We start from the raw sequence: 115,343 nt of genomic DNA, 5'->3' as shown, positions 1-115,343 counted from the left end.
GACGGCTCTTTTCTTGCAACCGTAAAAGGCGCCCGCATTATCGAACGTACCGTAGAAGATCTAGTATAAGCATAAGTAAAAAGGCTCTCCGGCTTGGCTGGGGAGCCTTTTATCATTAAAAATGAGGAGGCGAATTCAAAATGGAACAATGGCTAAATTTCATACAACAAATCGGATTTCCGATTTTTGTATCTTTTTACCTCTTGCACCGTCTTGAAACGAAACTCGAGGCCATACACAATGCGCTTGTTTCTTTAAAAGTGAATTAAACTTCATTCAATAGTCATGAATAATTAAATGTACCAGGCACCCGTCAAATTTAATTGTCGGGTGCCTGGTACCTTTTTACAAGAAATTTTGTTTGACTGGATGAAAGAATTTGTGTGTATCGATTGCATTGGCATTTTGAGAGGAATGGCTCGGTGTCCTAAGGCTTTTTTACACCAGTTGAATTGTAGAGAACCTGGTTCTAGAAGAATAGTAAAACCTGACAAAAGGACTTTCTATGTCCTTCTGATATAATACGAAATTCAATGAGAACCTAGCACCAAAATTTCACGTGACTGTGGAAGGGTTTTGTTGTTCGGAGTTATCGAGGAACATTTGGTTCTCGATAACTAATTAATTCAACAAGAACCTTGTGAACCTCGAATCAATTTTAAACGCTTATACCTAATTTTCTCTAAGAGTTTCTTCTACACCCTTTATTAAAGAAGAGAATATTTGTTTATGCAGTGAAAAATAATGTACTTCTCCATATTTTTTAGCATAGTATTGATCATAAGGATAATAATCAAAATAATTCATCTTACTATCTATAAATTTAAATAAACTCTTTTTTTGTCTCTCAATATATGTAGCGATAACTTCTAAGTCGGAGAGACTTAGATAATCACAATGTTTTATCTGCTGATGTAAAACCAGTTCATTTTTTAACCTTTCATGATACATAGGTAGTTTGGGGAATCTTTGTAATCCAACGGACAAAATATATACTTTTTTCACATCACTAAACCTATCGGGATCCAATTTTAATATGTCAGTATAGGCTGCACTTGCCTGGTTTATCGGATTGATAACATACTTTAGAAAGTTTTCTTCAGTTTCCAATAAATCAGCGTTTATTTTGGCATTCTTAGTTATCCGCCCGCCCTTACATTCAATAATTAATAAGTTTTTTCCAAGTTTTATATAGGAATCAGAAGAATTCTTTCCGGTGGCATATTGGTACTCTGGTAAAAATTGATATGGGATGCTTGCCTTTTGAGTAGCATCACTCAAAATAAATTCAACATATTTTTCAAATAAACGTCCAAAAAATGTAAAGAAATCTTTTTTATACTTACTACAAATTTTTTGTAATTTAAAACATAAGCCATCAAATAATCCCAAGTTTAAAAGTGGCGGTGAAAATAAAACATAATGACCATCATATTCAAAGAACGGTGAATTTATAAGATACTCATTATCATAAAAATTATTCAAACTCTTTTTAGCTTGGACCTTTAATTCAGTTAAATCAGAAGTTAAGCTATAAATGATTTTATCAGCAACTTCTCGTTTGTTTGTTGTGTTGAAATAATCTCTAGGAATTCCAGTTAATTTTTGATCTTCAAAATTCAACTCTGTTGTTTCTATTTTGGCACATACAGTCGTTAGTACTGATATATATTCTTGAATGGTGTAACCGTATTCATCTTCAAAATATTGATGAATATTAATGAACTCATTTCCAAATATTGATGGATTAGTCGATATATCACCAAAAAAAATTTGCTGTCTAGCAAGGGTTGGCATAAATGTTCTTTCTCTATTTACCAGCCACATTTTTTGAATGGTCTGTTGGAGTTGCACATTATCAGCCAAATCATCTTCTATCAAATCACTAATTTTCATTATAGTTATTAAAACATGCCAAAAATCTCCGTACTCACTCGAGATTTTATTGACTGGATTTTCAAGTCCATATGCTATGAACATTTTTAAAGAATAATTCAAATTCAAAAAACCGAATAAGTATGTCCTTTCTATCCCTCCTAAAACTTCAGAGTTGCCTATATATGGGATCAGTCGTTTAACTAATTCCTTTTTTTGTTCATCACCATATAAACTGTAATTGGATATTATAGTTAGCGCTTTTTTTAATTCAATTTTTCTAATATCTTCAATGACTTCATTCAACGTGGGTTTCCTATTAAAGATATCGGAGTAAGTAAGAAACGTTCCCATTACCTCCGATATTCTACGGAAATCAACATTCATTTTTTGAACACACCCTCTTAAGCTTTATAAACGCTTGTGTAAAGAACTTCAGACATACGCCCCCTTCCTACTCATCTATGCATGTGTCATTTGAAAATATTTGTCAGTATTGAATTTTTGATTTAATACTTCTTTTAATATGTCGTCTAATAGACAACATATGTGCAACAGAATCCAATTTAAACGGCTATACTCGGAATAATCAAATTGAAAATTCTTCATATAAATATCGGCAAACTCATATGCTTTTTTTGTAAAACCTTTAAAATCACCATGCCCCACTTTATTTCTCATCTGTCTTAATAATATTGTCGCTTGGTCCGAATCCTTATTGTAAATTTGTTTAATAATAGGATTAATATAGTTATCAATTTCATGTGTTTTTTGCTTTTTGTTAAGTAACAGCATTTCAAGGATTGTGAATATCCTTAAAAAATGATAATGCTTGTAGTCATTTTCCTTATTTAACGCTTCAACTATAAAATCTAATTTATAGTAATCACTCTCAGATTGAAGGAAATTATCAATACATTCACCGCATTTTTTTAAATCATAAACCATTTCGTCTTTTGTTTTAAATCCCTTAAATTTTGAATTTAATCTAAGCGATAATGTCGTAGTAATCCTTGGTATAACACTAATATAATCGTTATTACTTGAATAAACTATATTAAAGTGTGCTCTAACATTATTATCCCGATTCATGAAATTTAATAGTTTCACTATTTTTTCTGAGTAATCTTCTTCACAAAACCTACCATCAAAACAATTCGTTGTCCAATCAAAAAATGGCATATCGCTATACTCATAATCAAATTCAATATAAATCATATTCTCAAGAATACAATCAATACAATTTTCAAGAGTATCTAAGGAATAGCCCTTTATATTTCCTATATTAGCTTCTACTACTTTCTTTGCTATTGTATAGTTGAATTGGTTATTAAGTGCCTTACCATACCTAATTTGTTGTTCCTTTCTGTTAAATTCAATTTTACGAATCTACTCGAAAATAGTTTCTTTAATCATTTCCTTCCAATCTTCGGGTAAATTGTCTATATAAATTTTCATTTTTTCTGAAACCATTGTTCTTTCAATTTTACCGTAAATGTCCAACACTATCATTGGAAACACCCCTTTTAAAAAGTTATTATACTTTTATTGAAGGGTATCAGGTTCTAAAACAATTCAGAATTCAATGAGAACCTGGCACCTGAAATGACTCGATTTTCCCTGTTTTTTAAGACTAAATTAAAACAAAGTTGCAATCGACATAATAAGAGATGGCAAACGTATTCGGTTTAAATTAAATTTCTTTTCATCCATTACAAGCATACCGAATTGGCCATCTCTGAAAACAACTTCCCCTATTACCGTAACAATTATTTCATTTTCACTCTCTTCATTGAGCTTTTTTAATCCCTCAATCATTGAACTAACATTGAGAGATGAATTTACGTAAAATGCTCCTTCTAGATAAAGTGGGAAAAATGCCCGCTCGTGCTAATCTGTTAAGATGATGAGTAAATATTTTCCTTTTATCTGAACAAACATCCCTTAAAAAAACCGACGGTACTAATCGTCCATCCAATATCCGTAAAATAATTTTGTTTTAGTGGGGGAGACGATTTGTGAGTATCGGTTGCATTTGTATTTTGAGAGGAAAGATTCGGTTAACAATATCACTGACTCATCCCATCATTAATCAAGACAAATCAGTAACGATACCATTTCACTTCACCTTGATGGTTATTTTAAGTATAATAAGAATATAATAAAAGAGAGAGGCGCAAGCTGCTTCTCTCTGCAACCTCTACCGTCAGGGTGGTGGTTGTCAAAACTTTATTTTTTGTGCGAACCACCCTTATGCTTGCGACGGCGCAGGGTGGTTTTCTTGTTCTTTAGTACATGTGTCTGGAAGAGGTTTGCACTAACTCCACGCACCATCCCCTTAAAGACTTCTCGTAGAAATTCAAGAAATGTTTCCATGATTATCACCTCCTTCCTTACAGGAAAGAAGAGCGACAACCAACCACCCTAACAATATTCAGCTGCATAATCATTTTACCATAGTAAGACTAGTAAGAAAATTATATTCATTAAGTCTCGCAACCTATTCCTTCACACAAAATCCCATCGCCATTTTAGATTTTAGCTATCCCGTATCCTCCATATTCTAAATAAGAACTGATGAATGAAAGAATTAATCTAATGACCTTATGGGTGAACTTACCTAAAACAATACTACGAGATACATTGATCCCCCTCCCCTTTTCCCATATACTTTAACTATATGTCTTAGATCCAAGACATGATGGATAAAATATAAAAACCCACGTGAGGTGCAGTATGTCCTATTGGCAGTTCTCCCCGATTCCTAATATAGAAGAATCCAATTTCAATAAAATACTTGAACGTTTTTATAACTTAAAAGTAGCTGGTTTGATCCGTGAAAACATCCAAAACTCGTTGGATGGAAGATTGCTTGGCTATGAAGGTCCAGTTAAGTTCTCCATCACAACAGGTACGATTAAAAAGAAAGACGTCCCTGGCATTGGCGAAGTAATCGAACGCATTCATTGTTTGAAAGGACGTAACAGTTATACAAAAGAAGCAATTGAACATATGGTAAAAACATCCGAGGAAGAAGATGTTCACTATATCTCTTTTGAAGATTCCAATACGAGAGGCTTGAGTGGCGCTAGAAATGGCCAAAGCAATTCACCTAAAGACACATGGGCGATTTACGCCTATAACAAAGGGGTCCATTCAGAGGAAGAGGATGCGGCTGTCGAAACGTCTCGCGGCGGATCTCATGGGGTTGGTAAAATCGCTTCCAACGCTGCTTCAGATTTAAATGTCATGTATTTCGCAAACTGCGATGCCGACGGAGATCAACATCTGGGGGGTACCGTGCAACTGATCGAGCACGAGTTTGAAGGCCAAAGTTACCGATCCACAGGCTATTTCGCCGATATTACATATTTAGATGCCAATAAAACGAAGTTCTATCCGTTTGAGAACACCTTCCACGAAGTCTTCGAAAAGAAAACGCGCGGCTTAAAGATCATCATTCCGTTCTTACGAAAAGAATATAGCAATGAAACAGAAATTATCCGAAGCGTTTGCGACAGCTTCTTCGTTTCGATCCTTCTGAATAAATTAGAAGTCGACGTCAATGGCAGAATAATTAACGCCGACAACATTCAGGAATATGTAAAAGATCCGGAATACTACACCCAAAATGTTGCAGACATGAAGCAGGTATTCACCCCCCTCTATGTGAGCACTTATTTAGAACAGCCTGCCCGTCCACTCCAAGTATCTGACGGCAAAGACGATTATGAATTCAACCTGTATTTCCGTTACGATGAGGAAATACCAAAAGGCAGAGTCGCTATTATCAGAACAATCGGAATGAAAATCGAAGATAAAAAAGTGAAGAACAAGGCGAATCAGCCTTTCAACGCAGTATTAATCGGCGGTCCGAAAGAAGATGCGTATTTAAAGTCACTAGAAAACGAGTCACATACGGAACTCACACATGATCACATTAAAGATCCCGTTCTGCAGAAACGAGCGAAGCGATTCATTAACAACTTGTCGAAAGCGATGACTGCTGTTATTGATGAAGCGGTAAAAGAGCATAACCCGACTGATGGCAAAATGGATACAAAAGACTTGCTATATGTTTCAGAAATTCAATTCAAACAAGAATTATCGAAAGCGATGGGTGCAGTTGTCATCGATAAGAAGAAACCGGTTGTCAAAATGGACGATGATCTACCACCTCGTCATGATAAAAAGAAACCAGGGGGCCGCAAAAAACTGACACCGCCAACAATCAGACCGGTGAAAAGGGATAGATCTGCGGATGATACTGATTCAACCGATGACAAGCCAGTTAGCATTTTTAACGTTCATCCAAACACTGTAGAACGCCTGCTTATGGGGAATAAAGAAATCGTTCGATTCAATCTTTCTAGCAACGAGGAAGTTAAGAAAGCAGCAACTTGCAATGTTAGCATTTCCATTATTGATGGCATGGGCCAAGAATACAGAAGCGCATTCAAACTGAAAGACAATTTCAGTCAAGTCATCGATAAATCCACTAGCTCAACATGCTCACTGAACAACAATAAAATAAATCACGTGACGATCAATCAAGGCGTAGCTGAATTGACTTTCGATCTTAAAAACAACTACAACCGCGCATTGAAATTCGTCTATTATGTAGAGGTGTAAAATGATTTACAAAAAGGATGCCAACTTCCCTTACCCAGTGCTTACGAATACATCGAACAGTTATGAGAGCGGCGGATTTATGTTGAACGTTGATCTGAAGGAGAATACGGATACGTATCGTTTCGACATCGAATACGAAGTAGAATCTGATTTTCTAAAAAAGCTGCTCGTTCGAAAGCAGGCTCAGCTTTTCTTAATTATCCAGTCTAAGGATAATAAATTCTTCAAACTGCAGCCAGATGAACGTGCTATCGAAATAGCAAAATCTCGTTTATCCATTAATACTCGAACGTCTATCCAAATGAGCATTCAAGCTACGACTGCCATTTCATTCCGTGACAATGAGGATATAAACGACTTCTATCGAGAATTCAAGGATGACATCGTCGTACCGAAGCATGCACTTCTCGGCTTTTCGAATACGGTTATTTTTGAAGGCAGCTCCACTAAACCGTTCGACTTATTCGAACGGAAGATCGACACTGCTCTAAATTCTGATATTAAAGTAGAACTCGGTAGTGAAACGATTGTCATTCATTACAAAAATGAAGATCTACAATTCGCTGGCATGCCGATGAGCGGGACGTTAAACAACCCTTACATTTACATGGGACTTCAGAAAGCATTACACCGTTTCGCGACCAATCCTGAGTATGGTGAAGACGGCCATGTCTACCTGGACGATGTAGAATTGCCAACGGACCAGCTAGATGCCAAGCTGTATCGACTCATGAAAGCGAAGATGGTATACGAACTAGATGTCGATTCGCTTGACGAAGTGATCTACAAAATTTCCGACCGCGTCATTGAAAAATATGCGACAGCTGTGAAAGGATTGGAAGCAAGTGGAGATTAAACTGCTGAACAAAGGATACAAGAAAAACGAACAGTTTTACAATGACTTCTTGAATGACACGATCGAAAACAACGACGACTACTTTACCGATGAAACCGTCTATATAAAAGAAGCTCCTGACTTCCCTATCTATATAGCGAAAAGAAGTGAAGAAGTCAGGAAGCAATTATTTTTAGAGGCATTCGAAACAGTCGGCAATCACTACCTATCGAGTAATCGCGAATTACACTTTGACGAGCAGTTTTGGCACTCGCTGCTTGTCTTAAAGAAACGTGATTTCCTGCTTCGGGAATACCCAGAGATCAAAGACAGCATCACCAACTTCAACAACATTGTGCTGAAGAACTTCGACTGGGAAAATTACATTTACAAGACGGTAATAGGAGCTGAATATATAACTGACCTAGTCGAAGACGAAGCAACCCGAAAATACTATTACGAGGTCATCGTCGACAACTTGGACCTCTTTAACTATATGATTAAATACGAAGTCTTCCGTAACAAACAATTCGTCTTTAATATCTTATCGATTGTTGATGAATTAGGGCTATCCAGTGTATTAAAGAAGAAAATAACGTGGCGAGACGACTTAGGCGATGATCCACGTGTTGGACGGCAAGTCCTTTTGGAGTTTAATAAAAGCTATCCAGTGGTGATGTCGCCGATGTTGGAGATAGAGGAGCTTAAGGAGATTTTTATGGAGTATCTTGGTTATTATGTTAATGTTGCGGAGCTTGATGTGTTGGTCTGAAGGATTGCCGGTAAAGCTATGAGGATGGTAAAGAGAGCATGTACGCACATGCTCTCTTTACGTTTAAGGCACAAATACTCGATTTCTTGTATTATTCTTCTACCCCACTTATAGAATTTAACATGTTTAATGTAGGAATAATAAAAGGAGCATAAGCCTCACAAATTTTTTCAACATCTTCTAATGTGTTAAATCCCTTAGAATTTTCATCATCCTCTTTCAAAAGAGAATATGCTGCGAGCCCTAACATTGTCATTCCGTAAATGAACTTACTTTTAGTAAGTTCTTTCAAACTTTTACGAGCAGAATTTACCTCTGACTTTAATATTGTGTTATCTACATTGAACACAAAAGTTAAAGAATCCGTACTGTCAATAATCTTTAAAACACGTTTAGCATTAAAATCATATTGTTCCCAGTCTTCCTTTACAACAGAGGAAATATTTGGTAGTTTTAATTTACTCTTAGATGAGGCATTTCCTTTACCGCTACCATTACCACCTTTATTTCCTTTAGAACTGCCACCACCTGATGATACATAAGGTTCAACAAGTGTAAGTTCAAATGTATTACTGAAATTTTTCTCTGCTATATCACTCTTCACATCAAATCGACATTGCACCACATCATTTTCCTTATAAACAGTTGGGAGACTAAACAACAGCGAGGCATTACCGTTTTTTAGATTGAGTGAGTGATCTAATGATATAAACTCCGAATCAGATTGCAATAACATTAATTGGCAATTCCAATCCGACCCTTTTCGTGTGAAAAGATCATTAATTGCATCTGTTTCAAATTTAACGCGAGCTTTTTTTCCTTCTTGATTGATTCCTTTAAAGACAAAGTCATTTTGTTGGTTATAAAATCTAAAGAAGGTAGGAGTCTCTTTTCCTACAAACTTTTCTCCCCCACTTTCCTCTCCCTTATTATTTCCAGAACCAATACCCTCATCACCAGGAATATCAATACCCAAATCTAATAATTGGTTTAATACTTCTGTATTCTTTACGACTTTCTTTAATGCATCTGCTAATGGCTTATTTTCAGCCATACTATTTTTAATCATTTCTTGAATACGGCCCTCATTTAATCTCTTAAGACCCGCTTCATTAGCAAGATAATTTTCTAGTTCCTTCATAACCTCATCAGCGAAAGGAGAATCCACTAAACGATCACGACTGTTCATGAACAATTTTTCAATTGCCGCATTTGTTAAACGACTGCAATCAATAATTGTTAATGTATCATCTTTTATTTCATTTAGTTTAAGCCGCTTACGTGTATAAATTGCCTTATTAAGCATTGCGTGAGTTTGGCCATTCAAAGAAAAAATGACACCTGTACCACGTAAGAATCCTGAAAGCGCTTTTCGCTTAAACACATAAGTAGAACAAGTTAAGTTTTCCCCTTGCACTGTTATGGTAGTATGCGTTGGGAAACCTTTTTCTATATCCCCTTGACGAGAATCAACAAAGTAGTCTAGCAAACCATCTGCAAATACATTCTTCCCTCCTTGTGCTCTAAATTCTCGGAATTCACAAAAGCGAACAGGCAATGTCATTCTGGGTAAGCGCATTTTAATAGCATGCCCCAAACCATTATCTAAAAGAATACTACTCTTGTGTGCACCAATTTCATAGTCAAACAATTTGATAAATGTTCCATACCCCACTTCTGTACCACATAGAGCTTTTGTATTCGGCATAATTGCAAATGCATCTGCTCTAAACCCTAAGACAGATCCCTCTTTCGGATTCCTTTCCGCGGCAATCGGAGCTAGATATTCAACTACAGAACTGCGCATATTACCAGTGGGTGGTGTTCGTCTGATCACTGTAAAGGCCCACTCACTTTCACGCGGATTTGATGAGTTTACCAAAGCTGGATTTTTACGAGTAACAATAACTTGTAGCTCAGTAAACTTTGCTACACCACTTCCCCCCATATTATGTTTTCCTTGAACAATTGGGATTCGAATTTTATTGCTTTTACTCAATGATAGTATTGTATCCGGTAAACTATCGGGCGTTTGTCCTTCTCCACGGTCTGCAATTGTAACATTAGGATTATCAGGATATGTACCACCTGTTAAAGAAATTGCAACTAATCGCGAAATATCTTCCTTAACTTTTTTAACATTTGAAGCAGTACTATTACATGCTTGAATGTATTTTAAAATATTTTCTTTAGTCCTAGTTGGATCTAAAATATTGTATAAGTCAATTCCCATCTCTTTACCTGCATTCATTAGAATTGCATCGAATGAATTAACAATCTTTTCTACAATTGAAGAGACAGGATGGCTTTGCTGATTTCCAATAGTGGAGTAATTATTTTCATTGTCACCCAAATATCTCCATGCCTTGTCGTTGTTCCAATATCCTTTACTTACCAGGAAGGAAATAACTTCTTGAGCACTTTCGAAATTACAGACCATTTTCACCTCATCTAATGTAATTCCTGCATTTTTCACATTAATCATATCAATTACCTCCTATTATATTTGAGCCGCTCAGCTTTGAAGCTATTAAACAACAAATCTATTCACTTGTCAACCTTATTTATCAATAGTAGTTGTAAAAATTAAAAACGAGGGTGCATTTTACGAAACCCCTATTCATTTCTGTTTTATTCAGCGGCTCGTTATTTTGGCTTTTAATTGAATTACATGTTGCTTCAGATTGTTAATAGTGGTAAATTTAATACATAATAAATTTGGGGTGATAAAATGTCAGTAGCAAATTCAATTATAATTTCATTTAAAGGTTCGAAGGGCAGGCAATTTGGAAGAGACACTTATGTAACAATGATTCCATTCAATAACCTTGAAAATTTCTTTAAGGTTTTTCCAGAAGTTCAACGAAAATTAAATAAAGCTCGTGTCAAATCAATAGCAAAGTATATTTTAGATGGTATTGATAAAAAAAGATTGACGTTTTTAAGTGCTATTACAGTAACTTGTAAAAATGAAATTCAGTATAACGAGGATGAATCAACTATTGACGTTGATATTAGCACTGTTTTTTCTATAAATGATGGACAACATCGTTATGAAGGAATTAAATTGGCAATCGAGAATTTGCAGGATAAGATCCAGAAGTCAACCAATAATAACGAAATAGAAATCCTTAAACAAAAACTTAACACCTTAGGAAATATGACTATTCCTGTGGTGATTTTCACAGGAATTGACCAAAAAGGGGAACAACAATTATTCCATGACTTAAATCTATTAGCTGGTAAACCTAATAAATCAATTGCACTAAACTTTGACTCAAGCGATCAATATAGTAAATTAGCTAAAGATTTAGCTAAAAATAATGAACAATTACTAAGATTAGAGGTTGAAACTGAAAAAACTCAAATTCGTGGTAACAAAGGGAAGCTCATGGTTCTCTCCACATTAAGAAATATGCTATGTTATATCATTACAGGGGCTAATAAAGATAAAGATGGCAAATTAGACATCGAAACCTATACTGAATATCGCAATACGCTAGATGAAATTCTTAATTTATTATTTGAAGTATTACCAGAAGATGCTTCTAATCGCGATAGATACATTATTGGTACAGCGGCTACCTTACAAGGGATTGGAAAGTATTTAAACGAAGTAATTTATGTTCAAAATAACCTTGATTGGCAAAGCGAGGTTAAAAAATTAGGCACTATTGATTGGTCCCACAGTAGTTCTGTATGGGAAGGTTATGGAGGTAGCTATATTCCTGAAAAGAATAAGTTTGTATTTACAGGAACCAGCGCAGGTATTAATGGTGTATACGAAGCTTTAAAAAACAAACTAATTAACAAATAAAAATGAGCGGCTCAATTATGAGCCGCTCATTTAAATTCCACCATACAATTAGCTCTGATAAAATAAGCCTCAGCGGCTCATTTCTTCAAGAAAAACAACCTTTTACTGCTGTGTTTTTATATTGACCAAAAGGTACATAGAACATTTATTTGGAACTTCAGAAAGCCACTAAGACTACTTTACCGATGAATTCTTCTATTTAACAGGTGCACTTGACTTCCCCATCTGCATTAAAAAAGAAGTGAAGAGGTTAGGAAGCAATTGCTTGTTGAGCATTCGAGACAATCGAAAATCATTATTTTTCGAGCAATCGTGAATTGCAGTTTGACGAGCAGTTTTGGCACTCGTTACTTGTCTTGAAGCGTGATTTTCTATGAAAAAATGATAGCATTCAACCTATTCTTTCACGCGTTAGTCACTTTTCTATCGGAAACTGGGGTACAACTTCAACACTTCCGAAGGATTTTCTCTAACTTAAGAGGAATTATGTTTATGCAGTAACGAAACATATGCATCATTTGAAAGATTGTATGATAACTGTTGTCCTAATATAACGTATAAAGTCAATCAATTGTTAATATAACAACAGGGACTTAATTCATATGCGAATTAAGCCCCACAACATTTTGTTATTTGGTAATTTATTCCAACCAACAATATTCCCTAATAAACCCCCTAATATTATTATTTCTTGTTCTTCAATCTTTCGAGCAAGCTGCTCACTTTTTCTTTCATATCATTCGTTTCCTGTTTTAATACTTCTACGATCATTTCGCCTTCTATTAATACAATATCACCTTCAGCAAGCTTTCCGGTGTATTTATTAACCGGTATCAAAAGCTGTCTTTCTTCAGTAGGATATTCCAATAAAACATACATATCATTTTCAATTCGATCGAGTGTATATTTCGTTTTCATCACTCACACCCCCACCCATCTTTATCCCGATCATGTTTAGGGGAATATGCAGGGTGACTGCTACTCACACCCTTAGGATAGTATTTTCGAAGCTCCGTACAGTTTTTAAAAACTGTTGGTGCTCCTGGAATAACATATGTTCCATTTGTAGGATCGCCGCTTGGTTTTGGCTTAGCTACTTGTTTTTCTATTGGCTTTGGTACAGGTTTGGCAACGGTTTTTCCACAGCTATTTGAGACAAAATGTTTTACACCGTCCGTTGCGACTGTTATATCACAATCAACAGCTGTCTTGTAAGTTTTCGCGCCAATATTATTTAACCTTACTTCGACAGCTGAATTCGGATGGCCGTAGCTGTTATTTTTGCCATATGATAATATGGCGACCTTAGGTGATACATTACTGATAAAAGCAGCTGAACTGCTTGTGTTTGATCCGTGGTGACCGTTTTTGAGAACAGTGGCAGAAACATCATACTTACCCCGAATATAGTCCTCGATTGCCGTATCAGCATCGCCCATCAATAAGAATGATATTTTGTTGTATGTCGCCTTCAAAACGATTGAGGCATCGTTGCTTTCTTCTGCATTTTCATCAGCATATAGAACTCGGATAATCATGTGAGGATCCAGTGGGATTTTATCCAATTCTTCAGCAACGGAAAATTTGATGTTCTTTTTGTCAATTAGCGTCAGTAATTCAAAGTAAGTTTGTGACGTATGAACATAACCTGAGTCTACAAAATTAGTAACATTAAACGTATTCAATACTTCAATCAATCCGCCAATATGGTCTGCATCCGGATGAGTAGCTACAATGTAGTCTAGTTTTTTAACGCCTTTTCCCTTCAGAAATTCGACAACATGGTTTCCTGCCGATTTCGGACCACCATCCACAAGCATGTTCTTACCGTTTGGCGATTGGATCAGGATTGAATCCCCTTGCCCTACATCAATAAAATGCACTTTTAATTCTTTTGTTGCTGCATCTACCGTTGGCATAAAACCGACGATCAACACAAACGCTATAAAAACTAAAAAAAGCCTTTTCAATTTCAAATCATTCATTTTATCCCCCCCTAGTGCCTTAATTCGATATTGGATTATATAGTCCTTTTATTTTTATACTCTCCTAACAAAAAAGACTAGAATTATTCAGTTGATACTTTGTACAGATATAATCTGTTCGATTGAGATTTGGAGATCGCCAAATGGGTCTGCAAGCAGGATTAATTTGTTATGTAGATCAATTGTTTCGATAATACCCTGGTATTCGAATATGTGATTGTTCCGCCAAGTCTTTATTAACGTTTCGCATTTTCGTCTATATGCTATTTCAATTTCTTCTTGAATGGCCGCCAAATCCCATTCTGTTAGTTCCGGCCGGACAGTCCTATCATCTTCAGTGTGCCAGTTTCTTAGTTCAGTTAAATGTTCTGGCAGCATCATCGCTGTCCATTTAATTCGCCCTCGATCTTTTATTTCTCCATCTATATTCATTAAACGATTCATCCTCTCTCTATAAGCAACGGGTATAAGTGCTATTACATTAATACTTGTAAAGGTTCGTTTGGCTTGGCGTAAATAACAATATGCACTGAATGATACCTAATCAACCAGCAACAGTTTTATAATCAGCCTACTAATTAATCCATCACTTGCAATGTACATCCCATGACCATATATTATCTATCTAACCAAAGTTTCACACAAACTCCCTCTTCTTTATTATATTGTACAGAACAAGTGTTCCGTTATCAACTAATAAAAAAACCACCTTAATTAGGGTGGCACTAATAAAAAAGATGGTACAAATCACTGGATCTAAAATAACACCCTGTTTTTTTGGCAAGACCCTACATGGGATATCTTGAGATCTATCACTTTTCAGGAGTCTAATTAGTTTCCTTTTACATTTAATATCATATTCGGTGCAATTGCCTAGCACTTTTTATCAGACAGAAATTCATGTAACAATCCATTCACTTTCTTAACCTTCCAAGCGACGCCATCTTTCCTTCTGGGTGGAGCAATATAATAATAGTGGAATTCTGTTACCTGGCTTACCTGGCTAAGTCTAGCATCTTCGACATATTCTTTTGAAGCATATACAATATCCCCTTGCCTCTTCAACCCACTATTTATTTCATTATCGATGACAGTAATGATAGCCAACTCCTGTTGCTGTAATTCTTCAATCAAATCCTCCGTTTCTGGATAATTTCCCCAAATAATATGTGATTTAAGCATAGGTAACACCCTCCTATTTTTCTTATGGTTATTATATCACATTCTAAATACACTTTTCAGATAATTTAAGTGTGTAATTGCTAATAATTAGTACCTTGGTACAATGGCAGGAAGGTGCTTCAAAAATAAAAAGACCGTTTAGCAACTATCATTGTTACTAAACGGTCAGATTTATGCTTCAATAATTTTCTTGATCATTGTATCAATATACGTTTCCCTATCATCAAATTGGAACAGTATATTTCTTGATTCCATTTCTTCTTTAGGTAGCGTTGTTCCAGTATTAATAAGGTCAGCAAAATAGGTATTTGAAATGATGAATGAGTTTAGGATAACTGAATCATCTCCAAGTCGCGCTTCCATTTCTTTGATCGTCTGATAAAAGACCAGTTTCGGGTCGGTAATGGAAAGATTCCGGATACCTTTCGGGTCAGCAAAGGTAATATACTGCTTATTATTGTAAAGCATCCATAATATAAAGTCTGGATGGAAGTTGCCCGCTTCGAAGAAACCAATGCCGCGTCCTCTTGATTGGTTCCTAAGGACATAAAGCTCTTTATCCTTAAAAAAACCTTTATTCTTCTCATAAAATATTTTTAAATCCTTTAGGAACAAATATTCCTCTTCATTTAACGCAACTGGTTTAATACGAATAGAAGTTGAGTTACCGTCAAAAGAAAGCAATGGTTCATACAAATGTTGCCCGTATGAGAATGATTTGAACTGACCGAACTCGATATCTAAAAGTTGCTTATTCTCCAAAGCATTCTTTAGTTTCTTAAGTTCCTCAATGAGACCTTCTTCTGATTCTTTATCTGCATACACTTGGTATTCATTAATAAAGTTTTTATCATTTTCATCCAATTCGTAGTATTCCATATGAGGAGCTTCAAATGCCTTCTTTGCATTTAAGTATTGCTTCTCGCAATACTTTTTCAGAAGTGCAATTGCAATTTCCTCCCATCGCTTAACTTGGCTAAAATCGCTAAATTCTAGCTCTCGTTCTGGTATTTGTAATTTATACCACGTTTGATCGATTAGGAGTTCTACTATTTTTTCTTTGGATAAAACTAAATTATACCAAGTACGCTCATTTTTGAAGCGTTGCATCTCGAAGTAAATGGATTCCATGTCCATAAATGCAATATGATGTTTTTTTAATGTTGTCTCATTTAGTACAGCCATCTGTACTTCTCTCATCTTTCCTGCACCATCAAGACTATTTCTAAACTGGATTTTTGGATACCAATTAATAATCACCTTTTGTGAAGAGGGTACTGGTTCAGAAGGAGTAGAAAGTATAGGCTTGGGCCCTTGCTTTTTAAAATTAATACCGTCTTTTAATCGTAGAGCTTTTAGGTTGACTTTCCGTTTTTGATAATTAAGAATAACAGGCAACATAAACTCTTCAAAATCTACTTCTGTCTTAATACCTTCTTCTTCAAGATACTCTTTGAATTGTTGCATGTAATCTGCATGTATCCCGAAGATATTGAGCGTTTCAATGTACTTTAAGTATTTGAAATTCGGTACTTCAGGAACAAGACCTTTTAGTGCATCACTTCTTTTAAGGCTAAATTCATATCCTTTTAACCGAACCCCTCTGCCGAACAATTGGATGATTTGTGAGCCTTCACTTCTTCCCATGTTCATTAACCCCATTGTACTTACACGCCAGCTACTCCAACCCTCAGTAAATTTTTTAGAACCGATAAGAATATTGATACTTGAATCTTTCTCGTCGATTTTATGAAAATAGGATTCCGAAAAATCTCGTTCGGTTGCTAATAGTTCAGGGTACTCCTCACACAGTTTCCATAGCTGTGCAGCATCCCCAACATTAATGACTCCAAACGGGTCATTCTCGCCTAATCGTAAGGAAAGCTCTCCTTCTTGCCCCTTCAACTTTTCTACTCTAAGAGTAGTCCTAGCTTGCGATGAATTAAACAAAATCTTTAAGGTGTCAAAATATATCTCTTCGGCTGATTTATTTAATGATGCTAAATACGTAAATGCATTTTTGAAGATTTCTTGTTCCTTATCATCTAGCAAACCTGGCTTGCCGCTTAATAAAGACTTTAATAGCCCAATACTCTCGTTTTCTTCCTTCACGAATCGAGCAATGAAAAGAAGGACATCCGTAACATCAGAAACAGTCCTACCTTGTTGTTTTCGGAGTGCATTTACACTACCGCCCACAAATACCCATAATGGTTTTTCAACGAAAAATGGTCGATAGGAAATTTCATTATCAGTATAGATTTTTAATTGCTGGTAGAATGACAGTAAACAGGCGACAAGATACAAATGACGTACCTTTTCATCTTTATCATCTTGCAAATTCAAAATTTGATACTCTTTTCCATATCCATCGGCATGAAAATAACGATAAGAATAGTCAAACAGTATACATTTTGAATACTCATCAATAAGATCTTTCTTTTTTGCTACTGCTTGTCCAAATGTTGCTGAGTATTCAAAAGCAAATCCACTTTCACTTAGTTGCTCTCGTTTCGTCTTCCATTCGTCTCCCGAAGATCCACGATGCCCTTCATCAACTAAAACTAGGTTGTTCCCTTCGAATGCTCCGACTGCTACAGTCTTTTCACCCATCTCATCTTTAATTTTGTGAATATCAATAATGGAGATTTCCTGTCCTTTAAATAGTGCTCCAGTTGTCTTATCAAATAAACCAGCTCTCATCCCAGACTTCACAAATTCCTTTTCATGTTGTATAGATAGGTCTTCACTTGGAGTGAGAAGAATTATATTTGCCAACTCATCTGGTCGGTGTTTTTTGGAAAAATAGTGAAGATATTGCTTAATATTCACATGCATCAATAATGTTTTTCCAGAACCAGTCGCATTCCAGAATGCTAATTTCCGTAAATCATCTTCTACATACTCAGAAAGATGATCTTTCTTAGCCAACTCTTTATTTTGAATAGCAACTAGAGTATTCAAATCGATTAATAATCGTTCTCTTTGATTAAAATACTTATCTAAATATATTTCTGTAAAGAGCAAGGATAGATATTGGAAGTATTTCCACTTGATTCTTTCTTCACGATGTTGACTAATTTCCAAAGTGAAACGCACAATATTTTCATCATACTGTCGCAAGATCTCATCATTTAGGTTTTGTCTTTGGACTAAACGTGATGTTAGCTGCTTATAAAAACGTGATATATTATCGACATCTAATTCTTCTAATGATGCTTCTTTTAAATCTTTCGTTAGACTATCAAAGGATTCTACTTCAAACTGATTTAACATGTATTGATTGAGAATAAGTTGGTCACTCAACCGTAATTTTCTTTTAGTGGGAGACCTTTTAACCATTTTACACAGCCCCCTTAGACATCTTGAGCATCAAACATTAAACGTTTGAATTCTTCTTCGATTAATACGACTTTCCAATTACTTTCATCGATTTTCAAGTTCTCGATATGGTTGTCTCCATTGATATAAATACGGTCAAATTCGAAATCTCTTGAGTTAATCTTTTGCTTTATTAAAAACTCTTCTAATTCTTTATTTGTAGACTCCGTTAAGTTTCGCCAAATAACAAGAACATTTTCGCCTGTGTGTAGTTCACCTTTGATTAATTGGAAGCCTTTAATAAAATCCATTTCCATTATATGCAGACCAATTAAATAGTTGAATGTTTCGACAAGGTCAATTTTTTGAATTTTAGTCTCTTTACCATTACTAATCTTCAATTTATAATCAAATGGATTTTTAAACATATCAATATTTAATAGGGAAGCACTACCTTTAGATTCAACATCAAGCATGTAAGATAGCATGTAATTCTCTTTTACTTCCGGTGCCATATTTTCCTCAATAGCGAGCTTTTGCTGCTCGGATAAATGCAAGTCGATATTATTTAATGTATCCTCATAAGATTCTAAGCGAATATATTTAAACATATGGCTTGAGCCTTCTCGAGAAACAGGCTTACCATCTTTCCAGTCTTTTGAATATATTACTTTTTGAATCCGTTGCTTCGTTACCTTGTCAAAATACTCACCCATTTCAATGAGAATATATTTTAAATCACGACCACTTTCTCTGTTCAACTCGATAACTGCATGGCCCGTAGTACCTGAACCAGCGAAATAATCAAGAACTATGTCTGGATTTTCTTTAGAAGTTGACAAACTTATGCTTCTTTTAACTGTATTTATGGATTTAGGAAAATCAAAACGTTTTTCCCCTAAAATATTTATTAGCAAGGTATTTCCATAATTACCCGCATCATATTCTCCTCCACTCCAAACAGTTTTGGGAACAGATAATTCATGTGTTAAAAACAAATCATATATACCATTGTCTTCAATAATTGTAATTCGATCCAAATTTCCCTCAATGCTATCTAAACCAAAGTTCCATCGTCTCTCTATACCATTTTGGTCTATTGGCCAAATTTCAATTTCACCATTTTCCAGTCTTACATTCTTACCAGCTGGGCTAAAATCATCGCTTGGTACCTTACCAATTCTCGTTATTTTTCCGTCTTTAATATAAATCGGATAAAAAGATAATTTTCTCTCAACTCTTAAAGAGTTTTCTCCCCATCTCCTCATTTTCCTAGGAGTATCATTTTCTTCAAGTGTACGATTGATTACATTTTTCTCTTCTTCATTAGTAATAAAAATAGCATATTCATGTACTCTGTTAAAATCTTTAGTAATGGAACCTTTTGGATTATGAACTAGTGTAACTGGTGAAATTCTATGGTTTGTGAAAATGCCTCTTAATAAAGAGGTCAAATTCACCATTTCAGTATCATCAATAGCGATGACCCCGACACTTTTTTCGTTCATTAATCGCTTAGATAATTCCAGTCTATCCCTCATTAGTGACAACCATGTTGAATGCTTATACCCATTTTTATAGATTATTGGAGTTGAGTTTGTATTGTAAGGTGGGTCTATATAAGTGCATTTTATCTTATTATTGTATTTCTCCTTAATTAAATTCAACGCTTGGAAATTATCACTATGAATTAATGTGCCATTTATTTGTTCGTCTATATTTCCTATTGAAGATAATAGCTTCTGTACAAATTCCGCATCAAAAAATTTCGTATCAACAACTAAATTATTATTACTCTTCAAGAACTCATCAGATAATGGGATAGAGTAGCCTTTTATTTCATCAATTGAGTATAATTCATTCCAGTTTCTAATTTGCTCTTCATTAGACAGTATTGAAGAATATAATTCCTCAGGTATCCTATCAAGTGTTATACAATAATTCGTTTCTATAACCATTTTTTTCTTAAGCCACATTTTTTTTTGAAAACCTTCAAGTTGTTCTAGAAACATAATTATTTTTGTACCTATGGATTTGATAACTTTAACTTTCGAAAAGTATTGTTCAATACTCTTCTCGTTCTCAGTGTCTAGGTCGTCCAAGTGGATAACTTCATTTTTAATAAAAAAATCTAATTCTCTCCGAAGAAAGCCCCCTAAATCTTTATGGATAAAATAATCAAACGTATTTCTAGCTGTATAGTCATTTAAATACTTTTCTAATAATGTTCTTTTTTTATTCTTTTCTGTTGGGGATAAAATTTGTAGTTCGTTTATCCAACTACTGTATTCACTTCTCCGAAAGATACGCTCAACAGTTTCAGTATTAACTTTCTCTCTCGTTCGCTTTTCTTTATCAGGACGATATTCGAAGAGGATTAAAAGCTCGTTATTCTCCTCAACCAAGAAGTCGTTATTCGTCAAAATAAAACGTCGTTCTTTTCCTTCTTGAACCTTATTATTGTTCTTTTCAGTTTCTGCTTCGATAAGCTTAAAGTGAACTTTCTTTCCCGAGGGTAAAGTAAATGTATAATCTCTGAAATGCTCGGATGATTTAACATAATATTGATCCGCATTTGCCCAATGAAGTTTTACTTCTTCTCCTTCATAAGGAATAGCATAGATATCTTTCTTATAACGGCGTAATGACAGGAAATCTCCTTCATGATAATATCTCTTAAAGAAGTTAGTTAAATCTGAGAACACTTCATTCTCTAGAGCAACAACATCAACGCCTTGGTTTAATTTATTTTGAAGCGATATATATTTCTCAGAGCTCTCTTTTGGAACTCCCATATCCGTAAGCTGTTTTTCGAGCTTGTTAATCTCTTCTTTTATCGTCTCTAAATCTGCATCTTTATATTTCTCAAATGCACGCTTTACTTGAGGGACTAAGTCTTTATCCAAAAAGCGACTTACTTCCTCACGTTTTTGATTCATAATACGGTATATTCCAAAATCTAAATCAGCTTGGTCGAATTGAAACATTTCTTCCAACATTTTTATAAAATTGCTAAGCTGTGTGCTCACATCATTTCCCCCTCATCAAATTACACGCCATCGGATAGTGAACAACTCTTCCTTTGTCGCTTTTTGAACTAACTGCTTTTCAAGCTCTTCAATAAGTTCGTCTCTTTTCTCTGCTATCTCATCTTCCACGTCAAATATTTGTTGGCGCTGTCTTCTTTGTTTTCGCTCCATGTCTTTTATTTCTTTTTGAATGTTGTGTTGTTCTTCAGTTGTGTTTGCTTGTCTTGCTTTTCTTTTTAACTCTTTAATTCGAACTTTAGTATCGGCCAGATCTTTTTCTGCTGCTATTATTAAGTCATCCGCCCATTTTTCTAATCGCTCTCTTTCTTCTTGAAAGAAACGATTATTATTTTCCAATGATTTATTTAAAGTAGCTGCTACATGCCTTTCAGCATTCTGTCGAAGTGTTTCGAGTAACCCCGCAGACCATTGGGATAATTCGAACACTTGCGCACTACAATTAAACAGCTTTTCGCAAATTTCTTGATCAATGATTCTCCCGTTATCCGTAAGACCACTAAACAATAAATACTCTTCTCGTTGATACGAGTCAATGGTAAGTTTTAACAGAGTCAAATAACCACTTTCACCAATTAGTTGTTCAATCAACGAAATTTTGAAAGGATGATTTGAAATATCGAAAATGAGTTCTCTATTTGGAGTTTTAGCCTTCTGCCCTTCCTCTAGCACATATTCTCCCAAAGGATGTGAAAGACGATAAATCTGATTTGTATGATCTAGTTTATCTTTATCCTTCGTTATTAATTGGTATTTTCCTTGTTGAATTTCGACATATTCAATCGGGTATATTAATTCAAATTGATAAATGTCATCATAAAACATTGCCCTATCTTTCAGCACTACATTTGTTAACGCCCAGAACATTTTACTGAATCGGTCTAACTGATAATTTGTTTCATCTAGATGGAATTTTAGTCTACTATGAACATCCTCATCAAAATGTTCAAGAAGACTCTTTCTTGTGTCGTCCAACTTGCTTTTGATTTGTGTCTCCAATTCGTTTTGCAGCTTTTCAAAGGCTGTTGATATTTCTTCAGGAGTCCTACACTCTTGATAGATTGAAAGGATACGCTTTTCAAAGTCAACTCCTGATTCAATCGTTCCTAACACTTCATCAGATGCTCCTAGAACACCTGTAAACAAATTGAACTTATCCCTTAATAGTTCATAAACACGAGCATCGGCATCATTTCTTTTGTTCAGAAAATTAATAACAACTACATCATGTTTTTGACCATAACGATGACATCTTCCGATTCTTTGCTCAATCCGTTGAGGGTTCCATGGTAAATCATAATTTATTAATAAGGAGCAGAATTGCAGGTTTACACCTTCCGCGGCCGATTCTGTTGCAATCATGATTTCTGCGTCATTACGAAAGTAATCGATCAAAGCTTGTCTCTGATCTGCTGTTTTGGACCCGCTGATAAGGTTGGTACCTCGGTATGTTTCTAACCATTTTTCAAATATCCGTTTAGACTCGATATTAGTATTAGTACCGTTGAAAATAACAACTTTCCCCGCAAATCCATTTGCCTCTAAAAAGTTTTTTAAATACTCTTGAGTCCTTTTTGATTCAGTAAATATCAAAGCTTTTCGATTCGCATCCATTTTCTTCATTTCATTAAAGCCAGTTTCAATAGCAGTTAACAAAGCTCTAGTTTTACTATCTATCTTTATGGAACGAGCCCACTTTGCGTACCTATCAAGCTCTTCGATCTCTTTTTTGAGTTTTTCTTTATCAAGCGCTACTATTTCATCTTCAATTTCAGCATCTTCATTTTCATATTCATCAAGGATGTCATATTCCATTTCATCTTCTGTGATGATTTCATTAATTAAATTTCCCTGGCCGTCCTGTTCTTGCTCAGTCCCTCGTAAAAGCTCTTCTAATCGTTCTTTCATCGTTTGCAACGTGCCAGCCACCGCTTGAGATGAAGATGCTAATAACTTCCTTAAAATAAGTGTAGTTAGTACCCTTTGACGTTGTGGGATGGCATACGTATCTTCCCTAAGTAAGAATTCAGAGATTGCTTGGTATAGTTCTTGTTCATCATCAGTCGGCATGAAAGGCGTAGTATAGGCTTTTCTTTCGGTATATTGTATGTATTCTTGGACTTGAGACCTAAGAGTACGGTGAGTGAAACTTTTTAATCTCTCTTTTAATTCACCTAAGTCTCCTTCGCTGCCCATGTACTGGGCACGAAAAGCACCAATATCACCAAAAAAGTGGTCGTCAATTAATGTTGAGAGACCATACAATTCTAACAGGGAATTTTGCAATGGAGTAGCTGTAAGCAATAGTTTCTTGGTATCCTCGGTTGCCCACTTAATACCCTTTCCTAGTTTGTTACTATTGCGATATACATTACGCAATTTATGCGCCTCATCAATTACGACTAAATCAAAACCAGCCAATTTTATATCCTCTTTCTTTCGATTGGCAAAATGATAGGAAGTGATTATCACTTTTTCTTGATTAAATGGATTACTATGTCCAGTATGGTAAATTTCATTGAACGTTTTTGCCTCTAGAATTATATTTGGCAAATTAAATTTCTCTTCTAACTCCATGCTCCATTGCTTTCGTAGAGATGCAGGACAAATAATCAGCAGTTTCCTTTTTCTTTCTGCCCAGTTTTGACATAGTACCAATCCTGCTTCAATTGTTTTTCCAAGTCCAACTTCATCAGCGATAAGTACCCCTTTTGATAACGGGGAACGAAAGGCGAATAACGCAGCCTCTATTTGATGTGGATTCAAATCTACATTCGCATCAAATAACGAACGAGATAGCTTTTCTATTCCGTTTGCAGCTGTTTGTCTCGTGAGCTCATGTGCAAAGTATTTTGCGTGATAATTTGTTGACAAGCTTATCCCCTCACTTTTAAAAGACATTGTATACCTACCATTATTTTACCAGAAGATTTTTCATACTCAAGTTGATCTGTAATTAAATCAACTTTATTCCACCTACCATGATTTTTATCCCAAATCGATTCGCAAACAATTGTGATTTTATGCACCATCGATTTAATAGAGGCATCCCAACTTATGAGCGGAATGAAATGACTTTGGAAAAAGTAAGATGCCGATGATTATAAACTTTCTCAGTTTGATCATCGGCATCTTTATTAATCTATTCTGTTTTATGGTTGTTCGGTAGGAATACCGGGTAAAAAAATACATACAGTAAAGAGGAGCCAATACTTTCAATAGGAGCTCGAATCTCTTGATTTTGCATACTCCATATCAACAGCCATTTGCGAAAACTCAAACAGTCTGCTTCTCAGCATTAATTAGGATTTTCTTACACAGCTAAACAGCTTACCAAGAGAATTTCCACTAAGTGTTTAATCCAGTGCCATAGAGAGCAACTTCTCTCGAAGCTTTGGATCCGTAGCGTAGATATAGAGTCCGTTGATTCCACGTTTCATTAACACATTAATAGAATTCAAGACGATATCTTCTTTTATCTCTTCATTTTGTTTAGGCGATAAATCCTTCCTAGATCGAAAAGCTTCAATGTCCTTATATTTGTTTACATCAATAAGTAACTTATCATTTACTTCGTCGTATCCAATTGAAGGTCCTAGGATAACACCTACATAGTTTAAATCAAACCCTTGAACGGTATAAATAGAGCCTACTTCATTAATGGTTTGAGGTTCTTCAGCCCAGGTCTTATTCTTCCATGTAGTGTTCCAAGGCATATTAATTCCGTGCTCATCAACAATGTATTCTTCTCCGTCTTTTTTATGTAGATAATCAAATGTCGCAACAATTCTTGAAAGGCCATATTTATTATTTTTATCCACAATTGCATTTTTAAATTCTTCACTATTACGAAATACCTTTATCTCATAATAATCGTTCTCGTTTGTCGTTTTGGGAATGGGAAGTATTTCCTTCGAAACAAAATTGTCTATCCAGTTTGTGATATCAGCACTTGCATTAATTCTCAATTGATCCGTCAAATGGAAAGTTTCTGTTTGGTACTTTTCAATAATACTATTGATGGAGTCATGGTTCCAATAGCTTTTTATTTTTAACACTTGCTTTGGATCAAAAATTATTATTGTTATTTTACTTCTTTTAATAATTTCCTCAAGTTGATTATCAAAGTTAAAATTATTATATGCATCTTCTTTACTTAATAGTAAGTGTGCTTCGTCTACTAAAACAATATCTGCGGCGTTAGATGACCTATCCATTTGGTTGATAAAGGAAGTAGGTTTTAAAAACCTATTCTTTTTTAAATTTGGCAAACTAAATGCTATGCTTTGGTAGGTTTTTAACATTTCACCATGGTTAACAAGCAAATAATTATTAGAGCCTTTTAGGGGTGAACTTTCATCATTCGCATAATCTTGTATTGAATTGAACAACGAACTCAATAAAACACTTTTACCAGTTCCAGCATCTCCTTCTATTAAGAAAACATGGCGTCCGGATTTGTGAATATTATTTTGACAGAACTCTAAAATTTTATTTTTTATTTCTAATTGTTTTGCTGAAAGCTCTTTATAAGGAGATAACTTAAAAATATCTTTATTCCTTAGATTTTCTAATGTATCGAAAACGATATTCTCTTCAAGAAGACTCTCCCATATTTCGGAAAAGATATCTTCATGGTAGTATTGCTTTTGAAAATAATTATGCATTTGAGTTTTAACCGTTTGACTAACATTTTGCAATTTATAATGATTATCCGCGATAAAATAATTTATGAGATTCGTTTCAATATTATAAGTAGCCGATTGATGAAATTCTTTATGGCCAATTAGAATAGTCTCATTGTATATTGAACGTTTTGGATTGCTCAGATGATCTTTCATTCGTCGAGTTGTTTGTACTGTTTGTCCAATATAAGCTGTTGGTCGCTTGTCATTATATAAAATATATACGATTGGATAACTATTTAAATAAACAGATGTTATGTTATTTAATCCACTTGAAGTGAATTTTCTTTTTTCAAAAATGAGGTCTCCCATAAACTGTTTCTCCTCTAAAAAATTAGCTTTGTTTTTTTTGCAAAAATCACACTCAAGGTAAGGCTATATTAAATTATACCATATTTATCATGGAAAATTGAGGAAGTACATTTGTCTGCTAACCTATACCAAATGCTGTGTAGATATACGAGTCCCTTCAGATTCCAGCCCCGTACCCCTTACCCACCTCCCAAAACGTTCATATCCCTGTTCCCAACACCTCCCCCGTATATTTGTTATACGCTGTAACCGCCGTCCCCACCGGGCCGTTCCTGTTTTTCGAAACAATCAGTTCCAACGTGCTGTCGTCTTCATCCATCGTGTAATAGGCGTTTCGATAAAGGAAAATGATAACGTCCGCGTCTTCCTCGATAGAACCGGATTCGCGAAGGTCGGACATGAGCGGGCGTTTGTCTTGCCGTTGCTCGACAGCACGACTTAGTTGCGCGAGTGTGATGACCGGGCAATTGAATTCACGCGCCATTGCTTTTAAGTCCTTTGTGATTTGCGAAACTTGCAGATGCTTGTTACTGCTCGTGTCCTCGGAATGGATGAGCGTCAAGTAGTCGATGAAGATGACCGGTTTCATGCCACGGTATTCGTGGATCATCTTCCGCACTTTCATCCGCATTTCCGCGACGGTCTGTTTGCTGCGGTCGAAAAATTGGATGTCCGTCTCCGACAATTTGCCGATTGTTTTCGGCCACTCCGCTTTCTGTGCTTCATTTAACATCGAATACTTATTCCGCATCCGGGCTCTCGAGTATCTTCCGGTCGAAGCGAGTAGACGGTCCAGCAAGCTCGTGGCGGACATTTCGAGTGAGAAGATGATCGGCAGGCGGTTTTTCCATCCGGCATGCTTCGCGATATGGAGCATGAAGTCCGATTTCCCCATGCTTGGCCTTCCAGCGACGATTGTCAATTCCCCGTCCTGGAACCCGTTCGTCATGGCATCCAACTTCTCGATTCCTGTCGTTGCGCCTTCCTCCATTTCCTTTTTGACATACGGATCGTCATAGACATTCATGAGCAAGTCCGAGATCGATGAATGATCGCTTGCCCGGTTGTCGATGAGCGCATCCAGTTCGCTCATGATGCGGTCGATCGGCCAGTTTTCCTGGGCTGCGATATGCAGCACATTTTGCTTTTCGCGTTCCCGCCACACGTCGAGCATGGCGTCGACATGGTCGTCGAACTTCTCGATTTGCACATAGGTCGTCAAGTCGTCTATGTAATTGGCCCCTCCGATATCTTGCGGGTTGAAAGATGATAGCAACGTGATGAGGTCGACGGCTTTCCCGTTTGCAAGCAGCTCCTTCATCGACTGGAAAATCATCTTGTGTACCGGATTTGTAAATTGGGAGACGGCTAAACCAGAATCGGTTATCAAATAATTCTCTTTCAGCATCGAACCGAGAACCGCTTTTTCCGCAATCACCACGCTTCCCCCTTCGTTAGATCCAGCGTGAATTCCGTCACTTGCCTTTTCCGCAGGAAATTATTTATTCTTCCTTTCTTTTCTTTCTTACTTTCTTTAGTAGTTGTTAGCTCTTTGTGATGACTTTGTTGGGCCTTTGTTAGCCCCTTTGTTGGCTCGTCTCCGTTTTGCTGATAAAACGCCCAGTTTGTAAGGGTTATGAGACGATTTGCCTTTGTTGATTCATTTGTTAGAAATCCGAATTTCTCAAAACGCTTTAGAGCTGTTCGGACGTTCTGGACGGAGATATACTCACCACTTTCCTCCGCAAGTTTAGCGAGGGACGTCAAAATCTGACCCGGCTGCAACGTATATCTCTCCCCTTTCCACTCCCACTCCCTCTCCTCGAAACGCGCCATCATGAGCAATGTGATGAGGATCACTTGCTGCTCCGGCGTCGACCTCCTCCAAATCGGCTTGTCCTTCAATCCCCGATGCAATTTCAACCATCCTTTATCCATTTCCATTCCTCCTCCTAGTGATCAGTCCCTTTTACTTGTTATATAGAAATGAACAGTGGAAAAGGATACACGTTCGAGAAAAAAGATTTATAGAGGTGGTGCGATTAAGTCTTTGCGGTTGATGAACCCGATAAAGAAAATATCGAAAGGCTGTTTTCTTCGGCATACAAAAAAATAGCCACCCATTACCTGGATGACTACATTACGACCATGACTTTCTGTAACTAGCAGGAAAATAATAGGAAACATTACACACTTTTATCCATTAAACCGCAGAGAAAAACGCAGAGGTTTTAACATTCTCTGCGTTTTTTAACTTTTATTGATTTGCTCTTCCACTAGAGCACCCGTTAATTGAGTAACATTTCGACAACTATTAGGTCGCTTTGTTGAAGGCAAGTAACAAATAAAAAGTGGTCTTCACATTTTATTGAATGGTTGTCCCACCATCAACAACCAGTTCTGCTCCTGTCATAAAACGGGATTCATCTGAGGCAAGGAACAATACTGGGTAAGCGATATCCATTGAATCTGCTAAAAAGTTTAATGGTATTAATGCCTTATATAATTCTTTTGTTTGTTCATCGATTCCTTTATTGACTAGTGGAGTATCTACCACTCCCGGGTGAACGGAATTTACTCTTATACCATGTTTAGCAAGATCTAGTGCTACCACTTTGGTCATTGAACGTGTTGCACCTTTTGAAGCAGTGTATGGAACGCCCCCCATACCACCCATTAAAGCAGCAATAGATGAAATATTAATGATTGATCCAGATTGGTTCTTTTTCATTTCTGGTACGACGGCTTTTATTCCTAAAAAGGTTCCTCCAGCGTTTACATTTATCACTGATTCCCAATCATCCCAACTAAAATCCTCAATATTTGGACTAGGACTTCCACCGATTCCTGCATTATTTACCAAAATATCAATTTTACCAAAATGTTTAATTGTTTCCTCTACAACAAAATTCCATTCTTCTTCATTAGCAACATTTTGTTTTAAACCGATGGCTACTTCACCAAATTCATCATTGATTTTTTTTACTGTTTCTTGGAGTAATTCTTCTTGTAAATCTGTAACAACCACCTTTGCTCCTTCTTTTGCAAAAAGATAAGCTTCAGCTGCGCCCATTCCGCTAGCTCCACCTGTAATGATAGCTACTTTATCTGATAATCTTCCCATACTCGTATGCTCCTTTTTCATTAATCCTTCTTTTGTATCCACGATTTATAATGGAACCGGTTTAGATTGTCCCTATGCTTTTAAAATAGACGAACGCCATGTTTATTTAATTGTATTTTCCGGAATTTCGACAGGCTTCGAATATAATGGTGCATTATTTGGATCGAAGTCAAAGCCTTTTTGTTTTAATAGAAATGAAGCACGGGTACCACCATCCACCATGACTTCTTCTGCATTTACAAAAGTGGCCATATCACTGTTAACGAATACACATACTTTTGCTATTTCCTCTGGTTGTGCATCTCTTGTAATATAGCCTTTCCCCATAGATTTGATGACCTCCTCGTCATCATTAAGATATTTTGAAAACTCCCCGCGTAATCGAGTTGCAGTAAATCCTGGACATACGGTATTGATGCGTATATGCTTTTCTGCATATTTTCCAGCACTTAGGAACGAATAATAATTTAGTACACGCTTACTTAACGAATATGCACCTGCATCGACCAGATTTTCGTCATTGATTTCTAAGAATTTAAATGCATCTTCTCTGCTGGCAGTGGTCAAATATTTAAACTCATCAATATGTGCTTCCCAATATTGACCTGCATTTGAAGTAACAATTGCAATTGATCCATTTTCATTCATCTTATCGTACAATAACTCATCAAGCATGTATTTGTAAGAAAGGAAGTTTATCGATAGTACTAAAGATGTTGGTTGATTCACACCAGAAACTCCAGCAAACCCAAAGAAGCAATCGAACTGTACCAGTTGATCAAATGCTGTTTTAATTGAATCCGGGTCATTGCAATCCACCGGAATATATGTAACTCTTTCATTATCGGAAGGAAGTATATCAAGCACATATACTTCTGCACCAAGGTCTACCAAAATATCAACCGTAGCTTTACCCATTCCGTTAGAACCACCTAAAACAACACATTTTTTCCCCTTGTAGTTTAAATAATCTGTCATAACTTTCTCCTCCTGATCCCTAAAAAATTTATATATAATCATTAAATAACAATGGTTATATATATTTGAAATGTTTACAACCCAATGATAACGCTTTCTAAATATTTTTAGTAGATACCTATAAGAACATAAATAGACTATCTAAAAGTATAGGTACTGACTGGTTTGCTATCCTTTTGTCTAATGCATTGATATTATTAAGAGAAGGGGTGGAGATCTAATATGAACATAGATTGGGAGAAGGAGTTATTAACCATACGACAATCTGATTCTATAAATGAAGGATTGTTTGAAATGATAAAGATTTTCCATAAATTCTTTCCGTGTGATATGATACAACTTTATAACTATTCAAGTTTCGACTATACTATCCGTGGCATATACTCATATGAGCCCCCAAATCTTCAATCGATTTCACATGTGCATCATAGTATGGTAATCAACGAACATGTACATAGAGCCATCATACAGAATGAGGTTCGTTTCTTTAATGATAATAAATTCCAACTTTCTCTTGGAAATCAGTTCATATTATCAGATACTATACACAATATGCTACTTGTACCGCTGTCAATTAACGGTGTTACAGTCGGTTATTTAACTGGTGTAAATGTTAGATTTAAGGTTACATCTGATAAACTAATGGAAATCCAAAGTTTTAGTGATAGTTGTATCAATGCGCTCAATTTATCTAGTAAAGTGAATACTACACAATTCACTGATAAGGAAATTATAGTCATGGAGTACATCAGTAACGGATATACAACCAAAGAAATAAGTCGATTTATCAATATTTCCGAATCAACCGTAAAATATTTCATAAAAAATGTAATGCTTAAAACAGATAGTAAAAATCGGACAGAGGCAGTCACCAAGCTTTTCCGTTTAAAATTAATTCAGTAAATATGTTTACTATTCCATCTGACGACCAATTTATTGATCAATAATTACACTTCTTATGACTCAGAATTGAGATACCAATTACAACAAAAACACCTCTCGAATCATTAGTCGGGAGGTGTTGTTTTCCGTAAGGTTTTTTCAATCGTTTTACGCGCATCGAGGGACTACTATCTTGGCAAAGCACTCAAATGTTCGTGAATCAATAACCAGTCATCTACTTCTTTCACAAATACATTGGTCGCTCTTCCTCGACCACTTGTATATTCACCATTCACGTAACCCTCATAAAAATATGTATAGGTACAAGTTAAGGACGTTTTAGAAATGAATAGCCATTGTACATCTTGAGCTTCATAGTTTTCATCTTTGACTACTTCCCATGCATTTTCAAAATAATCTCGGATGGCTTCATGAGTTGTACATGTTTTGTTACTAAAAAAATAAACCGCATTCGGATGGAGTAACTTTTTAACTTCATCAAAATTGTGGGTATTTGTCGCTTTTATATACTCATTCAGAATCTCCAATTGCTTCCCTCCTTACCTTTGTTGTTCCCATAGGTGGTTCAGTATACTGCTTACTACCGCTACGATTGCTAAAATGATTGCTAATGTTAGTTTTCCAACATCATATATAGCTAAAGCCGCAACGCCAAAAATGATAAGTTCAAGTACTACTCGCCCCGAACCCTTGACTCGCAGAGCACTCTTAGGTGCAACAAAAATCCCCCAAATTGTTGCCAATAGGAAAGGTGAGCCTATGCCTAATACTGCCTTCATCAGAAAACCACTGCCAGTTTGAAAGCCCCAGTATGACACTGCTACTAGACCACACATTTCTAACATAAAGCGAATTGCTAGGTTTACTTTCATTCCCATTCTCCCTTACTGTTTGTAGTTGCTTTTCTATACGTACTATTCAAGGATTCGGTTTCAACTTCGTATGGGCAGTTACTATTGTCTATTAGCATCTGCATTCTTCCCGTAATCCGCTGGCCTACTATATATATTTGTTATAAGCTGTCACCGCCATCCCCACCTAGCCGTTCCTCTTGAGTACTAATCGGTAGCTGCGGAAAATAAATAAAGCCGATCCATTAAGATCGACTAAGATGTTCCTTGAAATATTTTTCAGTTAGCTCTTTGTATGCTTTGCTGTCTTTCGGAAAGTAGATGAGATCGCTGTCCTTATCGAGTTTCATTCGAAGCGATTGAGACTTTTTATCAAACCACAATCTGTATTCTCCCTCTGCATATGCACCTGATTCACTCTCAGTAAATTTCACCATTAAAAATCCCTCCAATGTTTTTATTATAACCTGGAACGGTAATGTATCAGGCACCTGTTTGAATTCGTGTCTACTATTCGGATCAATGTTCCGGTTCAAATGTGATCTATCATCAAGTGAATTTCAAATCTTGCCGAAATCAACAAAGAGATTCACATTAAGTGATAGACAAAATGGGAGAAAACGGGTAACTTATAGTTCGATGAAGGAATGGGGGAAAAGTATGAGCATTGTGCTGGGTGTCGTTTTCCTGATAATTTACGTAAGCTTCGCGTATTATATCGGCTACAACCTGTTCGTCTGGCTGCGGGAAACGTTTTCATTCAAACGAAAGAAGACCGTGATTCTGTTCGCCATTCTGTTGGCAGCTGCTTATCCGATTGGAGTGGCTATTTCCTTTGTCCCCCTTGAAGTCATCGGGGGGTATTGGCTCGTTGTGATCGGATACGGTGTACTTGTATTTCCGCTTGTCAACATCATCTATTTTCTCAGAAAAAGAACAGGCATCAAGCTCCTCGGTTATCTTGCTGTTAGCTTCTATGCATCGATCTTTATCATCGGAACCTTAAATGCATGGAGTCCAGTCATCAAAAGCTATGACATCACCATTCAAAAGGAAACGGAACGGGGAAACCTGAAGATTTTGATGGCGTCCGATTTCCATTTGAATAACATCATCAAAAACAATCATTTGCAACGTTTTTTACAATTGAGCAAGGAGATTAATCCTGACATCATCTTGTTGCCTGGAGACATCATCGATAATTCGGTTGCCCCCTACCTCCGACACCAGCTCGGGGACATTATGAAAGAGATCAAGGCACCGATGGGTGTTTATGCGACCATGGGTAACCACGAAAACTACGGACGTGACATCCCCATCATCATCGAAGAATTCAAACAAGCGGGAATCACCGTATTGGAAGATGAAGCACGGTTGATCAATGATGAATTCTATCTCGTTGGACGGAAAGACTTTCAGGACAGCGATCGAGTTTCCTTGCAACAACTAACGAAAGACATCGACAAGGAGAAACCGATATTCATGCTCGACCACCAGCCTGTGGAACTCGACATCGCTGTACAGAACGGCATCGACCTGATGGTGTCAGGACACACGCACCGCGGGCAATTGTACCCAGGGCACCTCATCACCGAAAGAATCTACGAGAATGCGTACGGACATTTACACAAAAACGGCATGCACAGCATTGTCTCATCTGGATTCGGCCTTTGGGGTCCACCTTTGCGCATCGGAAGCCGTGCAGAAGTCGTCGTCATCAACGTCCATTTTGAAGAATAGAACCTCAAAGAGCGTAAAGGGTTTTTGATAGAATAGAAGAGATGTATAATCAACTCTACAATTCACCAAAGCAAAAGTGCATAAATTTATGCGCTGGTGCTAATTGTTGATTATAGTAAAATTACCTATATTAGATGGATTGATCGTGGAGGGGAAAACCTTGATGGAATTCGTTTATAGGTTTAAAGAAATCCAGAGGCTTCAATGGGAGTTATTCATTGATTATTGGTATGTTTACCTTGTAGCTATTTTACTTGGATTAGGGATTGTTCTATTTTGGATTATAAAAAAATAGCTATTTATCGATTGTTATTCAGCCGAACTAACACTTATTTCTTCCACTTCTATCAAGAAGTATCTCTAAGCATCAACCTGAACCCAATACCTCCCTGTATATTTGTTATACACTGTAACCGCTGTTCCCACCGGACAGTTCCTAAGTATGCGTCGATGTAGAGGAAAATGATGACGTCGGTAAAAACGCCTCCCGAAATATTCAAGAGGCGTCGATTCCATTACATCGGTTATTGCTCACTTTCTACTGCCTTTGGTCGGACAGGTGCTTTTCCAGATCATCAAGCGTGTCGGACCAGCCGTCATACACGTACTGATCGCCGGGATGACCGGCGAATCCCCGTAGGTGGAAGGTCATCTCGGTGTTGTCCCCGTTAGCTGTGAGGGTTAGGGTCACGACAGGAGAGTCCTCGATAGGGGCATCGGGGTAACCCCAGGTAAAGATAAGTCGCTCGAAAGGTACGACATCGAGAAACACTCCTCCAGTATGAAACTCCTCGCTGGTCTCGCTGTTGACCATCGTGTAACGGTAACGTCCGCCTTCACGAACATCGAAAGAGATGGACTCCAGGGGTGTCGAAGGCAACCAAGCGGCAAGTTCCTTCGCCTCGGTCCATGCGCGCCAAACGAGCTCGCGGCCGGCATTTAGAGTGCGGGTGATGGTGAACTCCGGTGTGGATGTGGGCATGTTCATTGTTCCTCCTTTATGGTTTTAGTCTTAAGGTATTCTTCCAGTATATCGAAGCACTGGTTCTACTATACTCACCTACTCAGTTCATACGGGCTTGCAGCACTGTCTCAATAATTGATTAAGCAATTATATGCAATAATTGTTTGATTGTGATAAACTGAACATATAATAAGAAAAGACCAGATGCTGGAACATCCGGTCGGTGCAACGGACATACCGCTAGAAGAGCGGTTGGCCAGTAATGAAGAGTTTTTACAAAAGAGTAACTACCCTGCTTTCTTGCCAGTTAGCGGAGGGTGGTTACTTTTTTCTATTGATGCATAGAGCAATAATCGCCACAATCGTTGCTGCTACTGTTGCGAGAAATATTCCAAATTGGAACATCATGTTGATTGCTTCGTATGTCACCATATAAACACCCCCTTTCACAAGGGAGTGCCAACCGCCCATCCACTATATGCCGTTGCTACCTATTAGTCTATCATATTGGTAATTAATTATCGATTGAGTATTTAGAAAACCACAAGTCAGGTAAGATTGATTTTCATTCTCCCTTACCCTCTCCCCCATAATCCATGGGCCTCGTGAACCGGTAAACCGCCACTTGCAGCAAAATGATTAGAACCGTCACAAGTACCAATAATTGAACGGATGAGAACGGCTTGAAATAGCCCTCCCACTCTTCGATTTTTTTCACACGCAGTACCCAAAAATAGGAACTGAGAAAAGACAGGATATTTGCGATGAGAAGAACAAGGAATGACGATTTTCGTTTTGCTAAAAAAGCGAAAACCCCTACAGCGATTATCATCAGTCCGTAAACGATCATCGAGTAATTTTTTTAATCATCATACATGGACAGAAAAACGAACGGTATACAATAAACCACCAATAGGAGGATTGCGAATTTGTTTAGTTTCATAGCTAACTCCTTCCGTACTACTTCTCTCTTCCTGAAAATCGAATGATCACAGAAACGGATTCTCCACCCACGGTCCCACCGTTGACACTCTCGTCATCTGCTTGGCCATGTATGCGGGGGTATAGGGCATATCATTTTTCACCCACCAAACGATGACGCCAAAATAGGCGGACGTGACATAGGCGATTGTAATTTCGATGGGTACTACAAATTCGAGCTTGTCATCAATCATAACCTGCGTCGATCTACATACCAATGTTTCAATAACCTCTCGAACTGACTCGGTGAAGTACGGTACTTTTTCTTGGACGAGCATGACTTTGTAAAAGCGGTCGCTTTCGATCATTTTCGTAAATAGTTGAACGAAGATCGGATGCGGATTATCGCTGTCATATTCAAATTCAATATCCTTCACTTGCACGCAGACTCTTAACTTCTCTAACGCCTCGTCCAACATTTGTTCCAGCAATTGATCTTTATCTACGTAATGCAGGTAGAAAGTGGCCCTGTTCAGGTTGGCCCTTTCTGAAATCTCTCGTACCGTAATCTTCTTATAATCCTTTTCTTCCATCAAGTCGAGTAACGCTTCCTCAAACATCGCTTTGGTCCGTTGAACTCTCGGATCCATCTTTCTAGACAATTTATATCCTCCTGTCGGTTAACTTACAGATGGTAGACACTGTTGGCGAAAATGTCGACAATACAACATTTGACTGAAAAGTGATTATTGTTTTAACTATCAATCTATCTATAATTATAAAGGACTACACCTTGTCGATAAAGTGGATTTGGCAAATTTTTTGTGAGGTTTTCTTTCATCTCTTTTGTATTCGTTTTCCAAGGTGATAAGGGGGGTATTGAAATGGGAGTAAGAAATAACGTCCAGTGGGATGCGGTAACGGATATAGTCGTTTTAGGCAACGGGGGTGCAGCACTCACAACAGCTATTCTCGCCCATGATCAAGGGGCGGATGTTGTGATCCTTGAGAAATCGAATCTGATGATTGACTACTTGTATGAGCATACGCCTGTACGTTTTGCTGTCCCCAAAGGGTATGGGGACTATGATGTAGATTTGCCAGGGGCCAAAAAGGAATGCCGCTCACTCGACCCCCTTCCGTTTCATTTGAACGATTTAGGGGAGTGGGCGGATAAAATAAGAAGAAATCTGATTTTCCCACCTTTGAAGTTGGAAGAAGGGAGAGCCTCTGTTCCGGGAGATATTGACTTCACCATTGATGCCCAACGAATGGAAAACAACACCTCAACAACGGGATGCACATTGGCTGGCAGTCTATTTAAGGCTGTACTAGATCGTGGCATTATTACATTGACTTCCACTCCCAGGCAGGAGCTCGTGATGGATGATGAAGGAGCCGTCATTGGTGTTCGCGCGGAAAAAGAGGAGGGAGCAAGCTATTTCCTCGGTGCTCAAAAGGGCGTCATGATTGCTTCATGCGGATTTGAATGGAACAAAGAACTTGTCCGTTCATTCCTAAAAGGAACAATTCCGCATCCGTAATCCTCTATACAATGAAGGTGATGTATCAAATGGACAAGTCATCAGTTTACGTGGAGAAGGGATTCCCGGACTATACGCTGGGATGAAGTATATCGGTCACGCACCTACGCGTAAAATAGAGACATGGAAAACATTCGATCATCATAAAGGAGGAACAGCCAGATGCCTAGTGGAACTTATACGACAGAAATAGATGTGCCGATTGAAAAGGTATGGGATTTTGTGAGTGATATGAACAGGTGGGCACCGCTCGTCCCGGGATACATCGAGCATGAAATTCTAAGTGACACGCAATCGACGTGGACGTTTAAAGGTGATATCGGCATTATGCAAAAGACAGTGAAGTTGCAAATCGACATCACCGAATGGAAGGAACCAACGCTTGTTACATTCGATTTAAAAGGGTTGAATGAAAACTTTGCGGGCGATGGATATTTTAAAGCGGAAGCGCTCTCGGATTCCAAAACGGTGATGCACGGGAATTTGGACATCACAGCAAAAGGGGTCATGGGGCCGATGATAAACACCATTTTGAAATCATTCGTCCCGAAAACAGCGGAAGATTTGACGAAAGCGATTGCCGAGGAAATTACGAATATTGAACTGAGAAGAGTGTAATTACAGAACCCAGACCGTCATTGGTTTGGGTTCTTTTTTTCGAGGGGAAATAATAGTCCCCCTCAATGGTAGTACCCCCTGCATATAATACAAAACAACACCGAGGGGGAGGATGGGATGGAGAAGAAATTTGACCCTAAGAACATACCAAGTGATATATTACAAAAGTCTTATGACTTAACGAAAATGGCAAATAAGGCAATACAACAGTACTCAGAAATCATTGAATTTAAAAAGGCTCTGGATACTAGAACAGAAAAAATTCAAGGGTGGCTCGATTTACAAATTGAGGGAATTACTCAAATATTGACTACCGAATATTTCACGGGAAAAGCGAAAGAGGAATTAATGGAGGCAAAAAGAGTAGCAATCTTGGCGAAAAGAGCACTAGAACAACGGGCTGAGTAAGCCTGTTTTTTTATGTATGAAACCATATTGCTTTTGTCACGTATATTCAACTAGTAGGAAAGACAAATGAAAAGGAGAAAATTTTCTATGGAATATAGTTTTTGGCTCGTCATCATCTTCACGTTGCTCTACGAACCGATTATAGGATACTTCGATTTTCAAAAGTTTAAGGTCGACGTACGAAAAAATCAACATGCCAGGTTGAAGTATTATAAAAATGCCATCATTGGTTTATGGGTTCCGACTGTTTTCATTTTACTCCTCGTTCTGTTTACAGAGCTTACGTTAACAGATATCGGTTTGTCTATTACAAGTATAAATACGGATACGTTAGGGCCAGTGGTTACATATTCTGTGTTTGCAATTGGGCTTTTTTATGTATGTGGAATCTTGTATTATACGATTGGCTATCATGTGAGCGATAAGATCCAAACATCGTTGGCGAAAGCGCAAGAGAAACAATTGGGAGAAAGCAGCTTTTCAGAAATCTTGCCCGTTACGCCCAAAGAGAAAAAAGTATGGAACTATGTTTCGCTAACAGCAGGCGTGACAGAAGAAATCATCTATCGAGGCTTTCTACTGTTTGCACTGTCTTATCTATTTCCTACTTTATCCATTTGGGTGGTCATTATTATTTCTTCCCTACTGTTCGGTCTCGCACATACTTATCAAGGGTTCACAACCGGAGTCGTTCGAACAACTATCTTCGGAATCGTATTTTCAATCCTCTATATTGGAATCGGGTCAATTTTGCCGCTCATCGTCCTTCATTTCTTGGTAGATTATATGGCAAAATTAGGAGAGTCACATGAGCAAGGCTAATGACTAGTAGACTATTTAGCACGTTATTTGCTAAAAAAGGAGCAATTCAAATGCTGACGAGAGAAAAAATCGCCCTCACAATCTTTGCTGCAATTATCGCATTGCCGATTGGTCTGAGTCTGTACGACGTACCCTCGAAAAAAATTCCACATGTGACAATGATTTCTTCCCATGACATTCGAAATGTTAACGCCCTCTACGATTTTAAACAGAAAAGAATCCACGAAATTAAAGTGACTACTTGGTACAATCAAACTTTTAGTATGAAGCGGGATGATTCCGGGATTCACGTTCAAATTCGAAATGAGGAAGATGAGCTTATAACCGAAACGACTTGCGGGGATTTCAGCATTCATTACGTGCCTCAAAGCTGGTCTCCTGATGTAGTGGTATTGCAATATTGCAAACCTGGTAATGAGTCATATAGATTAGGGTCTATTGATTAATCAATTGCCCATTAATCAGGTGCCTGTGCACCACACATTTATGACAATTCACCAAAAATAATATATATGCGCAAAGAGGTCAATCAATTGTTGAATTGGTTGGCTTCTTAATTTATTTTATGCAAATGTAGTGTATAAACTGAATTGTTTGTTGCACAGGCACCGAAACTACTACTCCCCCACAACCCTATCCCCCCCTGCCACGTATACTCACCTAGTAAACACTTGAATTTAATGGTAAAGTGAATTAAATGTTTCGAAAGTTTTCACTTTCCGAGGAGGTCCAGTCGATGAAAAGGTTCGTAAACAACTTGCTCAAAGTGCTTTTCTTCATCGGTTATTTAGCGATTATCCACTTTTTCATTTGGCAACACTTGCCGATAACTACTTCAACTGGCGTATTTGTAGGTACTCTCCTTGCTACTTTAATTTCTTTGGAACTTGCAATTATCACAGTCAATAAATTAGTAGATGCACTGCGGAGGTGAAGAAAGCATGGAAGGAAAGGTCATTTTAAAAAAACGCCATCTTATTATCTTGATACTACTTATGATCATAATTTATTTCGGACCTTCCTTCCTTGGAGGATATTATTTGACGGAGCGTTCTGCAATTAGAAATTCATTTCCGAATGATGGAATTGTAGTCTTAGAAAAGGATGTTAAAAACAAAAAAATAGTTGTTTGGGATACGGGTCAAAATAAATCTATCGAACTTATAGAAAGCAATTTTGGGTTTCTGCACCGCCCTATCTTAGGGAGTGAGATATTCGGTGAAACACCTGATAAAAAGATGAAGACAACTTGGGCAGCAACTCATCATGAAGGAGTATTCTACAATACAATTTTTGCGGCAGAAGCTCTTGACGAAGACATTGTAAAAGTGATTGTTAGCAATGAACCACATGTAAGAGAAATCTATTTATCACTAAAAGAGGTAGAAGAACAATCGACAATATTTGTAGAAATGGTTATTGAAAATGGTGTTGCGATACATTATTCCTTACTTCCTACTGATGAAGTTGGAAACTTCACTTTCCGTGGTGTTGATGCGGAAGGTAATGTTGTAACTATTTTTTAGGCTGGTTGAGGTAAGTTCTTTAGTTCAAATTACAACCAGGCAGGATAGTGTAACTAGTGAACCTAGACTATCATCGAAAGGGGATTATTATGACCAAGAATAAAAAGATTATGGTCTGTGTACTAATTGCATTCATTTTCGGAGTCCCATTCAAATGGTTGCTGTACAAAGGAGAAGAAACGCTATCTATCTTCCAGGTATTTGACTTGGGTATACGAAATATCAACTTTGATTTATCTTTGCTTACATTAAACACCATTATTATCTACATGGTATGGTCTGCGATTTCAAACAGTAAAAACAAGAAAACAGCTTAACTTACGCTACGCGGGACGATCGTTGCAGAGCGTCCTTACATATTAATTATGCTCTACCAACATCCAGTATCTCACTACCAAGGAGCACGATGAAATGTTTAAATCTTTGTTTTTGTTATTTGCAGGAATATTGGTCGCTTTTTTCGTTTTCGGTTTCTTCACGGATAATTATGATTGGGAGTATTTATTTATATTCTCGTTTGGAGTCCTCATAGGATACGTTGTTAAAAAGAAAGAGGTAGACGATTAATTTGTTTTTGTAAGAGATCTCCTAGGAAGGCTCAATGTTCTAATTAAACTAAGGGAACAAGTTGGATCCAGAAGCTATCCTAACAATCAGCGAAGGTTTTTTATATTTAGCTACCATAATTATAGTTATTAATTATGATTTACTTATTAAGTTTCCGGGGCCTTGATCCAGTAAAGGATTAAGGTCCTTTTTTTACTGGACAAGGATACCGGGTTAGGACTTTGTTTATGCTAAGATTTAGGAGGAGTACTTTACATATAGAAGGAGATATCTGAATGTCTGTTAGGAAAAATGAAAAATTTATCATATTAGCTGTGTCATTAGGCGTTATTCTGAATCCATTAAATACGACAATGATTACAGTTGCACTACCAGCAATTCAACAGGACTTCCAGTTGAGCGCATCGAATATTTCATGGTTAATTGCTTCTTATTTCATTATTAGTGCGATTTTCACACCGTTAATTGGGAAGTTGAGTGATATTTATGGAAGGCGATTCATCTTTTTAATTGGTCTTTTATTAGTTGTAGTGTCATCCATTCTTGCACCGTTATCCCCCAATTTGCCAATGTTACTTGTTACCCGGGGGATTCAAGCAATTGGTACGTCGGCACTCTTTCCAGCAGGAGTTGGGATTATACGGAATACCATTCAACATAATCAAAACCGTGTGATTGGGACATTAGCTGTTTTTGCAACGACCTCTGCCGCATTCGGCCCCACCATTGGAGGAATGCTCATCCAGTTCGGTGGCTGGCCGGTTATTTTTTATGTAAACTTGCCGATTCTGGCAATCGGTATTGGATTAACGTTGGTGTTTATCCCAAAAGATCAGAAAAACGCAGCTAGCTCCTATAAGTTAGATGGAGTTGGTATCTTGTTATTTAGTTTATTTATTACGTGTTGGATGATCTTCTTACTTGGACTCGAGCAACGTGTTCAAATCGGAACATTGATTCTTGCGATTGTCCTAACGGTCCTTTTCTACATGTATGAGAAAACAAGAGATGAACCATTTATCAATGTGAACTTCTTTCAAAAAAACTTGAATATCACCGTGATCTTTGCTCAGTACATCTTATCCACCGTCATATTCTTCGCAGTGCTGTTAAGCTTTCCGACATTTATACAAACTGTGTTAGGTGAAAGCTCTCAGATGGCGGGAATCGTAATGCTGTCGCTTTCCATTTTTGCAATGATTATGACACCGATCGCCACTAGATGGATGGAGCGGGCAGGATTTCGAATACCATTGCTGGCTAGTGTACTCGTCGGATTAGTCGGTGTGATTTTGTTATTTACCGTTACGAATCATTCTCCTTTAGTCTGGATTGGATTTGTGCTCGCCGTTACGGGGATTAGTAATGGGATACAGAATATTGGACTTCAAAATTTGTTGTATAAATTTATTAGTGTCGAGGAAAGTGGAATTGCGTCCGGACTTCTCATGACATCGAGGTTTATCGGTAATATTTTGGCTTCCAGTATTTATGGCGTTGCGTTTGCTACAGGAATGAACGTAGGAAATATGAGTACTATGGCGATTGTACTTTTAGTTGTTGCTCTGGTGTTGGTTCCTGGCATGCTCTATGTCACGTTGCATGAGAAGAAGAAATTTGGTTAATTTACTGAGCTGTTAAACAGGTGCCTGTGTACCACACATTTATGACAATTCACCAAAAATTATATATATACGCAAAGAAGTCAATCAAACGTTGATTTGGTTGGCTTCTTTATTTATTTTATGCAATTGTAGTACATAATCTGAATTGTTCGTTGCACAGGCACCAGAACTTTTTACTTCTCTGCGAAAGAGCGTTCAACAAAAACTTACAAAAACTCTAGTTATTCCCCTTTTCTCTCAGTTTTCTATAGATAAGAAGTCTGAAAACTAGTATAATTTACTTACCTGTCTAATTTGAAAATACAGAAAGTATAGGGGTCTTCTTCGAGGACAGGTTGCATAGAATCATAGAAATGAAAATAAGAAAGGAGTAATAGCAAATGAATGGAATCACAATTGTTATTGGGGCTATCTGTATTTTGATGATTGCCTATCGCTTGTACGGCACATTCATGGCTGCAAAAGTATTGAAGCTGGACGATAGTATACCCACCCCCGCCCACACGATGGAAGATGGCAAAGACTATGTTCCTACGAATAAGTGGGTCACGTTTGGGCACCACTTTGCTGCGATTGCTGCGGCTGGTCCGCTCGTGGGGCCGATTTTAGCTGCCCAATTTGGGTATTTGCCCGGCTTGATTTGGTTATTAGTCGGAGCGGTAATTGGTGGAGCGGTCCATGACATGGTCGTCTTGTTCGCTTCGATGAGGCAAAATGGACAATCTTTGTCGGAGATTGCAAAAAAGGAGTTAGGACCGATCGCAGGATTCTGCACAGGTTTAGCTATGTTATTTATTATTACCATCACTATGGCCGGCCTCTCCTTAGTTATTCTGAATGCCTTGAGCAACAACCCTTGGGGGACGTTCTCCGTTGCCGCCACGATTCCGATCGCAATGGCAGTTGGCCTGTATCATAAGAAAACAGGCAACCTGAAGATTGCCACAACGGTTGGTTTAATCCTTATTGCGGCAGCCATTATTGTGGGGCCAAGCATTCAAGGGACAGCGCTCGGAGACTTTTTGACAGTCGATCGAAACACCATTGCTTTAGCTTTGCCAATCTATGCTTTCTTTGCCGCTGCCTTGCCGGTATGGCTATTGCTAGCGCCGCGGGATTACTTAAGTACGTTCTTAAAGATCGGTGTATTTGTAGCTTTAATTATCGGCGTATTTTTTGTCAATCCTACGGTCCAGTTCCCGGCCTTCACAGAATTCATTAACGGCGGAGGGCCGATCATTGCTGGTCCTGTATGGCCATTCGTTTCCATTACGATTGCCTGTGGAGCCATTTCAGGATTCCACGCCTTCATTGGTTCCGGAACGACCCCTAAAATGATCAACCGCTGGAGTGATATTAAAGGGGTTGCGTTTGGTGCGATGCTCGTTGAATGTTTAGTCGCCATCATGGCTTTGATCGCAGCCGTATCATTAATGCCTGGCGATTACTTCGCGATTAACTCGACCCCGGAAAAATACGCAACATTAGGGATGGAAACTGTCCATCTGGATCGCTTGAGCGATGAAGTCGGAATGGACTTGGAAGGCCGTACAGGCGGAGCGATTTCGTTAGCTGTCGGTATGACGTATATTTTCACGGAAATTCCGATCTTTAAACATTTGGCGACCTACTTCTTCCAATTTGTGATTCTTTTTGAAGCCATATTTATATTAACCGCAATTGATGCGGGGACACGGGTTGCACGTTACTTGATACAGGACTTCATCGGAAGCTTCATCAAGCCGTTGAAGGACTTAAACTCGACACCTGCCAATATCACAGCAAGTTTGTTGGCTTGTTTCATGTGGGGCTACTTGTTATACACCGGCGACATCAGTTCGGTTTGGGCCCTCTTCGGCGTATCCAACCAATTGATGGCTTCCATCGGATTGATCATCGGTGCAACGGTTATCTTGAAAATCGCGGATAAACGCATCTATGTATTAACGTGCATCATTCCGCTCGCCTACCTTTACGTAACCGTCAACTATGCGGGCTACTGGATGGTGACAAACGTTTATTTAAATTCGAGCAGTGCTGGCTACAACGTACTCAACGGAATCTTGTCCATCATCATGCTAATTTTAGGCGTTGTCATTGTCGTCACAACCGCTATGAAATGGAGCAAACTGCTGAAATACCCACAAAATGTGCTAACAGAACGTGTCCGAGCAGGCACACTCTAATTAGCAGGTTGAATTCGTTTGATATAGTATATGAAAGCAAAGGAAGGCTGTCATGCTTATGTATGACGGCTTTCCTTTTTTTAATTGCCCGTGCGCGGCAGTTACAACAGTTGCCATGTTGTATATGATGAAGAACACAGGAATTCCTGTACTTACTTTTCCATCCTAACTTGGTTTACATTGCTCGCTTCTTATCATTTGCTGATTTTTCACTTATCCTCAGAAACTATCTTAATTGGCTAACAATACCACTAAACGAATTTGGCTAAATGACCCCACATCAAAAGAATGTGTGGTAAGGTGTTATCTGCCATTCATTTTAGTAATGAGGAAATAGAGGCATATTCTTTCCTTTTAAGGAGAGAGAACTATTAAGGAGGAATTCAACATGATTGAAAATTTCGAAGTAAAACCAATATTTGTTGACCAACCACATGAAAGGCATCAATTTAAATTATCTATTCAAGGCATTGACTATCAAGGACTTTTCCACGAATGCGAGATTCAATGGTTTAATCCGCAGCCTGAGAGGAAGTTTGAGGAAAATCACCTTGAATCTATAGAATCTCAAGTACATGAGTTAATGCAAAACCACTTAAACCAATAATATTTTTACTAGGTAAACGTCTTTTGATTTCTATTATATATCGTAGCCAATACGACCAAACTTATTATGAATCAACTAGTCGAAGAGCAAAACCCCTCCAAGCCTTTTCACGGCTCTGAAGGGGTTCTGTTCGTTCTTCGTCATTATGTGAGATCATCGCTACCCGTCCATCTACTGGGGAACTATCGCGTGTTCATTTGAAGCGAATTCTGCAAGCGAATCAGTTCATTTTGTATACTCGGGAACGATTCGATGTCAGGAACGTTTTTAATCGACGGTGACTGTTGTCGTCCGGCGGCAATTGCCATCGTTTCACAAACGTAAAGCAGTTGGGCAAGCTGTTCCTCTGAAAGAACTGGGCGCTTTTCGACTTTCGCGCAATTTCTTAATAAATACCCTAATCGCTCGATCGAAAAGAGGACTGGCCAATACTCGTTCACCGCCTTTTGATTGACCGGAATCTCCCCTGCCGCTGTCGTATACAGTGTTTGTAAGTTCGTCATATTGATTTGCATTTTTTTGCTTTCCTTGCTTTCCTCGACATTCCCTCTTGCTCCGTGCTCTGAAAATAGCAGTAATAAAAACTGGCCTTGGCTTCGGATTGTTTTCGTTATTAAACGAGGCAAGCGGCTCGATGCAGACCTCCTCCCTACAAGCCATACGCCAAGTAACCCAATGGCACTCCCGATGAGCACGTCGATGATTCTCGCTGAAGCAACAGAAGAAAAACTGAAGCTTCCATGACTTGTGCTTTCAGCCATCAGTAACGCGCTCGGTGTGAAGAACAGAGCCGCTAATCCGTAATTTTTCACAATGAACAGCTCTGTAATGAACGTCAACACGAGAATGAATAGAGCGATGATGTATCCCGATGGCTGTATCGATAGAAGGATGCTGGCAATGAGAATACCAACAATCGTACCAAGTCCTCTTTGAATCGCGCGATGAAAAGTCGCAACAATCGTTGCTCCTGACAAAACGGCAACACAAGATAGCGGCACCCAATAGGACCGCTCCAAATTAAATTCATAAGCGATAATTGCTGCGATAGTTGTAATGACACCGAATCGTACTGCAGAGATGAAGACAATTGAATTTTTATCAAATGCTTCCGCAAAGATCATCCGAATGGACGGTTTGGAAAAGTGGATCTCTTTCGTAATGGATGTCGTTTGTTCATTCATGATCGCGTACGCATCTTTTATCTTCATGAATAAGTCGGCGACCTTTTCATCCATTTCATCTGGTTGAGGAATTTCTTTACGAATTTGTTTATCCTTTTGATCCAATGAATTTGCCAGTTCCCGAATCGCTTTCCCTAGTTCCGGGGGAAGTTTTGAATGATCTTCTGTAAAGTTTTCGAGTAGATACAAAAATATCTTGTTGGCATGATCATTACAAACGTACAGCCGATTAAACACATCTGTTTTTCTCCAAGGAATATAGGCTGCAGCAAGTGTACCCTCTGCTTCTTTTAGTACGGACATGACTCGACTCTTCGCCTCATGAAATTTATCTGTACCAACGGCATCCACAAATGCGGCGAGCTCCCCATATACTCGTTTCACTACATTTGTCTCTGGACCATGAGGATTAAAAAACCAACTGCTCATTGCTAGGATATACGAAAATGCCGCACCTAAAAAAACGAGGCCCGCCCGTACTGGCGCAAGTTCTGGGTTGACTGGCATGCCTGTTGTCAGCGCAAAGACGAGGACAAAAAAGATAGTAGATGGCCCAGCAATTCGTAATGCACCAAAAATAAAAACAGCTGTCGCTCCGATTGCCCCCATCAAAATAGCTGCTGCGAGCGGGTATGGTGCAGCCAATGTTCCAAGTGCGGAAGCCAACGTGGTCCCAATGACAACAAAAAATAGTTTTTTAGCATTTTGAGCATGCGGGATATTGAAAAAGTAGAGGAATGTGAATCCACCCATCCCCGCAATCAACCCATACTCTAAATTGCCAAACAATAATCCGATCAGGACTGGCAGCGATGCAGCGACCCCAGCAAAAAAAGCTTTCACCCAAGGAAAAGGCCTTCTATTCACGCTCATTGCCTGTTTCAAAAGAGATGGGGTTTTATTTATGTCTTTCATACGATGGCTCCTTTTCGATATGGCAACCGATGAACAGCTGTTTATTACTATTAAATATCGTAACCAATACACAGCCGACTTATAATGGATTCCTTACACATAAAACCCCTTCAAAGCCTTTTTATGGCTTTAAAGGGGTTCTGTTTAAACACCTATTCATCCTCCAATTCCGCATACCACTTCTCTTTCCACGCGTTCACCTTCGCGTCGATTTCATCTCTCGCCTGTTTCGCTTCTTCACTCTTCTGTTCTTTTAACTCATTGAAATGTGCTGATCTTAGCGCTCCCATTTCTTTCGCAAGATCAATGACCTCGTATGCCCTTTTATCGTCAAGGATCTTCTTGTTTTTCAACTCATACGCAGCATTGCTGATCCGGGTTGTCTCTCGGTCCGAAAGGTTTTTGAGCGGGTCATGGATGGCAATCAACGCCTCCTGTTGATGAACCAAATCATGCAACTGGACGCCTTGTTGGCTCATCACTTGCATCATGCTCGGCTTCCATTTCTTAATGAGAACTCCTTCAAATTCTGATGGGTTTCGCACTGTCGCATATTCACCGCCGCCTGCTTCCGCCACTGTTTTCAACTGATTTTGCCCCTCATCATCGACGTCGAAGCCGATAATATTCACCCTCGCTTCGATCTCGCTGTCATGCAGTTTTTTCGCAGCCGCAACCGGATTTCCATCACACGTCTCAACGCCATCACTAACGATGTAAACAATATTCCTGAATTGCTCTTTATCATAAGAAGAAAGATACTCATGCGCCATTTCCATCGCACCGGCTAGCGGCGTCCATCCACTCGCCTGGAAGGAATCCATCGCTTTTCGGAATGAATCTGCGTTGTACGCACCAAGCGGGTAAAGCTCCTCGATCGAACTACAAGAAAGCTGTTTATCTGCCGCTGTCCCTGCACCTTTATGGCCGTACGCAAATAACGAGACATTGACATCGTCCGGCAATTGTTTAGTGAAATCCTCGATTGCCTGCTTCGCAAGAGCCATACGCGATTCGCCGCCAATTTCCGCCTTCATGCTTCCGCTAGCGTCCATCAAGATGACGACATTCGTCTTTTGTCGCTTCGCAATCTCAATTTCATCCTCGCCTTCCGGCAACTCAGGCATGACATACCCATGCGCATAGGACGTTAACTGGTCATAGAATGTTGAATATTGCCCCGAACCTAATTGGTACACAAGATAGTCATAGATCTCGTCCACACTCAAATCCGGATGTTCCTCGAAATAGGTAGCCAACTCTTTTTCCATGATCCCTTTAAACGTATCTTCATAGAATCGATGGTAAGTAACCCAATTCACAGTCCTCGCCGCTTCCACGTCGGGATTCATATGAGCTCCCACCAACTTACCAGCAGGCTGGGTTAGCATCTCCTCCACTGTACGAGCCGCTTTCGGAATTTGCTCATCAGCAACAGCGACTGTCTTTGGCTTTTCTTCCGAACTTGAGCTTTCCTCCGGCTTCACTTCCGGCTCCGGCTTATCAGAACACGCCGCAAGCATAAAGCAGCCAATCAGCGCAAGCGCAAATTTATAGTTTTTGAGCTTCATATCACACACTCCCTTTAATTGACCTATCTGTTATACGGATATGAGCGACAAGCGTTTCCGTGTGTAAACACCTATATTTTTCAAATAGGTAAATAGACATGAACGTTAAACCAGATAAATACGTGGTAGTTGGTGGTAAATAGCAAATAAAAATGCTCAGAGAAATCCGAGCATTTTCCGAAGTATATTTACAAGCCTTATTTTACTAAAGCACCCTTTAGTTGAAGAGAGAAAATCAGAGTACCATTGTTTTCTTGTCTATTTTCAACTGATTCACTATGGAAGAAATTAACGTATCCAAAGGGTTAATTATAGACTTTGATGTCATATATTCAACTTCCTGGGCTGCATCGACCATAGATAATTGAGCAACGGAGATAATTTTATTTTCTTCTATAATTGTATTCAGGCATTTAAATAATTCTTGGTTATATTCGTGTTTTAGACCTTGCATTATCAATTCAAAAGTATTGTTAATAACAATTACCTCTATATCTATGGATTTTTGATGATTATAAGCATATTGGTTAAGACGCTCCATTGTCCCGTCAACAGTTGAAGGATTTGTAAATAGGATTTTTTGAGGTTGCTGTATATTACAAATGAATTCAAAGTAGGGTTCATCAATTTTTATGATTGGCACTGATATTGAGAGTTGTTCTTCCTGCAAAATTGCAATATAGTTTGTGCAAGTAATTAGAATGGCATCAACATTACATTGGGCAATCCATTCTACTTGGTCTTTTACTTTGTTTTGAGCATCTACTGCTTTAAAATTCTCATCTGATGTAACTCTATACATTAATGCGGGGTCAACAAAATGTATTAATTCAATGTCATATGCGGAAAGTGCTTTTTCAATATAATCAATATTTGAATAATGAGCGTGTAGGCATCCTAATCTTTTTTTCAATTGAAATCCCACCTCTAAAAAGTTTCTTATTTTCTATCATATGAAAAGAAGATAAAATCTCCGTTGGCTGCTTTCACTAACCTGCCGCGTTAGTTCAATAAGAAAAAAGGCTTTACTCCTTCTTGAAGTAAAGCACCCTTTAGTTCAAAATGATGCATTAATATGTTTGGCGATTACTTTATCCGTTTAAAGAAGCTGCATCTTTTTTAAAGTAATTCTTTCTTTTTACAGCTGTTACAGCTTTTAATGCCATTATCCCTAATAAGAAGTAGGCAAATGAACCAATTAGCCCCACAGGACGGATTGAGGTTAATTCAGCCGCTACACCTATTAAAACCGTTAAAGCAATAATAAAACCTGCTTCAATAACACTGAAAATGCTTCCAAACCTCCCCATCATGCTTACGGGAACATGATTTTGATAGAAAGTTAAATATCCTGTATTTGCAAACGTTACAGTAAACCCAATTAAAAAGACTCCAATCGCTGCACTAAAAAAGCCATTCGAACTATAAAGTACTATATAACCAATTGCAGTAGAAATGGTACCAAAACCTATTAAAAGATTAACTGCAAGCTGTTTTGAAAACGCAGAATTAATAATTGATCCTATTATAATTCCTGCTCCAAAGACACTTAATAAAAACCCATAATTGGTGTCTGATATTGAAAGTACTCCTTTAGCAAAAGCTGCTTCGAGAGAATCTAATGCAGTCATGAATATAGTAGTACCGCTAAATAATAAATATATCTTTGCGACATAGGTATAGTCCTTACTGAACTTAAGAACAACCCTAAAATCATTTTTTATCATACCCCAAGTAAATCTTTGCCCCTCTGTCTCTTTCAACCTTGAATCAACATTAGGTAGCATCATAATAATAAGTGCTGAAATAAATAAAGCCACTGCATTCACATGGATTGCAGTATATGGGGTACCCAACCAAAATAAAACCCCAGCGACAGCAGGACCTATTATTGAACCACAAGAGTTGATAAAACTACGCAATGCATTAAAACGTTGTCTATCTTTTACAGGTATTAATTTAGTCATATAAACCATAGATGTAGGTTGAAAGATAGCACTTCCCATATTAATGATAAACGCTAGTATATAAACATAAATAAGTGAAGGTAAAAATGGAATTAACGCAATACATAGTGCACGGAAAACGTCTAATCCCATCATAAGTCGCCGTGTATTTACCCGATCAATTAAACTGCCTGCCCAAGCATTCGAGCCTATGGTTGCAATTGGACCTAATATATATAATAAAGCAATTGCAAGTGGAGAACCTGTTTCATTCAATATGATTAAATTTAGTGCGATTAGGTAAACCCAACCACCCACATTTGAGATACCTATTCCACCTAATAGCAGTACAGGATACTTCCATCTGGACATCGTCACCACTCCTAGCTTTTATTTTTTGTAACACAAAATAAAAAAAACTCACCCCCAAGATATTTATCTTGGGGGCGAGTCAAGTCGCGGTGCCACCCCAGTTCACCTCTACATTGCTGCAGAAGCCTAATCGAGTACGGCTTTGTGAATAAATCACCTACGATACTCTTTCTCGATAACGTGAGAGTACGTTGCATCATCATTGTTTCAAACAAATCCAATGCACAGCTCCAAGCCTTGTTTCAACACATTTCATATCCCTCTTTTTCAGCTACCAGAGGTCTCTGTAGATAGTACGTGTGTTTACTCTTCTTTTCATAGCCTTATATATTGATTTCTGTAGATTCTATATTATCTTGAACTAAAATTCAAATTATTTCTATTACAGACATAGAATTATTTACCTCATGTCTACCACGGCTATTCAACTAAACTGCCGCGTTAGTTGAATAAGAAAAAAAGCCGTCTAAGCAGCTCCGATCTTTAAGTAAAGCACCCGTTAGTTGAAGAAGGAAAGTGATGCTTACACTACAATCAATCCCGATTGTTGAACATAAGTTATACAACACTCTTATCCATTTTAATTAGATAGGATGGAGGCAACATCCTTTATAGCCTTTCTGGCAGCTGAGCTAATACCTGCAAGCTGAAAGAATCCGTGGTTAACCCCAAGGTAGCGTCGGCACTGTACTTCTACACCTAACTCTAATAAACGTCGGAATAGTGATTCACCTTCGTCAACCAGAGCATCAAATTCTGCAGTTATAATATGGGTTTCCGGAAGGCCAGCGAGATCTTCCCTGAATAAAGGACTCGCTTCTGGATGATCGGGAGCTACATTTGATAAATATGCCTCGAAGCCACTTAGGAGCGCATCCCTGGTAATAATATAATCATCACCTAATGTCTTATAACTATTACTTGAAGCAGTCGCATCCAGCATTGGATAAATGAGAACTTGTCGCTTAGGCATCCATTGCCTTTGGGTTTTGAGTCGTAGGCATGTCACTAAAGCAAGATGTCCTCCTGCGCTGTCGCCCGCAACTGTAATATCGTCCGGATTTCCACCCCACAATTTGGCATGCCCGCGGACGATATGTATGGCTTTGAATGCATCATCATGTGCCGCGGGATAAACATGTTCAGGGGCTAATCGGTAGTCAACGGCAACTACTAAACAGTCCCCTAAATTCGCCAACATTCTCAATTGGCGATCATGTGTATCGAAATCACCACTTACAAAACAGCCTCCATGATAATAGATCAAAACAGGAAGGTTGCTTTGATTCGACGATCTGTAAATACGGAGTGGTAATCCCTCAATCGTTTGGTCGAAAATATCCCATACTGGAACAATTTCGCCAGCAAGGTCGATTGTGTTCAAATATCCCTGTCGACGCTCCTGAATGCTTTGCTGCCTTGCTGATGGACGCCCAGCGTCTATGAACTGTGCAACCAATTTTCGTATACCTGGTTCCAGATTGATTAAATGTGTCATCCGTGATTCTCCTTCGTATAATTAGATAACCTTCTTTCACTAACCTGCCGCGTTAGTTCAAAAACTTTACTCCTTCCTAAAGTAAAGCACCCGTTAGTTCAATAAAAATTTATAATCATGGAAGAATATCAGACAAATCGATAAATTCTAGTTCAGTTTCTGCTTCTGCTTTCGAACGATAAACTGTAATTTTATCATAGGGTTTCATGTTGTCTTGCCATGTTCCTATATTACTCAGAAAATCTTCTACGTTTTCAGAAATTATAAAGCACTCTAAATCCCTATTGATATAACAAATTGGTGCGTCACTTTCCGAATCACACTGTTGATAAACGATTCCGACAAATCCTCCTTTACTATCTTTTGCCATAATTTCTACATGTGGAACCGTAAAAAACTCTAAATGTGGAATATCATCGTCAAAGATAACTTGAATATCATAATCGTTAGCGTATGTTTGATACTCTTCATTTCTATCATGAACATCCACTGAATTAATGGTTGTTCCTGCTGATATAATCTCAGTATCTTCTAAATCAACAACTATGGCTCCAGAGAATGCTGTTCTATCTAGATAAATTTTTCGCATATAAACCCCCGTTTAATCTATTTTAAAATAAATGCTCATTACTTTTGTGATTTCTTATTGAACTAACCTGCAACGTTAGTTTAATAAGAAAAAGGACGCTTATTAAACAATCGCGCCCAAACCACTTTATTCTTTTTTACCATCATTTTTCTTTTGCATTCCTGAAATTGCACTTACAATGCCAATTATTGCACCGGAGAAGATTATGGACATCGCTGCAACATTCATTTTTCTCCTATCCTTCACTTATTTTCTTAACTTGTTCAGCTAAATGGCCCCGTTAGATCGACAAGGTATTCATGCACATAACGATTCGAATGCGTCCTTACACCAAAATAAATCATCCTTCTGTAGGTGTAAATTCTATAGTATTTGCCGTTCTAATCGATGCTTCTTCATTTAATAATTTCCCCACAACAAATAGCGCCATATTAATACCTGCTGAAATTCCAGCGGACGTTACAACATTCCCTTGATCAACGTATTTTACTCCTCTAATAACTTCTACTTTTGTATAATTCCTTTCCAGATAATCTAAAGCCGCTATATTTGTTGTTGCCTGTTTACCATCCAACAGTCCAGCTTCTGCCAAAAATATGGAACCAGTGCACACAGAGGTAATCAATTTATCCTTTCCTTGATTTGCAATCCAATTAATTATTTTTTGATTTTTGCTTACTGCTTTTATTGCTTTATATGGACCTCCGGGGACTACAACCAAATCAAAGGGGGGAGCATTATTAAAACTGAAATCAGGTTGAACAATTAAACCGTTATGCACTTTTATTGAACTACCGTCTTCTGAAACTGTACTGACATTAAAAGGTTTTTCTTGAATTTCTAATTTGTTCATAAATAATTTGTTTACATCACTATCTTTGTAAGTTGTTAAGTTGAAAACTTCATAAGGACCTGCAAAGTCAAGTGCATCCACATCATCAAATAACAGTATTCCTACATTAATTTGATTCATAAAAAAACCCCCTTTTACACATATCATATACATGCACGGGGTATATGTAAAGATAGTCCTATAAAGAATTAAAAATATTCTGTATCTAACTAAATCTTATGAGCTGTACCAACCTATTATTTTAATAACACTTAGCTTCATAGCATGGTCCGGGTTCGTCAGAAAAAGCCAACAGTTCGTTGAATGAACTTGTATTTATCAAGGTTGTTAAAAACCTAATCCCCTCCATTTTCCTTTTCTTCTAATTCAACTAAACTGCACCGTTAGTTCAATAAGAGAAAAGAGCAGTGCCAAGCAGCTCAATGCTCAATGATCTTCGACTAAAGCACCCGTTAGTTTAAGTACATTTTTTTCACAATCTTAAAGGCTGTAAAGGCATCAATCCTTTTTTGAATCGACGCCCCCGTTTGTTTAAGTAGATTACTTCACAATTTTTTGGGGTCTGATAATCCATTAGTAATCCACGCTATTACTGTCCCTACTATGGCAGCTCCAAAAATTTCAAGTATTAAATCCTTACTTTATCCTTGATTTTTTCCTTTGGTTATATCTACTTCCCCCTCTAACTCTCTAACTCCTCAATTAAAAATCCTAAAAAATATCAGCGAAAAAAGAAGTTCCTTTACTTACTAATTATTTTAACTGACAAAAAAGGCAGCTCCCTCATGAGGGATAGCTACCTTCATTTAAGATTATTATGAAAAGGTAGGAGCAGGGAATTCATCAATTCTCATACGAAGTAAACTGTATGGTTTTTCCCGCAGGTCTCTTCCATAATGAAATCTCGCTTGCCGATGTAATTGATTCACTATGACATATAAGTATTGATCGGGGCCAATCGAAAAAGTATCCGGCCATAAAATTCTCGGGTCATGTGCGATGGTTTCCAGTACGCCATTCGGCAATATCTTCCGGATACTGTTGTGTTCATAGTCTCCCGCATAAATGGTTCCTTTTGCGCCGGTGATCATTCCGTCAGACGCGCCTTTTTCCCCCCAATACTGCACATATTGGGATAAATTAATGTCCTGTATCCTTCTGTCTCTTAGGGCTTCTGTTGAGATCGAGAACAGCTGACGGCTGGTTAGCGGAGCATAAAATAAAACCTTTCCATCAGGAGAAATTGCTAAACTATCGGAAGCCAATCTAAATGGGAAAGTCGAGCCGTCCGGGTTTCGATTCATCAAAATTTTACCTTCTACTTTCGGTAAAAAATAGGGATCAGGTGAAGTTGATATTGCTCCATTTAACCGTCTAAACGCTTTTCCATTTTCTAAATCTACGACGATAATGCCCCCTGGCCCTCTGGAAGAAGAATCCGTTATATATGCATAGCCTGCTCTTCCAACCCGAAAATCCAAACGGACATCATTCAAATAAGTTGTTGGCAAGACAACATCTTCTGAAAAGGTATATGCTCTCCTTATTGTATTCGTGCTTAAATCAACAGCAACTAATTTTGCTCCCCCTTGAATAGGTTCAGAAAAATTTGGTGCCCCTGTGTCCAGTACCCAAAGTGTTCCTCTTCCATCAGCAACGATACTTTGGACACTGACGAAAGACACCGTAATATTTCTAGTATTAACCAAATTAGCTTCTAAACTAGGATAAGGCTGCAATTCACCCTCAACAATTTCAGCCACAGTAAATTGAACGTTGTCTCCCCATTTCGGAAAGCAAACAAAAATACGACCAGTTTCGGAAACGCTGACACCTGTAGGCATAGCCCCATAAAAAGCATGCACCAGTTCAAACTGCCCGAAATATTTTTCCATAGGTAATATAGGTTGCATGATATCCTCCTCATCAAATTCGAACGAATATCACCTATATATGTTAAAGTATTTTTTTTAATGCCTGGTACTTGATAATTTTTTCTATCGTGATTGGATGGGACAATCTATGTATATACAACAATTTAACAAATATCAATTGCACTGATTAAATAGCATTTCATCATGAGTATTTTTCTATAAAGGAATACAAATATTTTTCACTTCAAAATCTAAAAAAGCACCTCATAAGAGATGCTCGAAAACTAACCCGGAATATTTACGGTTTTAGTACAACTTTTATACAGTCTTCCATTTTCGTGTCAAATACTTGATAACCATGCTTAGCTTGATCTAAAGGAAGTACATGAGTGACAATATCACTTGGATCAACCTTACCTTGCGCAATTAAATTATATAAATGCGGCATGTAGTGAATAACTGGAGCTTGACCTGTCCTAATATTCACATTTCGTTGAAAGATGTCACCTAATGGGAATGCATTATAACGTGCCCCGTAAACTCCTGTAATTTGAATTGTTCCACCTTTGCGAACAGCTTGACTTGCAATTACAAGAGCTCCCATTGCTCCTCCTTGTAATTTCAGACCAGATGCAAGAAATTCCAGTGGAGTCATTTTTCCACTCATTCCTACGCAGTCAATGACTACATCTGCTCCCCCCTGTGTTATTTCTTTTAAAAATTCACCACAATTTTCATGATCTTCAAAGTTAACAATCTCCACGTTATTCGTACGTTTTGCATGTTTTAAACGATAGCCAACGTAATCAACTGCAATAACTCTTTTTGCACCTTTTAACCACGCGAATTTTTGTGCTAACAGACCAACTGGACCGCATCCTAGAATTACGACCGTATCCCCTTGTTTCACTCCCGCATTGTCTACACTCCAAAATGCTGTAGATGCAGCATCTGCAAGTAACACTAAACTTTCATCCGCAATTTCACTGTTTTCTGGGATCTTAAAAGGGGTAAAATTAGCATATGGAACTCGCATAAATTCCGCTTGGCCACCTGGGAACCCCCCTGTCGTGTCTGAGTAGCCAAAATACGCGCCCATCTCACCGTTTTCATTCGTATTGTCGCATTGGCTTTCTAGTTCATGATTACAGTACCAGCATTGACCACATGCTATATTAAATGGGATGATAACGCGATCCCCTTTTTTAACTTTCGTTACATCCTTACCAACCTCTTCAACAATTCCCATAGGTTCATGTCCAATAACATAATCTTCTCCAAGGTTTGGGATCATCCCATGAAGTAAGTGTAAGTCTGATCCGCAAATGGCAGAGGTAGTTATTTTAACTATGATATCATCCGCATTTTGGATTTTTGGGTCTTTTACGTTTTTTACTTGAACATTTTTAACACCTTGAAAAGTAACAGCTTTCATTATTTAAACTCCTTCTTTATTCATTATTTTTTTGGTGGGCTCGGAAACATTCCTTTCCGATTTGTAACGCCCGGAAAGAGATTTAAATTAGCTATATCGACTGCATTTTGAGCGGATTTAATATCCAATTGCTTTTGAAGTTCCAAATCATATGGGTTTAACCATTGTTTTTTTATCATGAGATCTACAATTTCAGAATATAAGGCAATGGTTACATCAAGTTGTTCCTGTAATAACTTTCTAATTGCAGGGGTTGTTGTTTCTGTCAATGCAATTGAAAGATTTCTAACCCCAGTTTTTGTTGATAACAAAAATTCAAGGGCAATACCTGAATCAGTAAGTTCGGGCATTCCAACAGAATTTATAGGATCTAAATAATCATTCATAAGAACCGCTCCCCGTTTCTTTTAACTCAGAGTTTGAATATATTTTTATCATTGCAGTTAACGCAGGTATAGATTGTTTTACGTCTTTCTCCAATAGATCTTTTAGATCTTGGTCAAAAACGATACCTTGCATCATTTTAGATTTAAGTAAACATACTGTCTTAAAATTTATTACTTCATGAAATTCCAAAGTTTCATGAAGTGCTAATTTTTTTTCAAACATTCCTACACCTCCGTATCTTTTCATCCATTGAAGATTATCCCTAAAATGAAGTTTATATTCAGAGTAATTTAAGTCATTTAATGGAATGAAAAAAGTTTAATCTTCACGAGAAATCTCCCATTTAATTTTTATTCTTGACTAATCTTTTTCAAATTTGTTCAAAAAGTTCCTATCATGAACAAAATGGGTTAAAAAAGAAGAGAATGTGCTATTAATAGAAAAAAAGCGTTAGATTCTCGTAATAACGGATCTAGCGCTTAGAATAGTCCTTCTCTTATAGGTGTATTATAATAGTGATAGTTAATCATATGTAACGTAGAACTAAAACAAATAACAAGGAGGAGAAACATGGGAGCATTTGAGGAAATTACAATAAGAACAACTATTCAGGTACCAGTGGAAAAGGTCTGGGAATATTGGACAGAGCCAAATCATATTAAAAAATGGAACAGTGCATCAGATGATTGGCACACACCATTTGCTGAGAATGATCTTAGACCAGGTGGAAAATTCACTTCAAGAATGGAAGCAAAAGATGGTAGTATGGGGTTTGATTTTGGCGGAATCTACGATGAAGTAAAATTACATGAGGTGATTTCTTATACAATGGGAGATGGAAGAAAAGTTAACATCACCTTTACAGGTCAAGGAAACGAAACCGAAGTAATTGAGACATTTGATGCTGAAACTGAACATCCAGTCGATTTTCAACGACAAGGATGGCAGGCGATTTTAGATAATTTTAAACGTTACGCAGAGCAAACAAATCAATAAAAGTTACTAAAAAAGCGTTAGATCCCCGTGTTAAAGGATCTAACGCTTTTCATTCGTTTTCATCGATTATCAATATTCTCCGGATACATATCATGCTGCATCAGCCGGTTCATCGCCATTTGTTCAAACATCGTGCCCGGCTTTCCGTAATTGCAATACGGGTCGATGGAGATGCCGTCACGCGGTGTGAATTTCGCCCACACTTCAATATATCGTGGATCCATCAGTTCAAATTGTATACTCTGTACGTTCTTTAGCATCTCTTGCCAATTCGATTTTCAACTGTTCTATGCTATTAAATGAGACTCTATTTATTTCAAAGTAGCACAACTGTCGATTTTGCCGCCATTTGCTTACTAAAAGAGAAGATAATTAACTCAACATAAAAAGGAGCAGTAGGTAAAAAAACGTCTATGTTCCTTTCAACCTAATAATCACGAACAAGTTGTTAACGAATTGGCCTTCAATGATATGTCTAATCCCATATTGGTGTACTTACCCTAACTGGCGTTTAAATGCTTTACTGGCCAAGAAGTAAGCGATAACCATGATACAGACGCACCAGGCAAGTGCGATCCAGAGATTGTTGCCAACAGACCCTTCATACAAAAGGGCACGTATCGCATTCACGATTGAAGTCACGGGCTGGTTCTCAGCAAACGCACGGACAATTTTAGGCATGGTTTCGGTGGGTACGAAGGCAGAACTGATAAACGGCAGGAAAATCAGCGGGTACGAGTAGGCTGTCGCCCCCTCCATAGACCCCGCTGTCAATCCGGGAATAACCGCAAGCCATGTCAGCGCCATCGTAAACAGTCCGAGTATCCCCGCTACCGCGAGCCAATCCAGGATATCAGCGCTGGATCGGAAACCCATTAAAAGTGCGACGAGGATAACAATCACGATAGTAAGCGCATTGGAAACAAGTGAGGTCAACACGTGGGCCCACAATATCGACGAGCGCTTGATGGGCATGGTAATGAAACGCGCCATCAGACCACTCTTTACATCCGTGAACAGTCGCACGGAGGTGTAAGCGACGCCGGATGCTATAGCCATCAGCAAGATTCCCGGCAATAAATAATTGACGTAGTTTTCTGTGCCTGTTTCTATGGCGCCGCCAAATACGTAGACAAACAGTAGCAACATCATAATCGGCGTAATCGCCACCGTAATAATCGTATCCGGGCTGCGCAGGATGTTGCGCATTAAACGCCCTAGTAATACACCTGTTTTGCTTTGCATTTACATCGCCTCCTTTTTGCCAATGATCGCGAGGAAAATTTCCTCCAATGTCGGCTGCTTCTCGATGTACTCCACTTTCGCTGGCGGAAACATCTCTTTGAGTTCGGTAAGGGTACCGGTCGTGATGATTTTTCCGCCATGCAGGATGGCGATACGGTCCGCCAGTTGTTCGGCTTCCTCCAGGTACTGGGTCGTCAGCAAGATGGTCGTTCCACCGTCGGCAAGAACCTTGACAGTATCCCAGACTTCAATCCGTGCTTCGGGGTCAAGCCCTGTCGTCGGTTCGTCGAGAAAAACGACTGCTGGCGTCCCGATCAGGCTCATGGCGATGTCAAGCCGGCGCTTCATCCCACCGGAATACTGGTCCGCCCGGCGGTTGGCCGCATCGGTTAGGCTGAATCTTGCAAGCAGATTGTCGGCGATTTGACCGGGATTTGAAACTCCCCGCAACTTGGCGATCATCATTAGATTTTCCCTCCCGGTGAGCATACCGTCTAAAGCTGAGAACTGCCCTGTTAGGCTTATGCTCTGGCGAACATGATCCGGTTGACGCTGGACGTCAAAGCCACAAATACCTGCTTCGCCGCCATCGGGCTTCATCAGCGTTGAGAGGATGTTGACCGTCGTCGTCTTGCCCGCCCCATTTGAGCCCAGCAGTGCGAAAATTTCGCCAGGCCGCACCTCAAAATCTACTCCCTTTAAGACTTCCTTGTCTTTAAAGGATTTTTTTAAACCTTTTACCGATATCGCTGCATTGTTCATACTTTCTCCCTCCTTCTAAATAGCTCAACAAGTCTCTAGAATTACCTTTTCTTCACTACTCAGTATGACTGATAATCTGTATTACTGACTACCGGATTAATAATAAAACTGAATAGTGAAGGTGACACATTACATTTGTAACCAACTATTCAGTAGGAAACATCTATTAAATTTACTTTTCCCCAATTGCTTCATGGTCCTCTGATTCAATATTTTCACGATACTTGTCGACATAGGTTTTAGCGTTTGCAAGTAGTTCGTCGGACAAGGTGGCCAAGTCCTCCCCAGTGATGGTTTGCGTCGTTAGTGTGATGCTAGGCGAAAATCCATTAGGATTTCTCCGTTAGCCACGACCAATCGTATCATTCAACTTCGTGCGATATTTGTCCCTCCAAGTTTTCGTGTCCTTTACTAGCTCGTCGCAGAAAGTAGCCACGTCCTTGCCTGTAAGGTCAGTGACTTTCTTGCCTTCCGCTGCACCTTCCTCGAAGAGGTCGAGAATGCCACCGAAGATACGGCTGCATTCCTTCCAGTCGGAGGGACTACCGGAAGTCCATAAATACTTTTTGATTGCGCTGTAAACGTTGCGGTACTCACTTGGAAGTGCCTTCGCACGCGCCTCCATTGCCTTCCATTCCCGCTTGTCATCCAGACTTCCGATAATTTTTTCAAAAATACTCATAGCACTTCTCCTTTTAAATTTTTTTTAGTTTTAAGGTAGTTAATTTTGCTTGAGACGAAATCCCATTTTTCCCAAAAGATTTCAAGCTGTTCTTGACCAGCTGCGTTGAGTGTGTAAAATTTTCTTGGCGGTCCCATAGTGGATGGCTTTTTTTCAATGTCCACCAGATTGTTTTTCTCAAGCCTCATAGTAATCGCATAAACAGTGCCTTCAACCACATCAGTGAAGCCAAGTTCTCGCAGCTGTTGCGTGATTTCATAGCCGTAAGTTTCGCCACGGCTGATGATTTCAAGCACACACCCCTCAAGCACCCCTTTCAGCATTTCTGTGATATTTTCCAATTTTTTACCTCCATATATATGTTACTTATATTTTTAGTACTCTGTGTTACTAACTACTAGTATATAGTATTACTGAATAGTACCACTTGTCAACTCAATAAGGTCTAAATAATTTAAACTAAATGGTGAAGGGGTTGATGACCAAGAACTCAAGGCTTTTTTGCCAATTGCGTGGTGTTAAAGCTATTTGTTAAATAAAAGCGCATATAACTGCTCTAAAAACGCATAAATCCCGATTCACACGCATAAACTCGTACAATTACTCATAAATGAATGGATACGCGCATAAATGCCAATAAAAACGCATAAACCTAATATTTCGCGCATAAAAGTCTACAGATACGCATAAAACACACAGTTCGTAATGAAAAAAAGCGTTAAATCCCCGTATTAATGGATCTAACGCTTTTCATCAAATTATTTATCGATTATCAATGTTCTCCGGGTACATATCATGTTGCATAAGCCGGTTCGCCGCCATTTGTTCAAACATCGTGCCCGGCTTTCCATAATTGCAATACGGGTCGATGGAGATGCCGCCACGCGGTGTGAATTTGGCCCACACTTCAATATACCGTGGATCCATCAGTTCAATCAGGTCTTTCATTATGATATTTACACAATCTTCATGGTAAGCGCCGTGATTCCTGAAACTGAACATGTACAGTTTCAAAGACTTGCTTTCCACCATCCGGACGTCCGGAATATAAGAAATATAGATTGTCGCAAAATCCGGTTGGCCGGTCATTGGGCAAAGACTCGTAAACTCAGGAATATTAAACTTTACAAAATAATTATTGTCCTGATGTTGGTTTTCAAATGTTTCGAGCACACCCGGATTGTAATCATAGTTGTATTCTGTATTTTGATTTCCAAGCAGTGTAAGATCTTTCGTATCACTTTGTTTCATTGGATCGGCTCCTCTCTTATCGTGTGGCCCGCACTGTTTGCGGATTTGTATGTTGTACGTCTGATATATTCGGTTCATAAATGCCTAATTTCATTACAAAATGCCTAATTCCCCCTGCTATGATCAGCTGCATCAACGTTTTCGCAATCCACTGTCCTGCAATCGCGTAAGGGACAAGTTCCCACGGTACAAACTTGAGACCTAACGGACCGATTCCGATGATGACAAATACGGCGGAATCAAGAAAACCGGCGATAATTCCGGAATACATAACTCGCTTCACAAACGGCAGTTTGAAACGCGTATAAATTTCCGTATCGACTGTTTCGGATATGATAAAGCTGAGCGTCGATGCAAATACGACCCATAGCGCGTCGCCTAACAAGTGGCTTGTGATCGCAGAGATTGCAAGCGCAGCGACAATCAACATATACGTTTTCCCACGGCCAAATCTATTTTGGACCATATCCCGCATGACGAGCGTCAATCCAATAAACAACGTTCCATAAGGGATGATGAACAATCCTAATTGAATCGGCGCAAATTTGGCGGTAACGACGTTGGCAATTACGATGGATAGTAAGTAGATGAGAATCCTAAACATGTGCTCGACCCCCTGTCAGGTACGCATCGAGGCCTTGCTTTCGCAATTTGCAAGAAGGACAATCGCCGCATCCGTCACCGATGATTCCGTTATAACACGTCGTCGTATTCGTTCGGATATACTCCAACCTGCCCATTTTGTCCGCCATCTCCCACACATCCGCCTTCGTTTTCCACATTAACGGCGTATGGATCTCGAACCGTGCGTCCATCGCAAGATTCAGTGTCACATTCAACGATTTGATAAAATCATTCCGGCAATCTGGATAGCCGCTGAAATCCGTTTCACTCACACCAGTAATGATATGCCTCGCCCCAACACGCTTCGCGTAAATGGCTGCGAACGACAAGAAAATATGGTTTCTGCCCTCGACAAACGTATTCGGAACTTCACCCGTCTCGTCAATCTCCATATCACTGCGGGTCATGGCATTCTCCGTCAGTTGGTTCAGCAAATTCAGATCCATGATGGTATGGGGAACCCCCAAATCCTCTGCAATCTTCTTTGCCGAATCCAGTTCCGACACATTTCTTTGGCCATACAAAAAAGTGACGGCTTCAACGTAATCAAATGTCTCCAAAGCCCACAGAAGACACGTCGTTGAATCTTGCCCGCCACTAAATACGACTACCGCTTTTTCCATATAAACTTCCTCCCTAGTTTTTATTATAGAGGGGATGGTTTCGAACCCTCTTCAATAAGAGTATAACTGAATTTGTTATATGAAGATAGCGTTTTTTCCTAGAATGTCCAATGGCACTGCTCATGCTCAAGTGAAGCGGATCGTTCATTACTAGGGTTTTCACTACATGTAGCCAATAATGTTACCAGCATCATAATAAACGATGCTCATTTTTAGTGTTAACTTAAGATTTATTTTCATATAATCCAAGTTGCCACTTACATATTGTTTAATGTTTACGTTCATAATGCAATTCGACAAATTGATTAAAGTTCCTCGTTCCTTTCAACGAAAGGTCTAATTGATAATCCCCCTCTATAAATAATGGAATTCCTTCACCTAGTATAGTTGGTGCAACAGTTATGATAAATTCATCAACTAAATTCTCTTGTATAAAAGAATTTAACAACCTTCCACCACCCACAATCCAAATTTTTTTGCCATGTTGGCTTTTTAATTTATTAACAAAATTAGTTATTTCAACACTTACAAATTTTGCATTTTCAGTATCTTTAATCATAGATCTTGTAAACACAAAGCATTCTTTATTTTTATATGGAAATTCATCCATATGTCTCATTATCCAATCGTACGTTTTTTTACCCATTAATACTGTATCAACCGTATCATAAAACTCCGAAAAGCCATTATCACCTTCACCTTCTACTTTAAATAACCACTCAAGAGATTCATCTTTTGTAGCAATATATCCATCCAAACTCGATGCAATAAATAATACGACATTTCGATTTTGATCCATAATAGTTCTCCTTTCCTTATCTTTAAATTAAGTATATTATTAATACACGACACCTTCTGTCATATTTAAAAAATTAATTCGTACTTTCACCGAAGGGATGGATTTTATGAGAGCAGACAGATTAATGAATATTATGATTTTGTTACAGAACAGAGGGAAAATGACGGCAAAGGAACTAGCCAATGAATTAGAAGTATCAGATAGAACCATCCTAAGAGACATGGATGCTTTAAGTACTGCAGGGGTACCCATTGTCTCTGATAGGGGAAAAGAGGGGGGATGGCGTCTGTTAGACAACTTCCGCAGTAAACTAAGTGGATTAAACAAAGATGACATAAAAACTCTATTTCTCTTCCCTTCAAGAAAATTACTCGAAGACATAGGATTAAATAGCCAAGCATTAGATACCAGACAAAAGTTACTTGCAGCCATCCCTGGTACATTTCGGGATGAAGCACAGGCGATGTGGGAAAGAATTCATATCGATTCGGGCACTTGGCGACAATCCAAAGAAAAAGTACAAGCTCTCAAAACCGTCCAACAAGCAGTATGGGAAAGTAAAAAATTAAAAATTTACTATGAACAGGCCGATGGGGAACAAAAAGAAAGGTTGATTGAACCATTAGGATTGGTAGCGAAAGGGAATAGGTGGTATCTTGTTGCATCAAGAAATGGAGAGCTACGTAATTACAGGGTATCACGTATACACAATGTAGAGGTTTTAAATGAAACTTTTAGCAGACCGCTTAATTTCAATTTGGCGGCATACTGGGAACAATCTAAGGTAAAATTTATACAAAATTTACCCGAATTTGATGTACAAGTAGAAATACATCCAGCAATTATAAATAGAATTAAATTTACAGGCAAGTTTGTTCATTTTATAGAAACACAGAATCCAAATGAAGATAAATGGATACCAGCGACTTTAAGATTTAATGACAAGCAAGAGGCTATCGAGTTCATATTAGGATTTACAAATAATATTAAGGTCATTTCCCCCAAGGAATTACCTAAAGAGATTGTATCGTCCGCGTTGTCCGTAATAAAATTTCACGAAAAGAAATAAGCTATTAGATTATTTCATGTGACCACTTCTCTATTTCCCGCTTCCTTGATAATTCAAATTGGCGAGTTTCTATAGATGAGAACAATTGCTGTAATTCGATCAGAATGACTTCTTGATATCGGTCCCCTGAATTATATAACTTCCCAAATTTTTTATATAGGTCATTTAATTTATTTGGGTAATCCGAATCATTTTTAGGGTTACTTTCATTGGATTGATCCAATTTCTATGATTCTTCCTTCAAAGTAGGAACATCACCTCTTTACCATGGGGATCGTTTGCCATCTGAAGAGAACATAGATCCCCGGATTCTGAAGCGTTAGTGGTGAAAATGTGGTCAAGTCTCTCCCCTCTGCTTCTTTAAAATGGCTTAACGACCATAAGCACCAATATGGTAATCATCAGCAACTGTGCAGCTGTCTCGATTGGTACGATCCTTTTCATCAACAGTACGAGCTCGGCGGGTATTTCATTTCCTTGGTCTTGACTTTCAGATACGATTTTTATGATCTTTTTCATACGCGGCGCAATCAATCCGTCGATTATGACGACCATGAGCAGCGATAAAAGGATGGATACATTCAGCCACATTTGGGATAACCCCATCTTGGTTATGATCATTAGCCAAACCCCGGTAATAATAAGTACGGCTCCACCAATTTTTGGTATTATGGCAAGCTTGGTCGTTACACCAAAAGCAAAGCGCAGCTGACCGATGGTTCTAGCGGATCTTCGAATGATGGGCGTTACGAAAGCGGGACCAATTATGGCGATCGCAGCCAATATATGCAAAACGAGCAGTAATCCAAACAAACCGATTATCTCCCTTCTCCTCAGTGCACCGGAATATTGCTTCGGTAGGCAATACCAACCCTTTTTCTTTTAAACGATCCTCCGAGCTCTATATGGTCCAGCATACATTTCGCGACATCGTCATAAGCAACAACCAGCTCTTGAAGCCGGCTGAACAAGTGATGGGCTATATCTTCCTCGGAATATTCCTTGATCATCTCCGGAATCGGAATGGGCAAGGTTTCCGTTGTTACATGCAGATGAACCGAATTTGGATGCTCTATCGAATCACTCATTGTTCCCGGACACATAATGGACCAATCGAGTTGAGTCTGCTGTAGCCGATCGAAATTCCGGTTGTGATTTTTATACTCAGGCGGGAAGCCGGGTAAATTGTTGCCGATGAGATCGGTATATGGAATATCCAGCAGCCCGGCTCCTCCCATTATCCATACCCGCCCAGAGAAACTAGTTTGGAATTCACATTGGCTTATAATGTTATCGACGATCCGAATAAATTCTTCTCCCTGGCCCGCATGACCGGCTGCAATAATTGCGGCGTCTTGATGCGAGAGCGCCTCACCAACGCTGACCGGGTCCATAATATCGTCCACGATCACCTTCACATGCTGAACGGAATGCTCACCTAGTTGATCATAAAGTTTCTCAGTATTCCGTACAAATGCGGTCATTTCATGCCCCATTTTTATCCCTTGCGCCAACAATCTTCTTCCCGTATTCCCCGTCGCTCCAAAAACAATAATTCTCATTGTTCTTTCCTCCTCATAAACGGCTAATAATTTTTGTTTAACTCGAGCTTAGCATCGTTTTAATATTCTGTTAAGAACGCACTTTAAAGTAAGGTACTTACTAAAAAGTAAGCATGCAAGAAGGATTAGTTTTATTGTTCACGCGGGGGTCGGGAGGACAGGAAAATTCTAAAGACAGATTGGCGATAACCCTACACTAGCAGGAGAGTGCCGACTGTAGATAAACAAAAGCTGCCCGGTACTCCGTGGCAGCTTTTGTGTTAAGTTGATCGAATTAGTGTAGTCTACAAGTTCTTTGAACCGGCTTTAAGACGCGGATTCTTCATATTTCCGCTTATTATGACCTTCTCCCCAAGCACACATGACTTCTGCTACAGGGATCAGTGTTTTGCCGTATTCACTGAGGGAATATTCTACTTTTGGAGGGATGGTAGGGTAGATCGTTCTATCGACTATGCCTTCTCGTTCCAAATCTCGGAGATGTTGTGAAAGCATTTTTTGTGAAACATCAGGTATAAGCTTTTCCAGATCGCTGAATCGTTTATCGGATTCAATCAATTGCCATAAAATCATCGGCTTCCATTTGCCGCCTAAAACATGAATGACTGTCTCAACTGGGCATTCACGCTTATGAATCATTGATAAATCCTCCCCTTACTTTTAAGTAAGTGCATTATCTAACGTAAACACTTAACAAAATTTTACAAGAAACATACAAACAAATCAATCAAATGAAACTTGTAAGAGTAAAAAGGGATTGTAGAAGTGGCTTTCAGGAACAACTATAGATCTGGTCTTTTACGATTGCGAAAGTTTCTTCTCTCCCAAATAATTCCAGTCTTCGGCTCAAAGAGTCGTCTGTCCACTGTTGTTCAATAGCTTGAGACGCTTCTTCACTTACCTTTTCAATTTATTTTGCTGATAAGGGGACATTTTCTGCATTTTCAACTTCATTCACTATTCCCTCTTTTTTACCGCTATTTTTACCAGTTAAAAAAATTCCCGACATAATCAAAAGAGCGCCTATTATCATATTCAGATGTATGCTTTCGTTGAGAAATAGGGTGCCCCATACCAATGAAAAAACGGGTATAAGATAAGTTACAGTTGTAGCAATAACAGGCGTTCCACGATTAACAATAAAATAAAACAAGATATAGGCTACACCAGAACCAAAAATGCCTAAACCAATTAGAACAAAAAGGTTAATCGGGGTAACCACTTTCGTTAAAGGAATGTCTTCGGTTGAAATGGCCACGATTCCACTTATTATTGATGTGAAAAATAACGTACCTAATGTTGCTTGAAATGGTGAAAGTCCTTTGAGTAGGCTTTTCGACAAATGAGACCCTAATCCATAAAATAAGGATGCAACAATCATGCCAATTCCGCCTACTATATCGATATAGACCATATTTGTTTTCAAACCCAAAAGGATCATTAGTCCTATAATCCCAATACTGATTCCCACCCAATGCCAACGAACTGCTTTTGTTCCAAAAAAGAGAATCCCTAATAGTAACGAAAGAAGAGGTGTTGTTGAATTTAATAACGCGGCCATGTTACTAGTTAATCTAATTTCGCTAAACCCAATAATAGCCCAAGGAATAGCTGTATTAACCGCTGCCACAACGGTCATCCATACCCATGGTATTTTTTTGAGCTCAAAGGATTTTCTCATTAACAACATAATCAAAATGATCGTGACCAAACCGAGAGTAGATCTAAAAAATACAATTGTCCATGGTTCAAATACTTCGAGCAAAATCTTAATAAAGTAGTAGGAACCTCCCCAAATCATACTAAGAACCAATAAAGAGAGATATACAGAACGTGGCATATTAAAGTATTCCTTTATTATCAAGTTGGCGCTTTTCTATATTGGAGAACAATTGCTGTAATTCGCTCAGGATAACTTCTTGATATTGGTCCGCTGAATTATATAACTTCCCGATTTCTTTATATACGTCATTTAATTTATTTTGATAATCCGAATCTTTTTTAGGGTTACCTTCTTTAAATTGATCCATAACTTTTTGAATATAAGAGGGACGGGCTCCCCATCTTCCCAAGACATCTCCGTTTTTCTTGAGAATAACTAGGATTGGCTGCGCACGTGCACCGTCCGTCAAAAACAAGTCCATTGTTTCTAAGTGCTCTTCCATTATTAGTATTTCTGTAGGAATCTGACTTTGTTCCATTATCTTTAGCAGGACAGGAACATTCCAAATAACATCAGGACACCAATCAGTGCAAAGAATAAAACTTATTAAATCCGCTCTTGTAGAAATGGAAGTAAAGAATTCCTTTTCTTTTTCACTTTTCCAAGTAAAGTCTTTGTAAGTATTAATGAACCTCTCTTTCGTATTCGGAATATTACTTAATTCCATTGACCGTACCTGCATCCCTTCCATAAATTCTTGAGCAGTAATTCCTTTTCCGATAACATGTTTTAAATTTAATGTCATATATATCACCTCACCAAGTATATATATGAAGCATATAAAAAAACTGACCATTTCAAAATGGTCAGTTTATTACTTTTTAAAAAGGCAGTTTTCATTGACTGCTAATAGAGGCATCCAAGATTTTTTTAATAAAAGAATACCAGCTTCCATATCTTTTTCACTAATAGCTGCAAACCCAAGATAAATTATAGGAAAGACATCCATAACTTCATTCATCCACATATTTTTAAAATCATACACTTTTACTCCATTTGACGCTGCGGCTTCAATCAGTGTTTTGACTGAATGCTTGGTTTTTACAACCAATTGAAGATGAATACCAGCATTTTCTCCTTTGATTTCAACATGTGGTTCGAGATGTAGCCTAATTAAATCAACTAATAATTTATGCTTTTTCCGGTACGAAATGCGAACCCTTCGGATATGACGATACAAATGCCCTTTTTCTAAAAAATCACTCATTGCCCATTGTTCAAAACGAGAGGGCAAATAATTTACTTCAGAAGAAATATCCTTCATTCTTTCCATTAATGTTTGTGGTATCACCATATAATTCATTCGCAATGCAGGAGAAAAGATTTTAGAAAAAGTCCCAATATAAATCACTCTGCCCGAATTATCCATCCCCTGTAAGGAAGGAATAGGTTTCCCTACATACCTGATTTCACTGTCATAGTCATCTTCAATAATGTAAGAGTTATTTGCAGTTGCCCATTTAATAAGCTGTTCTCTTTTTGCATATGGCATGACACACCCCGTCGGAAACTGATGCGAAGGCGTAACATAAACTGCTTCGATCGTTTTCTTTTCCAGTTCTTCTATAATGATACCTGTACCATCCAGAGGGATTGGTATGACTTCACAATCATTCAGTATGAGCTGGTTTCTAACCAAGTTAAAGCCAGGTTCTTCGATGGCAAACACTTTACTGTCTAGCAGTTTTGAAATCATATTCATACTACTTGTGATTCCATTACCAATAACAATTTGTTCTGGCGTACAATTCACCCCTCTGGAGTTGTATAAGTATTCACAAAGCAGTACCCTTAATTTCAACTCTCCCTGAGGAAATCCGTATTTCCCGAGTTCTAACTGATTTCTCTCGATCGCTTCTTTGACTGCTTTATTCCAAATACGAATCGGAAACAGATCGTTCCCGATTGCAGTCGGATTAAAATCGATTATTTTCTTCTGTATTGCATTTTTTTCCTTTGTACTGTTAACGACACTGTTTTCCTTCCGCCGTTCTTTCCTAGCACTTATTACATTTGGATCATCTGAAAATGGGTATACTACATAAAAGCCAGATCGTGGTTTACTTACCACGTACCCTTCCGATATCAGCATTTGGTATGCTGTTTCAATAGGTGTTTTACTAATATTCAGTTGCAGTTGCAAAGACCTTATTGAAGGGAGCTTCGTCCCATCTCCTACTACTCCATTTCGAATGTTATTGCGAATCTGTATATAAAGAGATTGGTACATAGGTTGTTCAGTCTCATCATTTAAAACAATCTCAAACATCTCTCACCACTCGCTATCTTTTATATAAAGATCAATTTCAGTCGTTTCTCAAAACTCGTTACTATCTATACTCTCCTACTGTCTCATGTAACCTAAGTGGCTTTCAAAAGCCGACTCTACTGGTTGCCCATACTGTCTAGATCTCCGAATCGCAGCCTGAACCCTTGCTGGCAGCTCAATCATGGAAAAAGTTTATTTCCTTACATAGTAAGTTCAATAAAATTAATCATATTCCTTTCACATTTCACCCTTTTTGTTAAATTCCGCAGACAAGCAATAAAAAAACTAGAGATGTAAGAACATTTCTCACTTTACAACAATACAATATTGTTGTATGGTTGATTAGTCGAGTATACAAGTAAACATATATAGAGAAATCGGAGGTAAAGCGTTGAAGCCATCATTAGATGAAAATCAGCCACTTTTTCTACAAATTGCACAAATCATATTAGATGAAATTGTGGTAGGTCATTTAAAAGAAGGAGACCAATTACCCTCTGAGAATGAATTGTCTAGCTTTTACAATATTAATCGTGCAACTGTAAGAAAAGGACTTCAAACTTTAGTGGATGATGATTTTATTTACAAACAAAGAGGGATTGGAATGTTTGTGAGTGAAGGAGCGTATCAAAAAATAGTAGAAGAACGGCAGCAACAATTTCGACAGAATTATATAACCCCTTTACTAGAAGAAGGGGCCCGTTTAGGGATGGATGTCCAAAAGATTATCCGGTTAATAGAAAAGGAGGCTCAATCATGATCAAAGTCAATCAGGTTCACTATCGTTATGATTCTGCGAAAGTATTGCAAGACTTTAATTTGGTAGTGAATGAGAAAATCATCGTTGGACTTTGGGGGCGAAACGGAACTGGGAAAACGACCTTAATGAAGTTGTTAGCTGGTCATTTAAAACCTGTTGAAGGTGAGATAAACATAAAAGGATTTGATCCTTATAACAATGATCGAACCAATCATCACTTATGTTATATGCAAGAAAACCATCCATTCAGCAAGCTTTGGAAGGTTAAAGACGCGCTACGCTTTGGTGGTTATTACTATCCAAACTTTGATATGGATCTTGCGAAAGAGCTTTTAAGCGTTTTTCATTTGGATGAAAACAAACATATCCCAAGGCTCTCTAAGGGGATGAAATCAGCATTGCAATTTATTATCGGTATTGCCAGTAATGCCGAAATAACAATTCTAGACGAACCGACCAATGGGTTAGATATAGCTATGCGCAAGAAATTTAACGAAGTACTGTTGGAAAGTTATGAAGAAAACCCGAGACTCATTTTTTTATCGTCCCATCATATCGAAGAAATTCAAACGCTATGTGAAGCGTTGGTAGTGATACATGATGGCACCGTACTTTTCCATGAACCAATGGAAACGATGCGGGAAAAAGGCATATGGTTAAGTGGGGAAAAGACTTCTTTTTCAACGATAATCCCGTCACACACTGTCATGGAGCAACAAGAAATGGGGACGAAAATGAAAGTCATGCTGGATGAACCTTATACGAACGAATGGAAGCATTTTGCGCAGTCCCATGGCTTGTCAATTGAACCTGCATCCCTCCATGATTATTTATTAAATAAAACGGAAAAACGAAATGGGGTCAACGTATGAACTTGAACAGCGGGACATTTAGAATCGTTTATGAAGAGACAAAATTTGCCTTCGGGAAGCTGCTGATCCTCTATATTACAATCCCTATACTATTGTTATGGTTAACGATTGGATATTTCTTCAACTTAGGTGATGAGGTAATCGCTGCCATCTCAGGACCAACCTATTTTTTCATTCTTTTGTACGCCATTAATGGATTCAAAACGATATTCCCTGTCGCAATCGGAATGGGAAGTACAAGGATCAATTTGCTGAAAACCTTTTATGCAGTAGGGTTGGCTAGCGTGCTGATCGTCACCTTTGTTTTAAACCTCTTGCAATTGATTCTTGTCACATTTTATGAGCGATGGAACGTAGGAGCTCATATTTTGCATCCAGGAACCTTTTTACATCGAGAGTATACCTTCCTATCCTATTATGTAATGGATTTTATGGTAGGAATTCTCCTCTTCTCCTTCGCTTTCCTGTTTTATACAATATATTATCGACTTGGTTTCAAAAAAACTGTGATTTGGTTGACGGTGTTAATGATCATCGGTACGCTCATACACTACAGTGGTTTGATCGATTTTTCATTTTGGGAATGGCTAGTGGCTCAGGACTTAAGTGACTCAGTGATATTCTCTTTTGTGATCATTATTAGTCTGATTACATTGTTCATCACATATCCCATCATGCGAAATGCTCCGCTAACGGCTAAGTCGAAAAGGGATTAGAATAAAGACTTGTAAGTGTGATCCATTGTCATTAAAAATTTGATTATATATGAGGTGCTGTTTATGTCTCTCGTATCGATCTATACGGTTGGCAGGCTAAAACATCCCATTGATCACCCTGCTTCTCTGGAATTCTATGAAGTAGGAAATGACATATTTGGCAAGGCAATCATGTCTGGACATCTAGTGGAGGCATTTTCACCTGAAGGAGTCACATTACCTCAAGATGCGATAAAAGGAGATGGAGTTCCTGTACTTACATTGACGGTCTGGAAAAACCTCGAATCCTTATATCGTTTCTCTTATTCCGGTCTGCATCGGCAAGCGTTACGCGAACGAAGCAAATGGGTGGCGTCTTATCCGGAGAAACACCTTTCGTATGTCATATGGTGGGCAGAGAATTTAAAGGATGTTTCATGGAAGGAAGCTTTTAAGAGATATGATTATTATACTCAGCACGGGGCGACATCTTTTGCGTTTGATTTTAAACAAGCATTTGATGATAAAGGGGAAACTTATGTAGTTAAGAAACAACGAGATGAATAGCTCAAGTGATTATCCCCCCGTAAAGAGGTGAACCACCTATGAAATTAAGAGAACATAAAACATGTTGATGGCTGCTTCAGGTATTTTACGAGACAAAAAAGTTGCGATGCATTACCTCTCGAAAGATGAACTCTCTAAATACGGAGCTGATTACGCAGGATATCGAATAATCGACGAAGGTAGTGTGATCACCTCGAGGGGAGTTACATCAGGAATCGATCTAGCTTTATGGATCATTGAGAGATTTGCAGGAGCTGACATAGCAGCTGCCGTTGAACATCGAATGGAATATGAACGAAGAGGAGTTGTTTGGAGAAAACCTGCAAATTAAAAACATCTCCACCCCCCCCCAACCCACTACCACTTTCAAAAGCAAAGCGGGGTCTGATCTGAAAACTTCAAAAAACAATCTATCTAGAGACATCGATTCACATTTGAATTAATGTCTCTTTTATCGTTGCTCAACACTTCAGAGATTTAACAAATTCACATACATGCTAAAACTGAAACGAACTTATTTCGTAAGAATTTGGAGACTTATGGTAAAGTAAATTTAAACGTTGTGAAAGTTTTCACTTAAACTAACGGAGCAGAATAGTTGAAGAGCATTGATTAACTTGTGTTCAACAATCGGACCGTTAAAGAGCTTGATTTTCCAACCTTAACACTGGGAAATCGAGCTTTTTGTCTTGGGATTTCTTCAACGATATAAATTTCTTTTTTCTGCGTATTTCAGTAAACTTTTTAATGTAAATCATAAAAAAGTTGATTTATCAGTTGCATAACCAGACCTGTTTTGCATATACTTGTAACATCAAAAAGAATTGATGAAGGGAGAAATACCGAAATGACAACTCAATTTGGGGAATATGAGAAGAAATTTAAAGCTTTAGCCGATCAGAAACGATTAGAAATCATGTATGAGCTTTGTCAAAAAGGGCAAACGTGCGTTTGCGATTTAACGGAAACTTTCGGGATGACGCAATCAAAACTTTCTTATCACCTCAAAGTTTTATTGGATGCCAACTTGATCACGAAGGAAACAAAAGGAACATGGAACTATTATGATTTGAATGATGTTGAAGTAAATAATTTATTATCCGAAGAGCTTTGTTGCGTATTTAGAAAAACTGGAAAAGCAAGCTGCTGCTAAATTTTTTTAGGGGTTAAATCAACTTTTTTTGATATATCAAAACCAAGGGGGAATTGTTCATGAAATACGTTCACGTTGGCATTAACGTTACGAATCTAGAGACATCCATTGCGTTTTACCAAAAGGTATTTGGAGTAGAACCAGTTAAAGTAAAAGCTGATTATGCAAAATTTCTGCTTGAAAGTCCAGGACTGAATTTTACACTGAATGTTCGCGATGAAGTAAAGGGGAATCAGGTCAACCATTTCGGTTTTCAAGTGGAAACGAGCGAAGAAATTACAGCTCATAAGGAAAGACTCGAAAAAGAAGGGTTCTTTGCGCGTGATGAGACAGATACAACATGCTGTTATGCCGTGCAGGATAAGTTTTGGGTAACAGATCCAGACGGAAATGAGTGGGAGTTTTTCTATACGAAAGCTGACAGCGATGTCCATAAGATAGAATCGGCTTGCTGTGTGGCTGGAGATGCAAGCAATTCCTGCTGCTAAGAAGAAATCACATCGTGTGATTGATGGAGGTTAAATAGTGATTACGGCAATACTAGCAACAATAATTTTTGTAGCAACACTTATTCTTGTCATCTGGCAGCCAAAAGGGTTGAATATCGGTTGGTCTGCTATTGGTGGAGCCGTATTAGCGTTACTTGTAGGAGTCGTCGATTTTGGTGATGTCAACGAAGTCATCGGCATTACTTGGAATGCAACCTTATCTTTTGTGGCGATTATCATCATTTCATTGATCCTAGACGAGATTGGATTATTTGAATGGGCAGCACTCCATATGGCGAGGGTTGCCAAAGGCAATGGCATCAAAATGTTTGTTTATGTGAGTATTTTGGGAGCCGTCGTTGCTGCATTGTTTGCCAACGATGGAGCTGCCTTAATCCTGACGCCCATCGTGTTAGCGATGGTTCGTAATTTGCAGTTTACAGAGAAAATGATCTTCCCGTTCATCATGGCGAGTGGATTTATTGCAGATACGACGTCCCTTCCGTTCGTTGTCAGTAACTTAGTTAACATTGTATCGGCTGATTTCTTCAATATTGGATTCGTGGAGTATGCTTCAAGAATGATCATCCCGAACCTTTTCTCACTTATCGCAACGATTACGGTCCTTTTAATTTACTTTAAACGAAGCATTCCAGGTTCGTATGACTTATCTAAATTAAGAACGCCAGCAGAAGCCATCAAGGACATAAAAATGTTCCGACTTTCCTGGTATGTGCTTGGGGTGTTGCTGATCGGCTACTTTTCGAGCGAATTCACCCAAATCCCCGTTTCATTTGTTGCAGGGATCATCGCCATCTTCTTTTTATTGATGGCACGAAGAAGCAGTGCGGTAAGTACAAAAACAGTTGTAAAAGGTGCACCGTGGAATATCGTGTTTTTCTCGATCGGGATGTACGTGGTCGTGTATGGGTTAGGAAATGCATGGCTAACGGATTCCTTGGCAAGCGTCATTCAGGCAACAGCCGAACAGGGATTGTTTGCTGCAACGATTGGAATGGGCTTTATTGCAGCCTTTCTATCATCGATCATGAATAACATGCCAACAGTCATGATCGATGCATTAGCGATTGCTGAAACCAGTACCTCTGGAACCATTCGGGAAGCTCTTATTTATGCAAATGTCATTGGATCCGACCTAGGTCCAAAAATCACACCAATCGGGTCTCTTGCAACCTTGGTGTGGCTACATGTTCTCTCCCAAAAAGGAGTCAAAATTTCATGGGGAACTTATTTTAAAACAGGTATTGTTTTAACAATCCCAATCCTATTTATTACATTACTCGGGCTATATCTATCATTACTGCTTACCTAAAGGAGAACTACGTTATGTCTAAAAAAACAATTTACTTCCTATGTACAGGAAACTCTTGCAGAAGCCAGATGGCAGAAGGCTGGGCGAAAAAAATCTTAGGCGAAGAGTGGGAAGTTAAAAGTGCAGGAATCGAAGCTCACGGCTTAAATCCCAATGCTGTTAAGGCTATGAAAGAAGCTGATATTGATATATCGAGCCAAACATCAGACATTATTGATCCTGAAATTTTAAACAATGCGGATTTAGTGGTGACATTGTGCGGTGATGCTGCTGATAAATGTCAAATCACGCCACCGCACGTTAAACGTGAACACTGGGGATTCGATGATCCCGCAGGAAAAGAGTGGTCCGAATTTCAGCGTGTTCGTGACGAAATTGGTGAACGAATTAAGCGATTTGGTGAAACTGGGAAATAAGAAGAACCTTGCTTAAAGAATTCTCCTTTAATTTCACGAACGGGTGCTTTAGTGCAGATTGTTTAGGGCTTGAGGGCTCTTTTTTCTTTTTCAACTAACGAAGCAGGATAGTTTAAAAGGAGGAGTTTATAATGAGAGTAAATCCAATACAATTTCATATTCGTAATTTCAGTTATACTATAAGGTCAGCCAAAGAGAGTGATGCGGAACTCTTATCAGAAGTGCGATTGCAGATAGATAGCGAAACAGAAAACATGGATAGAGAGAAAGGTGAAGCGTACATAGATGAAGTAGGTTTTAAACAACTAATCAAAGAAGATACAGAAAGTGTCCATAATCTTTTTTTAGTTTGCGAAACAAACGGAAGAATTGTTGGCTTCTCAAGGTGTGAAGGCAATCAGTTGAAAAGAATGTCTCATAAAGTTGAATTTGGTGTTTGTGTACTAAAAGATTTCTGGGGATACGGCATTGGAACAAACTTCTTAAAAGAAACAATTAGATGGGCTGATTCAAACGAAATTAAAAAAATAACTTTGAATGTACTCGAAACAAATGAAAAAGCCATACTGCTTTATAAAAACTATGGTTTTGAAGAAGAAGGGTTATTAAAGAAGGATAAGCTGCTATCAGATGGAAAATATTATAACACCGTAATTATGAGTAGGTTTAATGAATAATTAGAACTTCTAATTAGCGCTCATTATTTAACTAACGGATGCTTCAGTAAAATAAGGATAGTAAATATACATCAAAAAACGCTCATTTTGAGCGTTTTTTTTTTTGCAATATATATTGTTGATTTGCTGTTGAAATATATGCCGTAAGCATAGAACCCGTTAGTCTGATAACTATTCTTTTTCTTTCAAAAGGCTCGCGATCGGATAAACAACACCTGTTTCAGGCAAGAACGTCTCATTCGGCCCCTGCAACAATTCAGGTGTAAAACCGTGGAGCGGAATTGTTACTTTTGCTTGCATTGCATCTGCTAGCCATTTAATCTGAGCGGCGGATGCATGGCCGGATACCCCTAACACGACGAACTCCATGCCAAGTTTATCGACCCACTCGAACAATCCGGCATACATAGGATCAAAGCTTCCCAAAGGCACACCGTTCGAGTGAACGTATGTAGCGCCTTGTACAGGCAGATCTAATAATGTCATCATCTGATGATAGGAAGATTGGAGCCACACTTGTGAAAAGTCGCTTTTCAATTGTTCAATCGTTATCGGCTCAATCGCATCGATTAGCCTACTTACTTTTGAATCATCATCAAGTAAATAGCGCACATGCGGTGCTTCCATGTTGTATGCCTGCACTAAATAAGCTGTTTCCGGCTCGAAGACTATGATTTTCCCTTTTTGTCTTGCCGCTTCTATCAATATCTCCAAGCGTTTCACATTTCGATGATAAATATTGAAAACAATCGATGGCGAATCGATCTTCAGCAGCGCAGGGATTAACTCATCCGCTTCACTTTGAATGACTGGATTTTTATCGAGAAATTCCTCTTGTACATTCGTCGTTTCTATAATTAAAATGTCTGGAGATCCTGCTACATTTGGTAAGTTTGCAGTATCAACATCGTCTTCATGTAAACGGACATCTCCCGTGTAGACAATCGTTGTATCCGGTGTTGTAATCCGCATTGCTGACGTACCCGGCGCATCGTGATTGACGGGGAAAAACTCGACTTGGATATTCGCAGACACTTGTATCGGCTGATGGAACGGGACGCTCTTCACTTGCCCCTCCACATCTACAGATTCTTCCCCAATTGCATGCAAGTGTCCATACAATGTTTTGCTCTCTTCACTCATGATGATCGGGATTTCCGGGTGGACGTATTGCAACAAACCGATATGATCTAAGTGCAAATGAGAGATAGCAATCGTTGTATCTCCTTTTATCTCATCCGTTGCAAATAGATTTGGAATCGCAGGGAGAACACCAAGTCGTTTCAAATCGGAAATAACATGCTGAGGGCGCAATTGAACGCCCTTCAGCAAGTTATTTTGAAACACAACTCCAAAATCTGCTATCAATCTTTCGTTCTTATACGTTACTTCAAAAATAGTTCCGCCAATAGTCTTTAAGCCAGCATAAAATTGAATCGTTGTTTGGCCGTTTTTGAAATCATTTTGTTCCATCATTTTGCTTGATCTAACGCTTCTTGCGCTTTCGTACTCATCGCTTCTAACGTTTCAGCTGGCGTTGCACCTTCAAATAACATCTTATCTAACTCTACAGAAATTGCATTTTTCATCGCGTACGAACCAGGTAAACGAACGTCGATGAATCCATCCGCGTATTGAGCATTCCCAGCTTGGTACGCTTCGTTTTCTTCAATAAAGGATAGCCAATCTTGCCCTTGTTGAGCAGATTCTCGAACTGGTAAATACCCTGTTGCTTTTGCCCAATCTACCGTATTTTCAGGAGTAATCAAGTATTTCATGAATTCAAATGCCGCCGCTTGTTCTGCTTCTGTGCTATTGGCAAACATTGTAATGTTCGTTCCTTGGAAAGGAGCTGCCGCTTCGACATCTTTCGGAAGTGGAGCTGTTGACCAGTTCATATTTCCTGCATCTTTCGCTACGTACGCAAGACCTGCACTTGAACCGATATACATTGCAACGTCCCCTCTAGTGAATGGACCTGATAAGTATCCATCTTCACCAGCCATACGTGCCGAACCATCTTTCAGCATTGTATCGATAAATGTTAATGCGCGTAGACCTGCATCTGTATTGAATAAAACTTTACCTTCTTTTTCATCGACAAAGTCCCCGCCAGCTTGTTCGAACCACATGCTAATTTCATGTGCCAATCCGTTTTCAAAACCCATACCTACAACTTGTTTGCCATCGATTTCTTTTGTTAATGTTTTTGCGGCTGCTGCTAACTCATCCCAAGTTGTTGGAGCAGTCAATCCGTTCGCTTCAAAATAATCTTTGTTATAGAAAAGAACACGTGTTGATTTGTTAAATGGTAAACCTAATACTTTATCGCCAAACGTATTATCGACTCGGAACACTTCGCTAATATCTTCATAGCTTGCATCCGCAGGGAACCCATTTTCTCCATTGATCATTGGTGCCAAGTCTACTACTAAATTATTTGCATTATACTCTGTCATCCACTCTGCATAAGCTTGTGCAATTGTCGGTGATGTTTTTGCTTTTGCTGCTGCAAGTAACTTTTGAGACAAATCACCATAGCTGCCTTGGTTCACTAGTTTCACTGTAATGTTTTCATTTTCTTCACTGAATTTTGCTGCTGCATCTTCCAACCATACTTCATGATCACCATTCATCGCGTGCCAAAATTCAATTTCTACTGGTTCCGTTGTTTCTGTCTTTGCTGTTTCTGTTTGTTTTTTATCGCCTGATGCTGCATTTGAAGCATTGCCCTCTTCTTTATCGTCGCCACAAGCAACTAGTAAAACACTCACCATTAGTAAAAATACGAGTAAAGAAAACTTTTTCATGTGTCATTCTCCTTTTTTATGTTTTATCAAATAGAGTGTTAACTGTTCAATACTTCAAAACCCCTACGCAACACCTCCTCAAATGTCCGCTCCTCAACCTTTAATGCCAGCTCCTGCAATGCCTTTGATAATGTACTTTTGCAAGAAAATGAATAAAATAATCATCGGCAAAATAATCATCGTAGAGGCTGCCATCAACAGTTCATACACAGTCCCTGCTTCCGTTGAAAAGCTTGTGAGCCCGACAGGTAACGTTCTCATTTCCTTTGAATTTGTTACAATTAAAGGCCATAAAAATGCGTTCCATGACCCAATCGCTTTCAATAAAATAATCGTAACGATCGCCGGCTTCGCAATCGGAATCATAATGGACCACAAAAACCTGAAATTTGTGCAACCATCGACACGAGCTGCATAGTTCAACTCTTTCGGGATTTTCATGAAGAACTGTCTTAGTAAAAAGATCGAAAAGATGCTGGCAGTCCATGGAATAATAAGGGCCTCGTAACGATCAATCCACCCTAAATTCGAGAGTAAAACAAAATTCGGTACAAGTAACACTTCGCCTGGAACCATCATCGTTCCAACTAATAGGGCAAAGAGGACATCCTTCCCCCAAAAGTTCAATTTGCTAAATGCATAGGCTGCTAAAATGGTTGTAATGACCTCACCAAGCGTACTAAGCACCATGACAATGACTGAATTTAAAAAGTATGTAGCAAAAGGAGCTTTCTTAAATGCTTCTACATAGTTATCGAAACGAAACGTTTCCGGAATCCAAATAGGCGGCATCATCATGACTTCGTTCCCACTTTTAAGCGAGGTCGAAATCATCCAAACGAAAGGTAATAGCATTAAAATGCTGCCGATCCCTAGCAGACCGTAAATAAATGTCTTCGAAAGAGGACTCGTTTTCATGTTCTTTCTCCCTTAATAAGTGATTTTTTTCTTACTGACATAAAACTGCAGTAATGTAAACACGAAGATGATGGCGAATAAAACATACGCCGCTGCTGAAGCGACTCCGAAATTCCATTCTCCGTAAAACTTATCGAACACATAATACACAACCGTTAATGCGCTATTCGATGGACCCGCTTTTCCGTCAAACAACGCATAAATTTCATCGAACACTTTAAATGATCCGATAATCGAAATGATGGAGACGAAAAATGTCGTAGGTGCCAATTGAGGCAGCGTGACATGTATGAATCGATTCCAACGGTTGGCCCCATCAATTCGTGCCGCATTATAATAGGTGTCTCCAATTGTTTGTAAACCTGCTAAAAAGATGATGATGTTATAACCGAGCCCTTTCCAAATCGATAGAATGATAAGGGAAGGCATCGCCCATTCCGTACTTGTAAGCCAATTAATCGGGTCCACTCCGAACCAACTAAGAAAATAGTTCATTATTCCGTAGTTTGAATGAAAGATCCATCTCCATACGATCGACACGGCTACAACACTCGTAACGAATGGGATAAAATAAATCGTTCTGAAAAACTTATTGAGAAACGTGATCGAATTCAGCATTAAAGCAATCCATAGTGATAACAGAATAGAAACAGGTACAACACCGAGTACAAAGATAAACGTATTTTGCAATGCTTTATGGAAAACGGCATCATTCCACAAATAGACAAAGTTATCAAAACCATAACGATGAACGACATCATTGAAATAGTCGTACTCAGCATAAAAACTCATAAAGAATGACTTAATCATCGGATAGATGGTGAAGACTCCGATAATGAGCAATGCTGGGGATAAGTAAAGAACTGCTTTAGCTGTTTCTTTGAGTTTCATCGTCCAATTGCCCCTTTAAATAAATTCTTTCACCCGACTTCTGGAAAATCCGGATATCTTTTTGATTCGCTTGAACATGAATGGCTTGTCCAACTTCGATACGGTCTTCTTTTTTCAGGAAGAGTCGTATTTTATCCTCTTCGGTGCCAATAACCGCAAGTGTATCTTTACCGATCCGCTCTATGTACTGTACTTCCTTAGAAATTCCGGTAGTTGAAAGGTATAGATTTTCGGGGCGAACAGCAATTTGTACCGGTTGGTCAGGTGCGTCAATGGAAACGTCATAGCCAAAAGGAGTTTGTAGTACGCCACTCACAATGTCCCCTTCAAAATAATTCATTGGCGGTGAGCCGATGAAACTTGCGACAAATTGATGATTCGGTTCATCATACAAATTTTGAGGAACATCAAATTGCATGAGCTCTCCTTGGTTCATCAAGAGAACATGGTCTGATATACCGAGTGCTTCTTCTTGGTCATGTGTCACAAACACAGTCGTAATTTTAAGTGCTTGCTGTATTCTTCTAATCTCTTCCCGCATCGTTAAACGTAGGCGGGCATCTAAATTTGACAGCGGTTCATCTAATAATAAAATCTCGGGTTCTCTCACTAAGGCACGCGCGATTGCTACACGTTGCTGTTGCCCACCCGATAACATACTTGGTTTTCGATCTAGTAAATGATCAATTTCGACGAGTTTAGCCATTTCGATTACTTTTGCTTTCGCTTCTGTTTTTTTCACTTTATGCATTTTTAAAGGAAACATAATATTTTGCAATACTGTCATATGCGGATAGAGGGCATAGTTTTGAAATACCATCCCAATGCCGCGTTTCTCCGGTGTTAGTTTTGTGACGTCCTTGCCGTTGAACAAAATCGCTCCATCGGTTGGTTCATAAAGTCCTGCGAGCATAAATAACGTTGTACTTTTCCCACAGCCACTAGGTCCTAATATAGAGACGAGTTCCCCTTTCGGAATCGTGACATTCAGTTGATTCACTGCAGTTGTATTTGAAAATTTCATGGATATATTCTGTAATGTAATGGTCATCATAATGCTCCCTTACTAATTAGTGTGCAGCAGTTCAGTATAGCAGTGAAGTTGTCGCAGAATATTGAGTTACTGTAAATTTCAAATAAAGGTTCTGTAAAGAAAAAAGAGAATTGATAAGCTCAACTCTTCTTTCTCTTTATTACCAAACAACTTTCCAATTGTGATTGACGGTTGCTTTGACTGTTTGTCGTTCGAGAATATAGGTCGTGATGAGTTCTGTCATATCCAAAGGGATTTCTTTTACAATCGGCTTATCCTTGAACATCGCGTAATTCCCCCCGCCACCAGCGCGGTAATTATTCATGACGACATGATAGATCCCGTCCATATGGATCGGCTCCCCTTTATACGTTAATGTCGTTACTCGTTCGCCAATCGGTTTGCGAATATCCAAGACGTATTCAATTCCTTCCCACATGTCGTAATTATAATGTTGGGGTTTTGGATCGATAAACGCTCGGTTTACTTCAAGTTCTCCTGTTTCATTCCTCATAAAATAGGAGGCACTCTGTTCAAGTGCATCTTTAATATCCTGTCCACTGACAGAAAGAACTTTTAATGTATTTGGAAACATGTAATTCGATATGATGTCGCGCATTGTGACATTTGTTCTGAATCCCGGAGATTGGTTGCTCAATAAGGAGGTAGAAGAAATATCCACACCAGCAGCTTCCATTTGCACTTTGTTAATAAATTCAATCGCAGGATGCTCACTTGTTCGTACCGAAAAATCATCAGTGATGACCATATCTCCTTCGATCTTTCCGATCGGTTGGTCGAGCCACTTTTGCGTTTGTGCTTCTATATCTGATGTTAAGCTCAAAATTTCCTGATCAGCTTCCACTTCTTCGATTGGAAGTAATTCGGAAGTTTTATTAATAATTTCGTTATTCTCATTTAACGTGAGGGTCACTTTCCCCATCATTTGCCCGTTATTCGATGGTTGCACGATTGCTACACCATTCACATTGCCTGCTAACGTGCGATGTTGGTGCCCTGTCAGCAAAACGTCGATTCCCTCGACTTCATGACAGATCGCAAATCCTTGATTTTCCCCAGTTAAAGGTTCAGCCGGTTCACCAGTTTCAAGATCGCATTCAAATCCTCCATGATAAGAAACGACCACTACATCGGGACATTCCTTTTCTCTTATATGGGCAACCCATTTTTTCGTTTCTTGAAGACAATCTTTGAAATCGAGCCCTGCTATATTTCGTGCGTCTTCCCAATTCGGTATGTAATGAGTGGTAACCCCTAAGATCGCTATCTTTACGGAATTTACCGTTTTGATCAAATAAGGTTTTCCAAAGTATGGTTCGCCTGAAGTTGTAGAAATAATATTCGCAGAAAGCCAAGGAAAATCTGATTCTTGTACTGCACGATTCACTACTTCCATCCCATAGTTGAATTCATGATTTCCAATGATGGCAGCATCATACGATAAGTGATTCAAGACGCTGATCATCGGGTTCTTTTCATCTTTTGCAAACTGGACATAGTAATAGGTTAATGGTGTACCTTGGATGAGATCCCCATTGTCAATGAGAAGTAGTTGTTCATCCAAAGCGCGTTCTTGTTTTATGATTGTCGCAAGTTTCCCCAGTCCAACGTCTGCTATTTCGTTCGTTCCATAGTTCTGCGGATAAACACTTCCGTGAATGTCGCTAGTCTGTAGGATTGTTATTTTTTTCATGAATTCCGTCTCCCAGTTTATGTTAAAAATCAGGTTATAAAGTTATACTAGAAAGCTATCTCATCATAACAAATCAAAACTGAAAACCATCAAAACTAACAAGAACATTACAAAAAATCAACAAAAAATTTACAAATGTCTGTGCACTCAACATTTATTATGTGACGCATAGGTCTAAGAAATAACAAACCCCTCCAAAGCCTTTTCACGGCTCTGAAGGGGTACTGTTCTTTTACATATTTGCTTCGTTAACACTTACGATGCTACTCTGTAGTAGCCTCTGCAAAATACAGATTTATTCGGTTTTAGTAAGATTAAAATTGAATTCACAATATCGGCGGAAGAGATGATTAAATTGAACCAACTACTAAATAAAAGGATTGATTTGATATCACCCGATACAAAGAATGAAGCAATAGCCGGGATTACCGTTAGCACGATAAAAGGCAAGCTCATAAAGACCCAAAACCTTTTCTTTGAAAGAATTGCATTTGTATGTAGCCAAAAATAGATTCCCTTGAACGTTAGGCTTATATCGTCTTTTTTATTGATGACAAGAATATGAAGGGCTTCGTGTAGTACAAAAACAGAAACAATGATTGACAGTAGCGGGAGAATTGAAATTTGAGTGAACCCTACCCCGAACCAATTTGGTGCTAAGAAAAAAATAACCATTAATACGTAAACAAACTTCATAAAATGCTTTCGAAACCATGGATTGTGAATGAAAGGTTTCCATTCTGCCGAATCCAAATGTATCTGTGGCAAATGACGAAACCACACGATCATAATCGTTCCTGCCTTTCTACGATCTAGCTCCAAATAATAGCTAGAAATTGTTTATTAGATCTTCTACTCTTCGTACAAAACGATCAAATGCTTCTTCTGCTTCAACTCGACATCGTACCGTACAAATTACAGGATAGGTAGGACAAAGTTGTAACAATTTCTTCTGCTCCAATGCGATCGGTAAATGACCGTCTACCCTGACATCCCAATATCCTTGGTCATTCTTATAGGCAACAGCTTGAAAATCACTACTCATATCCCTGTTAAAATAGATATGCCAATGACGCCAAGGTAAATGCTCATCAATTTCCTTCGCATAATCACTATAAGAAGTTGTAATAAAAACAAGTTCCATCTCTTCCGTCACACGATCTGCAGGGATGTGTGACTGGCTTGGCAATTCTTCATTATCATATAGAACACCCGCTAACAAATAAGCTAATTCCTTCTTTGCACGTTGAATAGCTTCCTTCTTCGTGGTAGCCGAGCATAAGGGATATTCCCACCCAAACTCTGGAAGTAATGTTGGGAAATGAATTCCGAAACCTTCTTCTTCTTGTTTTATAAATGCTGGATAAGCTACATTCTCAAATGTCATATCACTCAAATACTTGCCGAAGCTCAATTTGACCTTCCCCATGTCCTTGGGGATCCGGCATCCGCATGGCCCACTCGATCGCTTCTTCCCTCGACTCCACATCAATTAAAATAAACCCAGCAACCAAATCACCTGAAAACGGACCTTCCGTGACTACAGGCGTTCCCCCTTCTTCCGGAAACGAAAGGCGAATCCCATTCGAACTTGGATGAAGCCCTTTTGCCATAACTCGCACGCCTGCCTTCACCAATTCTTCATTGTACTTCGTCATCGCTTCCCGGAGCTCTGGGTTCGGAAGATTTTCCCCTTCCGAATTCTTCGAGGCTTTAACAATAAGCATAAATAGCATTAAAATCTCCTCCTTCTTTTATTGGTAAATCTCTTAGAGCAAGAGCATGTGTTACAAATAATTACCGGGTGAATTTTGGTCACCCTCCACCGTGTAATTCAAACTTTCTTCTGATTTTGCATTTTGGTTAATGGCATCCTGATGAATCTTTCTATATTTTTTCTTTCTCCAATCAACTAACAGACCAAAAGTTATAAGCGCTACAATACCCACTGGGAATATCCACATTATAGATATCACCTCTTTCTTGTTATATATATGTTTATCAGTACGTACGTAGTGAAGTAAGCTGCCTTTACATCATTTTTTTGAGGTATGGTATCTTTCTCCATACAAAGATACTAAGTAAAAAACTTAGAACGATTCCTAAAAATGCCGTTATAAGAAATTTAGCCATGACCGGTATTGGTAGGTCATTCAATGTATATTGAAGGAAGACAACTACTGGGACATGGATGAAATAAACAACAAATACATTGTTTGATAACAACACTGACCAACGAGTACTGCCGTTAATTTTTTCTCTAAATAAAATGAGAAGACCGATTATAAGCGATATACACAGTAACGTCTCAATTAATGATCGAGTTAACGAACCGAAGTTTGGCCCTCCCTTTAGAAGAAAAGGACCTACCGTATTTCCTCCAAAATACAAAAGAGTTACTATTACTATTCCAATAACAAGCCAGATGTACCCTGTTCTCGCACTCATCGTTAAAAACCATTTGCGATGATAAGCCATAATGCCTAAACAAAAGAAGCTTACATACTGTGGTACATGTGCAAATTCTGTTTGAATAAACCCTAAAAAACCTGTCCAATGATCAATCGGAAACCATATCCTTGTAATGAAAGTCACTAAACTAACGACCAACCACAGAGACAGAATCTGATAAATCTTAATGTTTTCATCCGATTTTCGTGTGAACTTCTTTGATGTAAAGAAGATCCAGACGACTGAAAAAACAACCGCATACACAAGTAAATGCTCTAAAAACCATAAATGGCCAAATTGCATATCAGGCCATGATGGCCCAGACCAATTCATGGGTTCATTACCAAGTCCCAAAAAAATAGTAGTATAGTAAGAAAAAAATGAGATAGGTCCATAATCTCTGAAATTAATGTAATATAAATACATCAGAATAGGAATCATCACGAGGAATCCCAGTAGTAGTGGAATACCAATTCTAATAAACCGTTCTTTTAAAAATCGTTTCGGCCCTTTTCTCGCGATGGATGGAGGGAGAAAATAGGCGGATAAAAAGAAAAACATACTCATAAAGAATGCTGCATTTACAAAGAAAAATCTGCCCAACCAGTCGATCGATTCATCATCCATAAAATACCACCAACCACCTGGTCCATAAGCTTGTCCAGCATGGTGAGCAACTACAAGCATAATTAATGCTATTTTTATATTGTCGATGAAATATAAACGTTCACTCTCTCTTTTCACCTATAAACCCCTTTCCTATTAAAAGTTACTCTCTGACCTTCCAAATCTACTTTTTTAACAATTATGCGAGAAAGTCTAGAACCCGCTTGATCACAAGTTTCGTCGCGTCAGCATTATAAGACGGTAAACTGCTGTCGGTGAAGAGATGTTCTTTGCCTTCGTACAGAAAAAGTTTAGCGTGATTGGCTGACGCTACAAGCTCACGGGCCGCGTCGATGTCGCCGTCTTCAACGAAAAAAGGATCGGCACTCATGGCGTGAACTTGCACAGGCAAGTCGGCCGGCCACTGAGATTCAAACGCCGAGGTCGGGAGGCAGGCATGAAAAAACAGTGCGCCTTTAGCGCCTTCACGGGTTTGGGCGAGCTGCTGTGCTGCCGGGACACCGAGTGAAAAACCAGCATAGACGACATCACGTGAAAGCTCACTGGCTGCCTGAATGCCGCGCGCCGTCACTTCTTCAAATCCGATTTCCTTAACAAATGCCAAGCCTTCCTCCAGCGAGGAAAACACGCGGCCGTCAAATAAATCCGGCACGTGCACAGTATGCCCCGCATCTCTCAGTTGATCGGCGATTGCTTCAATCCCCTTCGTTCGGCCTAAAACATGGTGTAACAACAAAACTTCTGCCATCGTTTTTTTCCTCCAATTTAATTAAATTCCCTATGTCTAAGTTTCGACAAAAAAGCCTGTTTGACCTGCCAGAATTTTACGATTTAGAAATATCTACCTTAATGAGCGCCCTTGTTTATGACAACCTTCGGCTCATAGTCACAGATCACCTCAATTATCCCAGTGTCTACTGGATAAATATGATGTTCCAAACGATGTGCTAGATTGTCGGGAAATAAGGGTTTAAATCTGTCTAGATAATCAGAGTCTACCGCTTTAAAAAGGTGGAGGGCGAATTGATCCCTAACACTCTCCTTAGGATAATTAAGGTAAGACATTGGAATCTCACTTGTATATCTAAAAGACACTACTCTATCACCCAAATATTTCACTCCACTATCGTAGATAAAATCCACTTCGATTTTCCTTGAATCAATCAGGGTTATAACTAATCCACTTTTAGGATCAACTCTTAATTTGAAGTTAATCGCTATACCCAATTCTTCGGCAAATTCTTTAGTAGGTGTCCAAATAGTCATTGTAGGGTGCCTTTCCATGTGTAGTCCCGCCCTTCACCTTGTTTTATTCTTAAGGAATTATTAACCCTTCACAAGAAGCTATTGCCTCGTTAGTTCAATAAAAATAAGCCCTCAAGCTGCTCAATGATCTTAAAGAAGCACCCGTTAATTGAAGGAAATTAATAAGATTATGGAACCAACTATTAGTAAGAGAATCAGTATTCCTGCACCTTTCCAACCGAGACTCCCAACTAAATCCTGAAGTCCTCCACCGTGAATACCTCCTGTAGGGTTTCCTTTTAATTCTTCTTGTCTCAATCTTTCTCTTATTTCTTCGGGTCTTTCTTTATCTGAATTCAATAAAACACCTCCCTATTTTCTGGCTTCTTCAATAACTTCGTTCTAATTAGCTGATCTTCACTGGTCCGCTAACTTTTCTCCTGTAATGATTTCAAATAGTTCTGCTGACTTATCTTCGTCTAATCTGACATATTGATTTGCACCCATGAGTTCTACTTTATCTTTGTTTGGGGTGATCCATAGTTCATATAATACTGCTTTAGCTTCAATGTTGGTGTTTGTAAAACGAAATGCAAATCTGTAATCAGGAGAGTTTACCCTTTCTGCTTTTGCATTTATCCAATTTGCCTCTTTTAAGATCTCTCTCACTTTTTGAACTTGCTCATTGTCAGTGATCTCTCTGAGTTCTTCGTAGTTATTGTTATTTTCATCGCCAATAAGCTTTTCGACTACTATACTTTGTTCCGTATTCTGGATATCGTTTGAACAACCTACTAACAACATTGAAAATACCCCGATTAAGCAGATGAAGAAATTAATCGTTTTCAAATTCATTCCCCCTATTGCGCTCAGAGCAATTAATACATTATTCGACAACTTTAAAGTCTATCGTCGCTTTCATATTTACTCTTTCTCTGTCTCCCAAGTAGAAGTCCGTCTCGCTATGAACAACATAATATCCAGAGGGGAAGCCATCATTGCCCCAAAAACGTTTCATGTATTTCGCGTAATCACTTGGGTCACCTGCATCATATCCACCACTTTTCACGTATTCTTCTCGATAAGGTTGCCCTGTTTAAGGACTGTTGCTAATCCTATGTCCTCAACGACAAAGTCAATATCAAACCCTCTAACCTTTTCTTCCAAAGGAAAAAGAATAGCCGAGGAAGAATGATAAATAGTAACCTCCTCTTGATCTCCTATATACGTTATTTCACCGAATAATTTCAGATCATCCCCATTTGCATACTCCTTCTTTTCACTAACAAGTCGGAAAACAAAGTCCCCTTGAACATTCTCGTCTATTGTCTTTGTAACTTCGTATTCTTCTAAATCACTCTTACTAATTTGATGGGGTGAGCCACAGCCAGAAACAAAGAGGACTAGAATCGTTACAAGTGCTATGAAATGTTTACAAATTTTGAGCCCCTCCTTTCCTCACAATCTGACTAGATTGTTGAACACAAGTTAACAACACTCTTCACTAATGTGCCCCTTTAGTTCAAAAAGTTCTATAAAAATAGCGTTAACCCCTTCTTGGATCAACGCCTCCGTTAGCTTAATAAAAACTTCTTAATATAGAAAAACTTGCTCATAGAAGCGAGTCTCTACTTACTTATCTCTTATTCCTCGGTAATTATCTCTAATAAATTCTAAATTCTTTACTGCTAATTCGGGTTGTAGAGATTCTATAAAATCCAGGATATCCTTCTTAGAAAAAGGATTAGCATAAAATCTCTTTTCCCCACTCCTCTTTCTTATCCTATTTACTCTCTTTATAATCTGTTAAAAGATTCACTTCTGTAACCATCCCTCTATTATTCAACAGTTAGATCACCTGATGTTGTTTGGATCGTTAAGCGATCTTCCCCCCTACCAATCCTACCCACTTTTCTTTCACTTCCCTCTTCAAATATCATGTTTTCCAGATTTACAGTAGCTTTACCTGAATTACTATTAAATTTAAAATCGAGTGTTTCCGGCTCTTTTTCGAATTGAATGTTGACATCCCCGCTTGTTGAATTTGTACTAAGCGTAGGAATCATTTCTTCTAAAAACAAGATTACATCTCCTGAAGTAGTATGAATAGCACCCTTTTCGGACCTAAAATTCTTATGACTAACTTCACCGCTTGTTGTTTTAATTATAAAATGATTGAATGTATTATCTCTTAACGAAATGTCACCACTGCTTGCTTGAAGTGACAATGTACCAGTTGTTAGTGATTCCTCTATCGACTGATCCCCGGAAGTCGAATTTACTTTCATTTCCTCTACCTCTATGCTTTGAATTTGTATATCTCCAGAGGTTGTATAAATCTCAAATTTTTTATAAGCTCTTTCAGGCAAGGCAACTTGCAAGGTTAGATTCACTTCACTGCCAAGTCTCAATCCAAGTTTCTTTGTGTCATTAACGTACGATATGTTCAGTTTCTGTTTCTCAACATCTTCCGTAATTTCTAATTGGTATGTATGATTAAACCCTCTTTTGATTTCTCCATTTACACTTACTTTTACATGATTAGTTGAGCTTGGAATCAGTTCAACATCTGCAGCAGTAGTTTGGATCGAGAGTTCTTGTATACCATCAACTTCAATTTCTTGTTCCTCTGATACCGAAACTGTCTTAAATGGGAGGTTAGCCCAATATAAAACGACTACAGCTATGACAACAATTACTAGCGTTACTAAAACTTTTTTCATCTTCATTCCTCTTTTCAGCGTATTTCTCCTCTATCAACATATCAATGTACCAATAACTTTTTATCAGGCTTAGGTATGAGATTGGATACTACTTAAGATTGAAATTCCTCTATAGATTCCCTTTATAAAAGAAAGCGGCTTATCGTTTTAAACCTTCTTTTAATTTAATTGTCTATCGGAAGTAATCATGATGAATAGCACAAGTTATTCATAAAAAACAAAAAAACCTTTAGTACCAGTTAAGCACTAAAGGAATAATGAGGTTTAAATTAATTATAAGAGAATTCATTCAACTTTATTGTTAATTCAGCGTTAATTTTCCCCTGGTCTTAATCTTAAGAAGCCTTTAATATGTTCTTAAACTAACCCCGTTAGTTGAACAAAAAAAAGATCCTCCTGAAGCAGCCCTCTAATCTTCAAGTAAAGCTCTCGTTCGTTTAATACGAACAGAGACGCATCTTAAACAATCGAGGCCCTTTAATAAAAAGGAAATTTTTAAACTTCTAGATCTGATTTTTCTATTTCCCAATTAATCATAGTATCAGTTTTACTAACTTGTTTCATGTTTGATTTTTCTAACACTCTGATAGATCCATAATTGTCACGGAGCGTTTCTGCTACTACTTTATCAACTTTTGAAGTTCTAAATGCCCATTGAATTAGTACACCCACAGATTCTGTTGCATATCCACTATTCCAATAATTTTCAAGTAACCCATATCCTATTTCCACAACTTTATTTTCGTCTGGTTTACCCTTAAAGCCAATATCTCCGATAACAATGCCATCAGCTTTCCGGATAACAAGCCAACTACCCCAATATAACAAAGAGGGATCCTCTTTTAACTGCGTCAAATAGGTTGAAATTTCCGGGCCATTGTCATACGCCTGATTTACAGCGATTTCAACTGTTTTTTCTGTACAAGGTATAACAAGTAATCTCTGTGTTTCTAATTCCATGATTGTTTCTCCTTTTTAATTAAAAGTTATTACTTCAAATAAAAAAAGAGATATGCAAAACATATAACCTCTCCCCTTTACAGTTAAAGATTAGTTTATTATATCATTAACTTTAACTAGACAGTTATTTCATTACGTGTATTCATATGGCCCGATTGTTGAACACAAGTTAAACAACACTCTTCAACTAACCTGTTCAGTTAGTTGAAAAAGAAAAAAGAGCCCTCAAGCCCTAAACGATCTGCACTAAAGCAATCAGTTAGTTGAATAAGGACTATAGACTATTGTGGTAAACATTCCAATGTTTATTTATACTAATTAAAAAAGGAGATGTTGTCATTGAAGAAATTATTATTGACTTCTACTGTAATAATCTTTGGTTTTTCAATCTACAAAGTCACTTCTTCTACTGATTTTGTTGAAGAGAACGCAGTAGAAGATGCGGAAAAAGTAAATGATGTAACTGATGTAACATATCAATCAGTCGACCCAGATCATGAGTGGATTATTGAGTTTGATAAAGGAATAAATGAAACCTTACTAAATACTGAATCACTTTATGTAAAAGACGATAAAAATAACCTTGTTGCTGTAAGTATTCAAAGGGATAATAACACAACTGTTAGGATTCTTCCTCCAGAAGAGGGGTATGACCAAGAAACAGTGTATACTTTGAATATCAATAAGAATCTTGATTTAGAAAACTTAGGGAAATACAATCCTCAAGAGGCACATAAAAGAAATTTTAAAGTAGAAGACAATACATAATTTAAAAACAAAAGCTCACTAATAGTGGGCTTTTAAAATTCCTTTATTGAACTAACCCTTTAGTTCAAAATGTCACCCTCAAAAGGTATCAATCCCAGTAATTAAAAACAATGTCTCCAACTGTTTTAGAATTAAAGTATTTTATAAGCCCTAATTCAGCATCATTAAGTTCATTCTTATTTTCAACTATAATTCTTCCTTTCCTATCCCTTATCACTAACGGCTCGTTTAACTCAGTCGGGCTTAGTACACGGTAGAATGGGCTGAACTCAGCCGTCAACTTTTCATGTTGAATGAATCGAATATTACCTGGGTCGACTGAGGAAGCAAAAGTAACAAATGGATAGATTAAATTGAGTAAAATATACAATTTAAGTTCCGAAACCTCCACTTTTACTATGTAATAATGACGAGCAACTCCAGGTTCGCAAAAAGACATAACATTCCCATCTATATTTTGGATTACCGAATAACATATCTTCTTAAAGTATTCTCCATCTGTCTTCGGATTAGGACCATTAAACCCACTCACTCCATTTAAAAGAATCATTTCACCATACTCCTTTGGCCACTTATCCATTGAAAAACCATTCATTCCCTCTTGCTCTTCTTAAACTAACCTCCCCTTAGTTCAATAAGTTCTATAAAAATAGCGTTAATCCCTTCTTGGATCAACGCCTCCGTTAGCTTAATAAGAAACTTCTTAATATAATCTTGTTTATTTCTAATTACGTATCTCTTATTCCTCAGTAATTATCTCTAATAAATTCTAAATTCTTTACTGCTAATTCGGGTTGTAAAGATTCTATAAAATCCAGGATATCCGTCTTAGAATAAGGGCTGGCGTAAAAATCATCATGAATATCATAAGTTTGAACGATTATTGAATACACTTCATTATTAACTACAAACTCTGAGATGGCTATGATGTATTTATTTTCGCCATTAGACCTTTCAGAATCCGGAATGAGGTTCCAGTCACCGACTTTTTCTATGATCTTGTGGTTCTCCTCAAGGGGAACTTTATCTTTAAAAATTTGTGTGAAGTATGAGTTTTGTTGACTTTGAAAACTTAGAGCTAAGGTAATTTCCTCTGAAGAATAGGAATCTTTGTGTTCACCGCTTTTTGACCAGTAATTAAAACTAGCTTTCTTTAGTGTATACTTTTCCGGATTGTTCATAATCGTTTGTTGTAAATTGTTTGTTGCTTCATCGGAAAGAACTCCCCGACTTCCACTATTGACCTTCCCCTGAACTATAGTATCTAAAGAAGATATTATATGCTCATTGTCCTGAGTTTCCTTTTCTGCTACAGCATAGTGATCTGATTTAGTGTTACTAGTAAAGTTATAATTATTAAGCAACAGCAGGCCTTGGATGGTAAACAAAACAACCGCGGAAGCCAAAACAGCATAATAAACTCCGTGAAACTTTTTGGATGAACTTTTATTTGTTGTTTTACTGTGAATTTTCCGACTTTCATCTCGAGAAAAATGCACATGTTTATTCAAGTATCCCTGTACTTCTTCTTTCACATGTCTATCGAAATTGTCCACTAGCATTACTCCTTTCCAATTTGTTTTGAAGAATTTTCTTTCCACGAAGTAATCTTGATTTAATCGTATTCATATTTACATTGAGGATTTCACTAATTTCGGTCATCGTCAATTGCTGATAATAATAAAGAATAAGTACCTCTTTATACTTGGTTGGTAGTTTGGCTATTTGTTCTATCATGCTTCTTGAAGACTGTTCATTAATAAACTGTTCTTCCGAAGACGGTTCTGTAAAATCGGGTGAAATAATAGGTTTATAAAACAGATTTCTTACGCTCCAACGTTTCTTATAATCCTTACATTTATTGATAGTAATACGTATTAGCCAAGTCTTATAACTAGATTCATGTCGGAAGCTAGACAGATTTTGATAACAAGATATAAAGACTTCTTGAATAATATCTTCACATTCGAACAAATCATTTACATATAAGAAAGCAATTCTTTTTAAATCGGTTGCATAGTCCTCCATCAGTTGATTAAAAATCACATCTAGCGAAACTTCTGAATCGGCTTCTAGATCTATCACTCATTGAACCTCCTTTCATACATTAGACGAGTCTCGAATTGATATTGACTCAAAAAGTTTTTACTTTCTACTTCTTTTGTTCAATAAAAAAAGTCTTCACTCCTTCTTGAAGTAAAGTACCTCGTTTGTTGAAGAAGAGAAGTGAAGCTTATTCAACACCCATTTGAGGAATATAGAAAAGTTCATTAACCCTCTATAAGTGCATAGTATTTCAAGATTTTTCCTTCTGGACTTCCTTTTTCAAATTCCCAGAATGTTTGCAGCGGTGAATAACTAACGTCCAAAAATCAGGTGCTACCCTATTATAAGAAACTATCGACGTGAAGAACGGCGATCCTTTTCTTAGGCATCTCCCACAAATATAAATTTTAATTTCATGTCTTTCTCAAATGACATATCAATTAATTCATTTCTTTCATTCTTTGGATTAGAAATAAAATAACTTATATCCATGCCATCTGGATGTTTAATAAAGTTGGCTATAAACATAAAATTTGAAGCCCATTCAATCGGAAATGGTGTATTTGATTCCGGTACTCCAAATTTTACTGCATCATCTTTAACCTCAAACTCTACATCATATTCCTTCTTTAACTCTTCAAATTTACCATCTGAAATAAGTCGCATTATTTTCCTTGCCTCGCGATCAGCTTCCTGTAAAGATAATCTATAGGTAACGTCTGGAACGAGCTTATATTCTTCAATCTCTTCTTTCAATTCCTCAATTTCTTTTTGTTGATCCTGCATTTCCTTTCGTAGCTCTTCAAGCTGGTTCTCGTATTTGCTAGTTAATTGATTTATTTTATCTTCGTCCGAGCATCCTCCAACAAACAGTAGGATAAAAATGAGTAAACCCAATTTTTTCAACAAATATCGCCCCCTAAAAAAGTAGAATCCATAAGCTTGCTCAACTAACCTGCTCCGTTAGTTCAATATGAAAATAGATCCTTCTTGGCAGCTCAATGATCTTCAAGTAAAGCACCGGTTAGTAAAAAACTCACTTTAAAAAGACTTGTCGAAATACTCCATTGCTAGTATTACTAGCCCCAAAATCGTTAACAACAATCCTACAACAAATGGGAAACCTAGGAATAAACTTTGAACAGCTTCATTCCCAAACCCATATTGCCGCTTTTCCCCAAAAATCGCATACCACAACTGTGAACCAGTCCAACTAGTCATGCTGGGCATATACATCATTGCCATCAGAATTATAGTTAGTGTAGTAAATATTCCCCCTATCATTATAAAACCGCCAATTACAGTCCTTTTCATTCTTTCGCCCCCAATCTCTATCTCCATACAATTTAGATTACCACTTGTTCAACTAACCTCCCTCTTTAGTTCAAAATGACATCCTCAAAAGGTTTCAATCCCAGTAATTAAAAACAATGTCTCCAACTGTTTTAGAATTAAAGTATTTTATAAGCCCTAATTCAGCATCATTAAGTTCATTCTTATTTTCAACTATAATTCTTCCTTTACTATCCCTTATCACTAACGGCTCGTTTAACTCAGTCGGGCTTAGTACACGGTAGAATGGGCTGAACTCAGAACCTCCCCTTAGTTCAATAAGTTCTATAAAAATAGCGTTAATCCCTTCTTGGATCAACGCCTCCGTTAGCTTAATAACTTTAACTTCATTCCATTCCATATTTAGCCCCCCAAGAATTAATTACAGAAACATTTTATGTATTTCATTTAATTAAAGGTAAAATTCTTTTGAACAAAATTCCCCGTTCAATTCCACCCATTAAATTGCACTTTAGTTAGAGAAGAAAAATAGCCGTCTAAGCAGCTCAATGATCTTAAAGACAACTACATAATAAAAACCAAAATTGTTGTGATAATTAAGGACTGTGCAAAAGAAATAACTAAATCATTTTTCCAGTATGTTTTGGAAAAGCGACTGAAAATCCTACCTATCGCAAAGCTACAAACCCATATACTTAAAAACATTATGACAAAACCCAAAATGCAATCCCTCCCCTCACAATCTCATTTGATCTCTCTTGAAAATAGCCTGATTGTCTAAGTAGGCTGAATGAGCTTAAAATGATACTATCCAAATTACGAAAAAAATTAGATTAAATCATAGGAAATCTTTACATCATGTTTGGAATAAATACTTTCATAAATAGGAAGTAGCCAAGAGCACCAACGACTAAGGCAATAAGAATTATGACAATCGGTAAAGTTTTAGTCATCATGGTTGCCACCTTATAAAAATTTAGTTGAACAAAAAAATAGCCTACGAAGCAGCTTAATCATCTTTAAGTAAAGTGTCGTTAGTTGAAGAAGCATCTGCTTTTTATTAAACATTATGGTCGTACTGTATCTTTGATTAATCCTTTATCATTATCGGACATATACTAATTAAGCTAACGATAGGAGATGATAAATATGGATCTCATTTTATGGATGACTGTTTTGTCTGGTACCTTTATCGCAATATTCGCTAATAACGGCGAATGCAAAAAGAAAAAATGTTAAACTTTTCCATATCTACCCGATTTCTTGGTGGATTTAGGAAATGATCCATAGGTTATAGATTTCTTTTTAGAAACACATCTTGTTTCCCCCTAATTAAGCTTAATAGGGGGCTTTTTTGTTGGATAGGTTGTTCGGTCGTGTCTTAATTTCTTCCCTTCTTATTACGCAGTAGTGGTCAACTGCGAAATTATAACTTCCATTAACGGATTAAATTAAACTGCCTCGTTAGTTGACGTAAGGTTTATCACATTAATAAACCTAAGTTCATTTTAAATAATCCAGTAGCAAGTAAGTTGATTTGCTTCTATTATCCAGCACTTAAAACAGCAAGTATGCTAAAATTACCATCTTGCGGTGTTTTATACCACAGATCTATTGTTGATTGCTCATCACTTACATTAATGTATTCATCATACAAAGTCATATAATATTTATCTCCATAATAGTAGAAAATAAATTTCTCAATATAATCTTCTACAATTGGTTGTGAGTTCATTTCTTCCTTTTTTATACTAGCAAAAGATGATGCAATTCCTTTTATTCGAAAACTATCTAATACAGGAAACGGAAATTCCTTTTCCCCAACAATCATTCCACTGTGATAGAGCTTACTAAACAAGTTTTCATCAAGGTAATCAATCGGCTTTGATAAGAAAGCCTTTGCTAGCTGCGTATAATCTTTTTCACTACGGTAAAACGTATCCATTTCAGCATTCATAAAAAAATCATTCTCTAGCGAGATAAAGGTGTATTTCTGATCACCTGAGTAAATGTGAAAGGTAAATTCTATTGGATAACCAGAAGGATATGGACTATCTGTTTGTCTAGTACCTCCAAATTGATTTCGAAATGCTTCAATAACAGCCTTTGAATCTATAACTACTTCCTCATCGTAAGTTTCTAAAATAATCTTATCCCACTCTCCCTGTAAAAACTCAGGTCGAATATATGAGAGTTCCTGAGCTTGATTGTTTACTTCTTTATTTTCCTTTTGTAGATTTTCTATTTGTACCAGTAAACCTTCATTTTGATTTACTAAGCTTTCAACCTTTACGTCTTGAGTAGTTTGATTCCTATTTTGATTAAATATAATTACGAGAAGGATAAGTACAACAACGGACATGATAACATTTAAAACCTTTGGAATACCTTTCATAACTTCCCTCCTCGTCATGTATCCTTTTTCAAGTAAAGCACCCGTTATTAAATAAGACTAAAAGCCCGATAAATCTTTCAACTCATGTTTGCTATAACTTATAAAGTAACTAAGATACCCTATTTCATTTGTCTTTTTATTTTTATAGCTCAGTTCTATTTCAATATCAAAGTCATGTTTCAATCCTTCCAATTCAATTGAACTGAAATCCACAAATTCATGATACGTCTTAGTTAATTCATCAAATGAATTATATGAATAATTATATGGGTAACTTGAATCTAATAAGTCTTCATTGTTATAGTGAATTGCTAGCAAGTATTTATACAGGTGATCTATTGAGTATATATAACCGATATAATCCCCTCGATCCAAACCAGAAGAATGTTCATTTAATTTATCGATTACTTTTTGTAATTTTTGATGTCCTTCATCATAAGTCATTGCTTCATTCACTTCATCGTCCAAACTTAATTTATCATCTTTACCTACTATTTCAGCATTGTGCTCTATTTGTTCATCTTGTGTCGGTTCTATAAACGGCATTTCATTATGATGTGAATTACAACCTACTAAGAAGAGATTAATGATTAATAAAGGTATAAATATCTTTTTCAATGCTAAAACTCACATCCTTACATTAGATGAATGAAAAAATGGTTTTCTTGATCTAACCTCCGTTAGTTCAATAAGAAAAAGCTACCGTTTCAGTTAGTCACTAGGTTAACTAAGGCACCCTTTAGCACAATAAGTAACGAGGATTTTATTCAACAAATTGCGCCCATAGAAGATACTTTAATCTTCATGATTTTATAGACATGGCAAGTTGCATCACTAGCCTTACAGGAGTTGCGGGGTTTTCCATTTGATTTACATCTCCAATAAAAAACATGTCCTTTTCGGGATAGTAAAATGCAAAGGAACCTGTTGAACCAGAATGACCTATTAACTCACCTTTTCCCATAAAAAGTGTTGCAAGGCCATTTAGTGGAATTCTCATATATCCAGAACCGTAATGAATTGGAAGCATAGAAGCCTGCAACCTGTTGTTTACGTTTAGTTCATGAAAAACAGTTGTATTAAATAGCTTTCCTTTAAAGAAAGCCTTGATAAATACCATTAATTCACGTGCTGTAGAAACACAACCGCCACTTGCGCGAACGCTCCTCAGTAATTTTGGAAGGTATAAGGCAGTGTCCTTATAATAAATATACGGGATAAAATCATTCTCATCTTTCGGGAGATAAGTATTTTTGAGCTCTAAGGGATCAAAAATTAATTGTCTATACACATCTTCCAATGTTGAAATAGTAACTCTTTCAATAATTTTACCGAGGATTTCAAAGTTTATATTTGCGTAATGAGCTCTTTTCCCCATATCTGGTGCAAAGTGTGGTTTTATTTCCTTCGTCCTTAATAAGGTTTCATTAAAATCAATTTGCACATCCTTATATAGGATTGCACGTTTTTTCGACTTATTGCTGCCCTCCTCAATCGCATCCCTCAATCCGCTTGTATGAAACAATAAGTTCGAGATTGTAAGTCTATTAGAATACTCTCTGCCTTTGTATACGTGAAGGTTCTTTAATGTGTCTTGTTTTAAATATCTTGTTATTTCATCATCCAGTGACAGTTTTCCCTGCTCTTTCAACATATAAATACAAGCGGTTGTGAACAGCTTTGTAATACTTGCAATAAAGAAGGGCGTATCTATATTCTTCCCCCCGTACTCGAAGCTATATGAAACATCTCCATTGGAGTTTTCTACGAGAAGAACAGATTCATGAATTTGCTTCTTCTTTGTAAGGTTTCCGAAAATTTTTTCGGCTTTTTGTTTTTGAATTTCCATATACTTACCTCCCCCATGTTATTGATTATAAAAACGATTTTGACTTATACTATTGATTCATTAAAACTGCTGCGTTAATTAACTAAGTTCGACAAAAAAATCGTTAATCCTGTTGAAATAACGCTCCGTTAGTTCAATAAAAAAAGGCCTTACTCCTTCCTGAAGTAAAGCACCCCAACAACAATGTTTACCTGAGTGTTTATAGTTTTAAGTTATTGATCACTTGCTTGACAGAATTTGCCGATTCATGGAGAGCTTCTTTTTCATCATCCAATAACTCTAATTCAATTACTTTTTCTATTCCCTTCCCACTAAGAATAACTGGAACCCCCAAACAAAGGTCCGAATAACCATATTCTCCTTCTAAATAAGCAATAGCTGGAAGAATACGCCGTTGGTCTTTTACGATAACTTCTGCCATTTCAGTCAGTGCTGCAGCAGGTGCATAATAGGCACTTCCATTTCCTAAGAGCTCAACGATTTCCGCTCCGCCTTTTCGAGTCCGTTCAACGATTTCATTCATTCGTTCTTTTGAAATTAAAGTCGTAAGTGGAATGCCACCTGCATAAGAATAACGAATTAGCGGAACCATGTCATCTCCATGTCCACCAAGAACAAATCCAGTGATATCTTTCACGGATATATTTAGCTCTTCCGCAATAAAGGCTCGAAATCTTCCTGTATCTAATACGCCGGATTGACCAATGATCCGTTCTTTAGGAAAACCCGTTTCCTTCAGTATTGTATAAGTCATTGCATCTACTGGATTCGTCAGGACTAAAATAAATGAGTCGGGTGCATTTTTTTTAATTTCTTTCGCTATTGACTTCATAATACTTGCGTTTGTATTTACTAAATCATCACGACTCATGCCTGGTTTCCGTGCGATACCAGCAGTAATAATTACAAGGTCTGAATCACTTATGTCTTTATAATCTGACGAACCTGTAATTTTTGCATCAAATTGTTGAATAGGGCTCGCTTCCAACATATCTAGTGCCTTTCCTTTTGTAGGGTTCTCCATAGCAGGAATATCAACTAGAATAATGTCTCCAAGCTCTTTTTGTGCAAGAAATAATGCGGTTGTGGCTCCTGTAAAACCTGAACCAATTACGGCTATTTTAGTACGCTTCAAATTCTCTCCCTCTCCCTTTCGAAGTTTTCAATACTTAAAATACCCGGTCCTTTTCAGGCGTAATCCTCTCTCAGCAATCTGGCCCCGATTGTTGAACACAAAACAGTCTCCCACCCCTACGTAAACCGATACGGTTAATCGTTATAAAATTGTCAAACACAACTTCAATTTGTTGTGATACTCTTAATCAATGCTTGCAACAGAAAAAGGAGTTGATAGAATGATCTGGACGATTATTGGTATCGCGATCGGAGTCATTTTAATCTTTATAACAAGCCCCACAAGTGCACTTGTCGGATGGTTTTTACGTCAATTTTCACTTCACCCACAGCTTGATCCAAAAGAAATTACCGTATCATATAACGGAAGGTATTTAGGAGAGGAAGAAAAAGATCGATTTAGTAAGTATTTTAATGAAGCTCAATTCATCGAAAGACACCATATATTTCCGGGGACGGAAAAATCATTTCTACAGCCAGACACGAATGTCATTCCATTTGTCATCAACGTAACAAGCAGAAACAAAGAAATGAATTTCATTATTTACCCATACAAAGACCACGTTGACGTTGTCAAGCAGTGGAAGAAAAAAGTTGCTTCTTTTAGCCTTCAATCCGAGCAACTACAAATTTTTTCGTTAAAGGCTATATGACGTGGAACTAAGGCCATAACAGGTCTTTTTTCCACGTACCATTCACGAATGTATACTTTACTCTCGTATGCTTCCGGTCTTCATCCGCCTGCCAAAACTCTACTTCTAGTGGATTCACTCGATATAAAGTCCAATCGGGATAGATGATAGGTAGATCTTGCTTGATCTTTTCAATTTCATTCGTTAATGCTTCTTCTAATTCACGTTGGTCATGTAATATGGAGCTTTGTTTTCCTAGTAAAGTGATTGCTCGAGCTATTGTCCCTCGTTTCAAGAAATCTTTAGCATTGATGTCTTTATCCATTTCAACGATTGTGCCACGTATTCTCACTTGTCTTCCAATTAAAGACCAATAAAAAGTTAACGCTACATTCGGGTTCCCCGAAATTTGTTTCCCTTTTTCACTTTGAGAGCTCGATGCAAAATACCAGCCATGCTGATCAACATCTTTCATAATAAGAACTCGTGCATCTGGAGAGCCATTAGGGTCGGTTGTAGACAGCGTCATTGCATGAGGTTCGTGTACCCCTTTATCGACCGCAGCTTTAAACCATTCCAGGAATAGTTCATGAGGATAATCAGGCAATTCATTCACATGAAATGATGGGAAAGGGCCAACGAGCGTTTTACTCTCTCGAATCATTTTTCGAATGTCTTCCATAGAGATCCTCCCTCCCAGATTTGCAGTTTCCCTATACCACGTTAGAAACTTTTCTTTCTCTATGACATGTAAGATACACGGAGCATTTACTTGTGCCTCTAGCTTCTTATGTTCCTCAGGAAAATCATCTTCTACAAATAATGTTATATAAGGTAACTTTTCTTGTGCTTTTTGAGAGCGAATATTATCGACTTTCGCTCCAGCGAATACATAGCCTAAGCCCAGTTCAGTAAAGGCGGTATAAAGTATTCTCGCCTTTGCTAATGGATTGTAGCCTAACCCCCAATATGGATGACCTATCCAAGTGCCGATATGGCAGGATCTCTTATCACTATCAATATCTTTAAGGGTAATCACACCAATCAGTTTCTCGTTTTCATTAAAAATACACCTTGAATATTGTTTGCCTGCCTTTTCTTGTTCAAGTATAAATTCAATAAATCCAATCGTTCCTTCTACTGTCGTATGTTCTTCCTGAAGTCCTAAAGCATCCTTCACCTCTGAGGTTGAAGTTAACAATGACATTTCCTTCGCATACTTTACCTGATGTGGTACTAATGTAATTTTCCTCATCTCCGCCACCCCCTAATTCATCCGTTAACTGAAGAAGCTATAGATTTTTATAAATGCCCAAATGATGATGAAACTCCATACGAGTACTATTAGTGAACCGACAATCCAATTCTTCGGCTTACCGTTTTTCATCCTCTCTTCTGCCTTCACTTCACAGTCAGACAATACATTGTTCGGTATCATTTTCAACGCAAGCCATATTCCGATTGGAAGGAGAATGACATCATCTAAGTATCTAAGAATGGGTATGAAATCCGGTATTAGATCAATTGGACTGAACGCATAAGCAACCACACAAGCTGTAAATAATTTTGCATACCAAGGTGTTCTTGGATCTTGATAAGCATAGTAAAGGATAAATATCTGTCGCTTTAGGCTTTTCGCCCAAGCCTTTATGTTTTTAAACATGTAGTCTCCTTGTTGTCTCATTCTTTTATGTAATTAACAACATCATCAATATAACTCTCTAACGGTTTGGCTGTATCTACAACGAGGCACGGATAATCAGTTGGTTTTTTACTGTTCTCTATGCTGTATGTAAAAGCCTCTTCAGAACGTACCTCGCTTATTTGACTTATCATGCGATCTCGACTTTTTAATCGGTCATTAATCGCATGGAAGTCATTAAGGTAGCACTCTACGTATTTGTATGCTGCATTATACTTTTTAGCCAAACTGGTTCCTCGATCGACCATTTCTTCATAAAGGCACGGACTGTCAAATACTACACTATGTCCTTGTGATAAGTGAAATTCAATTAAAGACCAATCAATATTGTATGAAATCTTCCCAGCGAGTTTTCCATCAATCGGAGTATCCTCTATGGAATGTAATAAAGCCGATTTTACAATATCATGATCTATGATGACTGCCCCTGTTCTCTTCGCAATTTGTCTGGAAAGTGTGGACTTTCCAGAGCCAGGGAAGCCAGACATTTGAACGAAAAACATATTGAACGCCTCACGATTCTTCATTTTAAATTTCTCATTTGGCTCAATCATTACGTTATTTACGTCTCCCTATTTCCGGCTTCTGATATTCTTGATGGAAAACGTGTACGGGAGCGACGTAGGCACAACTCCTTTTCCTGCCTTCTCGCCTTGTTGCAGCACCATTGAATGATCGGCCTTTTATATGCCGACCTCTTTGGCTGTCAGGACCACAAAAACCGTTGAAGAAGAGCAGGCACTTATTAAGGTTGCGAGTGCGAGCAGCATTACGATTACCATGAATTATTTCAATTGTTTTCACCCTTTTCCGCTATGGTTCGGTTAAAACTGATATCAGTGGTTGTTAGCGGATCTTCAGCACGTAGACCTGGCCGCTATATTCCATCAGCAACTCGAGCGACCCGTTGTCCGTCTTTACTTCTTCCGGCACCGAGACCATAAACCGCATCTCATCGAAATCGTCACCAGGTGTTTCTTTTACATCGAAAAAGCCGCCGTAGCGCTCCGTTCCTTGATGGAGCAGCGTGAAGACCAACACCCGATCGTACGTCAAATTCTCGTCCCGTTCGAGGTAGTTGAGCCCTCCGGAGACATGCAGGAACACATTTCCAGGTTTCCGCTTTTCGGTGCTGCCGGAAGGGAGCATGACTTCGTCTTCGAAGCTGACCTCGGAAATGGTCAGCTCCAATTGATTCTCGAACGCAAAAACCTCCCCGTACTCAATTGGAACAGGCTCCTCCTCAACCGGCAATCCATCCTCGAGCATCTCCTCCGCCGCTTCTGCCTGCGGATCCTGAAACTCCCTAACCTCTTTTTCACTGATGTCCATGAGTTCTCCTTCTGTACAGGCCGACAGCAGCAGGGCCGTCAGCAGGAGTGGGGCAATATGGATCTTTTTTAACCTTATTTTCATTCTCGCCATTCCTTTTTATTTTTTATATTGTTTGCAGGCTGAGTACCCCTTTTAAGAAAAGGCCACCAGCTCCATTAGTTGAAGAAGACGTAAATTAGAATGAGTAACAAAATCGCTAATATAGATCTAATCCATAATAATCGGTTACTTATCCCCGCTTTCCCTTCAAGATAATGTAAGTACATCATTGTTAACGGATAACCTAACAATGCTAATACACCAACGCTACCAACAGTTTCATAATATTTTAATAACCCTACCCCAACAATGATGAGTCCTAGTGTGCCAATGAACATCTGTACATATAAAATACCTTTTTCGTTTTCTTCCAATTTCACTCACTCATCCATTCATCTTTAGTAAGGATGCAATGAGCATGTACTTGGTCATCAATTTCTGTCTCGCCATTCAATCGAAAGCCGCATTTTTGAATGACTTTAATCGAGCCAACATTGCGGGGCAGAACAACTGTATTGAGCTGTTCGACATCTGTTTTCTCAAACAAATAGTTGATTAACCCGGTTACGGCTGTTGTTGTATAGCCGCGATTTCGATACTCTGTTGAAATCGCATAAGCAATTTCCCGGTTCGGTTCGCGCAGCTCTTCTTTTATACCTGTCGTGCAGAACCCTATGAATATGCCAGTTTCTTTTAGTACAATTCCGAGTTTCAAATGATGATTGCCGATTGCAGGCACTGCTGCCAAAAACTCTTTATTGGATGGGATCTCGTAATTTGTCACCCAGTTCAATCGTTGTTCCCTTGTCGACTGCCAATCCGGCAGGAATTCATACACTTCGGGTTGAGAGGTGATTTCATAAATACGATCTACATCTTCAACCGTAAACTCCCTCAGCATGATTTCCCCGCAGTCTATCGTAAATAAATTGTTCAAATCAAGCCCCTCGCTTATCCCTTAGTATTACGTTAGTAACTCTAATAACTTTCAGCTATAGTAACTGTTCTCTTTAAGTGTAATTTTTCATATGCCTTGTGTTAAATATTCTTAAGAGTCAACTCTGCATTTACATTATTTAAAATAACATTCGCAATTTCATTTACTTGTAATGTACCATCAACAACTAAATCAGCATCTGGCTTAATCGTTTTAAGCATATTAAGATAAGCTCTTCGTCCTCTTGAAATATAATTTTCCATATCATATAAAATGTTATGAGTGGATCTATTGCTAAAATCTCTAATTACTCTACGTGCCAAAGCAATGTCTAATGGAGTATCAATAAATACGGAGAAATTAATATGTTTGCCTAATTGAAGATTTTTATAAGAAAATGGGAAATCTATGACAATGTAATCGAGTGGTTCAGCTAATAACGCTTTTAAATCGTTAACTAAAGGAGTTAAATCCCATTCATTAGGATCTCCTCCTTTATCTATCCATTCCACAATGTCATCTGGACCATTGAAATCATAGTCATCAAATAAAAGAATCTTTGAATTATATAGTTTCTGATTCAACAGTTTTGTTATTGTTGTTTTTCCTCCACCAGATACAGCAGCAATAGCAATAACAAATGGAGACTTCCCTTTATTCATAGTATCCTCCAATGCTTAACGATTTCTTCTTAAATCCGGTCGGTATACCGAGACCCGCTCCTCTTCCTCTGTTAACTCATCGGCATCTAGCACTACTTGTCATTTCAACCTCATCTTCATCCCTTCATGTGTCGCTTTAAATCCTAACCGTTCGTAGAAGCGCAAAGCATCGTCCCGCTTTTTATCCGTCGTGAGCTGTACAAGGTGGCAGCCTCGATCTTTAGCCCGTTGAATCGCGTAGTTGATGAGTTCCGTTCCAATCCCCTTCCCGCGTACAGTTGAAGATGTTCTCACTCCCTCGATCGTTGCGCGCCATCCACCTTGATGGGTCAAATAGGGAGTGAATGTGACTTGTTGAACACCGACGACTTCATTCCCGAGACAGGCAACGATCAATTCATTGTTAGGATCTGCATCAATCGCCTGAAACGCATTCTGGTACGCTTCCGGCAATGGTAGCACGAATTGTTCCCTTGTAGCCCCCAATTTGTCATCCGCAAGCATTTCCACGATTCGTTCCAAATCTTGTTCAGTTGCTACTCGAAACTTAACTTTGTTCGCCATTTGTTTAGCCTCCCTTTAATCTCCACTTACAAAAACTTGCCGAGGATTTCCCCAGGCAGTCCTCCGATTTCACAAACCTTCTCTGATGTGAATCCATGCTTGAGCAGTATTTTTCTCGATGGAATATTTTCCGGATCAATAACAGCAGTAAGATGGCTGATATTCGTTTGCTTAGCCAATTCAATGAGTTCGCCTGCAATGAGAGTGCCGTATCCCTTGTTCCAGTAGGCGGGCAGCAGCATATAACCGATTTCCGCTTCATCCGGATTCTCTTCATTCACCGTTACATGCCCGAGGCCAATATAGTCATCGTCGAACACTTTGTACGAACCGAACAGCTCGTGCTTGCGATTTCGTTCTAGCAACTTTTGAAAGTTCCCTTCCGCCTCGTCCAACAGAATCGCCCTCTCTGTAATTTGGGCCATGACGGATTCATTGGACACTAACGTAAAATACTTCTCGAAGTCATCTTTCGTGAACTTTGCCAACTTTAATTTATTCATTTTATCAACCTGCCTCTGAACCTGTAATAGGTCTATCTTCATTCAATTACTGTTGGTATCGGAACTAGAGCATTGTAGTAATTATACTAACATTCAGATAGTAATTGGTATATAGATATTAATTTTCTCAACATATATAATAGAGGAAATTTTGAAAAGGGGAGGATAGGAAATGAAAGTAGAATTAATTAAGCCAACAATTGCTCTTCAAAAAGAGTATCTTTCTTTTTATGATGAATGGAAGACTTCCGGCGAACCATTCATCCCATGGGTGATCGGGAAAGATCCTACTGATTTCAATGGAATGGTAAACGAGCTTCACCGTGCGGAACAAGGAATTGGTCTCCCTGAAGGCTGGGTTCCAGATTCGACCTATTGGCTAGTGAATGAAGAACAACGTTTGTTAGGAGTTGTCAATATTCGTCATGAACTTACCGAGCATCTTCGTAACGCTGGTGGACATATCGGTTATGGCATTCGCCCGAGTGAACGAAAAAAAGGATATGCAACGAAACTACTTCAACTAGCACTTGAGAAAACAAAGGAAATTGGTATCACTAGCGTACTTGTCGTTTGCGATGAAGGGAATATTGGCTCTGAGAAGACGATCCTCAATAACGGAGGCTTCCGCGACAATGACTTCATCGAAGAAGACGGCAATGTCGTAAGGCGTTTCTGGATTCATTCCCCATAAGTCAGGTGCCTAAGTCAGGTGCCTGTGCACCACACATTTATGACAATTCACGAAAAGCTATAAAAATACACAAAGAAGCCAACCCAATGTTAATCTGGTTGGCTTCTTTCATTTGGATTATACAATTGTAGTGTATTATCAGAATTGATTGGGTGCCTGTGTAACAACCAATTATGACTATTCATGTAGATGATTAATAATTCGAGTTGGTCAGTACTAAAACGTATACCTACTGCTTTCGAGTTTTTCTTTTATACAATTGTAGTGTATAGTCTGAATAGTGTGTTGCACAGGCACCGAAAAAATTAAAGTAAAAAACAATTCATAATGTCAATCGTTCGACTATAACATCCGTGTAATTTCCTAAAAATTGTGGTAAACTACTTGTAGGATAAAAAAAGACTGAGTGCGTCAACACCCAGTCAATTGCAACAGACATACCGCTAGAAGTGCGGTTGGCCAATAATGATGATTTTTTAGCTAAGAAGTAACTACTCTGCTTACGTGCCAGTTAGCGGTGGGTGGTTACTTTTTTCTATTGGCGTATAGAGCAATCATCGCTACAATCGTTGCTACTGTCGTTGCGATCAAGATTCCAAATTGGAATAACATATTAATTGCTTCGTATGTCACCATATATACACCCCCTTTCGAGGGGGCCAACCGTCCATCCGCTATATGCTGTTGCATCTATTAGTTTACCCTATTAATTATGGATTTAGTAGAAAATTCTTTTAAGTCGACACCGAAAAAGCAAACATAAAAAAACCTCCCGAAAACTGATCGGGAGGCATTTTTGTCATTACGCTTTACTTACAACAATCTCTTCATCGATAACATCCACATGGACTTTTTCGATATCGTCTTCTTCCAAGATGAGATCTGTTAAAGGATCTTCGATTTTGTCTTGGATGATTCTGCGAAGTGGTCGAGCTCCGAAACGTTTGTCGTAGCCGAGCTTGACCAATTCCCGTTTCGCTTCTGGAGAGATGGAAATCGTGATGTCGTTTTCTTCAATCGCTTCTTCCAAATCGACGAGCATCAAGTCGACGATTTCGAGTAGATTGTCCTCCGTCAATTCGTTGAACGACACAATCGCATCGAAACGGTTCAGGAATTCAGGTTTGAAGTAGTTGCCAAGTGATTCTAGCATGGAGACGGATTCATGCGCGGTTTGATTGAACCCGACACTTACTTTCTTCTCCCCTGTTCCGGCATTGCTTGTCATAATGATGACGGTGTCTTTGAAGCTGACTGTTCGACCGTGTGAATCGGTGAGTCGACCGTCTTCCATTATTTGAAGGAACATATGTTGAACGTCCGGGTGCGCTTTTTCGATTTCGTCGAATAGCAAAATCGAATACGGGTTGCGGCGGACTTGTTCTGTTAATTGACCCGCTTCTTCGTGCCCTACGTACCCTGGAGGTGAGCCGATAATTTTAGAAACGGCATGTTTCTCCATGTATTCACTCATGTCGAGACGAATCAATGTGTCACGGGAACCGAAGAGTTCTTCCGCCAACACTTTTGTAATTTCTGTTTTACCGACACCCGTCGGACCGACGAACAAGAACGATCCAATTGGACGATCTTTTGATTTTAGTCCAGCGCGGCTTCGGCGGATTGCTTTAGCGACCTTATCGGCTGCTTCTTCTTGTCCAATTACTTTTTTCCGTAGGTTTTCTGCAAGGTCTTTCATTTTCGCTTGTTCCGATGCTTGGAGTTTTGTCACCGGAATGCCCGTTTTCTCTTCTACAATTTGCTCGATATCCTCAACCGTCACTTCATAGAGAGCGTCTTCGCCTTGTTTGGCATCTTCTATTTGTTGACGTAGTTGAATTTCTTCTTGGCGCAACGCTGCCGCCTTTTCATAGTTTTCTGCTTCCGCAGCTTGTTCTTTCAGTTGAACGACTTCTTCGATCCGGTTTTCAATTGTCTCCGTATCTGCTGAAGAATATTGAAGGTTCATGCGAGCTCCTACTTCATCCATCAAATCGATTGCCTTGTCCGGCAAGAATCGGTCTTGGATATATCGTTGTGACAATGTGACAAATGCCCGGATCGCTTCATCGGAATATTTCACTTCATGGAAAGCTTCGTACCGGTCTTTAATGCCGTTCAAGATGGCGATCGCGTCTTCCATAGAAGGTTCTTTCACGATGATTGGTTGGAAACGACGTTCGAGTGCAGCGTCTTTTTCGATTTGACGGTATTCTTTCAACGTCGTCGCTCCAATGAGCTGCATGCTGCCGCGAGCCAATGCCGGTTTCAAAATATTCCCCGCATCCATTTTGGAGCCTTCTGCTGATCCTGCACCGACGAGAAGATGGATTTCATCGATGAAGACAATAATGTCTTTTCGGTTCTCGATTTCTTCAATCAATTGCTTCATCCGCTCTTCAAATTGACCGCGAATTCCAGTGTTCGAAACAAGTGACGCCACATCTACTACGTAAACTTGTTTGTTCAACAGTTTTGCCGGGACGTCCCCTTCGTGAATTTTCACTGCAAGGCCTTCTGCAATCGCTGTTTTACCGACACCCGGCTCACCGATGAGCACTGGGTTATTTTTGTTTCTTCTATTCAACGTCTCGATGACGCGTTTCACTTCTTGATCGCGGCCGATGACCGGGTCAATTCGTCCTTCCTCGGCATCATTTGAAATATTTTTACCAAGTTGGTCCAACAAGCCATTTCCTTGATTTCCATCGACTTCTCGAACTTGTGTGTGCGCTTGTTGCTTGCCATTCGCTTGGAAAAATTGATTTGCATCATTGCCAAAGGAGGGCATTTTCAATTGTCCTTGAATCTCTTGAAAACATGCGTGACACAACTGCATTTGCATCCGTTGGTGATTCACTTGTAGTCGAAAGCTCATTTTCGCTTCATTCATACCACAATGTTGACATTTCATAAGCCAGTTCCTCCTTTTAGTTTATTGATTTATGTTATTTGACATTGACTATCTTTGACTTATGTTTTTATTATACACTGACCTTCTTTGACTTTCAACATTTTTGTTTGATCTTTGCCCAAATAAAAGACGGTACATCTCGTTAACGAAATAACCGTTTAACAGATGTACCGTCTTTATTTAATTTAACAACCTACCCGTTATACACACTTTCACATGTTCCTGCTATTGGTTCATAAAAACAATGTTGTTTAAATTGGCCAGTAAAAGGCTGATTGTACCATGTTTGAGGACAAGGGCCAAACGGATTAAAGTACCAAAGTGAGAATTTCGCTGGATGTTCTCTCCAGTACTCCAAATTTTGTCTGGCTAATCTTCTTTCAGATTCTCTTGCTCTTTGATAAAACACATTCCCTTTTTGAACAGCTTCAAAAGAAAAGTTTCCACCTTGTACCTGATAAATGACATCATTAATTGTTCTTACATCTTGAAAGTCTAAACAATCAGCTACAGCACGATTCACAATGACGTTTCCAACATATAACATCCCTTGTTTTCCTTCACCCTCGGCTTCGGCCCTCATCATCCTTGCCATTAAACTGACGTCTGCATCTCGGTATTTAACTCTCGGCAATTTTTCACCCCGTAAGTATAGTATGAAAAAAAGCCGACATTCATGCCAGTTTATAAAATGTAACGATTTCTCATTTCTTCGCGCCAATCTCTTTTATCATTAATACATGTGGAATGCACGCTTCCATGAATATAGGGGATGACGTCTCATAGCCAAGTTTTTCATAAAACCCTTCTGCATGTGTTTGTCCGTGTAATTTTACGCGAGGTACGCCATGTTCTTCTGCAATTTCTTCTAACTCTTTAATAATTTGCTTTCCAAGACCATATTTCCGGTAAGGCTTTACGATACAGATTCTCTCCAATTTCCCATAGTCATCAACCCATCTGATGCGTCCAGTTCCGACTGGTTGTTCATCATAATAAACTAATATGTGTTCACATGGAGCATCGAGTGTGTCATATTCATCAAATTCCTCTTCTAACGAAACGCCTTGTTCTTCAACGAAAACTTCTTGTCTGATCGAAAAAGCTATTTCTAAATCGCTCTCCGCTGTAATTCTTTTAACTTCCACTATTCTTCAGTCCTTTTATGTACAATTTAATATTAGCTTATTGTAAATTTGTTGCCTGTGCACCACACATTTATGACAATTCAATAGGTCGTATATAAATACACATATAGACCAATGGAATATTGATTTCATAGCATCCCCTATATATTTTATACAATTGTAGTGTATTGTCAGAATTGAACGGGTGCCTGTGCAACAACACTAGCGTTGCATACATCCCATAAACAGTATTAACTTATATATTTTTACAGTTTAATTACTTATGAAAATTTTAAAAAGGAACAGGGCTGTAAAGACGATTCAGTTCCCTTTTTTTTAC

At 38.2% G+C, this 115,343-nt stretch carries 125 protein-coding genes, 2 pseudogenes and 1 other annotated feature (1 of these 128 running past the window's edge); of the genes and pseudogenes, 35 read left to right on the top strand and 92 right to left on the bottom strand.

All coding sequences use genetic code 11. The features are described 5' to 3' along the window. A protein-coding gene (locus tag MHZ92_RS11710) for a DUF2922 domain-containing protein (RefSeq protein WP_239431883.1) crosses the window boundary here: on the top strand, window positions 1-69 show its final stretch. The gene continues 144 nt to the left of window position 1, outside the view; the window shows 69 of its 213 coding nt (coding positions 145-213); its start codon lies beyond the left edge, outside the window; it ends in the stop codon at window positions 67-69. 71 nt (window positions 70-140) lie between these two features. After that, window positions 141-269, top strand: coding sequence for a YvrJ family protein (locus tag MHZ92_RS11705; protein WP_239431882.1), 129 nt, complete (start codon window positions 141-143; stop codon window positions 267-269). 403 nt (window positions 270-672) lie between these two features. Here MHZ92_RS11705 and MHZ92_RS11700 read toward each other — a convergent pair whose 3' ends face one another. From MHZ92_RS11700 to MHZ92_RS11685, 5 genes are all read right to left on the bottom strand, one after another. Continuing rightward, window positions 673-2,181 (bottom strand): hypothetical protein, encoded by a 1,509-nt coding sequence (locus MHZ92_RS11700; RefSeq protein WP_239431881.1) that lies wholly within the window; start codon window positions 2,179-2,181, stop codon window positions 673-675. A 156-nt stretch (window positions 2,182-2,337) separates the two neighbouring features. Beyond that, complete coding sequence (locus MHZ92_RS11695; RefSeq protein WP_239431880.1) at window positions 2,338-3,093, bottom strand: hypothetical protein; 756 nt, start codon at window positions 3,091-3,093, stop codon at window positions 2,338-2,340. A gap of 171 nt (window positions 3,094-3,264) precedes the next feature. Beyond that, the gene (locus MHZ92_RS21420) at window positions 3,265-3,387 is read right to left on the bottom strand and encodes a hypothetical protein (RefSeq protein ID WP_255723500.1); all 123 of its coding nucleotides are present in this window, start codon (window positions 3,385-3,387) and stop codon (window positions 3,265-3,267) included. A gap of 126 nt (window positions 3,388-3,513) precedes the next feature. Then, the gene (locus MHZ92_RS11690; protein ID WP_239431879.1) at window positions 3,514-3,693 is read right to left on the bottom strand and encodes a hypothetical protein; all 180 of its coding nucleotides are present in this window, start codon (window positions 3,691-3,693) and stop codon (window positions 3,514-3,516) included. 411 nt (window positions 3,694-4,104) lie between these two features. Then, complete coding sequence (locus tag MHZ92_RS11685; RefSeq protein ID WP_239431878.1) at window positions 4,105-4,251, bottom strand: hypothetical protein; 147 nt, start codon at window positions 4,249-4,251, stop codon at window positions 4,105-4,107. A 360-nt stretch (window positions 4,252-4,611) separates the two neighbouring features. Here MHZ92_RS11685 and MHZ92_RS11680 point away from each other — a divergent pair, with 360 nt between their 5' ends. Genes MHZ92_RS11680 through MHZ92_RS11670 form a run of 3 tightly spaced genes read left to right on the top strand, consistent with a single transcriptional unit; the run spans window position 4,612 to window position 8,114 of the window. Continuing rightward, window positions 4,612-6,507, top strand: coding sequence for a hypothetical protein (locus MHZ92_RS11680; protein WP_239431877.1), 1,896 nt, complete (start codon window positions 4,612-4,614; stop codon window positions 6,505-6,507). 1 nt (window position 6,508) lies between these two features. Continuing rightward, window positions 6,509-7,363, top strand: coding sequence for a hypothetical protein (locus MHZ92_RS11675; protein ID WP_239431876.1), 855 nt, complete (start codon window positions 6,509-6,511; stop codon window positions 7,361-7,363). Continuing rightward, entirely contained in the window at window positions 7,353-8,114 is a 762-nt protein-coding gene (locus MHZ92_RS11670) for a hypothetical protein (protein ID WP_239431875.1), read from the top strand. Before MHZ92_RS11675 ends, MHZ92_RS11670 begins: the two co-directional genes overlap by 11 nt. 91 nt (window positions 8,115-8,205) lie before the next feature. Here MHZ92_RS11670 and MHZ92_RS11665 read toward each other — a convergent pair whose 3' ends face one another. Beyond that, on the bottom strand, window positions 8,206-10,599 hold the full coding sequence (locus tag MHZ92_RS11665) for a hypothetical protein (protein WP_239431874.1): 2,394 nt from the start codon (window positions 10,597-10,599) through the stop codon (window positions 8,206-8,208). Window positions 10,600-10,845: 246 nt separating this feature from the next. Here MHZ92_RS11665 and MHZ92_RS11660 point away from each other — a divergent pair, with 246 nt between their 5' ends. Continuing rightward, window positions 10,846-11,931, top strand: coding sequence for a DNA sulfur modification protein DndB (locus MHZ92_RS11660; protein ID WP_239431873.1), 1,086 nt, complete (start codon window positions 10,846-10,848; stop codon window positions 11,929-11,931). Between the two features lie 684 nt (window positions 11,932-12,615). Here MHZ92_RS11660 and MHZ92_RS11655 read toward each other — a convergent pair. The 12 genes from MHZ92_RS11655 to MHZ92_RS11595 all read right to left on the bottom strand — a co-directional run bounded on the left by MHZ92_RS11655 (window position 12,616) and on the right by MHZ92_RS11595 (window position 30,565). Further along, window positions 12,616-12,849, bottom strand: coding sequence for a DUF3006 domain-containing protein (locus tag MHZ92_RS11655; protein WP_239431872.1), 234 nt, complete (start codon window positions 12,847-12,849; stop codon window positions 12,616-12,618). After that, entirely contained in the window at window positions 12,849-13,916 is a 1,068-nt protein-coding gene (locus MHZ92_RS21500; RefSeq protein ID WP_304649574.1) for an MBL fold metallo-hydrolase, read from the bottom strand. The genes MHZ92_RS11655 and MHZ92_RS21500 overlap by 1 nt, the downstream gene beginning before the upstream one ends. A gap of 87 nt (window positions 13,917-14,003) precedes the next feature. Next, the gene (locus MHZ92_RS11640) at window positions 14,004-14,348 is read right to left on the bottom strand and encodes a YolD-like family protein (RefSeq protein WP_239431871.1); all 345 of its coding nucleotides are present in this window, start codon (window positions 14,346-14,348) and stop codon (window positions 14,004-14,006) included. Window positions 14,349-14,789: 441 nt separating this feature from the next. After that, window positions 14,790-15,098 carry a hypothetical protein gene (locus MHZ92_RS11635; RefSeq protein WP_239431870.1) on the bottom strand — a complete coding sequence of 103 codons (309 nt, stop codon included), beginning with the start codon at window positions 15,096-15,098 and terminating at the stop codon, window positions 14,790-14,792. A gap of 171 nt (window positions 15,099-15,269) precedes the next feature. Continuing rightward, complete coding sequence (locus MHZ92_RS11630) at window positions 15,270-18,440, bottom strand: DEAD/DEAH box helicase family protein (protein ID WP_239431869.1); 3,171 nt, start codon at window positions 18,438-18,440, stop codon at window positions 15,270-15,272. Window positions 18,441-18,454: 14 nt separating this feature from the next. After that, window positions 18,455-21,448: a site-specific DNA-methyltransferase gene (locus MHZ92_RS11625; protein ID WP_239431868.1), complete on the bottom strand. Its 2,994-nt coding sequence runs from the start codon at window positions 21,446-21,448 to the stop codon at window positions 18,455-18,457. Window positions 21,449-21,463: 15 nt separating this feature from the next. After that, a complete protein-coding gene (locus tag MHZ92_RS11620; RefSeq protein WP_239431867.1) occupies window positions 21,464-24,367 on the bottom strand; it encodes an SNF2-related protein in 2,904 nt (967 codons plus the stop codon). A gap of 455 nt (window positions 24,368-24,822) precedes the next feature. Further along, window positions 24,823-26,463 (bottom strand): DUF2075 domain-containing protein, encoded by a 1,641-nt coding sequence (locus MHZ92_RS11615; protein ID WP_239431866.1) that lies wholly within the window; start codon window positions 26,461-26,463, stop codon window positions 24,823-24,825. 199 nt (window positions 26,464-26,662) lie between these two features. Continuing rightward, the gene (locus MHZ92_RS21605) at window positions 26,663-27,901 is read right to left on the bottom strand and encodes a replicative DNA helicase (RefSeq protein WP_239431865.1); all 1,239 of its coding nucleotides are present in this window, start codon (window positions 27,899-27,901) and stop codon (window positions 26,663-26,665) included. After that, window positions 27,898-28,401, bottom strand: coding sequence for a hypothetical protein (locus tag MHZ92_RS11605; protein WP_239431864.1), 504 nt, complete (start codon window positions 28,399-28,401; stop codon window positions 27,898-27,900). Before MHZ92_RS11605 ends, MHZ92_RS21605 begins: the two co-directional genes overlap by 4 nt. 427 nt (window positions 28,402-28,828) lie before the next feature. Continuing rightward, window positions 28,829-29,587 carry an SDR family NAD(P)-dependent oxidoreductase gene (locus tag MHZ92_RS11600; RefSeq protein ID WP_239431863.1) on the bottom strand — a complete coding sequence of 253 codons (759 nt, stop codon included), beginning with the start codon at window positions 29,585-29,587 and terminating at the stop codon, window positions 28,829-28,831. 102 nt (window positions 29,588-29,689) lie between these two features. Then, on the bottom strand, window positions 29,690-30,565 hold the full coding sequence (locus MHZ92_RS11595; RefSeq protein WP_239431862.1) for an SDR family oxidoreductase: 876 nt from the start codon (window positions 30,563-30,565) through the stop codon (window positions 29,690-29,692). Window positions 30,566-30,787: 222 nt separating this feature from the next. On the opposite strand from MHZ92_RS11595, the gene MHZ92_RS11590 reads away from it, so the two are divergent. Beyond that, window positions 30,788-31,468, top strand: coding sequence for a helix-turn-helix transcriptional regulator (locus tag MHZ92_RS11590; RefSeq protein ID WP_239431861.1), 681 nt, complete (start codon window positions 30,788-30,790; stop codon window positions 31,466-31,468). Between the two features lie 167 nt (window positions 31,469-31,635). Here MHZ92_RS11590 and MHZ92_RS11585 read toward each other — a convergent pair whose 3' ends face one another. The 3 genes from MHZ92_RS11585 to MHZ92_RS11575 form a co-directional block, all read right to left on the bottom strand. After that, window positions 31,636-31,995, bottom strand: a complete 360-nt coding sequence (locus tag MHZ92_RS11585) for a YybH family protein (RefSeq protein ID WP_239431860.1) — start codon at window positions 31,993-31,995, stop codon at window positions 31,636-31,638. Window positions 31,996-32,007: 12 nt separating this feature from the next. Next, window positions 32,008-32,340 carry a YrdB family protein gene (locus MHZ92_RS11580; protein ID WP_239431859.1) on the bottom strand — a complete coding sequence of 111 codons (333 nt, stop codon included), beginning with the start codon at window positions 32,338-32,340 and terminating at the stop codon, window positions 32,008-32,010. Between the two features lie 224 nt (window positions 32,341-32,564). Then, the gene (locus tag MHZ92_RS11575) at window positions 32,565-32,756 is read right to left on the bottom strand and encodes a hypothetical protein (RefSeq protein WP_239431858.1); all 192 of its coding nucleotides are present in this window, start codon (window positions 32,754-32,756) and stop codon (window positions 32,565-32,567) included. Window positions 32,757-32,979: 223 nt separating this feature from the next. Here MHZ92_RS11575 and MHZ92_RS11570 point away from each other — a divergent pair, with 223 nt between their 5' ends. Beyond that, a complete protein-coding gene (locus tag MHZ92_RS11570) occupies window positions 32,980-34,059 on the top strand; it encodes a metallophosphoesterase (RefSeq protein ID WP_239431857.1) in 1,080 nt (359 codons plus the stop codon). Between the two features lie 538 nt (window positions 34,060-34,597). On the opposite strand, the gene MHZ92_RS11565 is transcribed toward MHZ92_RS11570, so the two are convergent. The 4 genes from MHZ92_RS11565 to MHZ92_RS11550 form a co-directional block, all read right to left on the bottom strand. Beyond that, window positions 34,598-35,047 carry an SRPBCC family protein gene (locus MHZ92_RS11565; protein WP_239431856.1) on the bottom strand — a complete coding sequence of 150 codons (450 nt, stop codon included), beginning with the start codon at window positions 35,045-35,047 and terminating at the stop codon, window positions 34,598-34,600. A gap of 297 nt (window positions 35,048-35,344) precedes the next feature. Continuing rightward, window positions 35,345-35,455: a putative holin-like toxin gene (locus tag MHZ92_RS11560; protein WP_239431855.1), complete on the bottom strand. Its 111-nt coding sequence runs from the start codon at window positions 35,453-35,455 to the stop codon at window positions 35,345-35,347. Between the two features lie 133 nt (window positions 35,456-35,588). Next, window positions 35,589-35,855, bottom strand: coding sequence for a hypothetical protein (locus MHZ92_RS11555; protein WP_239431854.1), 267 nt, complete (start codon window positions 35,853-35,855; stop codon window positions 35,589-35,591). A 157-nt stretch (window positions 35,856-36,012) separates the two neighbouring features. After that, a complete protein-coding gene (locus tag MHZ92_RS11550) occupies window positions 36,013-36,606 on the bottom strand; it encodes a TetR/AcrR family transcriptional regulator (protein ID WP_239431853.1) in 594 nt (197 codons plus the stop codon). Window positions 36,607-36,828: 222 nt separating this feature from the next. On the opposite strand from MHZ92_RS11550, the gene MHZ92_RS11545 reads away from it, so the two are divergent. The 12 genes from MHZ92_RS11545 to MHZ92_RS11490 all read left to right on the top strand — a co-directional run bounded on the left by MHZ92_RS11545 (window position 36,829) and on the right by MHZ92_RS11490 (window position 45,847). Continuing rightward, the gene (locus tag MHZ92_RS11545; protein WP_239431852.1) at window positions 36,829-37,488 is read left to right on the top strand and encodes an FAD-binding protein; all 660 of its coding nucleotides are present in this window, start codon (window positions 36,829-36,831) and stop codon (window positions 37,486-37,488) included. Between the two features lie 162 nt (window positions 37,489-37,650). Further along, window positions 37,651-38,106 (top strand): CoxG family protein, encoded by a 456-nt coding sequence (locus MHZ92_RS11540; protein WP_239431851.1) that lies wholly within the window; start codon window positions 37,651-37,653, stop codon window positions 38,104-38,106. A 117-nt stretch (window positions 38,107-38,223) separates the two neighbouring features. Beyond that, complete coding sequence (locus MHZ92_RS11535) at window positions 38,224-38,514, top strand: hypothetical protein (protein ID WP_239431850.1); 291 nt, start codon at window positions 38,224-38,226, stop codon at window positions 38,512-38,514. A gap of 87 nt (window positions 38,515-38,601) precedes the next feature. Beyond that, window positions 38,602-39,336, top strand: coding sequence for a CPBP family intramembrane glutamic endopeptidase (locus MHZ92_RS11530; RefSeq protein WP_239431849.1), 735 nt, complete (start codon window positions 38,602-38,604; stop codon window positions 39,334-39,336). Window positions 39,337-39,386: 50 nt separating this feature from the next. Beyond that, window positions 39,387-39,782 carry a hypothetical protein gene (locus MHZ92_RS11525; protein WP_239431848.1) on the top strand — a complete coding sequence of 132 codons (396 nt, stop codon included), beginning with the start codon at window positions 39,387-39,389 and terminating at the stop codon, window positions 39,780-39,782. A gap of 290 nt (window positions 39,783-40,072) precedes the next feature. Further along, a complete protein-coding gene (locus tag MHZ92_RS11520) occupies window positions 40,073-40,270 on the top strand; it encodes a hypothetical protein (protein WP_239431847.1) in 198 nt (65 codons plus the stop codon). A gap of 7 nt (window positions 40,271-40,277) precedes the next feature. Beyond that, entirely contained in the window at window positions 40,278-40,862 is a 585-nt protein-coding gene (locus MHZ92_RS11515) for a hypothetical protein (protein ID WP_239431846.1), read from the top strand. Window positions 40,863-40,951: 89 nt separating this feature from the next. Next, the gene (locus MHZ92_RS11510; RefSeq protein WP_239431845.1) at window positions 40,952-41,179 is read left to right on the top strand and encodes a hypothetical protein; all 228 of its coding nucleotides are present in this window, start codon (window positions 40,952-40,954) and stop codon (window positions 41,177-41,179) included. A 94-nt stretch (window positions 41,180-41,273) separates the two neighbouring features. Continuing rightward, window positions 41,274-41,429 (top strand): tRNA U-34 5-methylaminomethyl-2-thiouridine biosynthesis protein, encoded by a 156-nt coding sequence (locus tag MHZ92_RS11505; protein ID WP_239431844.1) that lies wholly within the window; start codon window positions 41,274-41,276, stop codon window positions 41,427-41,429. Window positions 41,430-41,704: 275 nt separating this feature from the next. Then, window positions 41,705-43,054, top strand: a complete 1,350-nt coding sequence (locus tag MHZ92_RS11500; protein WP_239431843.1) for an MFS transporter — start codon at window positions 41,705-41,707, stop codon at window positions 43,052-43,054. 380 nt (window positions 43,055-43,434) lie between these two features. Next, window positions 43,435-45,240: a carbon starvation CstA family protein gene (locus MHZ92_RS11495; protein ID WP_239431842.1), complete on the top strand. Its 1,806-nt coding sequence runs from the start codon at window positions 43,435-43,437 to the stop codon at window positions 45,238-45,240. A gap of 388 nt (window positions 45,241-45,628) precedes the next feature. After that, window positions 45,629-45,847 (top strand): DUF5342 family protein, encoded by a 219-nt coding sequence (locus MHZ92_RS11490; RefSeq protein ID WP_239431841.1) that lies wholly within the window; start codon window positions 45,629-45,631, stop codon window positions 45,845-45,847. Between the two features lie 182 nt (window positions 45,848-46,029). Here MHZ92_RS11490 and MHZ92_RS11485 read toward each other — a convergent pair whose 3' ends face one another. The 11 genes from MHZ92_RS11485 to MHZ92_RS11435 form a co-directional block, all read right to left on the bottom strand. Next, window positions 46,030-47,946, bottom strand: coding sequence for an FUSC family protein (locus MHZ92_RS11485; RefSeq protein ID WP_239431840.1), 1,917 nt, complete (start codon window positions 47,944-47,946; stop codon window positions 46,030-46,032). Between the two features lie 152 nt (window positions 47,947-48,098). Continuing rightward, window positions 48,099-49,517, bottom strand: a complete 1,419-nt coding sequence (locus MHZ92_RS11480; RefSeq protein ID WP_239431839.1) for a vWA domain-containing protein — start codon at window positions 49,515-49,517, stop codon at window positions 48,099-48,101. Window positions 49,518-49,752: 235 nt separating this feature from the next. Further along, window positions 49,753-50,430, bottom strand: a complete 678-nt coding sequence (locus tag MHZ92_RS11475) for a hypothetical protein (protein WP_239431838.1) — start codon at window positions 50,428-50,430, stop codon at window positions 49,753-49,755. 178 nt (window positions 50,431-50,608) lie between these two features. After that, entirely contained in the window at window positions 50,609-51,835 is a 1,227-nt protein-coding gene (locus MHZ92_RS11470; RefSeq protein WP_239431837.1) for an MFS transporter, read from the bottom strand. 67 nt (window positions 51,836-51,902) lie between these two features. After that, window positions 51,903-52,163 (bottom strand) — a binding site (T-box leader). A gap of 252 nt (window positions 52,164-52,415) precedes the next feature. After that, window positions 52,416-53,333, bottom strand: a complete 918-nt coding sequence (locus MHZ92_RS11465; protein WP_239431836.1) for an alpha/beta hydrolase — start codon at window positions 53,331-53,333, stop codon at window positions 52,416-52,418. A gap of 115 nt (window positions 53,334-53,448) precedes the next feature. Continuing rightward, entirely contained in the window at window positions 53,449-53,922 is a 474-nt protein-coding gene (locus MHZ92_RS11460; protein ID WP_239431835.1) for a hypothetical protein, read from the bottom strand. A gap of 340 nt (window positions 53,923-54,262) precedes the next feature. Further along, the gene (locus MHZ92_RS11455) at window positions 54,263-54,895 is read right to left on the bottom strand and encodes a DJ-1/PfpI family protein (RefSeq protein ID WP_239431834.1); all 633 of its coding nucleotides are present in this window, start codon (window positions 54,893-54,895) and stop codon (window positions 54,263-54,265) included. 695 nt (window positions 54,896-55,590) lie between these two features. Then, window positions 55,591-56,688, bottom strand: a complete 1,098-nt coding sequence (locus MHZ92_RS11450; RefSeq protein WP_239431833.1) for a major royal jelly family protein — start codon at window positions 56,686-56,688, stop codon at window positions 55,591-55,593. Window positions 56,689-56,947: 259 nt separating this feature from the next. After that, complete coding sequence (locus MHZ92_RS11445; RefSeq protein WP_239431832.1) at window positions 56,948-58,084, bottom strand: zinc-dependent alcohol dehydrogenase; 1,137 nt, start codon at window positions 58,082-58,084, stop codon at window positions 56,948-56,950. Window positions 58,085-58,107: 23 nt separating this feature from the next. Further along, window positions 58,108-58,470 (bottom strand): spore coat protein, encoded by a 363-nt coding sequence (locus MHZ92_RS11440; protein WP_239431831.1) that lies wholly within the window; start codon window positions 58,468-58,470, stop codon window positions 58,108-58,110. After that, complete coding sequence (locus tag MHZ92_RS11435; RefSeq protein ID WP_239431830.1) at window positions 58,463-58,693, bottom strand: spore coat protein; 231 nt, start codon at window positions 58,691-58,693, stop codon at window positions 58,463-58,465. The genes MHZ92_RS11440 and MHZ92_RS11435 overlap by 8 nt, the downstream gene beginning before the upstream one ends. A gap of 348 nt (window positions 58,694-59,041) precedes the next feature. Between MHZ92_RS11435 and MHZ92_RS11430 the strand changes: the two genes are divergently transcribed. Continuing rightward, complete coding sequence (locus tag MHZ92_RS11430) at window positions 59,042-59,467, top strand: SRPBCC family protein (protein ID WP_239431829.1); 426 nt, start codon at window positions 59,042-59,044, stop codon at window positions 59,465-59,467. A gap of 59 nt (window positions 59,468-59,526) precedes the next feature. On the opposite strand, the pseudogene MHZ92_RS11425 reads toward MHZ92_RS11430, so the two are convergent. The 9 genes and pseudogenes from MHZ92_RS11425 to MHZ92_RS11380 form a co-directional block, all read right to left on the bottom strand. Continuing rightward, window positions 59,527-59,697 (bottom strand): annotated as a pseudogene (locus MHZ92_RS11425) (preQ(1) synthase); the annotation flags it as partial. Between the two features lie 265 nt (window positions 59,698-59,962). After that, window positions 59,963-60,712: an ABC transporter permease gene (locus tag MHZ92_RS11420; protein ID WP_239431828.1), complete on the bottom strand. Its 750-nt coding sequence runs from the start codon at window positions 60,710-60,712 to the stop codon at window positions 59,963-59,965. Beyond that, window positions 60,713-61,474, bottom strand: a complete 762-nt coding sequence (locus MHZ92_RS11415) for an ABC transporter ATP-binding protein (protein WP_239431827.1) — start codon at window positions 61,472-61,474, stop codon at window positions 60,713-60,715. Window positions 61,475-61,817: 343 nt separating this feature from the next. Then, on the bottom strand, window positions 61,818-62,156 hold the full coding sequence (locus tag MHZ92_RS11405; RefSeq protein ID WP_239431826.1) for a DUF1048 domain-containing protein: 339 nt from the start codon (window positions 62,154-62,156) through the stop codon (window positions 61,818-61,820). Continuing rightward, window positions 62,153-62,497, bottom strand: coding sequence for a PadR family transcriptional regulator (locus tag MHZ92_RS11400; RefSeq protein WP_239431825.1), 345 nt, complete (start codon window positions 62,495-62,497; stop codon window positions 62,153-62,155). Before MHZ92_RS11400 ends, MHZ92_RS11405 begins: the two co-directional genes overlap by 4 nt. 421 nt (window positions 62,498-62,918) lie before the next feature. After that, window positions 62,919-63,407, bottom strand: coding sequence for a preQ(1) synthase (gene queF, locus MHZ92_RS11395; protein ID WP_239431824.1), 489 nt, complete (start codon window positions 63,405-63,407; stop codon window positions 62,919-62,921). 16 nt (window positions 63,408-63,423) lie between these two features. After that, entirely contained in the window at window positions 63,424-64,011 is a 588-nt protein-coding gene (locus MHZ92_RS11390) for a VUT family protein (protein ID WP_239431823.1), read from the bottom strand. Next, the gene (gene queC / locus MHZ92_RS11385; protein WP_239431822.1) at window positions 64,004-64,654 is read right to left on the bottom strand and encodes a 7-cyano-7-deazaguanine synthase QueC; all 651 of its coding nucleotides are present in this window, start codon (window positions 64,652-64,654) and stop codon (window positions 64,004-64,006) included. Before queC ends, MHZ92_RS11390 begins: the two co-directional genes overlap by 8 nt. Window positions 64,655-64,922: 268 nt before the next feature. Continuing rightward, a complete protein-coding gene (locus tag MHZ92_RS11380; RefSeq protein WP_239431821.1) occupies window positions 64,923-65,453 on the bottom strand; it encodes a dihydrofolate reductase family protein in 531 nt (176 codons plus the stop codon). A gap of 106 nt (window positions 65,454-65,559) precedes the next feature. On the opposite strand from MHZ92_RS11380, the gene MHZ92_RS11375 reads away from it, so the two are divergent. Continuing rightward, entirely contained in the window at window positions 65,560-66,522 is a 963-nt protein-coding gene (locus tag MHZ92_RS11375; RefSeq protein ID WP_239431820.1) for a helix-turn-helix transcriptional regulator, read from the top strand. A 360-nt stretch (window positions 66,523-66,882) separates the two neighbouring features. Here the strand turns inward: MHZ92_RS11375 and MHZ92_RS11370 are convergent, their stop codons facing one another. The 6 genes from MHZ92_RS11370 to pdxR all read right to left on the bottom strand — a co-directional run bounded on the left by MHZ92_RS11370 (window position 66,883) and on the right by pdxR (window position 72,076). Beyond that, complete coding sequence (locus MHZ92_RS11370; RefSeq protein ID WP_239432025.1) at window positions 66,883-67,341, bottom strand: DUF2269 family protein; 459 nt, start codon at window positions 67,339-67,341, stop codon at window positions 66,883-66,885. Window positions 67,342-67,355: 14 nt separating this feature from the next. After that, on the bottom strand, window positions 67,356-68,084 hold the full coding sequence (locus MHZ92_RS11365) for an NAD(P)-dependent oxidoreductase (protein ID WP_239431819.1): 729 nt from the start codon (window positions 68,082-68,084) through the stop codon (window positions 67,356-67,358). A 306-nt stretch (window positions 68,085-68,390) separates the two neighbouring features. Further along, window positions 68,391-68,723 carry a winged helix-turn-helix transcriptional regulator gene (locus MHZ92_RS11360; RefSeq protein WP_239431818.1) on the bottom strand — a complete coding sequence of 111 codons (333 nt, stop codon included), beginning with the start codon at window positions 68,721-68,723 and terminating at the stop codon, window positions 68,391-68,393. Between the two features lie 271 nt (window positions 68,724-68,994). Then, the gene (locus MHZ92_RS11355) at window positions 68,995-69,924 is read right to left on the bottom strand and encodes a DMT family transporter (RefSeq protein WP_239431817.1); all 930 of its coding nucleotides are present in this window, start codon (window positions 69,922-69,924) and stop codon (window positions 68,995-68,997) included. A 1-nt stretch (window position 69,925) separates the two neighbouring features. Continuing rightward, the gene (locus MHZ92_RS11350; protein WP_239431816.1) at window positions 69,926-70,552 is read right to left on the bottom strand and encodes a thioredoxin family protein; all 627 of its coding nucleotides are present in this window, start codon (window positions 70,550-70,552) and stop codon (window positions 69,926-69,928) included. A 69-nt stretch (window positions 70,553-70,621) separates the two neighbouring features. After that, entirely contained in the window at window positions 70,622-72,076 is a 1,455-nt protein-coding gene (gene pdxR, locus MHZ92_RS11345; protein WP_239431815.1) for a MocR-like pyridoxine biosynthesis transcription factor PdxR, read from the bottom strand. A gap of 391 nt (window positions 72,077-72,467) precedes the next feature. Here pdxR and MHZ92_RS11340 point away from each other — a divergent pair, with 391 nt between their 5' ends. The 10 genes and pseudogenes from MHZ92_RS11340 to MHZ92_RS11295 all read left to right on the top strand — a co-directional run bounded on the left by MHZ92_RS11340 (window position 72,468) and on the right by MHZ92_RS11295 (window position 79,037). Further along, on the top strand, window positions 72,468-72,836 hold the full coding sequence (locus MHZ92_RS11340) for a GntR family transcriptional regulator (RefSeq protein ID WP_239431814.1): 369 nt from the start codon (window positions 72,468-72,470) through the stop codon (window positions 72,834-72,836). Beyond that, window positions 72,833-73,708, top strand: a complete 876-nt coding sequence (locus MHZ92_RS11335) for an ATP-binding cassette domain-containing protein (RefSeq protein ID WP_239431813.1) — start codon at window positions 72,833-72,835, stop codon at window positions 73,706-73,708. The genes MHZ92_RS11340 and MHZ92_RS11335 overlap by 4 nt, the downstream gene beginning before the upstream one ends. Beyond that, the gene (locus tag MHZ92_RS11330; RefSeq protein WP_239431812.1) at window positions 73,705-74,424 is read left to right on the top strand and encodes a hypothetical protein; all 720 of its coding nucleotides are present in this window, start codon (window positions 73,705-73,707) and stop codon (window positions 74,422-74,424) included. Before MHZ92_RS11335 ends, MHZ92_RS11330 begins: the two co-directional genes overlap by 4 nt. 63 nt (window positions 74,425-74,487) lie before the next feature. Beyond that, the gene (locus tag MHZ92_RS11325) at window positions 74,488-74,970 is read left to right on the top strand and encodes a DUF3291 domain-containing protein (protein WP_239431811.1); all 483 of its coding nucleotides are present in this window, start codon (window positions 74,488-74,490) and stop codon (window positions 74,968-74,970) included. A gap of 61 nt (window positions 74,971-75,031) precedes the next feature. After that, window positions 75,032-75,301: pseudogene (locus MHZ92_RS11320) on the top strand (DJ-1/PfpI family protein); the annotation flags it as partial. A gap of 516 nt (window positions 75,302-75,817) precedes the next feature. Continuing rightward, window positions 75,818-76,123, top strand: a complete 306-nt coding sequence (gene arsR / locus MHZ92_RS11315) for an arsenical resistance operon transcriptional regulator ArsR (protein WP_239431810.1) — start codon at window positions 75,818-75,820, stop codon at window positions 76,121-76,123. A gap of 59 nt (window positions 76,124-76,182) precedes the next feature. Next, window positions 76,183-76,611, top strand: coding sequence for an ArsI/CadI family heavy metal resistance metalloenzyme (locus MHZ92_RS11310; protein WP_239431809.1), 429 nt, complete (start codon window positions 76,183-76,185; stop codon window positions 76,609-76,611). Window positions 76,612-76,648: 37 nt separating this feature from the next. Continuing rightward, window positions 76,649-77,944, top strand: a complete 1,296-nt coding sequence (locus tag MHZ92_RS11305) for an arsenic transporter (protein WP_239431808.1) — start codon at window positions 76,649-76,651, stop codon at window positions 77,942-77,944. Between the two features lie 14 nt (window positions 77,945-77,958). Next, window positions 77,959-78,360 carry an arsenate reductase (thioredoxin) gene (gene arsC / locus MHZ92_RS11300; RefSeq protein WP_239431807.1) on the top strand — a complete coding sequence of 134 codons (402 nt, stop codon included), beginning with the start codon at window positions 77,959-77,961 and terminating at the stop codon, window positions 78,358-78,360. Window positions 78,361-78,491: 131 nt separating this feature from the next. Next, window positions 78,492-79,037, top strand: a complete 546-nt coding sequence (locus MHZ92_RS11295; RefSeq protein WP_239431806.1) for a GNAT family N-acetyltransferase — start codon at window positions 78,492-78,494, stop codon at window positions 79,035-79,037. Between the two features lie 171 nt (window positions 79,038-79,208). On the opposite strand, the gene MHZ92_RS11290 is transcribed toward MHZ92_RS11295, so the two are convergent. The 18 genes from MHZ92_RS11290 to MHZ92_RS11205 form a co-directional block, all read right to left on the bottom strand. Continuing rightward, window positions 79,209-80,510, bottom strand: coding sequence for an MBL fold metallo-hydrolase (locus MHZ92_RS11290; protein WP_239431805.1), 1,302 nt, complete (start codon window positions 80,508-80,510; stop codon window positions 79,209-79,211). Further along, entirely contained in the window at window positions 80,510-81,847 is a 1,338-nt protein-coding gene (locus tag MHZ92_RS11285; protein ID WP_239431804.1) for an ABC transporter substrate-binding protein, read from the bottom strand. The genes MHZ92_RS11290 and MHZ92_RS11285 overlap by 1 nt, the downstream gene beginning before the upstream one ends. A gap of 93 nt (window positions 81,848-81,940) precedes the next feature. Beyond that, window positions 81,941-82,765: a carbohydrate ABC transporter permease gene (locus tag MHZ92_RS11280; RefSeq protein WP_239431803.1), complete on the bottom strand. Its 825-nt coding sequence runs from the start codon at window positions 82,763-82,765 to the stop codon at window positions 81,941-81,943. Between the two features lie 12 nt (window positions 82,766-82,777). Then, complete coding sequence (locus MHZ92_RS11275; RefSeq protein ID WP_239431802.1) at window positions 82,778-83,656, bottom strand: carbohydrate ABC transporter permease; 879 nt, start codon at window positions 83,654-83,656, stop codon at window positions 82,778-82,780. After that, window positions 83,634-84,707, bottom strand: a complete 1,074-nt coding sequence (locus tag MHZ92_RS11270; protein WP_239431801.1) for an ABC transporter ATP-binding protein — start codon at window positions 84,705-84,707, stop codon at window positions 83,634-83,636. The genes MHZ92_RS11275 and MHZ92_RS11270 overlap by 23 nt, the downstream gene beginning before the upstream one ends. A gap of 142 nt (window positions 84,708-84,849) precedes the next feature. Beyond that, window positions 84,850-86,403: a bifunctional metallophosphatase/5'-nucleotidase gene (locus MHZ92_RS11265; RefSeq protein ID WP_239431800.1), complete on the bottom strand. Its 1,554-nt coding sequence runs from the start codon at window positions 86,401-86,403 to the stop codon at window positions 84,850-84,852. A gap of 255 nt (window positions 86,404-86,658) precedes the next feature. Further along, window positions 86,659-87,192: a DUF3267 domain-containing protein gene (locus tag MHZ92_RS11260; protein WP_239431799.1), complete on the bottom strand. Its 534-nt coding sequence runs from the start codon at window positions 87,190-87,192 to the stop codon at window positions 86,659-86,661. 40 nt (window positions 87,193-87,232) lie between these two features. Continuing rightward, entirely contained in the window at window positions 87,233-87,790 is a 558-nt protein-coding gene (locus MHZ92_RS11255) for a type II toxin-antitoxin system HicB family antitoxin (protein ID WP_239431798.1), read from the bottom strand. 1 nt (window position 87,791) lies between these two features. Then, the gene (locus MHZ92_RS11250) at window positions 87,792-88,139 is read right to left on the bottom strand and encodes a YciI family protein (protein ID WP_239431797.1); all 348 of its coding nucleotides are present in this window, start codon (window positions 88,137-88,139) and stop codon (window positions 87,792-87,794) included. A 51-nt stretch (window positions 88,140-88,190) separates the two neighbouring features. Then, complete coding sequence (locus MHZ92_RS11245) at window positions 88,191-88,352, bottom strand: hypothetical protein (RefSeq protein WP_239431796.1); 162 nt, start codon at window positions 88,350-88,352, stop codon at window positions 88,191-88,193. An 82-nt stretch (window positions 88,353-88,434) separates the two neighbouring features. Then, the gene (locus MHZ92_RS11240) at window positions 88,435-89,598 is read right to left on the bottom strand and encodes an acyltransferase family protein (RefSeq protein ID WP_239431795.1); all 1,164 of its coding nucleotides are present in this window, start codon (window positions 89,596-89,598) and stop codon (window positions 88,435-88,437) included. A 61-nt stretch (window positions 89,599-89,659) separates the two neighbouring features. After that, complete coding sequence (locus MHZ92_RS11235) at window positions 89,660-90,229, bottom strand: dienelactone hydrolase family protein (protein WP_239431794.1); 570 nt, start codon at window positions 90,227-90,229, stop codon at window positions 89,660-89,662. A gap of 98 nt (window positions 90,230-90,327) precedes the next feature. Continuing rightward, complete coding sequence (locus MHZ92_RS11230) at window positions 90,328-90,747, bottom strand: hypothetical protein (protein ID WP_239431793.1); 420 nt, start codon at window positions 90,745-90,747, stop codon at window positions 90,328-90,330. Between the two features lie 144 nt (window positions 90,748-90,891). Next, window positions 90,892-91,086, bottom strand: coding sequence for a DUF6366 family protein (locus tag MHZ92_RS11225; RefSeq protein ID WP_239431792.1), 195 nt, complete (start codon window positions 91,084-91,086; stop codon window positions 90,892-90,894). A 57-nt stretch (window positions 91,087-91,143) separates the two neighbouring features. After that, complete coding sequence (locus MHZ92_RS11220) at window positions 91,144-91,581, bottom strand: hypothetical protein (RefSeq protein WP_239431791.1); 438 nt, start codon at window positions 91,579-91,581, stop codon at window positions 91,144-91,146. 31 nt (window positions 91,582-91,612) lie between these two features. Then, window positions 91,613-91,795, bottom strand: a complete 183-nt coding sequence (locus MHZ92_RS11215; RefSeq protein WP_239431790.1) for a hypothetical protein — start codon at window positions 91,793-91,795, stop codon at window positions 91,613-91,615. Window positions 91,796-92,564: 769 nt separating this feature from the next. Beyond that, a complete protein-coding gene (locus MHZ92_RS11210) occupies window positions 92,565-93,449 on the bottom strand; it encodes a DUF4097 family beta strand repeat-containing protein (protein WP_239431789.1) in 885 nt (294 codons plus the stop codon). A gap of 495 nt (window positions 93,450-93,944) precedes the next feature. Then, complete coding sequence (locus MHZ92_RS11205) at window positions 93,945-94,409, bottom strand: GNAT family N-acetyltransferase (protein WP_239431788.1); 465 nt, start codon at window positions 94,407-94,409, stop codon at window positions 93,945-93,947. 339 nt (window positions 94,410-94,748) lie between these two features. Here MHZ92_RS11205 and MHZ92_RS11200 point away from each other — a divergent pair, with 339 nt between their 5' ends. Then, window positions 94,749-95,177 (top strand): hypothetical protein, encoded by a 429-nt coding sequence (locus MHZ92_RS11200; RefSeq protein WP_239431787.1) that lies wholly within the window; start codon window positions 94,749-94,751, stop codon window positions 95,175-95,177. Window positions 95,178-95,265: 88 nt separating this feature from the next. On the opposite strand, the gene MHZ92_RS11195 is transcribed toward MHZ92_RS11200, so the two are convergent. The 10 genes from MHZ92_RS11195 to mdh form a co-directional block, all read right to left on the bottom strand. Next, window positions 95,266-95,772 carry a hypothetical protein gene (locus MHZ92_RS11195; protein WP_239431786.1) on the bottom strand — a complete coding sequence of 169 codons (507 nt, stop codon included), beginning with the start codon at window positions 95,770-95,772 and terminating at the stop codon, window positions 95,266-95,268. A gap of 151 nt (window positions 95,773-95,923) precedes the next feature. Then, a complete protein-coding gene (locus MHZ92_RS11190) occupies window positions 95,924-96,733 on the bottom strand; it encodes a hypothetical protein (RefSeq protein ID WP_239431785.1) in 810 nt (269 codons plus the stop codon). Further along, window positions 96,717-97,262 (bottom strand): sigma-70 family RNA polymerase sigma factor, encoded by a 546-nt coding sequence (locus MHZ92_RS11185; RefSeq protein ID WP_239431784.1) that lies wholly within the window; start codon window positions 97,260-97,262, stop codon window positions 96,717-96,719. The genes MHZ92_RS11190 and MHZ92_RS11185 overlap by 17 nt, the downstream gene beginning before the upstream one ends. 342 nt (window positions 97,263-97,604) lie before the next feature. Continuing rightward, the gene (locus MHZ92_RS11180; protein ID WP_239431783.1) at window positions 97,605-98,129 is read right to left on the bottom strand and encodes a hypothetical protein; all 525 of its coding nucleotides are present in this window, start codon (window positions 98,127-98,129) and stop codon (window positions 97,605-97,607) included. 135 nt (window positions 98,130-98,264) lie between these two features. Beyond that, complete coding sequence (locus tag MHZ92_RS11175; protein ID WP_239431782.1) at window positions 98,265-98,537, bottom strand: hypothetical protein; 273 nt, start codon at window positions 98,535-98,537, stop codon at window positions 98,265-98,267. Window positions 98,538-98,631: 94 nt separating this feature from the next. Further along, the gene (locus tag MHZ92_RS11170) at window positions 98,632-98,916 is read right to left on the bottom strand and encodes a hypothetical protein (protein WP_239431781.1); all 285 of its coding nucleotides are present in this window, start codon (window positions 98,914-98,916) and stop codon (window positions 98,632-98,634) included. A 1,146-nt stretch (window positions 98,917-100,062) separates the two neighbouring features. Then, window positions 100,063-100,911 carry a hypothetical protein gene (locus MHZ92_RS11165; protein ID WP_239431780.1) on the bottom strand — a complete coding sequence of 283 codons (849 nt, stop codon included), beginning with the start codon at window positions 100,909-100,911 and terminating at the stop codon, window positions 100,063-100,065. 57 nt (window positions 100,912-100,968) lie between these two features. Next, window positions 100,969-101,529, bottom strand: a complete 561-nt coding sequence (locus tag MHZ92_RS11160; RefSeq protein ID WP_239431779.1) for a hypothetical protein — start codon at window positions 101,527-101,529, stop codon at window positions 100,969-100,971. A 184-nt stretch (window positions 101,530-101,713) separates the two neighbouring features. Continuing rightward, window positions 101,714-102,760, bottom strand: coding sequence for a serine hydrolase domain-containing protein (locus MHZ92_RS11155; protein WP_239431778.1), 1,047 nt, complete (start codon window positions 102,758-102,760; stop codon window positions 101,714-101,716). Between the two features lie 199 nt (window positions 102,761-102,959). Continuing rightward, window positions 102,960-103,895 carry a malate dehydrogenase gene (gene mdh, locus MHZ92_RS11150; RefSeq protein ID WP_239431777.1) on the bottom strand — a complete coding sequence of 312 codons (936 nt, stop codon included), beginning with the start codon at window positions 103,893-103,895 and terminating at the stop codon, window positions 102,960-102,962. A gap of 220 nt (window positions 103,896-104,115) precedes the next feature. Between mdh and MHZ92_RS11145 the strand changes: the two genes are divergently transcribed. After that, a complete protein-coding gene (locus MHZ92_RS11145) occupies window positions 104,116-104,547 on the top strand; it encodes a YfmQ family protein (RefSeq protein ID WP_239431776.1) in 432 nt (143 codons plus the stop codon). Between the two features lie 7 nt (window positions 104,548-104,554). Here MHZ92_RS11145 and MHZ92_RS21600 read toward each other — a convergent pair whose 3' ends face one another. From MHZ92_RS21600 to MHZ92_RS11095, 9 genes are all read right to left on the bottom strand, one after another. After that, complete coding sequence (locus MHZ92_RS21600) at window positions 104,555-105,781, bottom strand: pyridoxal 5'-phosphate synthase (RefSeq protein ID WP_370644694.1); 1,227 nt, start codon at window positions 105,779-105,781, stop codon at window positions 104,555-104,557. Window positions 105,782-105,805: 24 nt separating this feature from the next. After that, entirely contained in the window at window positions 105,806-106,189 is a 384-nt protein-coding gene (locus MHZ92_RS11130; protein ID WP_239431775.1) for a YkvA family protein, read from the bottom strand. A 17-nt stretch (window positions 106,190-106,206) separates the two neighbouring features. Then, window positions 106,207-106,731, bottom strand: a complete 525-nt coding sequence (locus tag MHZ92_RS11125) for an AAA family ATPase (protein WP_239432023.1) — start codon at window positions 106,729-106,731, stop codon at window positions 106,207-106,209. A 343-nt stretch (window positions 106,732-107,074) separates the two neighbouring features. Further along, window positions 107,075-107,653, bottom strand: a complete 579-nt coding sequence (locus MHZ92_RS11120; protein WP_239431774.1) for a hypothetical protein — start codon at window positions 107,651-107,653, stop codon at window positions 107,075-107,077. 65 nt (window positions 107,654-107,718) lie between these two features. Beyond that, entirely contained in the window at window positions 107,719-107,976 is a 258-nt protein-coding gene (locus MHZ92_RS11115; RefSeq protein ID WP_239431773.1) for a hypothetical protein, read from the bottom strand. 2 nt (window positions 107,977-107,978) lie between these two features. Continuing rightward, window positions 107,979-108,539 carry a GNAT family N-acetyltransferase gene (locus tag MHZ92_RS11110; RefSeq protein ID WP_239431772.1) on the bottom strand — a complete coding sequence of 187 codons (561 nt, stop codon included), beginning with the start codon at window positions 108,537-108,539 and terminating at the stop codon, window positions 107,979-107,981. A 101-nt stretch (window positions 108,540-108,640) separates the two neighbouring features. Further along, window positions 108,641-109,201, bottom strand: a complete 561-nt coding sequence (locus tag MHZ92_RS11105) for a hypothetical protein (RefSeq protein WP_239431771.1) — start codon at window positions 109,199-109,201, stop codon at window positions 108,641-108,643. 99 nt (window positions 109,202-109,300) lie between these two features. Next, complete coding sequence (locus MHZ92_RS11100; RefSeq protein WP_239431770.1) at window positions 109,301-109,765, bottom strand: GNAT family N-acetyltransferase; 465 nt, start codon at window positions 109,763-109,765, stop codon at window positions 109,301-109,303. Between the two features lie 26 nt (window positions 109,766-109,791). Further along, complete coding sequence (locus MHZ92_RS11095; RefSeq protein WP_239431769.1) at window positions 109,792-110,268, bottom strand: GNAT family N-acetyltransferase; 477 nt, start codon at window positions 110,266-110,268, stop codon at window positions 109,792-109,794. A gap of 172 nt (window positions 110,269-110,440) precedes the next feature. Here MHZ92_RS11095 and MHZ92_RS11090 point away from each other — a divergent pair, with 172 nt between their 5' ends. Beyond that, window positions 110,441-110,962, top strand: a complete 522-nt coding sequence (locus MHZ92_RS11090; protein ID WP_239431768.1) for a GNAT family N-acetyltransferase — start codon at window positions 110,441-110,443, stop codon at window positions 110,960-110,962. A gap of 525 nt (window positions 110,963-111,487) precedes the next feature. Here MHZ92_RS11090 and MHZ92_RS11085 read toward each other — a convergent pair. From MHZ92_RS11085 to MHZ92_RS11070, 4 genes are all read right to left on the bottom strand, one after another. After that, the gene (locus MHZ92_RS11085; protein WP_239431767.1) at window positions 111,488-111,598 is read right to left on the bottom strand and encodes a putative holin-like toxin; all 111 of its coding nucleotides are present in this window, start codon (window positions 111,596-111,598) and stop codon (window positions 111,488-111,490) included. A gap of 166 nt (window positions 111,599-111,764) precedes the next feature. Next, entirely contained in the window at window positions 111,765-113,876 is a 2,112-nt protein-coding gene (locus MHZ92_RS11080; protein ID WP_239431766.1) for an ATP-dependent Clp protease ATP-binding subunit, read from the bottom strand. A gap of 193 nt (window positions 113,877-114,069) precedes the next feature. Further along, window positions 114,070-114,510, bottom strand: a complete 441-nt coding sequence (locus MHZ92_RS11075; RefSeq protein WP_304649573.1) for a cell wall hydrolase — start codon at window positions 114,508-114,510, stop codon at window positions 114,070-114,072. A gap of 70 nt (window positions 114,511-114,580) precedes the next feature. Then, the gene (locus MHZ92_RS11070; protein ID WP_239431765.1) at window positions 114,581-115,024 is read right to left on the bottom strand and encodes a GNAT family N-acetyltransferase; all 444 of its coding nucleotides are present in this window, start codon (window positions 115,022-115,024) and stop codon (window positions 114,581-114,583) included. Between the last annotated feature and the right edge of the window lie 319 nt (window positions 115,025-115,343).

The sequence above is a fragment of the Sporosarcina sp. ACRSL genome, from assembly GCF_022346605.1.
Classification (GTDB): Bacteria; Bacillota; Bacilli; order Bacillales_A; family Planococcaceae; genus Sporosarcina.
This window is presented reverse-complemented; position numbering and strand designations above follow the sequence as displayed.

Excerpts from the sequence above, each read along its gene's own strand:
- MHZ92_RS11570 (WP_239431857.1), top strand. The coding sequence starts at position 32,980 with ATGAGCATTGTGCTGGGTGTCGTTTTCCTGATAATTTACGTAAGCTTC.
- MHZ92_RS11175 (WP_239431782.1), bottom strand. The coding sequence starts at position 98,537 with ATGAAAAGGACTGTAATTGGCGGTTTTATAATGATAGGGGGAATATTT.
- queF (WP_239431824.1), bottom strand. The coding sequence starts at position 63,407 with ATGAAACAAAGTGATACGAAAGATCTTACACTGCTTGGAAATCAAAAT.
- MHZ92_RS11540 (WP_239431851.1), top strand. The coding sequence starts at position 37,651 with ATGCCTAGTGGAACTTATACGACAGAAATAGATGTGCCGATTGAAAAG.
- MHZ92_RS11675 (WP_239431876.1), top strand. The coding sequence starts at position 6,509 with ATGATTTACAAAAAGGATGCCAACTTCCCTTACCCAGTGCTTACGAAT.
- MHZ92_RS11085 (WP_239431767.1), bottom strand. The coding sequence starts at position 111,598 with ATGGTGACATACGAAGCAATTAATATGTTATTCCAATTTGGAATCTTG.
- MHZ92_RS11685 (WP_239431878.1), bottom strand. The coding sequence starts at position 4,251 with ATGGAAACATTTCTTGAATTTCTACGAGAAGTCTTTAAGGGGATGGTG.
- MHZ92_RS11285 (WP_239431804.1), bottom strand. The coding sequence starts at position 81,847 with ATGAAAAAGTTTTCTTTACTCGTATTTTTACTAATGGTGAGTGTTTTA.
- MHZ92_RS11080 (WP_239431766.1), bottom strand. The coding sequence starts at position 113,876 with ATGAAATGTCAACATTGTGGTATGAATGAAGCGAAAATGAGCTTTCGA.
- MHZ92_RS11145 (WP_239431776.1), top strand. The coding sequence starts at position 104,116 with ATGATCTGGACGATTATTGGTATCGCGATCGGAGTCATTTTAATCTTT.
- MHZ92_RS21500 (WP_304649574.1), bottom strand. The coding sequence starts at position 13,916 with ATGAATGATTTGAAATTGAAAAGGCTTTTTTTAGTTTTTATAGCGTTT.
- arsC (WP_239431807.1), top strand. The coding sequence starts at position 77,959 with ATGTCTAAAAAAACAATTTACTTCCTATGTACAGGAAACTCTTGCAGA.
- MHZ92_RS11250 (WP_239431797.1), bottom strand. The coding sequence starts at position 88,139 with ATGCTATTTATGCTTATTGTTAAAGCCTCGAAGAATTCGGAAGGGGAA.
- MHZ92_RS11495 (WP_239431842.1), top strand. The coding sequence starts at position 43,435 with ATGAATGGAATCACAATTGTTATTGGGGCTATCTGTATTTTGATGATT.
- MHZ92_RS11435 (WP_239431830.1), bottom strand. The coding sequence starts at position 58,693 with ATGTTTGAAAAAAAATTAGCACTTCATGAAACTTTGGAATTTCATGAA.
- MHZ92_RS11330 (WP_239431812.1), top strand. The coding sequence starts at position 73,705 with ATGAACTTGAACAGCGGGACATTTAGAATCGTTTATGAAGAGACAAAA.
- MHZ92_RS11605 (WP_239431864.1), bottom strand. The coding sequence starts at position 28,401 with ATGGATAAAGGATGGTTGAAATTGCATCGGGGATTGAAGGACAAGCCG.
- MHZ92_RS11325 (WP_239431811.1), top strand. The coding sequence starts at position 74,488 with ATGTCTCTCGTATCGATCTATACGGTTGGCAGGCTAAAACATCCCATT.
- MHZ92_RS11630 (WP_239431869.1), bottom strand. The coding sequence starts at position 18,440 with ATGGTTAAAAGGTCTCCCACTAAAAGAAAATTACGGTTGAGTGACCAA.
- MHZ92_RS11560 (WP_239431855.1), bottom strand. The coding sequence starts at position 35,455 with ATGGTGACATACGAAGCAATCAACATGATGTTCCAATTTGGAATATTT.
- MHZ92_RS11535 (WP_239431850.1), top strand. The coding sequence starts at position 38,224 with ATGGAGAAGAAATTTGACCCTAAGAACATACCAAGTGATATATTACAA.
- MHZ92_RS11120 (WP_239431774.1), bottom strand. The coding sequence starts at position 107,653 with ATGGCGAGAATGAAAATAAGGTTAAAAAAGATCCATATTGCCCCACTC.
- MHZ92_RS11165 (WP_239431780.1), bottom strand. The coding sequence starts at position 100,911 with ATGAAAGGTATTCCAAAGGTTTTAAATGTTATCATGTCCGTTGTTGTA.
- MHZ92_RS11485 (WP_239431840.1), bottom strand. The coding sequence starts at position 47,946 with ATGAAAGACATAAATAAAACCCCATCTCTTTTGAAACAGGCAATGAGC.
- MHZ92_RS11220 (WP_239431791.1), bottom strand. The coding sequence starts at position 91,581 with ATGAATTTGAAAACGATTAATTTCTTCATCTGCTTAATCGGGGTATTT.
- MHZ92_RS11515 (WP_239431846.1), top strand. The coding sequence starts at position 40,278 with ATGGAAGGAAAGGTCATTTTAAAAAAACGCCATCTTATTATCTTGATA.
- MHZ92_RS11095 (WP_239431769.1), bottom strand. The coding sequence starts at position 110,268 with ATGAATAAATTAAAGTTGGCAAAGTTCACGAAAGATGACTTCGAGAAG.
- MHZ92_RS11575 (WP_239431858.1), bottom strand. The coding sequence starts at position 32,756 with ATGGTGAAATTTACTGAGAGTGAATCAGGTGCATATGCAGAGGGAGAA.
- MHZ92_RS11155 (WP_239431778.1), bottom strand. The coding sequence starts at position 102,760 with ATGGAAATTCAAAAACAAAAAGCCGAAAAAATTTTCGGAAACCTTACA.
- MHZ92_RS11690 (WP_239431879.1), bottom strand. The coding sequence starts at position 3,693 with ATGATTGAGGGATTAAAAAAGCTCAATGAAGAGAGTGAAAATGAAATA.
- MHZ92_RS11460 (WP_239431835.1), bottom strand. The coding sequence starts at position 53,922 with ATGCGAAAAATTTATCTAGATAGAACAGCATTCTCTGGAGCCATAGTT.
- MHZ92_RS11290 (WP_239431805.1), bottom strand. The coding sequence starts at position 80,510 with ATGGAACAAAATGATTTCAAAAACGGCCAAACAACGATTCAATTTTAT.
- MHZ92_RS11505 (WP_239431844.1), top strand. The coding sequence starts at position 41,274 with ATGTTTAAATCTTTGTTTTTGTTATTTGCAGGAATATTGGTCGCTTTT.
- MHZ92_RS11235 (WP_239431794.1), bottom strand. The coding sequence starts at position 90,229 with ATGGCAGAAGTTTTGTTGTTACACCATGTTTTAGGCCGAACGAAGGGG.
- MHZ92_RS11405 (WP_239431826.1), bottom strand. The coding sequence starts at position 62,156 with ATGAGTATTTTTGAAAAAATTATCGGAAGTCTGGATGACAAGCGGGAA.
- MHZ92_RS11600 (WP_239431863.1), bottom strand. The coding sequence starts at position 29,587 with ATGGGAAGATTATCAGATAAAGTAGCTATCATTACAGGTGGAGCTAGC.
- MHZ92_RS11275 (WP_239431802.1), bottom strand. The coding sequence starts at position 83,656 with ATGAAACTCAAAGAAACAGCTAAAGCAGTTCTTTACTTATCCCCAGCA.
- MHZ92_RS11470 (WP_239431837.1), bottom strand. The coding sequence starts at position 51,835 with ATGTCCAGATGGAAGTATCCTGTACTGCTATTAGGTGGAATAGGTATC.
- MHZ92_RS11520 (WP_239431847.1), top strand. The coding sequence starts at position 40,073 with ATGAAAAGGTTCGTAAACAACTTGCTCAAAGTGCTTTTCTTCATCGGT.
- MHZ92_RS11595 (WP_239431862.1), bottom strand. The coding sequence starts at position 30,565 with ATGACAGATTATTTAAACTACAAGGGGAAAAAATGTGTTGTTTTAGGT.
- MHZ92_RS11195 (WP_239431786.1), bottom strand. The coding sequence starts at position 95,772 with ATGAATGGTTTTTCAATGGATAAGTGGCCAAAGGAGTATGGTGAAATG.
- MHZ92_RS11635 (WP_239431870.1), bottom strand. The coding sequence starts at position 15,098 with ATGCTTAAATCACATATTATTTGGGGAAATTATCCAGAAACGGAGGAT.
- MHZ92_RS11640 (WP_239431871.1), bottom strand. The coding sequence starts at position 14,348 with ATGAATATAGATGGAGAAATAAAAGATCGAGGGCGAATTAAATGGACA.
- MHZ92_RS11205 (WP_239431788.1), bottom strand. The coding sequence starts at position 94,409 with ATGGAATTAGAAACACAGAGATTACTTGTTATACCTTGTACAGAAAAA.
- MHZ92_RS11530 (WP_239431849.1), top strand. The coding sequence starts at position 38,602 with ATGGAATATAGTTTTTGGCTCGTCATCATCTTCACGTTGCTCTACGAA.
- MHZ92_RS11360 (WP_239431818.1), bottom strand. The coding sequence starts at position 68,723 with ATGATTCATAAGCGTGAATGCCCAGTTGAGACAGTCATTCATGTTTTA.
- MHZ92_RS11580 (WP_239431859.1), bottom strand. The coding sequence starts at position 32,340 with ATGAAAGTAAACCTAGCAATTCGCTTTATGTTAGAAATGTGTGGTCTA.
- MHZ92_RS11280 (WP_239431803.1), bottom strand. The coding sequence starts at position 82,765 with ATGAAAACGAGTCCTCTTTCGAAGACATTTATTTACGGTCTGCTAGGG.
- MHZ92_RS11420 (WP_239431828.1), bottom strand. The coding sequence starts at position 60,712 with ATGCAAAGCAAAACAGGTGTATTACTAGGGCGTTTAATGCGCAACATC.
- arsR (WP_239431810.1), top strand. The coding sequence starts at position 75,818 with ATGACAACTCAATTTGGGGAATATGAGAAGAAATTTAAAGCTTTAGCC.
- MHZ92_RS11350 (WP_239431816.1), bottom strand. The coding sequence starts at position 70,552 with ATGACATTAAATTTAAAACATGTTATCGGAAAAGGAATTACTGCTCAA.
- MHZ92_RS11510 (WP_239431845.1), top strand. The coding sequence starts at position 40,952 with ATGACCAAGAATAAAAAGATTATGGTCTGTGTACTAATTGCATTCATT.
- MHZ92_RS11415 (WP_239431827.1), bottom strand. The coding sequence starts at position 61,474 with ATGAACAATGCAGCGATATCGGTAAAAGGTTTAAAAAAATCCTTTAAA.
- MHZ92_RS11335 (WP_239431813.1), top strand. The coding sequence starts at position 72,833 with ATGATCAAAGTCAATCAGGTTCACTATCGTTATGATTCTGCGAAAGTA.
- MHZ92_RS11270 (WP_239431801.1), bottom strand. The coding sequence starts at position 84,707 with ATGACCATTACATTACAGAATATATCCATGAAATTTTCAAATACAACT.
- MHZ92_RS11680 (WP_239431877.1), top strand. The coding sequence starts at position 4,612 with ATGTCCTATTGGCAGTTCTCCCCGATTCCTAATATAGAAGAATCCAAT.
- MHZ92_RS11210 (WP_239431789.1), bottom strand. The coding sequence starts at position 93,449 with ATGAAAAAAGTTTTAGTAACGCTAGTAATTGTTGTCATAGCTGTAGTC.
- MHZ92_RS11455 (WP_239431834.1), bottom strand. The coding sequence starts at position 54,895 with ATGAATCAAATTAATGTAGGAATACTGTTATTTGATGATGTGGATGCA.
- MHZ92_RS11380 (WP_239431821.1), bottom strand. The coding sequence starts at position 65,453 with ATGGATCAAAATCGAAATGTCGTATTATTTATTGCATCGAGTTTGGAT.
- MHZ92_RS11170 (WP_239431781.1), bottom strand. The coding sequence starts at position 98,916 with ATGGAATGGAATGAAGTTAAAGTTATTAAGCTAACGGAGGCGTTGATC.
- MHZ92_RS11375 (WP_239431820.1), top strand. The coding sequence starts at position 65,560 with ATGAGAGCAGACAGATTAATGAATATTATGATTTTGTTACAGAACAGA.
- MHZ92_RS11465 (WP_239431836.1), bottom strand. The coding sequence starts at position 53,333 with ATGACACATTTAATCAATCTGGAACCAGGTATACGAAAATTGGTTGCA.
- MHZ92_RS11705 (WP_239431882.1), top strand. The coding sequence starts at position 141 with ATGGAACAATGGCTAAATTTCATACAACAAATCGGATTTCCGATTTTT.
- MHZ92_RS11430 (WP_239431829.1), top strand. The coding sequence starts at position 59,042 with ATGGGAGCATTTGAGGAAATTACAATAAGAACAACTATTCAGGTACCA.
- MHZ92_RS11695 (WP_239431880.1), bottom strand. The coding sequence starts at position 3,093 with ATGATTTATATTGAATTTGATTATGAGTATAGCGATATGCCATTTTTT.
- MHZ92_RS11615 (WP_239431866.1), bottom strand. The coding sequence starts at position 26,463 with ATGGGAGACCTCATTTTTGAAAAAAGAAAATTCACTTCAAGTGGATTA.
- MHZ92_RS11445 (WP_239431832.1), bottom strand. The coding sequence starts at position 58,084 with ATGAAAGCTGTTACTTTTCAAGGTGTTAAAAATGTTCAAGTAAAAAAC.
- MHZ92_RS11620 (WP_239431867.1), bottom strand. The coding sequence starts at position 24,367 with ATGTCTTTTAAAAGTGAGGGGATAAGCTTGTCAACAAATTATCACGCA.
- MHZ92_RS11355 (WP_239431817.1), bottom strand. The coding sequence starts at position 69,924 with ATGCCACGTTCTGTATATCTCTCTTTATTGGTTCTTAGTATGATTTGG.
- MHZ92_RS11440 (WP_239431831.1), bottom strand. The coding sequence starts at position 58,470 with ATGAATGATTATTTAGATCCTATAAATTCTGTTGGAATGCCCGAACTT.
- queC (WP_239431822.1), bottom strand. The coding sequence starts at position 64,654 with ATGGAAAAAGCGGTAGTCGTATTTAGTGGCGGGCAAGATTCAACGACG.
- MHZ92_RS11295 (WP_239431806.1), top strand. The coding sequence starts at position 78,492 with ATGAGAGTAAATCCAATACAATTTCATATTCGTAATTTCAGTTATACT.
- MHZ92_RS11100 (WP_239431770.1), bottom strand. The coding sequence starts at position 109,765 with ATGGCGAACAAAGTTAAGTTTCGAGTAGCAACTGAACAAGATTTGGAA.
- MHZ92_RS11230 (WP_239431793.1), bottom strand. The coding sequence starts at position 90,747 with ATGACTATTTGGACACCTACTAAAGAATTTGCCGAAGAATTGGGTATA.
- MHZ92_RS11310 (WP_239431809.1), top strand. The coding sequence starts at position 76,183 with ATGAAATACGTTCACGTTGGCATTAACGTTACGAATCTAGAGACATCC.
- MHZ92_RS21600 (WP_370644694.1), bottom strand. The coding sequence starts at position 105,781 with ATGAGGAAAATTACATTAGTACCACATCAGGTAAAGTATGCGAAGGAA.
- MHZ92_RS11090 (WP_239431768.1), top strand. The coding sequence starts at position 110,441 with ATGAAAGTAGAATTAATTAAGCCAACAATTGCTCTTCAAAAAGAGTAT.
- MHZ92_RS11125 (WP_239432023.1), bottom strand. The coding sequence starts at position 106,731 with ATGTTTTTCGTTCAAATGTCTGGCTTCCCTGGCTCTGGAAAGTCCACA.
- MHZ92_RS11130 (WP_239431775.1), bottom strand. The coding sequence starts at position 106,189 with ATGTTTAAAAACATAAAGGCTTGGGCGAAAAGCCTAAAGCGACAGATA.
- MHZ92_RS11365 (WP_239431819.1), bottom strand. The coding sequence starts at position 68,084 with ATGAGAATTATTGTTTTTGGAGCGACGGGGAATACGGGAAGAAGATTG.
- MHZ92_RS11590 (WP_239431861.1), top strand. The coding sequence starts at position 30,788 with ATGAACATAGATTGGGAGAAGGAGTTATTAACCATACGACAATCTGAT.
- MHZ92_RS11265 (WP_239431800.1), bottom strand. The coding sequence starts at position 86,403 with ATGAAAAAAATAACAATCCTACAGACTAGCGACATTCACGGAAGTGTT.
- MHZ92_RS11500 (WP_239431843.1), top strand. The coding sequence starts at position 41,705 with ATGTCTGTTAGGAAAAATGAAAAATTTATCATATTAGCTGTGTCATTA.
- MHZ92_RS11665 (WP_239431874.1), bottom strand. The coding sequence starts at position 10,599 with ATGATTAATGTGAAAAATGCAGGAATTACATTAGATGAGGTGAAAATG.
- MHZ92_RS11260 (WP_239431799.1), bottom strand. The coding sequence starts at position 87,192 with ATGATCGTGTGGTTTCGTCATTTGCCACAGATACATTTGGATTCGGCA.
- MHZ92_RS11490 (WP_239431841.1), top strand. The coding sequence starts at position 45,629 with ATGATTGAAAATTTCGAAGTAAAACCAATATTTGTTGACCAACCACAT.
- MHZ92_RS11545 (WP_239431852.1), top strand. The coding sequence starts at position 36,829 with ATGGGAGTAAGAAATAACGTCCAGTGGGATGCGGTAACGGATATAGTC.
- MHZ92_RS11450 (WP_239431833.1), bottom strand. The coding sequence starts at position 56,688 with ATGCAACCTATATTACCTATGGAAAAATATTTCGGGCAGTTTGAACTG.
- MHZ92_RS11660 (WP_239431873.1), top strand. The coding sequence starts at position 10,846 with ATGTCAGTAGCAAATTCAATTATAATTTCATTTAAAGGTTCGAAGGGC.
- MHZ92_RS11390 (WP_239431823.1), bottom strand. The coding sequence starts at position 64,011 with ATGTTTAGGATTCTCATCTACTTACTATCCATCGTAATTGCCAACGTC.
- MHZ92_RS11525 (WP_239431848.1), top strand. The coding sequence starts at position 39,387 with ATGCTGACGAGAGAAAAAATCGCCCTCACAATCTTTGCTGCAATTATC.
- MHZ92_RS11555 (WP_239431854.1), bottom strand. The coding sequence starts at position 35,855 with ATGATAATCGCTGTAGGGGTTTTCGCTTTTTTAGCAAAACGAAAATCG.
- MHZ92_RS11565 (WP_239431856.1), bottom strand. The coding sequence starts at position 35,047 with ATGAACATGCCCACATCCACACCGGAGTTCACCATCACCCGCACTCTA.
- pdxR (WP_239431815.1), bottom strand. The coding sequence starts at position 72,076 with ATGTTTGAGATTGTTTTAAATGATGAGACTGAACAACCTATGTACCAA.
- MHZ92_RS11655 (WP_239431872.1), bottom strand. The coding sequence starts at position 12,849 with ATGAAAACGAAATATACACTCGATCGAATTGAAAATGATATGTATGTT.
- MHZ92_RS11105 (WP_239431771.1), bottom strand. The coding sequence starts at position 109,201 with ATGAATAAAGGGAAGTCTCCATTTGTTATTGCTATTGCTGCTGTATCT.
- MHZ92_RS11480 (WP_239431839.1), bottom strand. The coding sequence starts at position 49,517 with ATGAAGCTCAAAAACTATAAATTTGCGCTTGCGCTGATTGGCTGCTTT.
- MHZ92_RS11255 (WP_239431798.1), bottom strand. The coding sequence starts at position 87,790 with ATGACATTTGAGAATGTAGCTTATCCAGCATTTATAAAACAAGAAGAA.
- MHZ92_RS21420 (WP_255723500.1), bottom strand. The coding sequence starts at position 3,387 with ATGATAGTGTTGGACATTTACGGTAAAATTGAAAGAACAATGGTTTCA.